We start from the raw sequence: 113,125 nt of genomic DNA on the forward strand, positions 1-113,125 counted from the left end.
GGGTTGCCGGTGCCCGGGGGCCCGCGCCGCCCCCCCCCCCCCCCCCCCCCCCCCCCCCGCGGGGCGCGCCCCCCCCCCCCCCCCGCCCGGGGGGGGGGGGCCCCCCCCCCCCCCCCCGACTCGGCATCGTCTGACGCAGGTGGTGCTAGTTGGCGGTGTAGGTGCGCTGAGCGGCTTCGCCGGTCTTGCCGAGGGCCTTGGCCTTGCCGTCGCCGATCGCGACCTTGAGGGACCCGTCGGAGGTCTGTACGCGCAGGGGTGGGGTGACCTGGAGCACCTTGGACTCTCCGAAGGCGAGGTCGCCGCTGAAGACCACCTTGCCGCGCGAGTCGCGGACGACCACGTGGGCACCGCCACCGGCGGCGGAGACGGTCACCGCGACGGGCGACGACTTGCCGTAGGGGCTGTCGGTGCCGGCAGAGCCGTCGAGCTGGATCGCTCCGGCCTCGGGCTCGTGCTGGGTGCCGTCGATGACCAGGCGCGCGACCGACCAGACCAGGATCACCGCCATCACCGCGGCGACCAGGACCGACCAGGACGGGCCGCCACGCATCCGCCGGACGGGGCGGATCGCCGCACTGTGGGCGAGCTCGGCCTCGAAGACGGCACGCGGACTGACCGGGCCGGAGGCGTACTTCTCGTCATAGGTGCGCAGCAGCGGCGCGACCTCGATGCCGAGGACACGCGCCAGCGTACGCAGGTGGCCGCGGGCGTAGAAGTCGCCGCCGCAGGGGCCGAAGTCGTCGACCTCGATCGCCTCGATGACGTGCGGACGGATCCGCGTCCACTCGGCCAGGCCGTCCATGTCCAGGGCGAGCCGGCGGCGGGCCGCGGCGATCTCGGCGCCGATCTCCGGGACCTTGGCCGGCACGACCTCGGTCTCCTGGTCGTCGACATCGTCGATCGAGAGCGCCTTGACGCCCTCGTCGGGCACCGCGACCGGACGTACGCCCTCGGGCTCGGAGTCCTCGACGGCAGGCTCGATCGCGGAGACCTGGGTCTCCTCGTCGAGATCGGCTTCCTCGACGTCCACGTCGGCGAACGCGGCCTGCGCCAGATCCAGCTGGAGCGCGTTGGCGCCGTGGACGGCGATGGTCTCCTGCGGCTCCTCGGGCACATAACGTACGTCCACCCGGACCGCCGTCGACGGCTCGCGCAGCGGTGCGACCGGCTCCGCCTTCGCCTCGCTCACGCGATTCACCCCGGGCTCGGGGTCGGTCGCCGGCGCCGTCTCGTCCGGCTCCGCGCTGCCCGCGGCTGCGCCCTCGTTCGACCGCGCTCCGGTCGTCTCCGTGTCCCGGTCCACCTGGTCCTGCTCCGCCTCGTCCGCCACGTCTGCGGCATTGATATCAGGCTCGTCCAAGACCCGGAGCATCCGGGGGTTGGTGTCTCCGGCCTGCTCGGAGAGGGGCGGGCGGATCGCGGTGTCACCGTCGTCCGCGGCAGCACCGACGACGCCGTCGACGTCCTCGTCGATGTCGTCATCAGCGTCCTCGACAGCGCTCTCGGAGGCGTCCTCGTCGAGGTCCGTCTCCGCGTCCTCCGCGTCGAGCCCGGGGTCGATCTCGACGACCTCGACGCCGTCGGCGGCGACGATCGCGATGGCCTCGGTGACGTCGTCACCGGCGCCCAGGACGCGGGTGGAGAGGCCGAGCGGGAGCGAGAACGGCAGGCCGTAGAGGCGCTCGGTCAGCATCGCCTGGCGCCGGGCGGTCGGCGAGAGCTCCTCGAGCACCTCGTCCTCGTCGTGCAGCAGCACGCCGATGCGACCGTCCTTCCAGAACCGCTCGATCCCGTCCGGGCGAGGGGTGTGCTCGACGGACTCGATCTTGGACCACGGGATGCCCTGCCAGGTCTGGCCGAAGCGGAGGCGTACGCCCTGCTCGTCGACGAGCAGCAGCGGCATCCGGGAGTCCCAGGCCGTCCAGCCCTGCACCGCCGCGACGACGAGCAGGATCAGGCCGACCAGGTAGCCCTCGATGCCGCCGCGTGTCACGAAGGCGATGCCGACCAGCAGCGACGCGAGCGCCACCACCAGCGCGAGGCGGCCGTTGCGGCGTACCTCGACGACATCGACATCACGAGTCTCGACGGCGTCGACAGTCTCGACAGCCTCGGCAGGGTCGACGGTCTCGACCGCCGGTGAATTCTCGCTCACATCTCCCCCTGGATCGTTGCGATGACGCCGTCGATCTCGTCCGGCTTGACGAGTACGTCGCGTGCCTTGGAGCCCTCGGAGGGACCGACCACCCCGCGCGACTCGAGGATATCCATCAGCCGGCCAGCCTTGGCGAACCCGACGCGGAGCTTGCGCTGCAGCATCGAGGTCGACCCGAACTGGGTCGAGACGATCAGCTCGATCGCCTGGATCACCAGATCCATGTCGTCGCCGATGTCGTCGTCGAGCACCCGCTTCGACTCCGCCGGCGCGGTCACGTCCTCACGGTAGGACGGCTCGAGCTGTCCCTTCACCGACTTCACGACCGCGTTGATCTCGCTCTCGGAGACCCACGAGCCCTGCACACGGATCGGCTTGGAGGAGCCCATCGGCAGGAACAGCCCGTCACCCTGGCCGACCAGCTTCTCCGCACCGGGCTGGTCGAGGATGACGCGCGAGTCGGCCAGCGACGAGGTCGCGAAGGCGAGCCGCGAGGGCACGTTGGCCTTGATCAGACCGGTGACCACGTCGACCGAGGGCCGCTGCGTGGCCAGCACCAGGTGGATGCCGGCGGCACGGGCGAGCTGGGTGATGCGTACGACCGCGTCCTCGACGTCGCGCGGGGCGACCATCATCAGGTCGGCGAGCTCGTCGACGATGACCAGCAGGTAGGGGTAGGGCGACAGGACCCGCTCGGAGTCGGGCGGGAGCTGCACCTTCCCGGCGCGTACGGCCTTGTTGAAGTCGTCGACGTGACGGAAGCCGAAGTTGGCGAGGTCGTCGTAGCGCATGTCCATCTCGCGTACGACCCAGGCCAGCGCCTCGGCGGCCTTCTTCGGGTTGGTGATGATCGGCGTGATCAGGTGCGGCACGCCCTCGTAGGCGTTGAGCTCGACCCGCTTGGGGTCGACCATGATCATCCGCACCTCGTCGGGCGTGGCCCGCATCAGCACCGAGGTGATCATGGAGTTGATGAACGACGACTTACCCGAGCCGGTCGCACCCGCGACCAGCAGGTGGGGCATCTTGGCGAGGTTGGCGACCACGAAGCCGCCCTCGACGTCCTTGCCGACACCGGTGATCATCGGGTGGTGGTCGCCGCGCGCCGCGTTGGAGCGCAGCACGTCGCCGAGGGTGACGATCTCCTTGTCGCTGTTGGGGATCTCCACGCCGACCGCGGACTTGCCGGGGATCGGGCTGAGGATGCGTACGTCCGCGGAGGCCACCGCGTAGGCGATGTTCTTCTGGATGCCGGTGATCTTCTCGACCTTCACACCCGATCCGAGCTCGACGATGTAGCGCGTCACCGTCGGGCCACGGGTGTAGCCGGTGACCGCGGCGTCGATGTTGAACTCCTCCAGCACCGCCTGGAGCCGGTTGACGATGTCGTCGGAGGCCTTGGAACGAGCCTTGTGCGGCGATCCCGGCTTGAGCAGGTCGCTGCCCGGCAACGTGTAGGCGACGTCGCCGGCGAGCATCAGCTGCTCCACGCGCTGGGGCAGCTCGGCGTGCGGCGGCGGCTCGAGGTCGCGCCGCTTGCCAGCCTTCGGTGCGGTGTCGGTGACCGCGGGCATGAGGCCCGCCGCGTCGCTGGGCACGGCCTCGTCGGGCTGGGTGTCGGCGTCGGAGTCCTCGTCGAGGGCGAGCGCGATGTCGAGCCCGTCCTTCTTGCGCTTCTTCTTCGGCTTCTCCTCCTCGAGGAGCGGCGTCTCGTAGGGCTCGAAGCCCTCCGGGTCGAAGGTGTCGTCGTCGGCGAAGAGCCTGCCGCCCCGGCGCACCCGCCGGATGTTGGTGCCGCTCTCGCTCATCTCCTCGGGCGGCGTCAGGCCGAGCGCCCGGTCGCGCAGCTCCACCAGACGACTCGGCACCTGGTAGAGCGGGGTCCCGGTGATCACCAGGATCCCGAAGACGACGAGAAGGGACAGGAGTACGACGACCACGGCCGTCGAGCGCATGACGTCGAGCAGCAGGCTGGCCACGACGTAGCCGATCGCACCGCCGGCCCACTGCAGCTCGGTGCTGTCGCCCGAGGTGGGCTGCGGGTTGCCGTTGGCGATCTGGATGATGCCGAGCGTGGCCATCAGGAACGCGGACCAGCCGATCGCGAGCCGGCCGACCGGGGCGGCGTTGACCGGGTCGCGCATCAGCCGGATTCCGCCGACGACGAGCCCGACCGGCACCAGCCAGCCGACCTTGCCCACGACGCCGGCCACGGCGATGCGTACGACGTCGAAGAACTGCCCGCCGAGCTGGAACCAGACGCCGGCGGCGACGAGGACGGAGAGACCGATCAGGAACAGGCCGGCGCCGTCTCGCCGGTGCTCCGGCTCGAGGTCGCTGGCGGCCTGGCCGCCCACACGGAAGATGGCCGCCACTCCCCCGGCGATCGCCAGCCATAGGCTCGCGATGGTGGAGAAGATGGCGTCGAAGAGGACCGCGATCGGGCTGGGCCCGTTGCGTACGGCGCGAGGTGGCGTACGGTTCGTCGTCTTCCGGTTGGCCGACTTTGCGGCGGGACGGCGCTTGTTCTGGCCTTTGTTCGGCGCTGCCTTTGAGCGGGCCCGGCTCGTGGCCGTTGCTCGCTTTGTCGTGGTCGTACTCCGGGGACGGGTGCTCTTATTGGTGGTCGAGCTCCGCGAACCCGGCGGGGAAGACGTACGGGTCGCCATATAAGCAGGGTATTTGACCGAGCGGCTTGGCTCCGGGACCCCATGGGGGTGTGTTGCATCGGTGTAGTTTGCCGCCATGCAGAGCCTCGCAGTCCTCGTTGCCGTTCTCACCGCCGCCGATGCCGTGGCGGACTGGACCTGTGTGTGGTTCGGCTGGCGGCGGATCCACTACGTCACCAAGCCGCTGGTGATGGTGGGGCTGATGGTGCTGGTGGGACTGGTCAGCGACGGTGAGCCGGCCGCATGGTGGCTGGTCTTCGCGCTCTTCTTCGGGATGCTCGGCGACATCTCGATGATCGGGTCCTCGGCGCGACGATTCCTCGGCGGCGTGGGGTTGTTCTTCATCGGCCACCTGGCCTACGCCGCGACCTTCCTCGCCCTCGGCCTGGAGACCCCCTGGTGGTCCTGGGCCGGGATCGCGGTCGCGGTCGTGCTGGCGATCCCGATGCGCCGGGTGCTCCGCGGCGCGCAGGAGATGGGCGGTGCGCCGATGGCGGTGGCCCTGGCTGCGTACTCCCTGGTGATCGCCACCATGCTCGTGCTCGGCTGGTTGACCGGAAGCGTGTGGATCGCGCTGGGTGCGCTGATCTTCGTCGTCAGCGACACCTTGATCGGGCTCAACCTCGCCGAGCACGGCAACGCGCCGCCCCGCCTGACCAACGTGCAGATCATGGTGACCTACCACGTCGGCCAGGCGCTGATCACGGCTGGCGTGCTGTTGGCCCTCTAGGCCTCGATCACCACGGGGACGATCATCGGCCGGCGACGGTGGGTGCTGGAGACCCAGCGGCCGAACGTACGCCGGATGGCCTGCTGCAGCTGGTAGGTGTCGGTCGCACCTTCCGAGATAGCGCGGTTGACCGCCTTGACGATCGGCTGCTTGATCGGCTCGAAGGCGTTGTCCGGCCAGACATGGCCGCGGGCGTGGATCTCGGGGCCGCTGGCGACGGTGCCCTTGACCGAGTCGACCACGACGATGATCGAGACGAAGCCCTCCTCGGACAGGATGCGGCGGTCCTTGAGCTCAGACTCGGTGACGTCGCCGACGGTGGTGCCGTCGACGAAGACGTAGCCGCACTCGACCTTGCCCGCGATCTCGGCCTTGCCGTCGATGAGGTCGACGACCACGCCGTCCTCGGCGTAGACGACGCTCTCCACGCCGGTCTGGCGGGCCAGGTCGCCGTTGGCGAGCAGGTGGCGCACCTCGCCGTGGACGGGCATCACGTTGCGCGGGCGGACGATGTTGTAGCAGTAGAGCAGCTCACCGGCGCTGGCGTGACCGGAGACGTGCACCAGGGCGTTGCCCTTGTGGACGACGTTGGCGCCGAGGCGGGCCAGGCCGTTGATCACCCGGTAGACCGAGTTCTCGTTGCCGGGGATCAGGCTGCTCGCGAGCAGGACGGTGTCGCCCGGCTCGATGTGCACGAAGTTGTGGGTGCCGTTGGCGATCCGCGACAGCGCCGACATCGGCTCGCCCTGCGAGCCGGTCGAGACCATGACGACGCGCTCCGGCGGCAGCTCGGCGAGCTCCTTGGCGTCGACGATCACGTCCTCGGGCACGTGCAGGTAGCCCAGGTCGGAGGCGATCTGCATGTTGCGGACCATCGAGCGACCGACGTACGCCACCTTGCGGCCGTGCGCGACCGCGCTGTCGAGCACCTGCTGGACGCGGTGCACGTGGGAGGCGAAGCAGGCCACGATGATGCGCTGGTCGGACTCGCGGAAGACCTGCTCGATCGCGGGCGCGATCTTCTTCTCCGCGGTCGTGAAGCCGGGGACCTCGGCGTTGGTGGAGTCGGTGAGGAACAGGTCCACACCCTCCTCGCCGAGCCGGGCGAACGCGCGCAGGTCGGTGATCCGGCCGTCCAGCGGCAGCTGGTCCATCTTGAAGTCGCCGGTGTGCAGCACGAGCCCGGCGCCGGTGCGGATCGCGACCGCGAGCGCGTCCGGGATGGAGTGGTTGACGGCGACGAACTCGAGCTCGAAGGGCCCGAAGGAGATCGTGTCGCCCTCGCGTACCTTGTGCTGGACGGTCTCGCGCAGGCGGTGCTCGCGCAGCTTCGAGCCGAGCAGGGCCAGGGTCAGCTCGGAGCCGACCAGCGGGATGTTCTGCCGCTCACGGAGCAGGTAGGGGGTCGCCCCGATGTGGTCCTCGTGACCGTGGGTCAGGACCAGCGCCTCGATGTCGCCGAGCCGGTCACGGATCGGGCCGAAGTCGGGCAGGATCAGGTCGACGCCGGGCTGCTGCTCCTCGGGGAAGAGCACGCCGCAGTCAACGATCAGCAACCGGCCGTCGTACTCGAAGACGGTCATGTTGCGGCCGACCTCGCCGAGGCCGCCGAGAGGGGTGACCCGCAGGCCGCCCTTGGGGAGCTTGCCGGGTTCGGTCAGCTCCGGGTGTGGGTGAGACAAAGGCGTTCCTTCTAAAGAAGGCCAGAGGCCTCCAGCCCGGCTCGCAGCGCCTCGACCTCGTCCGCCTCGAGCGCCACCAGGGGCCCTCGTACGTTGCGGTTGTCGATCACGCCGGTCAGCTCGAGAGCGGCCTTGGCAGTGGTGGCTCCGTAGTTCGGGACGCCCATGATGGCGTCGATCGCGGGGAGCATCCGCGCATAAGTCTTGCGGGCGGTCTCGATGTCGCTCGCCGCGAAGGCGTCGATCATCGTCCGCGTCTGGTCGCCGAGCACGTGGGCGGCGACGCTGATCACGCCGACGGCGCCGTGCGCCAGCCAGGCGAGGGTGAGCGCGTCGTCACCGGAGTAGATCGAGTAGCCGAGGTCGAGCAGGCGGGTGCCGCGCGGGAAGTCGCCGGCCGCCTCCTTGACCGCCACGACGGTGTCCCAGGTGATCGCCTCGCGGTAGGTGTCGAGGGTGATCGGGGAGCCGGTGCGGCCGGGGACGTCGTAGAGGATGACCGGGGTGTCGGTGGCTCCGACGACGGTGCGGAAGTGCTCGCGGATGCCGCGCTCGCCCGGCTTGTTGTAGTAGGGCGTCACCAGCAGCAGGCCGTCGGCGCCGATCGACGCCGCCTGCTTGGCGAGCTCGACGGTGGTGCGGGTGTCGTTGGTGCCGATGCCGGCCACGATCTTGGCGCGGTCGCCGACGGCGTCCTTGACCGCGGCCAGGATCTCGCCGTCCTCGGCGGGGGTGGTGGTCGGCGATTCGCCGGTGGTGCCGGAGACGACGATGCCGTCGTGGCCGTGATCGACCAGGTGCTTGGCGACTTTCTGGGTCTGCTCCAGGTCGACCGAGCCGTCGTCGTTGAACATCGTGACGAGTGCGGAGAGCACGGTGCCGAAGGGAGCATCAGTCATGGCGTACAGACTATCGTCAGACGCGCGGCATGACCTCGTCGGCTACGAGTGCGAGATGGTCGAGATCGCTCAGGTCCAGCACCTGGAGGTAGATCCGGGACGCGCCGACGTCCTCGAACCGCTTGATCTTGGCGACCACCTCGCCCGGGGTCCCGGCCAGGCCGTTCTCACGAAGCTCGGCGGGCTCGCGTCCGATCGCCCGGGCACGGGCGGCGATCTCGTCCTCGTCGCGGCCGACGCAGAGCACCTGGGCCGCGGAGTAGATGATCGAGTCGTCCCGGCCCGCCGCCTCGACGAAGCGCTCGACGTTCTCGAACAGCGCCTGGGACTCCTCGACGGAGACGAACGCGGCGTTGAACTCGTCGGCGAAGGTGGCGGCCAGCGTCGGCGTACGCTTCTTGCCGCCGCCGCCCACGATCACCGGGATCGAGCCGGCGTGGCCACGGGTCTGGACGGGCTTCGGCAGGCCCGGGCTCTCCTTGATCGTGTAGTGCTTCCCGTTGAAGTCGAAGGTCTCCCCCGGCTCGGTCGCCCACAGCCCGGTGATGATCTCGAGCTGCTCCTCCAGCCGGTCGAACCGCTCTCCCAGAGCCGGGAACGGGATCCCGTACGCCTCGTGCTCCTGCTCGAACCAACCCGCCCCCAGGCCGAGCTCGACCCGGCCCTCGGACATGTCGTCGACGTTGGCGGCCTGGATCGCCAGCACCCCCGGGAGGCGGAAGGTCGCCGAGGTGACCAGCGTGCCGAGCCGGATCGTGCTCGTGTCGCGGGCCAGGCCGGCGAGCGTCGTCCACGCGTCGCTGGGTCCGGGCAGCCCGTCGACCGAACCCATCTTCAGGTAGTGGTCGGAGCGGAAGAACGCCCCGAACCCCAGCTCCTCGGCCTTCTGGGCGACAGCGAGGATGTCGGCGTAGGACGCCCCCTGCTGGGGCTCGGTGAAGATGCGCAGCTCCATGCGGTTTACCTTAGAGGGGTCGAGACCTACTCGCGCGTTCGGGAGCGGAGGCGGGCCGTAGAGCTCAGCTCGCGGCGCTCGCGATCGGCGGCGACCTGCGCCTGGTAGTCGACGCTCAGCGGATCGGCTCGCGGCGATGTCGTGACGGGCGCTCCCCAGATCGTCCAGGTCGGCCCGTTCTCGATCGGAAGCCAGGTGCCGACGAAATCGGCCGACCAGTCCCCCGGCGGCTCCAGCCGAAGATCTGCCCTGTCGAGCCCGACCAGGTCAGCGGTGAAGACCGCCCAGGCCCCGAGCGATGAACGGCCGCCATCGATCGAGCGTCTCGTCACTGCACCTCGGCCGCGCAAGGAGTTCCTCGAAGCGTTCGTTCTCATAGAAGTACGCCGACCCGACCCGGTGGCGCGGGCCGGCCAGCCCTGCGCGCAGCACCCGCTTCGCCTGGGCTTCGCCCAACACGTGCACGTCGGCGAGCCGGAGCACGGCTTCGGTCGTAGTGATCCACACATACCGAACATACGTACGAGCACCGACAATCTGACGGCAGCGTCGCCCGCTCTCACTCGCGGCAGGAGAACGATCCGGCGCTATGACTGAGGATCCGAGCTTGTGAATCGTTCACAAGCTCGGATCCTCAGTCATAGCGGGCGGGATCCCTGTCCTGTCGTCGATCAGGTAGAGGCGGTGGAGGGGGCTGAGGTCTCGACGCGACGGAGGAACACCCGGTCGTACGCCTCATGCGGCTCACGCGCCGTCTCGACCCACTCCGCCTCGTCGAAGCCGGGGTAGAGAACGTCGCCCTCCGGAGTCAGATGGACGCGGGTGATGACCTGCTCGGTGGCGTACGGGAGGGCGGCCTCGTAGACCTGTGCTCCCCCGGCGACGACCGTGTCGCCCTGCTCCGCCGCGGCGATGGCGAGGGCGGAGTCGATGTCGTGGGCGACGAGGACCCCGTCGTACGACCAGTACTTGTCGGTGGTGAGGACCACGGTCGTGCGGCCGGGGAGGGGACGGCCGATGGACTCGAAGGTGGTGCGGCCCATGACGAGCGTGTGGCCCATCGTGATCGCCTTGAACTCGGCCTGCTCGCCGGGGATCTTCCAGGGGATGTCGGGACCGTTGCCGATGACTCCGTTGTCGGCCACGGCGGCGACCATGACGATGCGCCGTGGACCGGTCTCAGACGGCAATGGGAGCCTTGATGACGGGGTGCGGGTCGTAGCCCTCCACCGTGATGTCCTCGAGCTCGAAGGCGTCGATGTCCTTGACCTCCGGGTTGAGCCTAAGCCTCGGCAGCGGCCTCGGCTCGCGGGTGAGCTGGAGGCGGGCCTGCTCGAGATGGTTGCTGTAGAGGTGGGCGTCGCCGAGGGTGTGCACGAACTCACCCGGCTCGAGGCCGGTGGTATGGGCGACCATATGGGTGAGCAGGGCGTAGGAGGCGATGTTGAACGGCACCCCCAGGAACACGTCGGCGGAGCGCTGGTAGAGCTGCAGGCTCAGCTTGCCGTCGGCGACGTAGAACTGGCACAGCGTGTGGCACGGCGGCAGCGCCATGTCGTCGATGTCGGCCGGGTTCCAGGCGCTGATGACGTGGCGGCGGCTGTCGGGGTCCTGCTTGATCTGGTCGATGATCCGGGCGATCTGGTCGACGTGACGACCGTCCGGAGTCGGCCAGGAGCGCCACTGGTAGCCGTAGACCGGCCCCAGGTCGCCGTTCTCGTCGGCCCACTCGTCCCAGATCGTGATGCCGCGCTCCTGGAGCCAGCGCACGTTGGTGTCGCCGCGCAGGAACCAGAGCAGCTCACCGAAGACCGACCGGGTGTGGACCTTCTTCGTGGTCAGCAGCGGGAAGCCCTCGGCCAGGTCGTAGCGGGTCTGGTGCCCGAAGACGCTGAGCGTGCCCGTCCCGGTGCGGTCGGACTTCTCCACGCCCTCGTCGAGGATGCGGGTCAACAGATCGAGGTAGGACTGCACGACCCCAGCCTAGGTCAGAGCTCGACCGTGCCATGGATGGTGGTCAGTGTGTCTCCGCCCACCCACACCTGGTCGCCGGCCCTGTTGATGTGCACCCGGCCACGCCGTCTCATGACGGTCCCCTGCGATGCGACGTACGCCTCCGGGAGCCGCGACCCCGCCAGCCACTGCCCCAGCGCGGCGTTGAGCGACCCCGTGACCGGGTCCTCGAAGGCGACGCCGTCGGCCGGGAAGAACGCCCGGACCTCGACCGCGCACTCGCTGCCCTCGGGGTAGCGGCCGACCAGGCCGACCTTGTGATCCCCCAGCGCGGCGTGGTCCGGGGTGACGGCCAGCACGGCCTCCGCGTCGGCGAGCATCACCCCGACCCAGCCCGGGCCGTTGTCGCACCACTGCGCGTCCTGGATGTCGTCGCGCCCGATCCGCAGGCCCCTCGCGATCGCGACCAGGGTCTCCTCGTCGACCTCGCCGCCACGGATCAGCGCGGGTGCCGCGAAGGCGATCCGCTCCTCGCGGCGCAGCTCGACCAGACCGACGCCGCACTCCTGCACCAGACTCGCGCCCTGGGGCGTCCCGCCCGCCTCCAGCCAGGCGTGCGCCGAGCCGAGTGTCGGGTGCCCCGCGAACGGCAGCTCACCGCTGACCGTGAAGATCCGCAGCCGGTAGTCCGCCGCCGGGTCCGTCGGCGCCAGCAGAAACGTGGTCTCGGACAGGTTCGTCCACCGCGCGAAGGCGGCCATCTGCTCGTCGGTGAGGCCGTCGGCCCCGTGGACGACCGCGACCGGGTTGCCCAGCAGCGGCTCGGCGGTGAAGACGTCGACCTGGCGGAACTCGAAGCTGGTCATGCCCACCCCTCAGGCGGTGAGCTTCATCGGGCCGTAGACCTGCCGGTCGTGCTCGAAGAGCACCACCGCGGCCACGCCCGCGTCCAGCAGGTCCTGCCAGACCTCGCCCACCCACGACTCGGCGTCGCTCTGGTTGGCGAAGCGCTGGCCGGCGAGGTCGCCGTCGACCGACACCTCGGCACCCGAGGCGTCGACGAGCTGCCACCACCACGGCCGGTCGGCGGCGGTGGGCTGCTTGAACACCGAAGGAACGTCAGGGATGCTCATCAGCCCTCCCGCACGTGCGAGGCGACGAACGGCGGCTTGGTGAGCTGGAAGATCTCGCGGCGGCCGCGTACGTCGATCCCGATCTCGGCCTCGGGGTTGACCGTCGTGGAGACGAGCACGAGGCCGACACCCTTCTTCAGCGTGGGCGAGAAGGTGCCGGAGGTGACCTCGCCGACCGGCACGTCGGCGGTCAGGGAGGCGGTCATGTGTGGGCGCGGGATGCCGCGGCCGACGGCAACGATGCCGCGCAGGGCGCGCTTCGGGCCGGCCTCCTTCTCCGCGACCAGCTTGTCGCGACCCCAGAAGGCGTCCTTCTTCCAGCCGACGGCCCAGCCGAGGCCGGCCTCGTTGGGGGTGACGTCGAGCGCGATGTCCTGGCCGTGGAGCGGGTAGCCCATCTCCGTACGCAACGTGTCGCGGGCGCCGAGGCCGCACGGGACCGCGCCCAGCTCCTCGCCCCGGGACAGCAGCGCGTCCCAGAGCGCGCCGGCGGCCTCGTTGGCGACGATCAGCTCGTAGCCGCGCTCACCGGAGTAGCCGGAGCGGCACACGACGACGCCGATCTCGTCACCGAGTACGTCGGGAGCGGCCGCCTCCACGAAGGACATGTACTCGTGACCGGCCGGCAGCCCGACCGCCTCGAGCAGCTCGTCCGACTTCGGCCCCTGGACGGCGAGCACCGCGTAGTCGCGGTGGTGGTCGACGAGGTTGATCTCCTCGGGCGCGGCCTCCTGGAGCCGGCGTACGACCTCGGGGGTGTTGGCGGCGTTGGGAACGATCAGGACGTGCTCGTCATCGCGGTAGTAGGCGATCAGGTCGTCGACGATGCCGCCGGACTCCTCGTCGCAGCACAGCGTGTACTGGGCCTTGCCGGGCTTGATCCGGTGGAGGTCGTTGGTGAAGGACGCGTTGACGAAGTCGGCCGCACCCGGCCCGCTGATCATGACCTTGCCCAGGTGGCTGACATCGAAGACGCCGACCGCCTCACGGACCGCCGTGTGCTCCTTGACGACTCCGGAGTACTCCAGCGGCATCGACCAGCCGCCGAACTCACCGAACTTCGCGCCGAGCCCGACGTGGTTTTCGTGCAGAGGGGACTGGAGCAGCTCCGACCCGCCCCCCATGGAGGTCTCTTCAGCCATACCGCGAACTTATCGCACCAGGCCGACACTCCCCGGTCCGCGCCCCCTCCGGGCGCGCCACACCTAGACTGCACGGCGTGACCCTGCCTGACATCACCTACACGCTGCGTACCGCCTCCCCCGCCAAGACCCGTGCCGAGGCGGTCGTCGTCGGCATCGGCCAGGGCGCGAAGGATGTCGAGGTGCCCTCCTGCGCAGAGGACGTCAAGGCCGCCTACGGGCGCCGGTGGCGGGGGATGCTCGCCACGCTCGGCGTCAGCGGCAAGGCCGGCGAGGTCACCCGTCTGCCCGCCGGGGACGAGATCGGCGCCCAGCTCCTCGTGCTGGTCGGGCTCGGCAAGCTGGGTGCGGACGGGACGTACTCGACCGATGCCGTACGCCGCGCCGCGGGCGCCGCCGCCCGCTCGGTGCCCAACGCCACCTCCGTCGCCGTCTCCCTGCCGGCCGACACCCCCGATCTGGTGCGGGCCGTCACCGAGGGCTATCTCCTCGGCGGCTACACCTACACCGCCTATAAGTCAGGCGCGGCCAAGTCCGAGGGCAACGGACCGAGCGATGTCGCGATCCTGAGCACGATCGCGCGGCGTACCGACGCGGTCACCGCCTTCGAGGAGGCGCAGATCCTCGCCCAGGCGGTCGCCGGCACCCGCGAGTGGGTCAACGTCCCGCCGGCCGACCTGACTCCCCCGGCGTTCGCCGACGCCATCGCGCACGTGGCCGGGCTGGTCGAGGGCGTCGAGGCGACCGTCTACGACGAGGAGCAGCTCGCCGAGCTCGGCTGCGGCGGCATCCTCGCGGTGGGCATGGGCTCGGCGGCCGCGCCGCGCCTGGTCGAGCTCACCTACTCCCCCGAGGACGCGCGCGGCCACATCGCGCTGGTCGGCAAGGGCATCACCTTCGACTCCGGCGGCCTCACGATCAAGCCGGGCAGCTCGATGTCCACGATGAAGTCGGACATGGCCGGGGCGGCCGCGGTGGCCCAGGCGACCTTCGCGATCGCCCGCCTCGGGCTGCCGGTGAAGGTCTCCGCGTTCGTACCGATGGCGGAGAACATGGTCTCCGGCTCGTCCTACCGGCCCGGCGACGTGGTCACCCACTACGGCGGCACGACCGTCGAGGTCTCCAATATGGACGCCGAGGGGCGGATGGTCCTCGCCGACGCCCTGGTGCGGGCCACCGAGGTCTCGCCGGACCTGATCATCGACGTCGCCACGCTCACCGGTCACATGGTGATGGCGCTGGGTGACCGGGTCAGCGGCGTGCTCGGCTCCGAGGAGGTCGTCGACCGCGTCCTCGCCGCCGCCGACGTCGCAGGCGAGCAGATGTGGCCGATGCCCATCCCGGAATGGATGGACGAGCGAATCCGTTCCTCCAAGGTGGCCGACCTCAACCAGCACGACTGGATCCGCTGGGGCGGTGGGCTGTACGCGGCCGCCTTCCTGCGCGAGTTCACCGGCGGTCTCCCCTGGGCCCATCTCGACATCGCCGGACCCTCCTTCAACAGTGGGGGCGCCTCGGGCCACCTCACTCCCGGAGGCACGGGTGTGGCGGTGGCAACACTGGTGGACTACGTACGCGAGATGGCTACCGATCAGTAGTGGTCCGGTTGACACAGCGCTGCGAGGGTAGTGACAAGATGGGCCACGTGATCGACGCCCTTGGCCGCCCCTCCGGCGGCATCATGAGTGCGTCGGGCAGGTGTCGGCCCAGACCGATGCGCCTCTCTTCTCACAGAGTCTCCTCGTCGAGCCCTCGAGCTCGGTGTGGCGGCGCGCGTGTCCGGACATACAAGTAGAGCAACGAACAGACGTAGAACGAAGGAACTCATGGCCACCGAAGTAACTCTCCCGGCACTCGGCGAGTCCGTCACCGAGGGCACCGTCACCCGCTGGCTCAAGCAGGTCGGCGACACGGTTGCGGTCGACGAGGCCCTGCTGGAGGTCTCCACCGACAAGGTCGACACCGAGATCCCCTCGCCGGTCGCGGGCACCGTGCTCGAGATCAAGGCTGCCGAGGACGACACCGTCGAGGTCGGTGGCCTGCTCGCCGTCATCGGCGCTGCCGACGAGGCCGGCGCCGAAGCCGCTCCGGCGGAGCCCGCCGCGCCCGCGGCCGAGCCCGAGGCTGCCGCTCCGGCTGCCGAGCCCGAGGCCCCGGCCGCTCCTGCCGCTCCGGCCGAGCCCGAGGCTCCCGCCGCGCCCGCCGCTGCGGCGCCCGCTGCCGGTGGCAACGCCACCGAGGTCGCTCTCCCCGCGCTGGGCGAGTCGGTCACCGAGGGCACCGTCACCCGCTGGCTCAAGCAGGTCGGCGACACCGTCGCCGTCGACGACGCGCTGCTCGAGGTCTCCACCGACAAGGTCGACACCGAGATCCCCTCGCCGGTCGCCGGCACCCTGCTCGAGATCAAGGTCGCCGAGGACGAGACCGTCGAGGTCGGCGCCGTGCTCGCGCTCGTCGGTGACGCCGGTGCCGCCCCGGCCGCCGAGCCCGCGCCCGCCGCCCCGGCCCCGGAGCCCACTCCCGAGCCCACTCCCGAGCCCGAGCCCGCTCCGGCCGCCGCCGCTCCTGCTGCTCCGGCTCCTGCTGCTCCGGCCGCGCCCGCTGCTCCGGCTCCTGCCGCTGCCGCTCCTGCTACCCCGGCTCACGCCGCGCCGTCCACCGACGGTTCCCCGGCCATCCAGCCCGGCGGCTACGTGACCCCGCTCGTACGCAAGCTCGCGGCGCAGCACAACGTCGACCTCGACACCGTCGAGGGTTCGGGCGTCGGCGGCCGCATCCGCAAGGAGGACATCCTCCAGGCCGCCGCCGCGAAGTCGGCTCCGGCCGCTGCCCCGGCAGCCGCAGCTCCGGCGGCCTCGTCCGCTCCGGCCGCTGCCGCCGCCCCCGCGGCCCCGTCGCCGCTGCGTGGCACCACCGAGAAGATCTCGCGTCTGCGCAAGGTGATCGCCGAGCGGATGACCGAGTCGCTGCACACCGCGGCGCAGCTGACCCAGGTCATGGAGGTCGATGTCACCAACATCGCCCGCCTCCGTGAGGCCAACAAGGCCGGGTTCCTGCAGCGTGAGGGCGTCAAGCTGACGTACCTGCCGTTCTTCGCCAAGGCCGCGATCGACGCGCTCAAGGTGCACCCGAAGCTCAACGCCGGGATCGACATCGAGGCCGGCACGGTCACCTACTACGACCGCGAGAACATCGCCTTCGCCGTCGACACCGAGAAGGGTCTGCTCACCCCCGTCGTCAAGGACGCGGGCGACCTCTCGATCGCCGGCATCGCGAAGAAGATCGCCGACGTGGCCGACCGCACGCGCAACAACAAGATCACCCCGGACGAGCTCTCCGGCGGCACCTTCACGATCACCAACCTGGGTTCGTTCGGTGCGCTCTTCGACACCCCGATCATCAACCAGCCCCAGGTCGCCATCCTCGGCCCGGGTGCTGTCGTGAAGCGTCCGGTCGTCATCGACGACCCGGACCTCGGCGAGACGATCGCGGTGCGCTACATGGTCAACGTCGCGCTGACCTACGACCACCGCCTGGTCGACGGCGCCGACGCCGGCCGCTTCCTCCAGGACGTCAAGAAGCGCCTCGAGGCCGCTCAGTTCGAGATCTGAGCCTGTACGCAACGAGCGGCGCGGTCCCCACGGGGCCGCGCCGCTCGTCATCTCATCAGGTCTGGCTACATCTCCATGTCGGACATGTCGGTGATCTTGCCGCTCGGCTTCGCGATGGTCACCGGCTCGCCGTGAGCGGACAGGTCGAAGACGATCTCCCCGGCGTCGCCGCCGTTCATCCTCATCCGCACGAGCCGACCCTCGGAGTCGACGTTGACATCGACCGTCGAGCCCTCCGCACCGAAGTCCGACTCGCCCGCGGCGAACGTGTAGTGGGCGGTGTCGACATCGTCGATCGCCTCCTGCCCGACGTACGTCGTGGTGTCGGCCGAGATCGCACGGGTGACGGAGTCCAGGAAGAGGTTGGGCGCCGGCATCATCGCGGACATCACGCTGGCGAATCCGCCCATCACCCACTCGCCGTCCATGCTGGCGTACGTGGTCTCGTCGAGGATGACGAACTCGACCGCGCTCGGTTCGTCGGCACCGCGGATCTCGCCCTTCACGTGGAAGGCCATCGGGTCCTGCTGGAAGTCGCCTTCGCCGGTCCCGGCGATCTTCTCGCCGTCCTCGACGGCGTTGATCTCCATGTCGACGTGGACCGTCGACATGGACTCGGCGGCCGCTTTCACGACCTTCGTGGCCTCGGACGCCGACAGCGTCGTGCCGGGCTCGATCGAAGGTGCGGCGTCGGCTGCGGGGGCTGCGTCGTTCGCGTCGCTGCCGGTCCCGCCGCAGGCCGCAACGGTGAAGGTCGCGGTCAGGGCGAGGGCGGCCGCCGCGAGGCGGCGCCGGTTCTGGGTGGTACGCACGTCTGTGTGCCTTTCAAGACTGATCCGATGACCGATCGCTCCCGAGCGCGGCCAGTCGAAGCACGCGCATTCTGCGCACAGTCTCTTTACCCTCGCGGGGTTGTCGCCAAACCGTTATCCGCCCCGGCGTACGATCGCGGGTGTGACTGAGCTGCGCTTCGTTGAGGTCGGGACGATCGACTACCTGGACGCCTGGGAGCTGCAGAAGCAGATCCACCAGCGCGTGGTGGACCGCGAAGAGCCCGACACCGTGCTGCTGCTCGAGCACCCGCCGACCTACACCGCGGGGAAGCGTACGAAGCCGGAGGACCGGCCCGCGGATCCCGGCGGCGCGCCGGTGATCGACGTCGACCGCGGCGGTGAGGTGACCTTCCACGGCCCCGGCCAGATCGTCGCCTACCCGATCGTGCGGCTGCCGGAGAAGGTCAAGGTCGTCGACTTCGTCCGCCGCCTGGAGCAGGCGATGATCCGCACCTGTGCCGCGTTCGGCGTCACCGCCTACCGCGTCCCGGGCCGCAGCGGCGTGTGGCTGCCCGCTGGCGAGACCCCCGACGGCGTACGCCGCCTGGAGCGCAAGGTGGGTGCGATCGGGCTGCGGGTCAGCCAGCACGTGACCATGCACGGCATCGCCCTCAACTGCGACGTCGACCTGGGCTGGTACGAGCGGTTCGTGCCGTGCGGGATCTCCGACGCCGGGGTGACGACGCTCTCGATCGAGGCGGGGCGGCAGATCGGCAACGCCGAGGCGATGCCCGTCCTCCACGAACAGGTCGCCGAGATGCTCTCCTGGCGCGACTACGACCAGGGCGAGAGCCTGGCCCCCAAGCCCGACCCGGCCAAGACCCCGCGGGTCCCGCTGCTCACCCCGAGTGTGTGACCGACCAGTAACAACCTGGCTTCGAGGTTCCGCCCCCACGCGGCGTAGGCTTGTGGGGTGACTCAAGCTCCTGCCCCAGAAGGTCGCAAGCTCCTCCGTCTCGAGGTCCGCAACGCGCAGACTCCGATCGAACGCAAACCGGAGTGGATCAAGACCAAAGCGAAGATGGGGCCGGAATACAAGGAGCTCACCGCGCTGGTGAAGTCCGAGGGCCTGCACACGGTGTGCCAGGAGGCCGGCTGCCCCAACATCTTCGAGTGCTGGGAGGACCGCGAGGCCACCTTCCTCATCGGCGGGGACCAGTGCACCCGGCGCTGCGACTTCTGCCAGATCGACACCGGCAAGCCGACCGACCTCGACCGCGACGAGCCGCGCCGTGTGGCCGAGTCCGTGCAGACCATGGGCCTGAAGTACGCCACGATCACCGGCGTCGCCCGTGACGACCTCGCCGACGGCGGCGCCTGGCTCTACGCCGAGACGGTCAAGCAGATCCACGAGCTCAACCCCGAGACCGGCGTCGAGAACCTCATCCCCGACTTCAACGGCATCCCGGAGCTCCTCCAGGAGGTCTTCGAGTCCCGCCCCGAGGTGCTCGCCCACAACGTCGAGACCGTCCCGCGGATCTTCAAGCGGATCCGCCCGGCGTTCCGCTACGAGCGCAGCCTCGACGTGATCACCCAGGCCCGCGACTTCGGCCTGGTCACCAAGTCCAACCTGATCCTCGGCATGGGCGAGACCCGTGAAGAGGTCTCCGAGGCGCTGCGCGACCTGCACGCGGCGGGCTGCGAGCTGATCACGATCACGCAGTACCTGCGCCCGAGCGTGCGTCACCACCCCGTCGAGCGCTGGGTCAAGCCCGAGGAGTTCATCGAGCTCCAGGCCGAGGCCGAGGAGATCGGCTTCTCCGGAGTCATGTCCGGACCGCTCGTTCGTTCGTCCTACCGCGCCGGTCGGCTGTACCGTCAGGCGATCGAGGCGCGAGACGCCTCCTCCGTGGCCTGAGTCCCTGCGTACGAGAACTGAAAGAGGAAGATGTCCCAGACCGACCCGAGCAGCATGAGTCGCCGCCAGCAGATGGTGGAGACCTACAAGCTCACCAAGCAGTCAGACCCCAAGATCGGCCTCATCCTCGGCTCGATCTTCGTGGTCGTCGCCGCGGTCGCCGGCGTGATCTTCTGGTTCCTGCCCGGTGAGGGCATCTTCTCCTGGATCTTCACGATCGTCGGCGCCCTCCTGGCCGGCCTTCTCGCCGCGATGGTGGTCTTCTCGCGGCGCGCGCAGAAGGTGATGTACTCCCGGCTCGAGGGACAGGTCGGTGGCGGGTACGCCGCCCTGACCATGCTCCGCAGAGGCTGGACCGTCACCCAGGCCGTGGGTGTCGAGCCGCGCAGCCAGACCCTCGTGCACCGCGTGGTCGGTCCTCCGGGGGTCGTCCTCGTGGGCGAGGGCAACAGCCCGAGCAAGGTCCGCTCCCTGCTGGCCAGCACCAAGCGCACCCACGCCCGGGTCCTGTCCGACGTGCCGATCACGACCGTCGTCGCCGGCAACGGTGAGGACGAGGTGCCGCTGCCGCAGCTGACCAAGCACGTCACCAAGATCGGCCGAAACGTCTCCGGCCCCGAGATCACCGACATCCTCAACCGCCTCAAGGCGGTCGACGCCACCCGCGGCGCCATGCCGATCCCGAAGGGCCCCGTCCCGACCTCGATGAAGGGCATGCGCGGCAACCTGCGCGGCCGCTGACGGTTACAGCCGGCGTGCCCGGATCGCGTAGAGCAACGGGATCCGGGGCGCCTGCTCGGGCAGCCTGAACCAGCCGTCCTCCCCCGCCACCATCGACGGGAAGCGGGGCCACGGCAGCCGCTCGTCCTCGCGGACGACCTCGATCCGCAGGCCTGCCCCCGCGAGCGCGGTGACGACCTCGCCGACCCCGTGGCGCCATTCGTACGCCGTCGTGGCGCTGTCCAGCGCCGGGCCGTCGGTGTAGGTGTGGGTCGAGTCCTTCGCGATCGCGCCCCGACCCGAGAGGTAGTCGTGGTGCAGCTCGAGGGAGTCCTCGCGCCCCGGCTCCGGCACCTCGCCCAGAGCGTCGAGGAGCGGGTGGAACTCGGCCAGGTAGAGGAACCCGCCTGGCTTGAGCAGATCGTGGACGACCCGCGCCCACAGGTCGATGTCGGGTAGGTAGCAGACCGCGCCCTTGCCGGTGTAGACGACGTCGAACCGGCCGGCGCCCAAGACCTCGACGGCGTCGTGGACGTCGGCCTCGTGGTAGTCGACGGCCAGCCCGCGCTCGGCGGCGATCCGGCGCGCCGCGGCCACCGCCTCGGCCGAGATGTCCAGTCCGTACGTCACCGCACCCCGCTGCGCGAACGCCACCGTCTCGGTGCCGAGATGACACTGCAGATGCACGACCTCGCGGCCGACGAGGTCACCGAGATCGCTCCACTCGTAGTCGGCGAACCACGACTCGGCCGGCCGGGACCCGTCGATGCCGTAGAACGCGCTGGCGACGTGGACGGGTGTCCGGGCGTCCCAGTTGGCTCGGTTGGCCTCGATCTGACGGGTGCTTTCGGCGTCGAGAGTCATGCGACCACAGTGCCACGAACGGCACAGGGCCGGTCCCCGTTCGGGGAGCGGCCCTGCTGCGTACGAAACTGGCTCTCAGCCGGCCATGCTCGGCATGTCGGTGACCTGGTCCGCCGGCGGCGCCTCGATGGTCACGTCCTCGCCGTGCTTGGAGAGCACCATCTCGACAGTGCCCATCTCGCCCATACCGACCTCGGCCTTGCGGAGCAGGCCGTCGCCGTCGACCCAGATGTCCTGGTCGATCGTCTTGGGCATGCCCGTGGTGCTGTCGGCACCGAGGCTCTTGGCGAGCCCGGCGGAGTCGACGGTGAAGCTGTAGTGCTTGGTCTCGGTGCCGTCCACCGTCTCCTCGCCCTCGAACTTGGAGGACTCGATCGACTCCTCCATACCGTCGAAGAACGCGAGCGGGTTGCTCATCGACTCCAGGCTGGTCCCGCCCATCTTGGCGAGATCGTCGGTGCTCGCGGTCACCCACGAGTCGCCCATCATGCCCTTGATGTAGATCTTCTCGTCGACAAGGATCGTCTCCAGATCCATGTTCATCGAGCCACCGCTCATCTTCATGGTGGAGTGCTGCGCCGGCGGCTCCTTCTGGATGTCGCCCTCGCCGGTCATCGAGACCGTCTGACCCGACGCCTTCGCCTCCATCTTCGTGGTGAAGTGGGCGGTGTCGATGTCGGTGGCCTTCTTCATGACCTCGGTCATCTCCTCGGCCGAGACCTTGTCACCCTCGCTGGCGCCGCCGGCCCCACCACCGCCGCCGCAGGCCACCAGGCCCGAGAGCGATACGGCCAGCACGCCTGCGACAGCAGCGCGGCGCCAGAGGCCACGTGGCCCGAGAGTACGGTTGAGCGTCATTGAGCTTCCCTTCGTGTTTGCCGCTGCCTGCGGCTGACCGGTCCAACCTACCTCCGGACGCCTATCAACCCACCCGGCGAAACACGTGTCGATAGGTCTGAAGCGTGACGGTCGCGGTGCCGGCAGCCAGATCGTGCAGCCCGCGCCGGTCGGGGCGGAAGATCAGCGGCGGAATGACGAGGACGACCAGGATCTGACGGGCGATGCTCCGCAGCGGATCGAGCGGGCGTACGTCCGGCTCCCCCGGGGACACCCGCACCGTACGCAGTCGCGTGACGAGCTTGCCGAAGGAGCCGCCACCGAGCGTGGTGAAGACCGCCGTCTGCACGATGAAGACGACCAGGATCCACAGGTTGTCGGTCGGACGTGGGTCGACACCGGCGAGGAGCGACCCGAACGGCAGGGCCCGTACGCCGAGGAAGATCGACGCCACCAGCGACGATGCGAGCCAGTCGATGAAGAGCGCCAGCACCCTTCTCCCCCAACTGGCGGTCTCGTAAGGCAGAGTGGGTGTCGCAGGATTGGCGGAACTGGTCACGTCGGTAAGCGTAGGCGGCAACGTCTTGAGGCGTGAGATCGGGATGGTTGACGTGCAAATCACACAACCTGTTACATGCCTGAAACATTTGCGACACTCCTGTGCAACCGTCCCTTCGTAATTTGCGGTGGCACGGCCGGACCATGAGGCCCGGCCTCGATCGCTAGAGACCTATCTGGCTCTTCCCGCCCGGGGGAGCCAAGGAGGATTGATGTTCAGCACTGACGACGAACTCTTGAAGTTCATCTCTGACGAGGGAGTCGAGTTCGTCGACATCCGTTTCGTCGACCTGCCCGGTATCCAGCAGCACTTCACGGTGCCGGTTTCGTCGTTCAACCTGGAGCCGATGGCCTTCGACGGTTCGTCGATCCGTGGCTTCCAGACGATCAACGAGTCCGACATGGCGCTCTACCCGGACGTCACGACTGCGTACATCGACCCGTTCCGCGCCGCGAAGACCCTCGCGCTGATGTACTTCGTGCACGACCCGATCACCGGCGAGGCCTACTCGCGCGACCCGCGCAACATCGCGCGCAAGGCGCTGGCGTACCTCGCCTCGACCGGCATCGGCGACACCGCGTTCTTCGCCCCCGAGGCCGAGTTCTTCATCTTCGACAAGGTCGCCTACAGCAGCTCCGAGGGCGAGTCGTTCTACAAGATCGACTCGGTCGAGGCCTGGTGGAACTCGGGCGCCGACAAGAACCCCGACGGCTCCAACAACCTGGGCTACAAGACGCGCTACAAGGGCGGCTACTTCCCGGTTTCCCCCACCGACCACTTCGCCGACCTGCGCGACACGATGGTCAAGAACCTCGAGGCCTCCGGCCTGCTCGTCGAGCGCGCCCACCACGAGGTCGGCACCGCCGGCCAGGCGGAGATCAACTACAAGTTCGACACGCTGCTCAAGGCTGCCGACGATGTCATGAAGTTCAAGTACATCGTCAAGAACACCGCCTGGGAAGCCGGCAAGACCGTCACCTTCATGCCGAAGCCCGTCTTCGGCGACAACGGCTCGGGCATGCACGTCCACCAGTCGATCTGGAACGCCGGCGAGCCGCTGTTCTACGACGAGACCGGCTACGGCGGCCTCTCCGACATGGCCCGCTGGTACATCGGCGGTGTCCTGAAGCACGCCCCCTCGGTGCTCGCGTTCACCAACCCGACCGTGAACTCCTACCACCGTCTGGTCCCGGGCTTCGAGGCTCCGATCTCGCTGGTCTACTCCTCGCGCAACCGCTCCGCCGCGGTCCGCATCCCGATCACCGGCACCAACCCGAAGGCCAAGCGCGTCGAGACCCGGTTCCCGGACCCGTCCTCGAACCCGTACCTCGCCTTCTCGGCCCTGCTGCTGGCCGGCATCGACGGTATCCAGAACAAGATCGAGCCGCCGGCTCCGATCGACAAGGACATCTACGAGCTTCCGCCGGACGAGATGGCCGAGATCAACCAGGTGCCGACCTCCCTCGGCGCCGTCCTGTCGGCCCTGGAGAACGACCACGACTTCCTCACCGTGGGCGACGTCTTCACCCCCGACCTGATCGAGACGTGGATCGACTACAAGACCAACGACGAGATCCTCCCGATCCAGGTCCGTCCCCACCCGCACGAGTTCGAGCTCTACTACGACATCTGATCCGGCACTTCCAGCGCCTGTCAGCGTCTGCTGAAACGGTGGCTGACCTGAGAGAACGTCTTTCGGCGTCTTTCAGTGTCAGCCACCGTTTTCCATTGTCCTGTGACCCCAGGGCCTGGACCACTGGTCGCACCACCCGCGTCCGCGTCATCTGGTCAACAACCAGGCAACAGCGCCTGCCTGGAGCGCGAGTGTCGCGTAGCCTCGCCCGGTGCCAATCTTCGCGACCCTGGCCGGCGCATCTCGGGCACGCCGCTCCGCCCTCGTCCTTGTCATCCCCCTCCTCGCCGCTGCCGCGCTGGCGGCGGCCGCCGTCGTGGTGGTCAGCCCCGGCAACGCCGCCACCGCCACGACGATCAAACGGTGGGAGACCCGGCTGGCCGGCCTCGGCTGCAACGTCGGCCGCGTCGACGGGCGCGTGGACGACCACACCCGCACGGCCGTCGTACGCTTCCAGACCCGCCACCGCCTGAGCCCGAGCGGTCGCTTCACGACCACCACGCGGACACGGCTGATGTCGTCGGCGGCGAAGCGGTGTGACGTACGGCCGGTGCCGGCGAGCACGGGGACCGGACGCCGCATCGTGATCAGCCAGCGTCAGGACTGGGTCTGGCTGGTGCGCGCCGACGGGTCCATCCGCGCGCAGGGCGGGATGATCGACGCGGAGTGGCTGGACAAGCAGTCGTACACCACCGGTTCCTACTGCGGCCGACCGGCCCGCGGCAACCCACGTACGAACTACAGCGGCACGCAGTGGCTCTACCACTTCGTCCGGTTCGCGCCCTGCGGCGTGGCCTTCCACCGGGTGCCGGTGAGCATGCGGACGGGTCGTCAGATCCACCCGAACTGGTATCTCGGCACCGACGAGAAGACCTCCGACGGCTGCATCCGGCTCAGCTCCACGATGGCGGCCGAGGTTTGGGACTTCACCAAGGTCAAGACCCGCGTACGCGTCGTGTGAGCCCGACAGACCACAAGGAAACCGTCGTCGAGGGGGGGGTTGCGTCGTCTTATCCGCCGGCCCCCTCGAGTCGCTGCGTGAGGGTGGCTCTGATCTCGGGGTCGGCGTTGTCGACGACGACCAGGGCCTGCTGCCATGCGGCGCGGGCGCGCGATCGGTCGCCGAGGTCCTCGGACAGGTCGCCTGCCTGAAGACCGCTGCGGGCAGCGCTGGCGTGGTCGCCGAGGGCCTCGTACTGTTCGGCTGCCCGCTCGGCCGCCGCGAGCGCGTCCTCGAGCCTGCCCAGGCGCTGGTACGCCAGGGCGAGGCTGTCCCAGGTGTCGGCCTCGCCCGGGCGGTCGCCGCTGGTCTGGGCATGCTCGAGCGCCTTCAGACAGGTGGCGAGTGCCCGGTCGAGGTCGCCGAGGTGAACGAGATACCAGCCCATGGAGTTCATCGCGCGGCCCAGGCCGGCCTCGTCGCCGGTGCCGGTGAACAGCTCCAGAAGCTTCTCCATCCTGGTCACCGCCTCGGCGAACCGGCCTTCTCGGGCACAGGTCCAGGTGTCGTTGCGCAGCACGTACGAACGGCCGACGTCGTCGCCGATCCGCTCGAAGCCCTCGGAGGCGAGAGCGAAGTGCTCGTGGGCGCGGTCGTACTCCTCCAGTCGCGCGAGAGCCTGACCCGCGAGCCGGTGACACTGAGCCACCCCGGCATCGTCGCCAGCAGCGGCCAGGACGACGACCGCGTGCTCGGCGAGATTCGCCCACGGCCACCACAGCGCCGCTCGTCGGTCGGCATAGTCGACCAAGCACCACACCAGCCGCCAGCCGTACTCCGGATACCCCGTCGTCAGGGCGATCCAGGCGACCTCCAGCAGGCTCTCGTGCATCGCGGTGAACCAGGCCAGCGCCTCGTCATAGCTGGTGACCCGGTCCAGGACCACCTGGTCGACCATCGGCAGCAGCGAGATCGGGTACTGCTGCGGGTCCATCAGCATCGCCGCCTCGCGAGCAGTCGCCAGGTAGTGCCCGAGCACCCCGAGCGCAGCGCGTCGCTTCGCCTCCGGCGACTCCGAGGCACCGAGCAGGTCCACGGCGAGCAATCGGACCAGGTCGTGCTGGACATAGCGCTGCGGCCGACGCTCCTCGACCAGGCTGGCCGCCGCCAACCGGGCCATGGTCGAGCTCGCCTCGGTCAGCGTCACGCCGGCGAGGCTGGCCGTTGCCGCGAGCGAGATCTCCGCCACCCGGTGCAGGCCGAGCAACCGGAAGACACGGGCATCCTCGGGCCCCAGCGCGAGATAGGAGGAGCGGATGGCCGCGCGTACGCTGCTGTGTTCATCCGGCCCGCTCAGATTGTCCAGACGGCCGCTCTCGGGTCGCAGCTCGTCGGCCAGGTCGGAGAGCCGGAAGGCCGGGTTGGTGGCTGCTCTGGCAGCGACCAGGCTCAGTGCCATCGGCAACCGGTCGCAGGTCTCGATGATCTCAGCGACCGCACCGTCCTCGGCCCCGACCCGGCGCGCGCCGAGCCGGCGCCTGAGCAGATCACGAGCCTCCTCACCGCTCAGCGGCCCCAGCCGCACCGTCGAGGCACCCTCCCGGGAGACCACCCCGAAGAGCTGGTCCCGACTGGTCACCAGAGCCGCGGCAGTACGTGGCGGAAGCAGCGGTCGAACCTGATCGGCATCACGCGCGTTGTCGAGCACCACGAGCAGGCGCCGCTCGGCGATCGTCGAGCGGTAGAGCGTGAGCTGTCGGTGCACGTCACTGGGCACCTGCTGGGCATCGACGCCGAGCTCGGCCAGCACCAGCCGCAGGGCCTCGCCGAGCGCCATCGGCCGACGGTTGGGATCGAAGCCACGCAGGTCGACGTAGACGACGCCGTCGGGGAACTTGTCGTAGTGCAGATGCGCCCAATGCAGGACCAACGCGGTCTTGCCGACCCCGGCGGCGCCCGAGACCACGACGACCGGCGCCTGCTCTCCGGAGGCGATCAGCTCGTCGATACCCGCCAGCGCGTCGGTGCGGCCCACGAAGGTCGAGGGCGCCGAGGGCGGGACCGGCCTGGTCGCCGCCCCGGAGCGGCGACCGGCGTCCTCGAGGTCCTCCGGATCGCCGAGCAGGTCGGCGAAGACCGCCCTCAGCTCCGCGCCCGGGCCGACACCGAGCTCGTCGGCAAGCGAGCGGCGTACGTCCTCGTACGCAGCCAGTGCCTCCGCCCGGCGGCCGGTCAGATCCAGCAACCTCAGATGCCTGACCCAGAGCGACTCTCGCAGTGGGTGGTGCTCGAGAGCGGCACGGATCCGCTGAGTCAGCTCGGTGACCTCGATCGGATCGGGAAACCGAGGTCCCACCAAGGACAGGTCTGCCACCCGTTCCAGAGCGGACAGGTAGCGGTCGGCCAGAGCCGGTACCTCGGCGGCGTAGAGATCCTCGGAGTCGACGCCGGTGAAGGCGACGCCTCGCCAGAGCCGGATCGCGGACCACAGCTTCTCCGCACACGAGGGATCGCTGGGTTCGGCCTCCGCCAACCGACGGAACCTGGCCACGTCGACCTGCTCTGCGGTCGCCTTCAGCACGTAGCCGCCCGCGCTGAACCCGATCGACTCGGGTGGCAGCCGGCTGCGCAGGCGGCGTACGACCGTGTGGACCGAGGCGCGCACGTGCTGCGGCGGCCGCGCACCCCAGACCCGCTGGGCGAGCGTCTCGACAGTCACCGGCAGACCGGGATCCATCGCGAGCACCGCGAGCAGCGCGCGGCCACGACCACGGGGAAGCAGAACCGGTCGGCCGGCGACGGTGACCTCGAAGGACCCGAGAAGGCCGACCTGTAGGTCGGACGCAGTGCGGTCGACCACCACGCTCCTTCGCCATCGAGCCGATCCACCGTGACTGTAGCCAGCCGTGGTCAGAGCGCAACCACAATTGGGCCCGGATCGGCTCGTTGAAGCCCCGTCGTCAACCTCCTCGCGGCGTTCGACGGGGCACGTCGGACAACAGGGCGATCGCGATCAACAGCTCCTGGAGATCGGCGAAGCGACGAAGGTCGGACCCGGTCCGCTCGCCGATCTTGTCGAGGCGGTAGTAGGCGGAGTTGACGTGCAGGTGGAGCCGCGCGGCAGCCTCTTTCGCGTTGAGATCGCTGCGTGCGTACTCGATGAGAGTGGCGATCAGCGCGCCACCGTTGCCCTGGTCCTCCTCGACGAACTGACGTACGGCGGGCCGGATCAGTCGCCGCGCGGTCGGGTCCTCGCGCGTGACCAGGTAGTCGAAGGTGGTCATCCGCGACAGGGCAAGGGTTCCGGACAGGCCGTGCAGGCCCTCACGAGCGACGATCGCCTCGGCATAGGCCCGCGGCGCCTCGGCAAGACCATGGTGGGTTGTGCTCACTCCCAGCGACAGCTCGATGCCCTCCTTCGCCAGTCTCCGCTGGGCGCGCTCCAGACCGGAGATCAGGCGATCGACGCTGCCCGGCACGACAGCAACGGCAACGATCTCGTCCTGCCGCAGGGCTGCGATACCACGCTGTCCCCCGCTCAGCACGCCACGTACGGTGCTGAGGGCGTCACGCAGCTGAGCACCTGAGAGGTCCGACTTCACCGCGACAGCCGAGCCGATGACGACAGGCGTCATCGGCTCGATCCCCTGAGCTCGCGCGAGATCGGCCTTGGGTCCAGGGAGGATCACTCGTCCCGCGACGATGTCCTCGACGAGGTCTCTCCGCAGTCTGTCGCCCTCGACCAGCTGAAGCTGTTGCGCTGCAAGGTACGCATCGGCCGCGACCGAGCTCCCGACCTCGATCACCTGCATCACCCGGGTGGCGAGGTGGAGGGCGGCGTCTCTGCTCTGGCGATCGCTCGCCGCGGCGATGACGCTCTCCCACAGCCGCACCTGGTTGATCCGGAACGCCTTGAGAAAGTCGGAGAGCGGTATCCCCTGCTGGACTCGTCGCCCCGCCTGCACGGCCGTGATCGGGAAGTCCGTCGGAACAGCGGGCCTGCCCTCCTCCATCGCGGTCAGCACTGCCCGAAAGACGGCGTCGACATGGAGGCGTAGGTCCTCCGGCAGATCTGGATCGTCACTCTTCTCATAGGACGCGACCTCCGCCCAGGTCAGCTCCACCGCTGCCGCCACAGTGACGTCCAACGTCGCCCGCACACGGTCGACGACCTCCCGGATCAGGGCCTGTTCCTCCATGCCTCGATCGTAGTTCCCGGTTCTTGTGGCCGAACCACAGTCGCCACCCTCCCCGGCCCCGAGATCGTCGGCGGCGATCGTGCTCCAGATGCAGCCGTGATCCGACCACAACGATCAGAATCGACCCTTGTGGGGCAACGACGTTGGGAGAGCGGAACCCCGTCGCTTCAATTGATCGCATGGCAACCAACAAGATTCTCGTCATCGTCACCAACGCAGCCGAGTACGAGAAGGTCGGGTATCGGACAGGGCTCTGGCTCGGCGAGTTCACCCACTTCTACGACTACGCCGCCGAGCAGGGTTACGACCTCACCGTCGCCAGCCCGACGGGCGGAGCGGTCCCGCTCGACCCGGAGAGCCTCGCCTCGAACTGGCTCGAAGACCTCGGTACGGGTGAGCGCTATCGCGACCGGGCCTTCATGGACCTGCTGAAGGACACGCTGCCGATCGCCGAGGTGACCGCCGACGACTACGACGCCATCTACTTCACCGGTGGCCACGGCGTCATGTTCGACTTCCGGTCCCCTGAGCTGGGTGCCTTGACCGCGGCCTTCTACGAGTCCGGCAAGATCGTGGCGGCGGTCTGCCACGGCCCCGCCGGCATCATCGACGTCCGGCTGAGCACCGGCGAGCCGATGATCCGAGGCAAGCAGGTCACCGGATTCTCGTGGCCCGAGGAGGAAGCCGCCCAGCGTGCTGACGCCGTTCCGTTCAGGCTCGAGGACGAGCTCATCGCCCAGGGAGCGTCCTACTCCAAGGCCGCCAACCTGTTCGAGCCGTACGTCGTGGTGGACGGGTCGCTGATCACCGGCCAGAACCCGGGCAGCGCCCGCCCTGTCGCCGAGGCAGTGATCACGGCTCTTCGCAGCGGCTCGGTTCAGGATCCGGCGTGAGATCCTGGCTCATCGCCTGTGCCCGTGGTGACGCGTAATCTGGTCGACATGACCGGCATCCAGGGAGTCAATACCACTGTTCGGCCGTCCGGCGCGGGGTGTGCGGAGTGCCTCGCGAGCGAGGACGGGTGGTGGTTGCACCTGCGCAGATGTGCCGAGTGCGGGCATGTGGGCTGCTGCGACAGCTCGCCGGCACAGCACGCCAGTCGCCACTTCCGCGAGACCGGCCACCGTTACATGCAGAGCTATGAGCCCGGCGAGGAGTGGTTCTGGGACTTCGAGAACCAGGAGGCCGTACGCGGAGTCGTTCTGGCGGGCCCGACCAGTCGACCGGAGTCTCAGCCCTCGCCGGCACCGGCAGATCGCGTTCCCGAGGACTGGCAGCAGCACCTGAACTGAGCCCGCTCGCGCCGCGGCGGCGGCTTCAGCGGCGCGGTGGTTGCTGGTGGGCGTAGGCCCACATCGCGATCTCGACGCGGTTGCGGGTGCCGAGCTTGGTCATCAGCGAGGCGACGTGGGTCTTGACCGTGCTCAGGCCGACGTAGAGCTCGGTGGCGATCTCGGCGTTGGTCCGGCCCCGTGCCACTAGGGCGAGCACCTCCTCCTCGCGCTCGGTGAGCGGGTCGATGGGCTGGACCGGCGCCACCGGCGTCTGGCCGGCGAAGGTCGCCAGCAACCTGCGGGTGACGTTGGGGGCGATCAGCGCGTCCCCGTCGGCCGCCGCGTGGATGGCCTGGACGAGGAGCTCAGGCCCGGCGTCCTTGAGCAGGAAGCCGCGGGCACCGGCGCGCAGGGCGCCGAGGACGTACTCATCAAGGTCGAAGGTGGTGATCACGACGACCGCCATCGGGTCCGTCACCTCCGGCCCGGCCAGGCGCCGTGTCACCTCGACGCCGTCGAGTCCGGGCATTCGGATGTCGACGAGGAGGACATCGGGACGCAGCCGGGTCGCCAGGTCGAGCGCTGCCAGCCCGTCTGCCGCCTCCCCGACGACCTCGAGGTCGGGTTGCGCGCCGAGGATCATCACCAGCCCGGCCCGGACCAGGTCCTGGTCGTCGGCCACGACGACACGGATGCTCATGCCCGCACCTCGGCCGGCAGCACGGCCTCGACCACCCAGCCACCCTCGGGCCCCGGGCCCGCGGAGAGCGATCCGCCGAGGAGCTGGGCGCGCTCGGTCATGCCCAGCAGGCCGAACCCCTGCTCGGGAACCGGCCCCGGCTCGGTCCGTCCGTCGTCGCAGACGCGCAGCCTGACGGCGTCGCCCTCGCGGCGTACGTCGATCACGACTCGGGTCGCGCTCCGGGCGTGGCGTACGGCGTTGGTCAGCGACTCCTGGGCGAGCCGGTAGAGCGCGGCGTCCACCGGTCGCGCGAGCCGGGTCAAGGATCCCTCCAGCGAGACCTCGACGACGGGCGTCGCGTCGGCGTGCGCGAGCGCAGGCAGGTCCGCGACCCCCAGCTGCGGAGAGAGGGCGGCGGCCTCATCCTCGCGCAGCACCCGCACCATGGACCTCATCTCCGCCAGGGTCCGCGACGCCTCGGACTCGATCGCGGCCAGGACCTCGACAGCCTTCTCCGGCTGGATGCCGGCGACGACGCCGCCGGCCTGCGCCTGCACCGCGATGGCCGAGACGTGGTGGGCCACGGTGTCGTGCAGCTCCCGCGCCAACGCGACCCGCTCCTGGGTTCGGATCTCGCGCTGTTGGCGGCGCCAGAGGTCCGCGCGGTAGCGGAACACCGCCGCGAGGGCGACGATCAGCAGCAGGAGGACGATGCCGCCGAAGAGGTCGGCCACACCCGCGGAAGAGGCGTACATGCCCAGCGCGACGACAACCGTCACGAACGCCGTCCCCACGACGATCTCCCGTCCCGAGCCCCACCGCACCAGGGTGTAGAGCAGGATCAGGACGGCCAGCATGGAGTAGAGGCCGAGGTCGCCGGCGTCCGCGGCCGGCTGGAGGACCGAGAGCAGCCCGGCGACACCCCACCCGATCAGGGCGGCCACCAGCGGGCGGCCCCGCCGCCAGAGCAGGGCGGGCACCAGGGCCAGGGCCAGCACCGTCACCAGCGGTCGCCAGGCCACGTCCGGCCGGACGATGCCCTCGACCAAGGTGGCGGCCGCGTAGATGCCCACCAGCAGCCAGTCGAGGCGGCCGACGGGTGGGGCGTCAGCGGGCCGCGGCTCGTGCCAGATGGAGCGTCGGACAGGTATCACGCCACCAGCCTAGGGATCGGTGAGCCGCTGCGTACCGGCCGAAAGTACGAGAGGAGGACCGTTCCATCGGCCAGGCGAACTCCGGCCTCCGGTCCGATGTGCCCGCGGCCGGGGTCGGCGAGCGTGGACTCACCGATCCTCACCACCACAACGGAGCCCATGATGAGAACACCTCAGACCACCACCACGCTGGACGAGCAGCCGATCTCGGTGAGAGTCAAGCTCGCCGCAGCCTGGACGAGCTTGATGTTCCTGTACGCCTACGTGGACATCCTCAACTTCTTCACCCCCGGCGTCGTCGACGACATCCTCGCCGGCAAGGTCTTCGAGTTCGACCTGTCCCAGACCTTCTCGACCGCGGCCCTGACCCTGATGGCCGTCCCGATCCTCATGGTCGTGCTGTCGACGACCCTGCCCGCCCCGACGGCCCGCATCACCAACCTCGTCGTGGCCGCGCTCTACGTCCCCGTCACGGCGTTCAACCTGCTGGGCGAGTCCTGGCTGTACTTCTACGGCCTCGGCGTCGGGCTGGAGTTGATCCTGCTCGCGTTCATCGCGCGCTATGCCTGGACCTGGCCCCGCACCGCACCGTCGGTCGCCGGCCTGGCCCGCGAGAGCGTTCGCGCCCCACAGCAACTGTGAGCTCAGAGCAGTCCAGGGGGTCGCCGCAACACCCCGAACGCCCCGGGTCTCCCGGGGCCTTCGGCCATCTCGAGGTCGCTACGAGCTGCGAGCAAGCCCGAGGAAGTCGTCCGCGCGATGGACGAACAGGTACGCCTGCTGGGCGATCGCTGTCGCCCGGGCACGTCCCGCGGCCTCGTGCACGGCATCCAGCGGGTCCCCGAGCGCGCGCCTGAGCTTCGCGTGCATCAGCTGGACGAAGGCGGCCGCGTAGCGCTGCCCGTGAGCCTCGATGGACGCGTCAGCGCGTCCGAGCGCACCTGCGGCCTCCTGGACCCGCCCGTTCGCGAGATACATCTCGCCCAGCAGGGCCAACCAGGTCGTCAGGCCGGATCGTGGCGGGTCGGCCAGGTTCGACTCGATCAGCGCCTCGGCCTGGGCCAGAGACCGATCGACGTCTCGCCCGGTGATCGCGTGTGCCCAGCATCGCCCCAACCGTTGGTAGGCGCCGAGGAAGCGGAACGCGTACTCCGGATCCGCTGCGATGCCTCGCTCTGCAGCGCGGAGCGCCCACTGCGGGTCGGCCATCAGCGCAGCGGCCGTGACCGTGAACGCGGACCACACCGTGACGTCGTAGGAGTGGTTTCCGGCGTCGCTCTCGATCCGCCCGAACATGCCGCGGGCTTCGTCGTCCTTGCCGTGCAGCGCGGTGTTGAGTGCCAGCATCGCCGGGGACAGCAGCTGCAGGTCGTGCCGCAGCTGATCCTGATCGAGGGAGTTCGCCCGTTCGGCGACGACGGCGTTCGACTCGCTGAGGTGCCGATAGGCCGACCCGATGTTTCCGACGTCCCACTGATGGATCCCCCAGGCGTGACGTCCGTACGCCTGCACGACCGGGTCCTCGGATCGTTCGCTGTCGGCGAGGAGCCGGCGGGCCAGCTGACCACTGCGGTCGAGCTGGATGGCCTGGGAGTGAGCCGCCCAGTGGGAGAAGAGGAAGTCGGCCGCCTCCCGCTCCCGGCCGAGTCCTCGGGCGGCCCGCTCGGCGCGTTCGAGCAGGTCGAAGGTGGCATCGGCGCTTCCCATGTAGCCGGTCTGCATCCCGATGACCGCCACGAGCTGCGACAGCGCCGACAGCTCGAGCTCGAGCAGACCGGCCGAGTGCGCGATGCTGGCAGCGGCCTCGAGGTGCGGCACCGCCGCGTCGAAGGCCGACTGGGCAACGGCTCGTCGACCACCCCGGACGAGGGCCGTCGTGGTTCGGGTCGGGTCTGCGAACGGCCCGGCCAGCCACAGGTGGTGGGCGAGTCGCTCGGTGACCGCCTCGTCGTCTCCGTGAATCCCCTCCAACGCATCGGCGATCTGCAGGTGCAACCGGCCGGTCGAGAGCAGCCGCGAGGTCGTCTGGTGCACCGACTCACGAACCAGGTCGTGCACGAACCGCACCGAGAGCGGCCGGTCCTCGGCGGGCTCCAGCAGGCCTTGTGAGTCGGCCGTGGCGAGCAGCGCCGAGCAGGCCGACATCCCGATGCCGGCCGCGCGAGCGAGCAGGCGAAGATCCACCTCCCGTCCGACGAGCGCCGCGATCTCGACGATCCTTCTCGTCTCGGGGTCGAGCCCGGCGAGACGGTCTCGCACGATGTCGCGCACCGTGGACGGGACGCCGGTGCGCGCCAGGGCGTCCTCACCGGCCGCGGCATCGAGATCGCTGTCGGCCAGGAGCCGGGCGAGCTCGCGTACGAAGAACGGGTTGCCCTCGGTGCGCGCCTGGATGCAGCGCGCGACGTACGGACTCGGTGCCCGTCCGGTCTCACGCCGGACGAGCTCGCCCACCTCGGTCGGCTGGAGCGGCCCGATCCGCAGGCGCTGGTGGTGGGGCAGCCGCCCGACCGCCGCGAGCATTCCCCCGAGCCCATCGCCAGGGGCGGGAGCCCGATCACGCAGTAGGCCGGCGAGGACGACGCCGTCCGGCTGCTGGGTCGCCACGTGCCTGAACAGCTGCAACGACGCGACATCGGCCCACTGCAGGTCGTCGATGACCAGCACGACCGGGCGCTCGGCCGCGGCTCTCCGGACGAGGTCGACGGTCTGCTCGAAGAGGCGGAACTGGGCACCGCTGTCGGGGAGCACCGCACCACCGAGGAGGTTGTCCGGGCGCGGGTCGAGAAGGCGTCGGATCTCGCCGCTGGCCAGCCCTGCGCGGACCGGCTCCGGCTGGTTCGCCAAGAGGTCGGAGATGAGGCGGGTCCAGGGCCAGAGGGCCGGCGTGCCCTCGTGGTCCAGGGATCGTCCCCACACAGCGAGCGCACCGCGGCGCTCCGCCTCCTGGGTGAACTCGGCGAAGAGAGAGGTCTTGCCCGCTCCCGGTTCGCCTTCGGCCATGATCAGAGCCGCGTTCCCAGCCATCGCCGAATCGAGCGTTCGAGCCAGCAGGGCGCGCTCCTCGCCGCGGCCGACGAGTGGTGCGCTCCCACCGTGATCGTTGTGCTGGTCGCTCCGGACGTGGGCCTGCTGCACGACGCGCTTTCGGGCGGCCTGCAGCGCCTCGCCGGGAGCCACACCGAGGTCGTCGGCCAGCCGGGCCCGGACGGTCTCGAAGACGGAGAGTGCCTCGGCCTGCTTGCCGGCGATGGCCAGAGCCGTCATCAGGCTGGCCTGGACGGGCTCGTTCAGCGGTGCCATCCATGCGGCCAGGCGCAGCGGCTGAAGGACTCGCGTCGAGAGCTGCGGAGTGTTGGCCAGCTCCCCCACCGCGACACAGGCGTCGAAGAACTCCTCGTTGATGCCGGCGAACAGAGGCGAGACGGTCGCGCTCGGGCCCAGGCCGTCGCCCGCCGGACCATGCCAGAGACCGAGCGCCTGGGCGTACTGGTCCACGGCCTCGTCGCGACGGCCCGAGGCGAGGTGGGTCCTGGCGCTGTCGACATGCGTCCTGAACTCGATCAGGTCCACCCTGGCGGTCCGTCCGACGAAGGCGTACCCGCCACCTCTACGGACGATGAAGCTGCCTGCTTCGCGCGCCGGAAGATCGGGTTCGAGCATGCGGCGGATGGTCCCGACGTACTTCTGGACGGTGTTGACCGCCGACATCGGTACGTTCTCCTCCCAGAGGAGATCGACGAGCTCCGACATGCTCGTCGGGCTGCCTGCCCTGGCCAGGAGCAGCGCCAGCAGGTATCCCTGCTGCGGCGGGCCGGTCTCCAGCTCGACATCGTCGCGGTAGGCGCGCAGCGGACCGAGGATCTGCAGGCGCACGGAACCCCGCGGAGCCGATCTCTCGGCGATCGAGGGGTCTTCCATCGTGAGTCCTAAGGGCGCAGGAGCTTGGCCCACACCCCGACATGTCCCGGGCCTCGGCACCAGCGTAGGCCCACACCGAGGCCGCCGCAGCCGTCTGGGACGAGCCGGCTCCACAAATTCTCCACGGACCGTCCAGTGGGACTTCGTAGGTTCCCGATCGACCGGACCTCCGCGTAGATGAGGACAGACGATGCACGAGCAGGCCTACAACGCGCAATGCCGAGCCGCGGAGGACCGACATCCGGGTCAGACCCCGAAGCGGCGTGACGCGCTCATCCTGTTCGCCCTGGCGCTCGGCACCTTCGCCATCGGGACCGGCGAGTTCGGGAGCAACGGCATCGTCCAGCTCTTCGCAGCCGACTTCGGCACATCGGTGCCGGCCGCGACGAACGCGATCACCGCCTACGCCCTCGGCGTGGTCATCGGATCGCCCGTACTCACCATCGTGGCGGCGCGGCTCAACCGGCGCTCGCTCCTCCTCGGCCTGGTCGTGCTCTTCATCGTCGGCAACCTGTTGTCCGCCGCGGCCGCCGAGCTCGACGTCCTCATCGTGGCCCGCTTCATCACCGGCACCGTCCAGGGCGCGTTCTTCGGCGCCGGTGCGGTGGTGGCCGCGTACGCGTACGGCCCGGGCAAGAGCGGCAAGGCGTTCGCCACCGTGATGGCTGGTCTGACGATCGCGACGATCTTCGGCTCTCCCCTGGGCACCTTCATCGGGCAACAGGTCGGCTGGCAGGCGCTGTACGTCGTCGTGGCGGTGGTCGGCCTGCTGGCCGGGATCGCCATCTGGGTCTTCGTCCCACGCACCAGCGCGCTCGCCGGCGGATCCGTCAGGCAGGAGCTCGGTGCGCTGAGGCGGCCCATGGTCTGGGCCACGATGGCCATCGCCGCGCTGGGCATCTCGAGCATCTTCGCCGTCTACACCTTCATCGGCCCGTACATCACCGACGCCGTCGCGGTCGACGAGTCCTGGATCCCCGTCGCGCTGGCGGTCTTCGGAATCGGGATGGCGCTGGGCAACTGGCTGGGTGGCCGCCTCGCCGATCAGTACGAGCATCGGGGCCTGGTGCTGGGCTATGCCGTAGCGCTGGTCTTCTTGGCCATCATCGCGGTCGGAGGCGACAACCTCGCCGTCCTGCTGCCGTGCCTGCTCGGAGTCGGTGCCTCGACGATGATGGCGATCCCGACCATCCAGGTGCTCCTGACGCGGTACGCACCCGAGGCCCCGACCTTGATGGGGGCCGTCAACCTCGCCGCGCTCAACCTCGCCAATGCGCTCGGCGCGATCGGCGGCGCCCTCGTCCTCGACGCCGGGTGGGGTGCTCTCTCGACCGCCTGGGCCGGTCTGGTGCTCACCGCCGCCGGCCTGCTGCTCTTCGCGGTCACCGTGCCACGTGTGGCTCCACCGCAGCCGCTGGCCGCCACCGTCTCCGCGACGGTCTGAGGGGCCTGGTCATGCTGTCCTACCGCTCAGAGAACTCGTTCCTGTCGATCTGCTCGAAGGGATCCATCCTGTCCGTCGGCAGCATCGGCTCGATCGCCTCGGTGGGGTCCATCGGCGCGGTGCTCTCCATCGGCTCGATCGGATCCTGGATCTCTGTGATGTCGATGCTGAGCTCGCAGAGCAACTGCTCCGTCCTCAGCCACCAGAGCAACTGCTCGATCCTCAGCCGGCTCTCCAACTGCTCCATCCTCAGCCGTCGCGCCAACCGGGCCATCCTCGGCCGCGCCGTCCGACGACCACTCACCCATCCCGACCTCAAGGAGAACAGATGAACAACGAGAACCCGACCGTCGTCCTGGTCCACGGAGCATTCGTGGACGGATCCGGATGGCAGCCGATCCACGACATCCTCACCAACGACGGCCTCGACGTCGCCATCACCCAGCACTCGACCCGGTCCCTCACCGAGGACGTGACCGAGATCCACCAGGTCATCGAGGCCCAGGACGGGCTCGTCCTGCTCGTGGGCCACTCGTACGGCGGTGTCGTGATCACGGAGGCGGGCACCCACCCGCAGGTGGCCGGTCTGGTCTACGTCGCGGCGTTCGCTCCCGACGCGGGAGAGTCCGTCGCGTCCATGCTCGCCGAGCCCGACCCGAACGCACCCGCCCCGCCGATCGTTCCCCGCAAGGACGGGTCGCTCGTCCTCGATCGCGATCGTTTCCAGGATGCGTTCGCGGCCGACCTCCCGGCCGGCCAGGCGCGGTTCATGGCCGACTCGCAGACCCCCTGGGGCGGTGCCGCGCTCAGCACCGCCGTCACCGAAGCGGCATGGCGTTCCAAACCCAGCTGGTACGTCGTCGCCACCGAGGACCGGATGATCCCGCCCTCTGCCCAGGAGGGCATGGCCGCACGGGCCGGAGCATCCGTCGAGACGGTCGCCGCCAGCCACTCCGTCTACGTCGCCCGGCCCGACGCGGTCGCCGACCTGATCCGGCGCGCGGCCAAGGCGATCGAGCTGTAGGCGTCGGGCCCGAACTCTCGAAGACCGAAAGGAACCACCACAATGAAGCTCGCTCTCCGCCGCAGTCGCGCCCTCGTGGCGATACTCGTGGCCCTCCTCTTCACGGGCTCGATGCTCGCGACGACAAGCAACGGCGCCTCGGCGACCGGACGCACCAAGCCCACGATCGTGATGGTCCACGGGGCCTGGGCCGACGCCTCCGGGTGGCAGCGTGAGGTCAAGGAACTCACCGACGACGGCTATCCGGTCATCGCCCCGGCGAACCCGCTGCGTGGACTCGCCTCCGACGCGGCGTACCTGCGCAGCATCCTCGAGACGATCCCGGGACCCGTCATCCTCGTCGGGCACTCCTACGGCGGCGCCGTCATCAGCAACGCGGCGACCGGCCTGCCGAACGTCAAGGCGCTCGTCTACGTCGCGGCATTCGTCCCCGACGTCCACGAGCCGGTCGCCCAGCTCGTCCAGCAGTTCCCTGGCACCCTGGTCACCGAGGACGCGCTCGACGCCCGTCCCTACCCGCTGCCCGGCGGCGAGGTCGGTGTCGATCTCTATCTGAAGGCAGATATCTTCCGCGAGGCCTTCGCCGGCGACCTCCCCCGCAGCACCACCACGGTGATGCAGGCCTCCCAGCGTCCGTTCTCACTGGCGGCGTTCACCGAACCGTCCGGGGAGCCCGCGTGGAAGACCGTTCCCTCCTGGTATCTCCTGGCAACGGCCGACAAGACCATCCCGCCCGCCGCGCAGGAGTTCATGGCGAAACGTGCCGATGCCAAGATCATGCGGGTGCGGTCCTCGCACGTGGCGCACCAGTCGCACCCGCACGAGACCCTCGCCCTCATCGAGAACGCGGTTCGCTCGGTCCGCTGAGCAACCTCGCCGGGTCGGCACCCCCAGCCCCGCCGTCGGACGCGCCGGGCCGGAGGTGAGCCGACCCGGCGAGGTCGCTACTCGGCGGGATAGGGCGAGGTGGCCAGCAGGCCCGCGAGGTGGGCGAGGTGGCGGGCCAGGGTCTTGGTCGTGCCCGCAGTCGCCTCCGGAGTCGGCTTCTTGTCCTTGTAGTCCACGCCCTGCATGGCCTCGCCGACCCAGTACGTCGCCCCGCCGGCGGGAATGGTGAAGCCGACGTCGCTGAGCGCCTGGCAGAGTTCGGCGGTGACATGGTGGGCGCCGTCCTCGTTGCCGACCACGCCGATCCCGGCGACCTTGCCGTAAGTCAGCATCCGGCCCTCGTCGTCAGTCTCTCCGAGCTCGGCGTCGAGGCGCTCGAGCACCATCTTGCACACCGAGGAGGGCTGGCCGAGCCAGATCGGGGTGACGATCACCAGGGCATCGGCCGCCAGCATCCGCTCACGCAGCTGCGGCCAGGCGTCCCCATCACCTTCGTCGGTACTCACCCCGAAGCGGACGTCGTGGTCGACGACCCGGACCATCTCGCCCTTCACGTCGTGGTCCATGAGCGCCGAGAGGATCTGCGAACCGAGCAGCGCGGAGCTGGACTCGTCCGGCGAACGCTTGAGGGTGCAGTTCAGGATCAGGCAGCTCAGTGACGTCATGTCACCAGGTACCCCTGGACATCAGCGTCATGCGCTGATCACGGCTCGGGCCACCCGCAGGTGCAGGTCCTCGAGCCGGGAGAGCTGGTCGTCGGCGCGACGGATGAGCTCGTCGAGCTCCTCCTGGTCCAGACGTACGTCCTCCTCGCTGATGGCGCGCAGCAGCTGCCACCCGGCCCGCTTGCCGAACACCGCGTCGCGCAGTGCCTCCAGCTCGAACAGGTCCGAGAGCGGCGAGCGCCGCACGACCCGCCCGTTGGGCTTCAACCGGCCGGCGAGCTCGACGGCACGACCCGTGGCGGCGGCGATGCGCGACGGGGCGGCCCCGGTCGCCAGGATGATCTGTCGAAGCGACACCTGGTCCTCCCTGATCTCGGTCGCCAGCCGGCGTACCCGAGCGGCCACGTCGGGGTCGGAGTGCGAGCGTCCGACGCGCTGGAACATGGCCGTCCCGGCGCTGGAACCCGCCCAGTGGTGCTGCAGGTAGGCGTGCAGTCTCTCGTCGTTCATCGATGCTCCTTCTCCCAGATGTCACGGACGTAGCGGCGGAAGCTGGCTGCCGGCCTCCTCCGGGATCCCGGAGATGACCGCCTCGAGCGCCTCCATGCCCGAATGACGCGGTCGCCAGTCGAGCTCCGACTCGGCTCGGACGGTCGACATCAGCGGCAGCTGCATGACCGCGTCCAGCAGACTGCCCGGGACCTGCGCCAGCCGGGCGTGCCAGGCCGCCTCCAGGCCGTTGCGCAGCGGGCCCGACGGAATCTCGAGGGTTCGGGCACCGAGCAGCTCGCCGATCTCGTCGCGGCCGATCACACCGGCGCCAGCCAGGTTGAACGCGCCTGTCACGTCGGATGTCGCCGCGGTGGCGAGAGCACGGCCGACATCTCCTGCGTGCACGGCCTGCATCCGCAGTCCTGCGGGCACCGGCACGACCGGGATCCGCCGACGGTCCAGGAGCGCCGGCCTGGCCAGCGGGCCGCCGAAGATGCGCCGCTGCTCGCTGGCCGCCGAGCGCTGGAACACGAACGCGGGCCGAACCCTGACCAGCCGGACCTCGGGATGGGTGTAGGCGAAGGTGTCCAGAGCCCGTTCGACGTACGCCTTCTCCCGGCAGTACGCGGCAGCCGACGCGCCATTGGTCTCCCAGGTCTCGTCGACCGGGTCGTCGTGATGCACCGGCGAGTACGCGGCTACCGAGGAGGCGCACACCAGGGCCGGGACACCGGCCCGTGCCACGGCTTCGAGGACCCGGCGCGTACCGACCGCGTTGATCGCCCACGTCTCTTCGGGCCGGTGCGTGGGCTGGAACTTCCAGGCGAGGTGGACGACCACGTCGGCGCCCTCCACGACCGGTTCCAGGTTGGCCGTCGACACATCCGCCTGACGCCATTCGACGGAGGCGAGCTCACTGGCCGACGGGCCGCTCGGAGCTCGGCGGGCGACGCCGACGACCCTCGCAGCGCCGTCCGCGGTCAGCGCCCGGATCGCGGCGCTGCCGATGTTCCCCGACGCGCCTAGGACGACCACCTTCATGTTGTCCACGCCCTCCCTGAGGCTGATCTGCCACGTGAATCCCACCGGTACCCACCACGACCTGGTTCAGCACTGCCCGCTCCCCTGGCTCGAAACGCCGGATCCGGGTACCGCAGGGGTGACCCGATCCGAAGGAGGCACACATGAAGGCAGTCACCTGGCAAGGCAGGCGCGACGTTCAGGTGGAGGAGGTCCCGGACCCACACATCGTCGAGGACGACGACATCATCGTCGAGATCACCTCGACCGGGCTGTGCGGTTCCGACCTGCACCTCTACGAGGTGCTCACGGGCTTCATGACACCCGGAGACGTCGTCGGGCACGAACCGATGGGGATCGTGGCGGAGGCAGGACCCGGCGTCCACGACGTGAGCGTCGGTGATCGCGTCGTGGTGCCCTTCAACATCAGCTGCGGCACCTGCTGGATGTGCCGGCGCGGCCTGCACTCGCAGTGCGAGTCCACCCAGAACCGTGACCAGGGCACCGGCGCCAGCCTCTTCGGCTACAGCTCGCTCTACGGCCAGGTCCCCGGTGGTCAGGCGCAGTATCTGCGCGTGCCCTTCGGCAACCAGCTGCCCATCAAGGTCCCGCACGGCCCGCCCGAAGACCGCTTCCTGTTCCTCTCCGACGTCCTGCCGACGGCGTGGCAGGCACTGCAGTACGCCGACCCCGACCCGGAGAGCACCGTGCTGGTTCTAGGAGCCGGTCCCATCGGCGACATGGTGAGCCGCTTCGCGATCGCCGCCGACCACCGGGTCATCAGCGTGGACCGTGTCCCCGAGCGCCTCGCCCGGGTGCGGCAGCGTGGCGCCGAGACGATCACGCTCGAGTCCGGCGAGATCGCCGAGCAGGTGCGTGACCTGACCGAAGGACGCGGGGCGGACGCCGTGATCGACGCCGTGGGCATGGAGGCCCACGGCTCTCCGATCATCGAGGGGATGACCAAGCTGGTGTCCCGGATGCCCGGAGCCGCCGGACGCGTGGTGATGCAGACCGCCGGGGTCGACCGGATGGCCGCACTCCATACCGCCTTCGACGCCGTACGCCGCGGGGGCAACGTCTCGATCGCCGGGGTCTACGGCGGTGCGCTCGACCCGTTCCCGATGATGCAGCTCTTCGACAAGCAGGTCGGCATTCGCATGGGCCAGGCCAACGTACGCGCCTGGACGGAGGACCTGATGCCGTTCCTCGAGGACGACGACGACCCGCTCGGTGTCGAATCCTTCGCCACCCACCACCTCCCCCTCAGCGAGGCTCCCGAGACCTACAAGTCCTTCCAGGAGAAGGCCGATGGCATGGTGAAGGTCGTCTTCAGACTCTGACCCGCCTCTGAGGCGCTAGTCATTCAGGTCGGGAAACACCGCGGCGGCCGTGGAGACGCGGATGACGTCGCGGAGGAACCGGGGGCCGACGCGACGGTCGCCGGCGGAGCGGATGCGCTTGATGAGCTTGCTCTGGAAGCGGTCGATCTCCTTCTGCTCCAGCGCCCTCCAGTGGTCGCTCGTACGCCGGTGCGGATCGACGTCGAAGCGCTCGTCGATGGACTCGGCGACGGTGGACAGAGTGGTCGGGAAGACGTCGAGAAGGCGCACCGGTTCGCCCTCGACCAGCGGGAGGCACTTCATCGCCCTGGGCCGGGAGAAGTCGGGGTGGGAGACGGTCGCGGAGACGACCAGGCCGGTCTGGGCGAGCGCGAGATCGATGAAGTCGTCATTGCACCACTCCAGTCGCTTCGGCACCACGACCGTCACGGTCACGTCTCGGAGCCGCTCGACGGGCAGCTCGACACCGTCGACGGTCACGCTGCCCGGACCCCGTCCGGTGGAGATCTCCAGCAGCGCGTTGGCGACGGGGAGCACGAAGTTCCTGGCGTAGCCCGCGGCCAGGGCGTTGGCCACCGAGATCTGGGTCAGCGGTGCCTTGAAGAACGTCGTCACCGGGTTGGTCGTCGGGTTCTCCCCCAGCGCCTCGAAGATCGACCTCACCGAGAGCAGCCGCTGCTCGACGGTGCGTCTGGACGCCTCGATGTCGTCGAGATCCAGGTCGAGGACGTCGAAGATCCGGCCCGCCGGCGAGTCCGTGCTCCGGTCCCTGATCACGACGTCCGGGGTGCCGAGGCCCTGGGCGACGGTGAGCTCGTAGACGACCGAGGGGTCGGCGTCGGTGATGTCCGCGATCACGACATCGGCGAGCTCGAGCTGCTTGAGGTCCTCGCCCCGCATCCCGGACGGCTCCGAGACGTAGAGGGCGAGGTTCAGCTGCTCCAGCACCGGCCGCAGGATCCGCTCACGGACGATGTCTCGCTGGGCCTCGGTGGTAGTGCTCGGCTGCAGCAGGACACAGCGACCGCGGGTCGGCCTCACCGCCGCGCCGACGAGGTCCTCCCAGTAGTCGACGATCCTGGCCAGCGGCATCGCGAACGCCTGCCGGCCGCCCTCGGCCTCGACCTGGATGCCGATCACCGCACCGGCGAGATCGCTGTAGACCGCGGCGCCGCTGAACCCCTTCACCGCCAGCGTCGTCGTCTCGTACTGGAAGTAGTAGGCCCAGGAGCTGCTGGTGCGCAGGTAGTTCCCGGCAGGCGTCAGAACACCGGTTCCGCCGCTCTGCGCGCTACGGAGGTTGTCGCCGTAGCCACGCGCGCGCACCAGTCCGTCCGCCTGGGTCACCAGGGTGAACGGCAGCGGCCGCCGACCGTTCGGGCGGTCGAGCCGCAGCACCGCGAAGTCCTGCGCGGCGGGCTTGTCGTGGACCGGCTGGATCACGAAGGTCGCGCGCTCATCGGTCTCGGCATCGGGGAACCTCACCCACACCTCACCCTGCGAGGCGAGGGGCGTGACCACATGGCCCGCGGTCAGGAGGTGGCCCTCGTCGGTGCCCAGCCAGGCCGTGCCGATCGTACGTCCGTCCCTGCTCTCAAGGACGGCGCAGGTCGCCTGCGCGAGCAGCTCGCCGACGCCCATCAGGACCGGTCGAAGTCCCAGGTCAACGTGGCTTTCACCGAGCCCTGACCCTGTGCCTTGATGACCCACACGCCGGCGCTGCCGGTGAACGAGAACGCGAGCTCCAGCGCGACCGAGCTCGGCCCGTCCGGGGAGGCCGCGAGCGCGCTGCCGAGATCCGCCGAGACGTCCTGGAGCACCCGCTTGAGCGATCCGTAGGCGTCCTCGAGCCGGCTGCTGGTCTCGGTGGTGCCGAACTCGTCGCCGAGCCAGTCGACGCCCGCGCCGGGTCCGTCGTCCGACGACTCGATCAGGATGGTCGACGTACCGATCTGAACCGGCGTGTAATCCAACGCGTCCTCCTCGTGATTCGAACCCCGCAACCGTAGAGGAGCTGGGAGCGACCCGTACGCGGTTTCGGCGATGCGCCCAGTACGGTTGGCGCGTGATCGACGTACCCGCCGGTGGCACCCTCACGATCGGCGCCCCCAGCCTGGTCCTCCTCGTCGGCCCGTCGGGCTCGGGGAAGTCGACCTTCGCCGAGCGCATCTTCGGCCCGTACGAGGTCGTCTCCAGCGACCGCTGCCGCGCCCTCATCGCCGACTCCGAAGAGGATCAGTCGGTCACTCCGCAGGCCTTCGACCTCGTCCGCTACATCGCTCGCGCGCGCCTCGAGGCCGGCAGGATCGCGGTCATCGACGCGACCAACGTCCATCAGAGCGCCAGGCGTCGCAACCTCGACCTGGCCGAGAAGGTCGGGGTCGAGACGGTCGCGGTCGCCCTCGACGTCCCGCTCGCGGACTGTCTGGCGCGCAACGCGTCACGGAAGGGACGAGTCGTCCCCGAGCAGGCCATCCGCGACCAGCGGGTCGACATGGACAAGACCCTGGCCCGCCTCGACGGCGAGGGCTTCAGCCGCGTCTATCGCCTCGATGTCGCCGCGATGGCGTCGGTCGAGCTCGCTCGCGAAACGTAGCGAGGGCCCGGATCCGGCCGGCGCCGCTGGCCGAATTCACAGACCTGAAACAACTCCGCACCGTTGACGCAACTGAAACGCCGTTTATTCATCGTGAACGGCGTGAGAGTCGCGCGCGCTCCAACGGCAAGGAGTTCGAATGGATACAGGGACGACGGCCCTGATGCTCTGCTGCATCATCGGCTTGACGATGATGATCCCGGGGCTGGCCCTCTTCTACGGAGGCATGGTCTCGGTCAAGAGCTCGGTCAACATGATGATGATGACCTACGGCGCGGTCGCGGTCGTGGGCCTGCTGTGGTTCCTGTTCGGCTTCTCGGTCGTGTTCGGTGACTCCATCGGAGGCGTCCTGGGCAACCCCTTCGACTTCTTCGGCAGCTCCGGGCTGCTCGAGGCCACGACGTCGTACGACGGCGTGACCACGCTCATCTTCTCGCTCTTCCAGGCGCTCTTCGCCTGCATCACGGTCGCGCTGATCTCCGGTGCGGCGGCGGATCGGATGAAGTTCTCCGCGTGGATGGTGTTCGCCGGCGTCTGGGCCGCGGTGGTCTACTTCCCGGTCGCCCACTGGGTGTTCTCCTTCGACGGGGTCGTGTCTGAGTCCGGCGGCTGGATCGCCAACAGGCTCGGCGCGATCGACTTCGCCGGTGGCACCGCGGTCCACATCAACGCCGGGGCGGCGGCGCTCGCGCTCGCGCTGGTGCTGGGCAAGTCGAAGACGTTCGGCACCGGCCCCAAGCCGCACAACGTACCGCTGACGCTGCTGGGAGCAGGCCTGCTGTGGGCCGGCTGGTACGCCTTCAACGGCGGTTCCTGGCTCACCGCCGACGGCGGTGCCGCGTTCGCCATGGTCACCACGTTCCTCGCCACCTGCGCCGCCACCCTCGCCTGGCTGGCCGTGGAGAAGCTCAAGGACGGCCACGTCTCCGGCATCGGCGCGGCCTCGGGCGCCATCGCCGGCCTGGTCGCCATCACACCCGCATGCGGCGCGGTCACCCCGGTCGGTGCGATCCTCGTCGGCCTCGTCGCGGGCGTCGTGTGCCCGCTGGCCGTCGGCCTGAAGGAGAAGCTCGGGTACGACGACTCGCTCGACGTGGTCGGCGTCCACCTCGTCGGCGGCCTGATCGGCACGCTGATGATCGGCCTGGTGGGATCGGCCGAGTCGGTGAACGCCGTCGAGGGTCTCCTCTACGGCGGCGGTGTCGGCCAGCTCGGCAAGCAGGCCTTGGCCGCCGGTGCGGTGCTGGCCTACTCGTTCCTCGTCTCCGCGCTCCTCGCCTACGTCCTCAAGGTGACGATGGGACTGCGGATCTCCCCCGAGGACGAGGAGCTCGGCATCGACGCGAGGCTGCACCGCGACCCGGCGTACGAGCTCGTCTGAGACCTGGCAGAGAGCAACCGGGGAGTCCCGAGGTCACGTGATGACCTCGGGACTCCCCTGTCGTCCGGCCGGCGTCAGTTCTTCAGCGCGGCGAGGGCCTCGTCGGCGTGGATCTCGGCCTTGAGCATCCCCTCGACGACGGCCTTGATCCGGCCGTCGGTGCCGATGGCGAAGGTCGTACGCTGCAGCGGCCCGAGCTTGCCGAGAATGCTGGGCTTCACGCCGTAGAGCTTGGCCACCGAGCCGGTGGGGTCGGAGAGCACGGGATAGTCGAGGTCGTGGTTGGCGGCGAACCCGGCCTGCTTCTCCACGCTGTCCTTGCTGATCCCGAGCCGGTGGGCGCCGATCGCCTCGAACTCGCCGGCGAGGTCGCGGAAGTGGCAGGCCTCCTTGGTGCACACGGCCGTCTCGGCGGCCGGGTAGAAGAAGAGCACCACCGGGCCCTTCTCGGTCAGGGAGGAGAGGGTGACGGATGTACCGTCCTGGGCGGGGAGCGTGAAGTCGGGCGCGACGGCACCAGTCTCGAGCGGCATGGCGCCAACCTACTCCGCGGGCCAGGGATCCTTTGCCGGCATCGCCAGGACGCGATCAGGAGGCGATCAAGACGGTCGCGAGCTGCTCGATCGGGAGACGCCCGCGTACCTCCACCACCGGCCCGCAGGAGCGCACCGCCTCGGGACCGAGCAGTGACCGGGCGATGTGCACCATCTGGCGATTCTCGGCCTGCACGTCACCGGTGAGGACGTGGATCCCGCGGCGGCCGGCCAGGCCGCCGATCTCGCGCAGCATCCGCACCCCGATCCCCCGTCCCTGCCAGGCGTCCTCGACCAGCACCGCGACCTCGGCCGCGCCCGAGTCGTCGGCACTCCGGTCATAGCGAGCCACCGCGATCACTTCTCCCCCGACGACCGCGACCAAGGCCTCGCGGTCGCCATGGTCCACCTCGACGAGATACCGCCGCAGCTTGAGCGAAAGGCAGCGCAGCGGCGAGTGGAAGCGGCGGTAGATCGTCTCTTGGGACAGGCGGCCCCACAAACGCTCGAAGGCAGCGATGTCATCGGCCCGCACCGGCCTCATGACGACCGTGCCGAGCTCGACAGGCTTGGCTGAGTTCATGATTCGAACTTTGCTACGACAAGCTGAGTTCGTCAAACGAATTCAGCACACGTAGTCTTGACCCGTGCTTGCAGATGAGATCGACCGCACCAGATGCTCGGTCGCCGGAACCCTGGCGGTGGTCGGCGAGAAGTGGAGCCTGCTCGTGCTCCGAGAGGCATTCCTCGGCGTACGCCGCTTCGCCGACCTCCAGAAGAACCTCGACGTCCCTCGAGCGGTGCTCACCGACCGGCTCAACACCCTCGTCGCGCAGGGCGTGCTCACCCGGGTGCCCTACCACGCCGAGGGTCAGCGCCAGCGCCACGAGTACCGCCTGACCCAGAAGGGCCTCGATCTCTACCCCGCTCTGGTCGCCCTGATGGCGTGGGGCGACCGTTATCTCGCCGAGGGGCACGGTTCGGCCCTCGCCCTCGAGCACCGCGACTGCGGGGCCGAGGTGCACCTCGAGCTGACCTGCGAGGACGGACACGTGCTCGGCGGACCGCGCGAGGTGCGGCCGGTCCCGCTGGCGCGCATGGACCTGCTCTCCCTCGACGAAGTTGCCGAGCCCGCGAGGGGATGAAGCGAAATCCGGACGCCGAGGGCTCACCCACGGCACTATGTCGGGCATGCGAGCCAGCCCGACCCTCCCGCTCGGCGTACGCCTCGGCTACGGCTCCGGCTCCGTGGCGACCGGCACGTTCGGCACGATCCCGGGGCTGATGCTGCTCCCCTACCTCACCGACAGCCTGGGTATCGCCGCCCTGGCGGCCGGGTTCATCGTGTTCGCGCCGAAGGCGTGGGATGTCGTGCTGAACCCGATCGCCGGCCGGATCAGCGATCGGACGGTGGACCCGCGGGGGCCGCGGCGGCCGTGGCTGCGCCGGGCGGGGATCGCGCTGGCGGTGACGTTCGCGCTGCTGTTCGCGGCGCCGTCGATGGCGACCGGGCTCGAGGCGGGCTGGGTGCTGGTCGTGTTCCTGGGGTGCGCGACGGCGTACGCCTTCTTCCAGGTGCCCTACGTCGCCATGCCCGCCGAGCTGACCGAGTCCTACGACGAACGCACCCGGCTGATGACCTGGCGGGTCGCGATCCTGGCGCTCACCATCCTGCTCGCCGGTGCGACCGCGCCGATGATCCGCGACGCGGTCGGTGGCCGCGACGGCTACCGCCTGATGGGCGTGGTGATGGCGGTGCTCATCCTGATCGGGGTCCTCAGTACGTACGTCGGGACCCGCCGGGCGCCGGTCCACACCGTCCAGCCCGGGGCCGGCACGCTGCGCGACCAGCTCCGGATCGTGGCCGCGGCACCCGACTTCCGCCGGCTGCTGATCACGTTCGTGATCCAGGCGGTCGCCTTCGGGGCGATGCTGGCCGGGGTCGACTACCTCGCCGGCGACGTGATCGGCCGCGACGGCGCGGCGACGATCCTGTTCGTCTGCTTCGTCGGCCCCGCACTGCTGCTCACCCCCGCGTGGGCCGCGCTCGGCGCCAGGATCGGCAAGAAGAACGGGTACGTCACCGCCTCGGTCGTCCTCGCCGTCGGCGCGCTCCTCGCCGCCACCGCCCAGACCGCACCGGTGGCGCTGGTCTATGCCGCGGTGGTGCTGGTGGGGGTCGGGTACGCCGGGTGCCAGGTCTTCCCGATGGCGATGCTTCCCGACGCCGCCGCCGTCGACGCGCGGCGTAGCGGCTCGAGCCGGATCGGGGTGTACACGGGCGTCTGGACCGCCGGGGAGACCCTCGGGCTGGCGCTCGGTCCCGGCGTCTACGCAGCGGTGCTGGCACTCGGCGGCTACCGGTCCTCGACCGGCACCGAGGTCGCCCAGCCCGACTCGGCACTGACCGCGATCACGCTCGGTTTCTCGGTGCTGCCGGCCTGCCTGGCTCTGCTCAGCCTGCTGTGGCTACGGGGCTACTCGCTCACCGCCGACGACGTAGATGGGACCGTGACCGTATGACCGACGCCCTGACCCAGCTCCGCGAGCTGCAGACCGCCGACCTGCCGGTGCACGGCGGCCGCACCCTCGCCTACGTCTACGACTCCGGCCTGCCCGACATCGACCGGATCGGCCGCGAGGCGGTCGCCGCCTACGCCGGTTCGAACGGCCTGGACCCGACCGCGTTCCCGAGCCTGCTCCGGATGGAGACCGAGGTGGTCGGCACGGCCGCCGACCTCCTCGACGCGCCCGAGTCCGTGGTCGGCACCGTCACCTCCGGTGGCACCGAGTCGGTGCTGCTCGCGGTGCAGACCGCGCGCGACGCCCATCCTGGGATCGAGCACCCCCGGATGGTGCTGCCGACGACCGCGCACGCCGCGTTCCACAAGGCCGCGCACTACTTCGGGGTCGAGCCGGTGCTGGTGCCCGTCGGGCCCGACTTCCGGGCGGATCCGGCCGCGATGGCCGCAGCGATGGACGAGCGCACGGTGCTGGTCGTCGCCTCGGCACCCTCCTATGCGCACGGGGTCGTCGACCCGGTCACCGCGATCGCGGCAGCCGCGGCCGAGCGCGGGATCCGCTGCCACGTCGACGCGTGCATCGGTGGCTGGGTGCTGCCCTACGCGACGCGGCTGGGGCGGGACGTACCGGCCTGGACGTTCGCGGTCGAGGGCGTCACCTCGATCTCCGTCGACCTGCACAAGTACGCCTACGCCCCCAAGGGCACCTCGGTGCTGCTGCACCGCACCCCGGACCTGAGGCGGCCACAGTTCTTCGCCTCGGCCGCGTGGCCGGGCTACACCATGCTCAACTCCACGATGCAGTCGACGAAGTCGGGTGGGCCGCTGGCCGGTGCCTGGGCCGTGATGCGCTCGCTGGGCGACGAGGGCTACGAGAAGCTCGCCCGCGACGTCTTCGAGGCGGTCGACCGGATCCGCGCCGGCGTCGGCGAGATCCCCCAGCTCGCCGTGGTGAGCACCCCCGACTCCACGTTGATCGCGCTCACCACCGACGAGACCTGTGACCCGTTCACGGTCTGCGACGAGATGGCGGCGCGCGGCTGGTACGTCCAGCCGCAGATGTCCTACGCCGGCTCCCCCGCCACCATCCACCTGTCGGTGAGCGCGGCGACGCTCCCCCACGTACCAGAGCTCCTCGCCGCCCTCGCCGAGGCGGTTTCGGCCGCCGTGGCGGCCGGACCGGTCACCGTCGACCCCGCCGTCGCCGCGTTCATCGGCGACCTCGACCCGACCTCCTTGTCGGAGGAGGACTTCGACGGCCTGCTGCTCGCCGCCGGACTGGTCGGCGCCGCCGGCTCAGAGGAGGGAGATCTCGCGCTGCCGCGGCGGATGGCCGAGGTCAACGCGATGCTCGACCTGGCCTCCGCCGCGATGCGCGAGGCGCTGCTCGTGGCCTTTCTCGACCGGCTGACCCGGCCTATCCGGCGCTGAGCCGACGCTTCCTCCTGGCCAGCATCAGGATCATCGCGACCACGAGCGCGGCGACGATGCCGCCTCGAATCTGTACGTCTCGAGACCTGGCAGCCACCTGCGTACGCTCCTTCACCTCGTGAACCTTCTCCTTCCCGCGCGTCTTCACATCCAGCCGCGCGGCAAGCTCGTCGAGGGTGTCGGCCATCTCGTGTCGGGTGGTGTCCAGCTCGGCCTCTACTGCGGCGATGCTGTCCTGGCCGCCCGCGACGGGCCGGGGTGCGTGGTTCTGCGTCATGACGTCCTCCTCGCGATGCTGTCCTCGGGTCGGCCGTGGTGCCTGACGGCCTCCACGTCCCGGCGGAGGTTCTCGGCGGCGCGCTCGGGCTTCATCGGGACTCCCTCGGAGACCTGCTTCTTCCCGAACACGGCGATGCCGCCGGCGATGGCCAGGAGCACGACTCCGACCAGCACCGCGGCGAGCCAGGCGTCCATGACCAGCGCCAGGGCGAGGATCGCCGCGGCGATCAGGACCCCGAGACCGTACAGAGCCACCAGGCCGGCCGCGCCGAACGCCCCGGCCCCCTTGCCGGTGTGCTTGGCCTTCTCGGTCAGCTCGAGGCGGGCGAGCTCGAGCTCGCCTCGCATGAGGCCGGAGACCTCCGTGGAGAGTCGCGAGACCAGCTCGCCCATCGACGCGTCGGTCTGATGATGAACCGTCACGACTCCCACCCCCGCGACATGTCGGTCACCGGGTCCGTGGTGTCGCGGGGACGCGGCGCGCTCGGCGTCGTCTGGGAGGTGGGTGCCGACGACGGCGTGGAGTCGCCAGGCAGCTTGTCCTGGACGGTCTGCCGGGCCGCGTCGGCCTTCTCCCCCGCCACGATACGAGCGCGGTGCGCCTGCTCCTGGACACGCGGGTCGTGCCACAGCTTCTGTGCCTTGGCCACCATCTCGTCGTACCGCTCACGTCCAGCGCGAGCGCCGAGGACGTAGCCGATACCGAAGGCGGCCAGCAAGCCTGGTTTCTTGAACATGTGTTCCTCCTCATCGCTGTACACCTGGTAGGTACCCAGGAGGCGAGGAGGTACGCGCGCGATCTGGGTTATCATCTTCCTTGAAGGGGAGTACCTCCGTAGCCACGTGTCGTCATCCCGGCTTCCCGCCCGGCCCGTGGAGCGCGCCAGCTGAGGAAGACCTTCATCGGACCAGTCGATGGAGGTGCAGCGATGTCTATGACCCTGTTGGATCGTTCGGTGCTCGGTGTGTGGCACTCCCAGCCACCGCCCGACGCCGACGCGAACGGCACGGAACCGACCAGACCCGAGCACGCGCCGCTGCTGGCCTCGGCCGAGGCGCAGGCCATCACGATCGGCGAGGTCTTCGCCTGGGTCGGCCTCGCGATCTGGGGTGGCGCACTGGTCGCGTTCGTGGTGTACGACATCGCCCGGACCTACCAGCACCACCATCCGGTGTTCCCGCACAAGTCGGACCACAGCGAAACCGGGCGGCATCAGGACGCTAGGTGAGCACCGGGGCGATCGACTCGCTCGCAACGCCCACCCTGTGGCTGGTCACGGTCGGTGCCCTCCTGGTCCTGCTGGCACTCGACTTCGTGATCACCCGACGCCCGCACGAGGTGTCGATGCGCGAGGCGCTGCGCTGGTCGGCCTTCTACATAGCGCTGCCACTGGCGTTCGGGCTCTTCGTCTGGTGGCGCTACGGCTCCGCCCGCGGCCTGGAGTACATCACCGGCTACCTGGTGGAGAAGTCGCTCAGCGTCGACAACCTCTTCGTGTTCATGCTGCTGCTGGCGGCGTTCGCCGTCCCGCTCGAGCTGCAGCAGCGCGTGCTGTTGTTCGGCATCGTCGGCGCGCTGGCCCTGCGGGCGGTGTTCATCGCGATCGGCGCGGTTGCGCTCGCGGCCTTCGACTGGACGTTCCTGGTCTTCGGGCTGATCCTGATCGCCACTGCGGTGAAGGTCGTCGCGAAAGAGACCGGCGGCGGGAACGTCGACGTCGACGCGTTGCGGAGCGTACGGCTGGCTCGCCGCTTCGTCCCGGTCACGCCCGACTACCAGGGTCCGCGGATGCTCGGCCGGGTGGATGGGCGGCGGGCGCTCACCCCGTTCGCGCTCGTCGTGCTGGCCGTGCTGACCACCGATGTCGTGTTCGCGGTCGACTCGGTGCCGGCCGTGTACGGCATCACCGGCGACCCGTTCCTGGTGTTCGTCACCAACGCGTTCGCGCTGCTCGGGCTGCGGGCGCTCTACTTCGTGCTTCAGGGCGCGCTGAACAAGCTGGTGCACCTGGACGTCGGGCTTGCGGTGATCCTCGCGTTCATCGGGGTCAAGCTCGGGCTGCACTGGGCGCACCAGCGGTGGGAGGCGGTGCCCGAGATCCCCACGCTGGCCTCCCTGGCGGTGATCGCCGGGGTCCTCGCCGTGACCGCCCTCACCAGTCACCTCGCCACACGTCGTCGCAGTCGCGAGGCTGGCGTGGCATCTCGTCAGGCCTGACCCGAGTGGCGCATCGCGAGCAGGGAGATCAGGTCGTAGGCGACATGCGATGCCGCGACACCGGTCAGCTCGGCATGGTCGTACGCCGGGGCGACCTCGACCACGTCCGCGCCGATCAGGTTCAGACCGACGAAGCCGCGCAGGATCTCCAGCAGCTCACGCGAGGTGAGCCCGCCGGCCTCGGGGGTGCCGGTGCCGGGGGCGTGGGCGGGGTCGAGGACGTCGATGTCGACCGAGACATAGACGGGCCGGTTGCCGACCCGCTTCCGGATCTTCTCGACCACCTCGTCGACGCCCTGGCGGAAGACGTCGGAGGAGGTGACGATCCCGAAGCCGAAGCGACGGTCGTCCTCGAGGTCCTTCTTGCCGTAGAGAGGTCCGCGGGTGCCGACGTGGCACAGCGCCTCGGTGTCGAGGATGCCCTCCTCCACCGCCCGCCGGAACGGGGTGCCGTGGGTGTACTCGGCACCGAAGTAGGTGTCCCAAGTGTCCAGGTGGGCGTCGAAGTGCACCAGCGCGACCGGGCCGTGGCGCTCGGCGGCGGCCCGCAGCAGCGGCAGCGCGATCGTGTGGTCGCCACCGATCGTCACCAGCCGGGTCCCGCCCCCGGTGAGCTCGAGCGCGGAGGCCTGGACGGTGTCGAGCGCCTCGTTGATGTGGAACGGGTTGGCCGCGATGTCGCCCGCGTCGACCACCTGGGCAGAGGCGAACGGCGAGACGTCCAACGCCGGGTTGTAGGGACGCAGGAGACGCGACGACTCCCGCACGTGCGAGGGGCCGAAGCGGGCACCCGGCCGGTAGGAGACGCCGGTGTCGAACGGGACCCCGACGACCGCGATGTCGGCGTGCTCCACCTGGTCGAGGCGGGGCAGCCGCGCGAACGTCGCGAAGCCGGCGTAGCGGGGGTTCTTGGAGGCGTCGAGGGGCCCGACGGGCATGGGTGGTTCTCCTTGCGTGGTGCGGTGTAGCGGAGGTGGATCAGCCGACGACGGCAGCGGGCGCAGGCCCCTCTACCGAGGTGACGGGGGTGTTCGCGGCCGGTCCGGTCGGGACCAGGCGGGCGCCGTCGGGCCCGTAGGCGTCGCGCGGCTCGGGGAAGGCGAAGAGCAGTCCCAGGTAGAGCAGCGCGGCCAGGCCCATCCCGAGCGGGATCGAGATGTCGACCCCGCCGGGGATCAGCGAGGCGGCCGGACCGACGAACTGGCCGGGCAGGTTCACGAAGGTGAGCGCGACGGCGGCCGCGACCAGCCAGGCCGCCAGGCCGCGCCAGTTCCAGCCGTGGGCGAACCAGTAGCGGCCACCGCGCTGGCGGCGATTGAAGACCTGGAGAGCATCGGAGTCGTACCAGCCCCGCCGGACGTACCAGCCGACCATCATCACCATCATCCAGGGGACGGTGCAGCTGACGATGAGGACGGCGAAGGTGGAGATGCTGGAGACCACGTCGAAGACGAAGCGGCCGATGAAGATGACCCCGATCGCGAAGATTCCGATCAACACCGTTGACTGGACGCGGTTGAAGCGCGGGAAGACGCTGGAGAAGTCGAGGCCGGTGCCGTAGAGCGCGGTGGTGCCGGTCGACATGCCACCGATCAGGGCGATCAGGGCGACCGGGACGAAGTACCAGCCCGGCGCGATCGCGAGCAGGCCGGAGGCGTACGCGCCGGAGGCGAAGATCTCGGGCTCGCGGGTGGCGATGATCGTCATGGTGACCAGGCCGAAACAGAACGGTACGAGGGTGGCGATCTGTGCCAGGAAGGCGGCGGCCATCGAGGAGCGGCCCGGGGTCTCGCGGGGGATGTAGCGGGCCCAGTCGCCCAGGAACGCGCCGAAGCTGACCGGGTTGGACATCACGATCAGCGCGGAGCCGACGAACGCCGCCCAGAAGCCGGGCTCGCCGAACGCCTCCGAACCGGAGCCGAACGCACCGGCGTAGCCGGGGTCGAAGTCGCCGGCGAAGGCGACGATACCGAGCAGGAAGAGCACGGTCGCAGCGATCACGGCGATCTTGTTGACCAGCAGCATGAACCGGAAACCGTAGATGCACACGACCAGGACGAGCACGGCGAACAGGCCGTACGCCAGCGCCAGGGTCAGGTCGTTCTCCGGCAGCCCGACCGCGCGGTTGGCGCCGCCGACGAGCACGTCGCCCGAGCTCCACACCGAGATCGAGAAGAACGCGAGCGCGGTGAGCAGGGAGAGGAACGAGCCGACGATCCGGCCGTGGACGCCGAGGTGGGCCGAGGAGCTGACCGAGTTGCTGGTGCCGTTGCGCGGGCCGAACAGGGCCATCGGGGCGAGGACGACGGCACCGAGGAGCAGCCCGAGCAATGTGGCCATCAGGCCGTGCGCGAAGGAGAGCCCGAACAGGATCGGGAAGCTGCCGAGCACCACGGTGGCGATCGTGTTGGCGCCACCGAAGGTGAGCCGGAACAGGTCGAGCGGCCGGGCGCTGCGCTCGGGGTCGGGGATCGGCTCGACGCCGTGCTGCTCGACCTCGGTGACCTTCGGCGGCTGCGGCTGCGTGCTCATCCGGCCACCTCGCTCGGGCGGGCGGAGAGGTGCTCGTGCACGGCGAGGAGGTCGCCGCCGATGAGCCGGAAGACGATCGTCTCGCGCTCCCGGGTGGTCTCGGCGGGGCCGCCCGTCGAGGTCGTGGTGAGGACGTCGTGGCTGAAGACCGCGGTATCGCCGTGGATCTGGACGAGACGGGCACTGCTCCGGCAGGACTCGACCCGCCAGCCCTCGGCGACCCACGCGGCCCAGAGTCGCTGGTAGGCGGCGCGGTCATCGAGCCGACGCGGCTCGGTGTGGAAGACGAAGCTGGCCTCGGCGGCGAAGCACGCGAAGTAGGCCGCGGTGTCGGTCGCGGCGAAGGCCGCGACGAGCCGGTCGGCGGCCTCGTGGACCTGCGACTCGGTCAGCGTGGCTGATGGGGCGGTGATCGTGGGCACCGGGCCTCCTGGGTCTGTGGGTCGGCCGAGATCTGCGTCACTCTAAGAGCATCCCGAGCACCGCGGCAATCGTTTCGTTCTTAACCTGACCGTAATAGCTGTCGATATGACGGCTAGGCGCGGACGATCCGTCATAATCGCACCAGATCCCGGTTCAGGAGGATCGATCCGACCTTGGAGACGCGCTCAAAAAATGTCGAACCAATTTTCCCCGGATGTCCCCGGCATCCCCGACCGGACCGATGAGGCGATCCTCCTCCTGCTCGAGAAGGACGGTCGTCTCACCCACCGCGAGATCGCCGCCCAGGTCGGCCTGTCCCGGTCAGCGGCGGCCACCCGGGTCCAGCGGCTGCTGAACGAGGGTCACATCGACGTCCGGGGCGTCGTCCACCCGGCCGTCCTCGGCCATGACGTGCTCGCCCACGTCTCGGTCACCGTGAACGGCTCCGCGACCCACGTCGCACAGGCGGCCGCGGCGCGCGAGGACACCACCTTGGTCTCGATGACCAGCGGCCACCACGCCCTGGTGCTGGAGCTGCGGGCGAAGGACATCGGCCGGATCGACGACGCCCTCGCCGAGGTGCGGACGATCGACGGCATCGTCACCACCGAGACCCTGCTCTACACCGAGGTGATCCGCGACGTCGCCGCCCCGGTCGGTCCGGCCCCGGCGGCCGGCTCGCTCGACGAGACCGACTACGCCCTGCTTCGCGCGCTGCAGGCGAACGGCCGCGCCTCCTACGTGGACCTGGCCGCGAGCGTCGGCCTCTCCCCCGCCGGCACGCGTCGCCGGGTGGTGCGCCTGCTCCACGGGAACATCGTCCGGGTGGGCGCCGTCGTGCGCCACTCGGGTCAGGAGCGGCGTACGGCCACCGGGGTGGGCCTCCGTCTCGACGGCGCCGCCCACCGGCCGATCGCCGCGCAGCTCGCCGAGCTCCCGTCGGTGACCTTCGTGGCCCGGACCCTCGGTCGCTACGACGCCCTGCTCACGGTCAGCACCGCCACCTCCGGCGACCTCGTCGGCGTCCTCGACCACATCCGCGGGCTCACCGGCGTCCGCGAGGCCGAGACCTGGAGCCATCTCCGCTTCGTCAAGGAGACGTACGCCTCCCTGCACCTCGGCGGTGCCTGATACGGAGGCTCAGCCTCTGGGTGGGTGGATGCGCCGGACGGAGACCGCGTCCAGCGTCGCCTCGAGCGCGGCCGTGACATCGTCCGGATTCTCCCGGGCGACGCCGAGGAAGATCGCGTCGACGATCACGAGCTGGGCCATCCGGCTGGACATCGCGCCGTAGCGGAACCGGGTCTCGCGGGAGACGGTGGCGAGCGTGGCATCGGCGAGCTCGGCCAACGGGGAGTCGGGGAAGTTGGTGACGGCGACGGTGAAGGCGCCCCGGGCGGCGGCGGTGCGCAGGGCGGAGATCGCCTCCTCGGTCTCCCCGGAGTGGGAGAACGCGATGGCCACGGCATCGGCAGGGAGCACCGCGGCGCTGGTGAGGGCGAGGTGGGCATCGGCCCAGGCGTTGACCTGGTAGCCGATACGACGCAGCTTCTGCTGGAGGTCCTGCGCCGCCAGGCCGCTGGAGGCCGATCCATAGGCGTCGAGTACCGAGGCGCTCGTGATCGCCGCGACGACCCGGTCGAGCTCGTCGATGTCGAGCCGGTCAGCGGTCTCCTCGATCGCACGCGCCTCCTGATAGGCGAGCTTGCGTACGACGTCCCGGGTCGTGTCGGCCGGGTCGATGTCCCCTTCGGAGACGCCGAACTCGATCCGGCGGCCGGCCTCGTTCGCGCCGGCCCGAGCCAGTGCCAGCCTGAACGCCGAGTAGCCGGTGAAGCCAAGGCTGCGACACAGCCTGGTGACGGTGGCGGTCGAGGATTCGTGCCGACTCGCGAGCTCGGTGATGGTCAGCGCGGCGATCGCGCCCGGATCCGCCAGCGCCGCCTCCGCCAGACGACGCTCGCTCGGCCGCAGCCCGGGCAGGGCCCGCCGCAGGCGCACCAGGATGTCTTCGCTCATCGTCTCCTCGTTCGGCTCGACCACCACAAGTTGTCAATAATTGACCATGAGTGGTTCACGGCGGAAAGATTTTGTCATACGGTCGTCAGATCCGCGGGCACACGCCACTGCAGGCAAGAGCCCGACCTCGTGGCCCCACCCTAGGAGGATCCGTGAGCACGCAGCGACGACACGGACAACGCACCCACGCAACGGTCGCCACCGCCCTCGCGGCCAGCTTGCTCGCAGCCGGCCTCGCCGGCTGCGGCAGCGGCGGCGACGAGAGCGCTGACGCCAACGGCACCCTCGTCTTCGGGATCTCAGCCGACCCGGCACAGATGGTCCCCTGGACCGCGACCTCGACCCAGTCGATCCAGGTCCTGTCGCAGATCTACAGCCCCCTGATCAACACCGACGCCGACGGTGTCCCGGAGGCCGGGCTCGCGGAACTGCCAGAGATCTCGGAGGACGGGAAGACCTACACCTTCACCATCCAGGACGGCGTCACCTTCGGGGACGGCTCCGACCTCGACTCCGCCGATGTGAAGTACACCTACGAGAAGATCATCGACCCTGCCTCGAGCGCGAGCTCGGCGTCGTACTTCGCCTCGGTGGCCGGCATCGAGGCACCTGACCCGCAGACGGTCGTGGTGACCCTGAAGCAGCCCGACGCCTCCTTCGTGTCCGGACTCACCGGGGTGAACACCGCGATCGTGCCCTCCGACGTGGACCCGAAGAGCCTGGAGTCCAAGCCTGTCGGGTCGGGGCCGTACCAGTTCAAGAGCCGCACTCCGAACGAGTCGATCACGCTCACGCGCAACGCCGACTACTTCGCCGGCGAACCCGGTGCGGCCACGGTCGAGTTCCGCATCATCCCCGACGAGCAGTCGATGGTGTCCTCGCTGAAGACCGGCTCGGTGGACGTGGCGATCTTCGACAACCCGGTGACCGCGAAGACGGCGACCTCGGCCGAGACCACGAGCATGACGGTCGACTCGCTGTCCTACCACGTGCTGCAGCTGCGGGCGACCTCACCGACGCTGTCGGACCCCAACGCCCGGCTCGCGATCCAGTGCGCCATCTCCCGCCAGGACGTGATCGACTCCGCGGCTCTGGGATCGGGTAAGCCGAGCGGGCCGATCACCTCGCCGGAGTACCGCTCCGACCCGGAGGCGCAACCGTGCCCCGAGCAGGACCTCGACAAGGCGAAGGACTACCTGGCCAAGGCGGGCAAGCCGAACGGGTTCACGCTGAAGCTGATGACCTCCCAGGGTCTCTACTCCACCGCGGTGGACGAGGCGCAGAACCTCCAGGCCCAGCTCGGCAAGGTCGGGATCAAGGTCGACGTCGAGGCGCTGGACTCCAACGCCTACGTCGAGCGCTGGCTGGCGGCCGACTTCGATGCCGCGATCGCGATGAACGGAGGCAGCTCGGACCCGAACACCATGTACAGCCGCTACTTCACCAAGGCGGGCAGCTTCAACAAGGTCGCCGGCTACAGCTCGCCGGAGCTCGACAAGCTCTTCGCCGAGGGGATCGCCACGACCGACACCGCTGCCCGCAAGCCGATCTACGCGGAGATCTCCCAGCAGCTGGTCGACCAGGCGGCCTGGGTGTGGCTGTTCACCCCGGAGATGTACGTCGTGTCCAACAAGCGCGTCGAGGGCCTGGAGGAGCGCGCAGACGCCTCGATCGCGACGCTGTGGAAGGCGTCGGTCTCCTGAGCGCGGTGTCGAGCCTGACCCACCGGGCCGGCGCTCTCGGGCGTCACCCGGTGGCACGGCGTGCCGGGGAGGCGGCGGTGACGCTCATCGGGGTCTCGATACTCACCTTCGTGCTGCTGCGGGTGGTCCCAGGGGACCAGATCACCGCGTCGTACGGCACGGCCGCAGGTGACCTCTCCCCGGAGCAGCTTCAGGCGCTGGAGGCCTACTACGGTCTCAACGAGCCGCTCCTGTCCCAGTACCTGGGCTGGCTCGGTGGTGTGCTCACCGGCAACCTCGGGGTCTCGGCGACCTCACACCTGAGTGTGCTGTCGATGACCGCCCAGTCCCTGCCGAACACCATCGAGCTGGCCGTGCTCGCCATCGGGATCGGCCTCGTCCTCGGCGTACCGGGCGGAATGCTGGCAGCGAGCCGACCCGGGCGTGCGCGCGACCAGATCAGCCAGCTGACCAGCCTGGTCGCGCTGTCGGTGCCGTCGTTCCTGCTCGCCGCCGCGGTGTCGAGCTGGCTGGTGAACACGATCGGCTGGTATCCCAACGGCGAGGGCTACCGCACACTCAGCGAGGATCCCCTCCTCAACCTGCAGCAGATGCTGCTCCCCGCACTCGTCCTCGGGATCAGCATCGCCCCGCCGATCCTGCAGACGACCCGCGCCGCGATCCTCACCGTCCGTTCGGAGGACTTCGTCCGCACCGCTCGCGCCAAAGGCGTGCCGGCCCGGCGGCTGCAGGTGCGCCACATCCTCCGCAACGCCCTGATCCCGGTGGTGACGATGAGCGGCCTGCAGTTCGGCTTCCTCCTCGGCGGGGCACTGGTGGTCGAGCAGATCTTCGCGATCCCCGGCATCGGGCGCCAGGTGCTGCTCGGCCTCGAACAGAAGGAGTACGCCGTGGTCCAGTCGACGGTGCTGGTGATCGCGGTGATGTTCGTCCTGGTCAACCTCCTCACCGACGTCATCTACCGGTTGGTCGACCCGAGGGTGCGAGTGCAATGAGCGAGCGACAGCGAGTGAACGTCGGATCTTTCATCGGGCCGCGTCCGTATTCTGGCGCTTGCGCTACGGAGGTGGCCCGATGAGCGCCGCAGCAGACATGCACGAGGTGCCGGAGGTCCCCACGACGCGGGCCTCGGGCCGGTGGCGCCGGGCATTTCGTACGCCGGGCGGGATCGTCGGCCTCGTTCTGATGGCGATCGTGACGACTCTCGCGCTCCTCTCTGCGGCCGGGTTCGGACCGGATCCGGCCGCGCAGGACGTGTCGGAGGCCCTGCAGGGTCCCAGCGGGAGCCATTGGTTCGGCACCGACCAGTTCGGGCGCGACATCTTCGCGCGGGTCTGCTCGGGCCTGGCCAACTCCCTGCGGGTCGCGGTCGTCTCGGTGACCGTGGCGGCGCTCGGCGGGGTGCTGCTCGGGATCCTGGCCGGCTACTACCAGGGAATCCTCGACCGGGCCGTCGGCGTGATCACCAACGTGCTGTTCGCCTTCCCCTCGCTGCTGCTCGCCCTCGCCCTCGCCGCCACCCTGCGACGCAGCTGGCTGACGGTGGCGATCGCGATCGCCGTGGTCTACCTCCCGATCTTCGCGCGGGTCGCCCGCGGCCCCGTCCTGACGCTGCGCCACGCCGAGTACGTGCTCGCCGCGACGGCCGTCGGCCGCACGCGGCTCTCGACCCTCTTCGTGCACGTGCTTCCCAACATCCTCGGCATCCTGGTCGTCCAGGTCACCCTGTCACTGTCGTGGGCGATCCTCACCGAGGCGGCCCTCAGCTTCCTCGGCTTCGGCACCCCTCCCCCGGCTGCGTCGCTCGGCGGCATGGTCTATGAAGCGCAGACGTTGACCAGCGTCGCTCCCTGGATGCTGTACGCCCCCGGCGCCGCGCTGATCCTCGCCGTGGTCGGGCTGAACCTGCTCGGCGACGGACTGCGGGCCGCGCTCGACCCACGAGGAGGAAGCAAGTGAATCCAGAGGACGAGTCGATGCTCGACGCGCTCACCACCGAGGCGTCCAGCCCGCCTGGCGGACCCGAGATCGACCAGCTCTCCGCCACCGACCTGGTCGCGTTGATGAACGAGCGCGACGCGACGGTCGCCACCGCCGTACGCTCCGCGCTGCCCTCGATCGCGGCGGCCGTGACCGCGGCGACCGCCCGGATGCGGGACGGCGGGCGGCTGATCTACGTGGGCGCGGGCACCTCGGGCCGGCTCGGGGTGCTCGACGCCTCGGAGGTGCCGCCCACCTTCGGGCTCGACGACGTCGTCGTCGGCGTCATCGCCGGCGGCCCGGAGGCGCTCTTCAGCGCGGCCGAGGGCATCGAGGACGATGCCGAGGCCGGGGCGGCCGACCTGGCCGCTCTCGGCGTCGGGCCGCTCGACACGGTCGTGGGGATCGCCTCGAGCGGACGTACGCCCTATGTCCTCGGCGCCCTCGCCCACGCCGCCGACAACGGTGCGCTCACCGTGGGGATCGCCTGCAATCTCGGCACACCACTGGCGCGCGTCGCCACCCACGGCATCGAGGTGCCGGTCGGCCCCGAGGTCGTCTCCGGATCGACCCGGCTCGGCGCCGGCACCGCCACCAAGATGGTGCTCAACATGATCTCCACCGCCACCATGGTGCAGCTCGGGAAGACGTACGGCTCGCTGATGGTCGACATGCGGGCCAACAACGCCAAGCTTCGGCATCGGGCCATCCGGATGGTCACCGAGGCCACCGGGGCCGACGACGCGACCGCGGTCCGGGCGCTCGGCGAGTCGGGCTGGCATGCCAAGCTGGCGATCGCGACGATCCTCACCGGCCTCTCCCCCGCCGAGGCGTCCCAGGCGCTCGAACTGGCCGGTGGCCGGCTGCGGACCGTCATCGAGGAGCGTGGCTGATGCGCGTGCTCGGCATGATCTCCGGGACCTCCCACGACGGGATCGACGTCGCGATCCTCGACTTCGACATCGACGCAGACGTGCTCCGCGCACGGATCGTCCATCACAGCTCGGTGCCCTACCCGCCCGATCTACGTGAGCGGCTCATCGAAGCCCTGCCTCCCGCGCCGGTCGGTTTCGACGTCGTGTGCGAGCTCGACACGAGGATCGGACAGGCCTTCGCCGCAGCCGCACGGCAGGCCGTCGAGGAAGCCGGCTCGGTCGACGTCGTCTGCACGCACGGTCAGACCGTCTATCACTGGGTCGAGAACAGCCACTGGGTCGAGGGCGGCCGTGCGCTCGGCACGCTCCAGATCGGGCAGCCCGCCTGGATCGCCGAGGCCACCGGTGCCACGGTCGTCTCGGACGTACGCTCCGCCGACATCGCCGCCGGCGGGCAGGGCGCACCGCTGGTGCCCCTGCTGGACGTCCGGATGCTGGCGCCCGTGGCCGAGGACGGAACCGTCGCAGCCGCCCTCAACCTCGGCGGTATCGCCAACATCACCGTGTGCCGACCAGCCACGGATCCGATCGCGTGGGACATCGGACCCGCCAACGCCCTCATCGACGCCGTGGTCACCGACGCGCCCGGAGAGGCCAGCTTCGACCACGACGGCGAGCTGGCCGCCGCCGGCACCGTGATCCCGGTGCTGCTCGCCGACCTACTCGACTCGCCCTACTTCGGACAGCCGGCTCCGAAGAGCACCGGCAAGGAGCTGTTCAACCTCGACTACGTCCGGGCCGGGCTCGCGCGGACCGGCCTGAACCCCTCTGTCCCCGACCTGGTCGCGACGCTGACCGAGGTCACCGCGGTCTCCGTGTCCCAGGCGGTGGCCCAAGCGGGCGTCGAGGTGCTGGTCGCCTCGGGTGGCGGCGTACGGAACCCGGTGCTGATGCGCCGGCTCGGCGAGCTCCTCCCCGGCGTGCGAGTCATCACCAGCGACGCCCTCGGCGTGCCGTCCGACACCAAGGAGGCGATCGCCTTCGCCCTCATCGGCTGGGCGAGCGTCCACGGGCTCGCCGGCAACGTGCCCAGCTGCACCGGGGCGATCGGCCCCCGCGTCCTCGGCCAGATCATCCCCGCGAGCGCACCCCCACCTCCGATCGGTGCCTGGCCCGAGACGCTGGTGTTCGAACGATGACCAGCCGCCAATCCCTCCAGGAGTACGCCGACCGCCTGCTGACCATCGGCGGCGACGGCAGCCACCCGGCCGGCGGGATTCTCGGTCTGCGTACGCCGAACGGATCGGAGGTCGTGGCCTCCGGCTGGGCCCAGCTGCCCTCGGAACACGATCCCGGGGTGCCGATGCTGCCCGACCACATGCTCGACCTCGCCTCGGTCACCAAGCTCGCCGCCACCACGGCGATCACGATGCGGCTGGTCGCCGCTGACGACCTGCGGCTGAACGACCCGGTGCGCCGTCACCTGCCCGCATTCCGCGATGAGGGGAAGGACGGCGTCACCATCGAACAGCTGCTGACCCACACCGCCGGCCTGCGGCCGTGGTGGCCTCTCTACGCCGAGGCCCGCGGCAGCCGATACGAGGCGATCCAGCTCGTCCAGCAACTCCCGCTGGCCTACCCACCCGGCGCCGGCTGGACCTACTCCGACCTCGGCATGATCCTGCTCGGTGCGGTGATCGAACAGACCACCACGCTGCGGTTGGACGAGGCGTACGACCAGCTGGTGGCCACTCCCCTGGGACTCTCCGCGCGCTACGGCCCGGTCCTCCCGGATCGCGCCGCGACCAGCGCGGACAGCGACGCCTACGAGTACGCCATGCTCGCCACCGACGAGCCGCACCCCGTCGGCATCCCACCGGCCCGCTTCTCCGGATGGCGCGACCATCACCTCCGAGGAGAGGTCGACGACGGCAACACCGCCCACGCCCTCGACGGCGTCGCCGGGCACGCCGGGCTGTTCGCCACCGCCGATGATCTGCTGAGGTACGGGGCGGCCCTGTGCGACGGGACCTTCGTGCCACGCGAGGTGGTCGACCGCTTCGCGACGCCCCACCCGAGGCATCCTGAGCAGGCGCTGGGCGCCTTCCTCGGCCAGGCCGGTGACGTCCGCTACCTCCACCATCCCGGCTTCACCGGCACCTACCTCGCCATCGCACCCGCCACCGGTGTCGTCGTCGCCGGCGGCGCGACCCGCCTGCACGGTCCGCTCGGCTCGCTCGACCACAACCCCACCCGGCTCCCAGACGTCGTGCCGGGCACCGAGATCATCTCGGTGCTGCTCGACGCGGCCGGCCTCCAGGAGGAGCGATGACCCCCGTCCTGTCCGTACGCGGCCTATCGGTCACCTTCGACACCGGCCAAGGGCCGGTTCAGGCACTGACCGACATCTCCCTCGACCTCGCCGCCGGTGAGACCGTCGCCGTCGTCGGCGAGTCCGGGTCCGGCAAGTCCACGCTCGCCTCCTGCGTCAACCGGCTCCTCGCCGACAACGGCCGGATCACCGCCGGCACGATCGCCCTCGGCGACCACGACATCACCCGAGCACCCGAGTCGGCGATGACCGAGATCCGCGGCCGACGCATCGGCCTGGTGCCGCAGGACCCGATGACCAACCTGAACCCCGTGATGACCGTCGGAGCACAGATCACCGAGGCGCTGGAGGTCCATGGTCTGGCGTCCGGGCGCACGGCCCGCGAACGTGCCGTCGACCTGCTCGGCCAGGCCGGGATCGACCGCCCCGGCGCCCGCTACCGGCAGTATCCACACGAGTTCTCCGGCGGGATGCGGCAACGCGTGCTCATCGCGATGGCGCTCGCCTGTCGCCCCGAGGTGCTCCTCGCCGACGAGCCGACCTCTGCGCTCGACGTCACCGTGCAGCGCCGCGTCCTCGACCAGATGACCACGCTCACCACCGAGCTCGGCACCGGCGTGCTCCTCATCACCCACGATCTCGCCCTGGCCGCCGAGCGCGCCGACCGGGTCATCGTCATGCACCGCGGCCGGATCGTCGAGAGCGGTGACGCGGCCACGATCATCGCTTCTCCCCAGCATGAGTACACCCAGCGGTTGCTGGCCGCCGCGCCCGCGATGTCCGAGGTCAAGGTCGCGCCGCCGACCACCGCCGAGGAGACCGAGACGCTCCTGGAGGTGTCCGGTGCCGTACGCCGCTACCGGATCCGCGGGCAACGCGAGCAGCTCCGCGCCGTCGACGGCATCGACCTGACCATCCCCAAGGGACGTACGGTCGCCATCGTCGGCGAGTCCGGATCCGGCAAGTCCACCGCGGCCCGCCTCGCGCTCCGCCTCGAACGGGCCGACGCCGGCACCATCCGCTACCGCGGCACCGATCTCTCCGGTCTTCGCGGTAAGGACCTCCTGGCCTATCGGCGCGCCATCCAGCCGGTCTTCCAGAACCCGTACGCCTCCCTCGACCCGCGCTACACGATCGCCCAGGTCATCTCCGAGCCCCTCCGCGTCCACGGCGTCGGCGACGCCACCACGCGCCGCAAGGCTGTGGAGGCGCTGCTCGACAGGGTGGCCCTGCCCGTGGCGTACGCCGACCGCCGACCGCACGAGCTCTCCGGCGGCCAGCGCCAACGCGTCGCGATCGCGCGTGCTCTCGCCCTCGACCCCGAGCTCGTCGTCATGGACGAGGCCGTCAGCGCCCTCGACGTGCTCGTCCAGGAGCAGATCCTCGACCTGATGGTCGGCCTGCAGCGCGACCAGGGTCTCTCCTACCTCTTCATCAGCCACGACCTCGCCGTCGTCCAGCTCGTCGCCCACCACGTCTACGTCATGCGGGCCGGCAAGATCGTCGAGAGCGGCGACCCAGCCACCGTCTTCCACTCCCCACAGGATCCCTACACCCAGCAGCTCGTCGCTGCCGTACCGCGGCCCCGTCAGCAGGCGTCCTAGCCCCGGCGGCCGGCGCTAGTCCGAGATCTGGCGCAGGGTGGCGACGATCTTGCACTCCGGCCAGTACGTCGCGTGCAGCTGCGCGAACTCGCGCTGCCCGGCGATCGCCTCCTCGAGGGTGTCGTAGCGCGTCAGCGCCCAGCCGCCGACGACCTCCTTGGCCTCCGCGTACGGACCGTCGACGCGGGTGACCTCGCCCTTCTCCACCAGGAAGTTCACCGCGTCCTCGCTGCCGTAGAGACCGCCGCCGTCGAGGAAGTGCCCGGCCGCCGCCTGCTCGGCGATGTAGTCGTCCATCGCCTTGAACAGGGCCTCCGGCGCCTGGCCGATTCCCTCTTCCATCCTCACGAAACCCATGAAACGGGGCATGATGTGCTCCTCAGCTCTGGGCCAACCGCTTGTCGGTGGCCGACACATGTGCGTCGAACCACATCGTTCTCCTTCGACATCGACAGCGGAAGAATTTTCCACCGCGTCGGGCCGCCGACAAGCGTGCGCGCTCAGGCGTTGGCAGCCTCGGACTCGCCTGCGGGCTCCCGCTCCGAGGCGCCTGCGTGCGTTCCACGGGACTTCCGGATCGCGATGGCGACGATCACGGCGGCGACGGCGAAGAGAACGCCGTAGGCAGCGACCGACTCGGCCTCGAAGTTGCGCAGCAGCGTACGTCCGTTGGTGACCAGGATGATGCTGCCGACCAGGCCGCCGAGGATGGGCAGCGAGAGGTGCTTGACGAGGTAGGCGGCGAACGGGGCCGCGATCACGCCGCCCACCAGCAGGCCGACGATGACGCGCCAGTCGAGCGCCTCTCCGGCCAGTCCGACGAGGAAGCCGACACTCGCCGAGAGGGTCGTGACGAACTCCGCGGTCGAGACCGATCCGATCACCTTGCGCGGGTGCAGGGTGCCGCTGGAGATCAGGGTCGGCGTGGTCACCGGACCCCAGCCGCCACCACCGGTCGCGTCGATGAAGCCGCCGAAGAGACCGAGCGGTGCGAGCAGACCGAGCCCCGGGCGACGTCCCGGGATGAAGACCGGCGGCTTGCCGAAGACGAAGCGGGCGATGATGTAGACGCCCAGGACGAGCAGGATACCGGCGACCCAGGGCGTCGCGCTCTCGGTGGAGAGGTTGGAGAGAACGGTTGCGCCGGCGAAGGCGCCGATGCCGCCCGGGATCGCGATCTTCGCCACGACCTTCCAGTCGACGTTGCCGAGCCGCCAGTGGGAGACCCCCGACGCGAACGTCGTCCCGACCTCGGCCAGGTGCACCGACGCCGAGGCGACCGCCGGCGCGACCCCGGTCGCGACCAGCAGAGTGCTCGAGGTGACGCCGTACGCCATGCCCAGCGACCCGTCGACCGCCTGAGCCGCGAGACCGACAAGAGCAAAGATGAGAAGCCGCTCCACGCGTACCTCCTAGGTGCGATCGAAAATGGCGAAGTAGTAATGTAACGCTATTTACTATAGATAGTGCATCCGGGGGCAGTAGGGCGTCTCGACGGGCGGACGGGTCGAGCCGCTTCCGCACCGCTGGTCGAGCCGCCGGAGCCGCGCTCTGGAAACTCTTTTCGGATCGGTGCTTGACCTTGACGCTGCGTCAGGCCTGCACGCTTCTTCCATCGGCCCCACCAGGGAACCGAACAACACCAATAGAAGGAGCACCACCATGAACAACCTCCTCAGCCGCCTCGTAGGCGACAAGAAGGACTGGAAGCGCATGGAAGCCCGCGCCGCCGAGCTCCCCGCCGACTACCGCACCGTCTACGGCGAGATGAAGAACTACATGTGGCGCTTCACCGCCGGCGACGGCATGGACATCGTCGAGGCCCTCCGCGACGTACTCGACCTGTTCGAGACCGAGGCCGCCGCCGGACGCAACGTCATCGAGGTCACCGGACCCGACCTGGCCGCGTTCTGCGACGCCCGACTCCCCGAGCAGCACGACGCCTACCGCGCCAAGCTCCGCGCCAACCTCAACGAGGTCGCCCAGAAGCTCGCATGAGCCCGGCGACACTCACCCGCATATCCCCTGTCGCGAGCCGAGAAGGCCGCTCGCGACAGGGGATACGTACTTCGCGGGTCGAAATGTCCGGATATGACTGTGGTTCACCTCGTCCGCATGGTCCACTGTGACGCACATCTCACACGGCCGATCGTGGCGGCTGCCCCGCATGCTGGAGGAACACAGTGAACGACTCGGTCCTGCTCTCGGTCGGCCTCCCCATCGCCTTGGCCATCATCATGTTCGGACTGGGCCTGAGCCTGACCCCGGGAGACTTCCGCCGGGTCGTACGCACTCCACGAGCCGTGTTCGTCGCGCTCACGCTCCAGATCGTGGTGCTGCCGATGATCGCGTTCGGACTGGTCGTGGTCGCGGACGTGGATCCGCTGATCGCCGTCGGGGTCATGCTGCTTGCCGCGTCGCCGGGCGGGACGACGGCGAACCTGTTCAGCCACCTGTTCCGTGGCGACGTCGCGCTCAACGTGACGCTGACAGCGGTCAACTCGGTGCTCGCGGCGGTGTCGATCCCGTTGATCACCAACGCGGCGATCAGCTACTTCGACGCGGGCGACACCTTGGGCCTGCAGTTCGGCAAGGTCGTCCAGGTCATCGCGATCGTGCTGATCCCGGTCGGCATCGGGATGCTGGTGCGGAGCCGGTCGGCGACGTTCGCCGCCCGAGCGGACCGTCCGGTGCGGATCTTCTCGATCGTCGTACTGGTCATGGTCTCGGTCGGCGCGATCCTCGGGGAGCGGGAGAACATCGCCGACTACCTCCGCGAGATCGGCGTGGTCGTGACGCTGTTCTGCTGCGCGAGCCTCTGCCTCGGCTACCTCGGCGCTCGGGTGTTCCGGCTCAGCCAGGCGCAGGCGATCGCCACCTCGATGGAGGTCGGGATCCACAACACCACCGTGGCCCTCACCATCGCCCTCAGCGTGCTCGACAACACGACCGTGGCCATCCCGGCCGCGGTCTACAGCATCGTGATGTACGTCCTCGCCACCGCCTTCGGCTTCCTCATCACCCGGTCGCGCATCGCACAGAGCTCCACCCCGCACGACGTCACCACCTGAGCCCCTACTCCCCCCGCGAGCAGCGGAGCGATCCGGTCGACCTCGCCTGACATCCGGCCTGGCGACTCAGTCGAGCACCTCCTTCGGCAGCCCGCCCTGTCGGCAACCAGCGACCGAAACCTCCGGCCGAGGCCAGATCGCGTCCTCGGCGTCGGCGCGGCGAGGGAACGAGTACCAGGCTCCGACCGCGCCGAGGGCCAGCAGGAAGAGGCAGACCAGCGTGAAGGCCGCGTTGACCGCACCGACACCGCCAGCCGGGACGCTCGCAGCCAGCACGGCCTCACCGAGTCCGGGCGGAAGGATGGCGGTGAGCAGGGTGAGGGCGACGGCGAGACTGAGTACGTTGCCCGTGTTCTGCAGCATCAGGCGCGTGGCGTTGACGACGCCCAGCGCGTCCTCGGGCGCCCGCTCCAGAAGGACCGTCGCATTGGTGCCGATGAACAGCCCCGTCGCCAGGCCGACGATGGCGAGTGTCGCCATCACCATCCAGGTCAGCTCGAGATGGATCGCCAGCGCGACCAGAGCGACGCCACACGTACCCACCACCGATCCTCCGGACATGATCTGATGCGGCGTCCAGCGACGCGAGAGCCAACCGAGGGTCAGTGAGGCACTGATCATCCCGACCGGCATCGGCAGCAGCATCATCCCCGCCGTCCCCGGAGCGACGCCGACGACGCTCTGGAAGTAGAGGCTGGCCAGCACGACCAGCGGGAACCGTCCGGCCCCCGTGAAGAAGCCCGCGAGGAAGACCTTCCCGACCCGGCGCATGACGGCGAAGTCGAGCACCGGAGTCTTCGCACGCCGTTCGACGAGCAGCAGGACCGGGACCAGGACGACCGATCCCAGGACGCATCCGATCACCAGCGGGTGCAGCCATCCGAGGTCGGTCAGCGACGTGATCCCGAGGGTCAGCATGACCACGCCGACCATGATCACCAGGTTGCCGGGGAGATCGAGACCGACGGCGCGCTTGTCCACCACAGGTCGCGGCAGCAGCAGATGTCCGGCCACCAACGCGGTCAGGCAGACCGGCACGTTGAACCAGAACACCCACTGCCAGCCGACGTGGTCGACGATCAGGCCCCCGACCGTCGGCCCGATGAGGTTGGCGGTGGGGAACGAGGCGGCATAGAGGCCCATCGCGCCGCCCAGGGAGGAGCGCGGGAAGGCCTGATGGATGAGGGTGGCGCCGTTGCCGATGAGCACCGCGCCGCCGATCGCGCTGACCACACGGAGCCCGATGAGCACCTCGACGTTCGGAGCGAAGCCGGCCAGCAGGCTCGCCAGCGAGAAGAGGACCAGCCCGCCCAGGTAGAGGCTCCGCTGCCCCCAGACGTCGCTGAGGCGGCCGAAGAGGAGCAGGCAGGCGGTGTTGGCGACCATGTAGGAGAGCAGGAGCCAGCTCCCCTCCGCCGAGCTCACCTCGAACTCCCGGCTCAGCGTCGGCAGCGCGACGTTGAGCGAGCTCGCGTTGAGCGCCATCACAGCGCTGACCAGGCAGACCACGATCAGGGTGGAACGCGCAGCGCCACTCACCTCGGTGGGTTCGGACTCGCTCATTCTACCTCCTGCGCCGTCCGAGACGGCGCCACCTGCGTCGTACGCCATGGCACGACCCTGCGCCGGACGAGGTGTCCCAAGAAGAAAGTCCGATATCCGGATTGTGACCCTTGACACACTCGTTTGGCGACCCAATGATGAATCTCATCCTAGAGCGTGATTCTAGATTGAGCCACCAACATCGGCGACCGACACCCGGTCGCGGACACGAACGGGAGGGTCCGATATGAGAGCACCAACTGGGTCCGCGAATGAGCCGCTTCTGCGCATCGAGGACCTCCACGTGGAGTTTCGGACCGGGGGCGGAACGGTCGAGGCGCTCAACGCCGTCGACCTCTGGATCGACGCGGGCGAGACCGTCGCCGTCGTCGGCGAATCCGGCTCCGGCAAGAGCGTGACAGCGCTCGCCGTGCTCGGCCTGCTGGGCAACGGCCGGGTCAGCGGCGGTCGGATCACCTGGGACGGCAGGGACATCACCGGAGCCGACAACCACGACATGCGCACCGTGCGGGGCAAGGACATCTCGGTGATCTTCCAGGATCCGATGACCTCCCTCGACCCCCTCTTCACGATCGGGCACCAGCTCGTCGAGGCCTACCGGATCCACCACGACGTCTCGAAACGGAAGGCACGCGAGCGCGCGGTCGAGCTGCTGGACCTCGTCGGCATCCCCGAGCCCGAGACCAAGTTCAAGGCGTACCCCCACCAGCTCTCGGGCGGCCAGCGGCAACGGGTCATGATCGCCGGCGCGCTGGCCTGCGACCCGCGCCTGCTCATCGCCGACGAGCCCTCCACCGCCCTCGACGTCACCGTGGAGGCCCAGGTCCTGGCGCTGATCCGCGACCTCCAGGACCGAACCGGAGTCGGGCTGATGCTGATCACCCACGACATGGGCGTGGTCGCCGAGATGGCCGACCGGGTGGTCGTCTTCTACGCCGGGCAGGTCGTCGAGACCGGCACCGCGGACGAGATCCTCGACCGGCCGCAGCACCCCTACACCCAGGCGCTGCTCGATGCGATCCCGCGACGCGACACCCCGCGCGACCAGGAGATGCCGGCGATCCCCGGCGCCGTGCCCGCCCTCAACGAGATGCCCAGCGGCTGCCGGTTCGCCACCCGCTGCTCCGAGGCCGGGCCCGAGTGCGAGACGTCCCAGCCGCTACGGGACATCGCCGGCCGACAGGTCCGCTGCTGGCGTCCGGACGAGGAACGCGGTGCCCTCGCGCCGATGGCGGAGGTGGCCCGATGATCGTCCCCGGCGCCGCTCCCCTCGTCGAAGCACACGATCTGGTCAAGCACTTCGGCGACGGCAAGGGCCTCCTCACCCCGCGTCGCCCACCCGTACGCGCCGTGGACGGTGTCTCCCTGACCATCAGGCGCGGCGAGACCCTCGGCCTGGTCGGGGAGTCGGGCTCGGGCAAGTCGACGCTCGGGCGTCTGATCCTCCGGCTGATCGAACCGACCAGTGGCTCGGTCACCTTCGACGGTCAGGACATCGCCACGCTCTCGAAGAGCAGCCTGACGCAGCTTCGCAAGCGGATGCAGCTCGTCTTCCAGGACCCGTTCAGCTCGTTCAACCCACGGATGACCATCGCGCAGGTGCTGACCGAGCCGATGGTGGTCCACGGCATGGGCGACCGGGCCGGCCGCATCAAACGCGCCAAGGAGCTGCTCGACCTGGTCGGCCTGCCCTCGTTCGCGCTGGAGCGCTACCCCCACCAGTTCTCCGGCGGCCAGGCGCAGCGCATCGGGATCGCCCGAGCACTCGCCACCGACCCAGATCTCATCGTCTGTGACGAGGCGGTCAGCGCACTCGACGTCTCCGTCCAGGCGCAGGTGCTGAACCTGCTCAAGGAGGTCCAGCGCGAGCTCGGGCTCTCGTATCTCTTCATCGCGCACGACCTCAACGTGGTGCGCTACATCTCCGACCGCGTCTGCGTGATGTACCTCGGCAAGCTCGCCGAGGTGGCTCACGCCGACGACATCAGCGAGCGGCCGAGACATCCCTACTCACAGGCCCTGATGGCGTCGATCCCCTCCCCCGACGCCCATCACCAGCTGCGTACGCCGCTCGCCGGTGAGATCCCCAGCCCGCGGCGGCCCCCGGCGGGCTGCCGGTTCCACCCACGCTGCAGCCAGCGCGTCGACGGCTGCGACCGCAACGAGCCGGAGCTGCTGACCATCGGCAGCTCGAGCGACGCCCGAAGCGTCGCCTGCCACCTCTTCGACCCCACTCCCGCGAGGTGATCGCATGCTTCTCTACGCCGGACGACGCCTGACCTACGGCCTGCTCGTGCTCGCCCTGGTCGCCACTCTGGTCTTTCTCATCATCCGGCTGATCCCGGGCGACGCCGTACGGCTCCAGCTGGCCGACGCCCCCGGCGTCACCCAGGCCCAGATCGACCAGCGCACCGCCGAGCTCGGCCTGGACGAGCCGATCCTGACCCAGTTCGGCCACTTCGTGGGCGGGCTCGCCCAAGGCGACCTGGGCGACTCGTTCGACGACGAACGCCCGGTCACGACCAAGATCCTCGAACGCCTTCCCGCCACCCTCGAGCTCGGGCTGCTGGCCATCCTCTTCGGCATCCTGCTCGGCGTGCCGTTCGGCATGCTCTCGGCGATCCGGCATCACAGCGTCGTCGACAACGTGATGCGCTTCCTGGCGGTCATCGGCATGTCCTTGCCGAACTTCTGGCTGGCTCTGCTCCTGATCACCTTCCTGGCGCTCTGGTTCGGCTGGTCCCCACCTCTGGTGTACGCCTCTCCCACCGAGGACCTCGGCCAGAACCTCATCCACATGGCACTCCCGGCGATAGCCCTGGGCGCGGCCACGATGGCGAGCATCGCCCGGATGCTGCGCTCCTCGCTGCTGGAGGTGCTCGGCTCCAACTTCATCCGCACCATCCGCTCCCGCGGCGCCTCCGAGCGCGTGGTCGTGCTCAAGCACGCCGGCCGCAGCTCGATGATCCCGGTCTTCACCGTGCTCGGCCTGCAGGTGGGTCACATCCTCGGCGGCACCGTCATCCTCGAACGGATCTTCGCGATCCCGGGGATGGGGTCGCTGATCTTCGAGGCGGTCGGGCAGCGCGACTACCCGGTCATCCTCGGCTGCGTCATCTTCTACGGCGCCATCTTCATCCTCGTCAACGTCGTGGTCGACCTGCTCTACGCGGTCATCGACCCGCGGATCCGTTACGAAGGAGCCTCGGCATGAGCATCGCCATCTCCGGGACCGCGCGCGCGGCCCGCCGTCCACGAACCCGCAGCGGCCTGGTCCGGTTCACCCGGGAGCAGCCCCTCGGCGCCATCGCCCTCTTCCTGATCACGCTCTTCGTCGTGGTCGCCGTCCTGGCGCCCTGGATCGCCCCGTACGACCCGCTCGCCCAGGACCGGGTGAACATCTTGACCCCACCAGGGGTCGGCGGCCATCTCGCCGGCACCGACGAGCTCGGCCGAGACGTCTTGAGCCGGTCGCTCTACGGCGCCCGGACCTCCCTGCTGATCGCGGTCGCCACGCTCGCTCTCGGCGGCGCGATCGGCCTGGTCGTCGGCGTCGTGTCCGGCTACTTCGGCGGCACCTGGATCGACTCCGTGCTCCAGCGCATCATGGACGCGCTGATGGCGATCCCCTCGATCGTGCTGCTGCTGTTCGTGGCCGCCCTGCTCGGTCCGAGCGTACGCAACACCGTGATCGCCCTCAGCCTGCTGGTGATCCCCTCGATCAACCGCGTCGCCCGCGGCGAGATGCTCCGCATCCGCGAGGAGCCGTACGTCGAGGCCGCCCGCTCGGTCGGCTGCGGCACCCCACGGATCCTGATCCGCTACGGCCTGCCCAACCTGATGGCCCCGCTCTTCGTCATGGGCTCGCTGCTCTTCGCGGTCATCCTCATCGCCGAGTCCGCGCTCAGCTTCCTCGGCATCGGCACCCCACCGCCGACACCCTCCTGGGGCCGGATGCTGAGCGAGGGCCGCAGCCAGCTCGAGATCGCCCCGTGGATGACGGTCGTCCCCGGCCTGATCCTCTCCGTGTCCGTCCTGGCGTTCAACCTGCTCGGCGACGCCATGCGCGACTTCCTCGACCCCAAACAGCGCCGCTAGCCCCATCCCACCCCAAGGAGTCCGTGATGCCCCACCCCATGCTTCGCCTCACGAGATCACAGGCCCGGACCGCCGGTGCGGTCGTGGCCGCTGCCTGCCTCGCCCTGACCACCGCCTGCGGCACGGGCGGAACCGCCTCGGGCAAGGGCAAGATCGTCGAGGACGCCGGACCGCCCCAGGACGGCGGCATCCTGCACATGGCCGCCACCGCCGACGCGCCTTCGCTGGACATCCAGAAGGAGGCGTCCTACATGACCCACGTCGCTGTCGGAACGGTCTACAGCCGCCTGGTCGCGCCGAAGACCGGCAAGGACGTCGAGTACGGCTCGAGCGAGCTCGAGGGCGACCTGGCCGAGAAGTGGTCGAAGTCGGAGGACCTGAAGACCTGGACCTTCAACCTGCGTCAGGGCGTCAAGTTCCATGACAAGCCGCCGGTCAACGGTCGCGAGTTCACCTCGGCCGACGTGAAGTGCACGGTCGACCGGATCAAGACCCTGCCCGGCCACCAGCTCGGCCTGGTCGCCGGCGTCACCGAGGTGGCGACCCCGGACCCCTACACCGTGGTCTTCACGCTCGCGTCGGCGAACACCGCCTTCGACCAGACGATGGCCAACCCGTTCATGGCGATCCTCCCCTGCGAGGGCACCAAGGGCGAGTTCAACCTGGCCGAGGAGGCGATCGGCACCGGCCCGTTCGTCCTGAAGAGCTGGAAGCGCGACCAGGAGCGCGTGATGGAGAAGAACCCCGACTACTTCATCGAGGGGCTCCCCCACCTCGACGGCATCCAGACCACCGTGCTCCCCGACGCCCAGGCACAGATCGCCGCGCTGCGCAGCGGCAAGCTCGACATGATCGCCTCGCTCTCCACCGAGAAGCGCCAGGTCGACCAGCTCCTCAGCCAGATCGACGGGCTGCAGCTGCGTACGGAGAAGGGGATCACCCAGACCCGGGTCTTCATGAACGCCGAGAAGGGGCCGTTCAGCAAGCTGGAGGTCCGCCGCGCCGTCGCGCACGCGATCGACAAGGAGGGGATGATCAAGGCCCTGCGGTCGGGCGGGACGCTCACCGGTCCCATCTCACCGACCCTCTTCGGGGCGCTGCCCCAGGACGAGGTCGACGGGCTGCTGGAGTACGACCCCGAGAAGGCCAAGAAGCTCCTGGCCGAGGCCGGCTACCCCAACGGCTTCTCCGCCGACCTGGTCGCCACCGACGGCTACGGCGAGACCATCCTGCGCGAGGCCCAGTGGGTCCAGGAGGACCTCGCCAAGATCGGCATCAAGCTGACCATCGACCAGCAGGACTACGCCACCTACGTCAGTTCGACCTGGCCCGAGACGAAGTACGACATCATGTACGGCCTGCAGACCCCGATGCTGACGGCCGACGAGTACCTCACCTCGGAGTACACCAGCACCGGCACCCGCAACTGGTCGAAGGTCGAGGACCCGGAGCTCGACAAGATGGTCGCCGCCCAGCGCGTCATCACCGACGAGGTTCAGCGGGAGAAGGCGCTGCAGGACATCGAGCGCTACATCATGGAGAACATCTCCACCCCGCTGCCGCTGTACGCCTACGACACCCAGACGCTCTACTCGGGCAAGGTCCACGACTACTACCCGCACCCGGACTACTCCTCCCGCGAGCTCCAGGACGTCTGGATGGAGCAGGAGTGAGCAGCGGCCCTCCCGTCCAGAACGAGCACCGCCGGGACGACTCCTGCCGCATCGACGCGATCTGGGACGTCGGTGGTGCCCCGCCTCGACCCGGGGAGCCGGTGGAGGTCACCGGTGGCGTCCACCTGCTGCTCGCGCCGAACGCCAACCACTGGACGTACGAGGGCACCAACACCTGGATCGTCGTCGGGGAAGGCCGGGCCGTGGTCATCGACCCCGGTCCGACCGACCCCGAGCACCTGGACCGGATCGACGAGGTGGTGCGCGGGGCCGGCGCCCGCGTCGAGACGATCCTGCTCAGCCACCATCACGGCGACCACTCCCAGGCCGCTCATGCGGTGGCCGAACGCTGGCAGGCCACCATCAGGCCACGGGTCCAGCACGGGATCATCCCCGACGGGACCCGGATCGACCTGGGCCGGCGCACCGAGATCCGTACTCTCGCCACCCCCGGGCACACCTCCGACGGGGTGAGCTTCTCGCTCGGCGACCGCCGGGTGATGCTCACCGGCGACACCGTGCTGGCCCGGTTCAACCCCTACATCTCGCACCCCGACGGCACCATCGCGGACATGCTCGGCTCGATGGCCCGGATCGCGGGTCTGGTCGACGACGACTGGATCCTCCTGCCGGGGCACGGGCCGGCCGTACGCGAGCCCACCACGTACCTGCAGGCGCGGATCGCCGATCGGCAGCGCCGGATCGACCAGGTCGCCGGCCTGCTGGCCGACGGCGTGGCCCGCGAGCAGGTGACCGACCACGTCTACGCCAAGGTCAACGACCAGCGTCGCCCGGCCGCCCGGGCCTCGGTCGAGGCCATCCTGCACTACCTCGACACCCGCGCCGTCCTCGAGCGCGAGAAAGGCAGCACCGTATGACGACGTCGACCCCCGAGGCCCGGTTCGCGCCACGGGCGACCCCGGAGACCCAGCCCTACTGGGATGCCACCGCCGCCGGCAGGCTCGACCTGCCGAGGTGTCGCCCCTGCGACCAGGTCTTCTTCTACCCGCGCTCCTCGTGCCCGCGCTGCGGCTCCACCGATCTGGAGTGGGTGACCTGCTCGGGCAGGGGTCTGCTGCACACCTACATCGTGTCCCGCCGTCCCGCACCGGGCTTCCAGGTGCCGACCGTGATCGCCGTGGTCGAGCTCGAGGAGGGTCCGCGGATGATGACCAACCTGGTCGAGGCGGATCCGGACACGCTCGAGCTCGACATGCCGGTGGAGGTGCGCTTCGAACAGCGCACGGACGTCGCCGTGCCCGTCTTCGTCCCGATGAAGGAGAACGCCTGATGAGCCGCGACGTCGTCATCATGGGAGCCGCCGAGACCGACATCGGCAAGCTGCCCACCACCTCGACCCTCGAGCTGCACGTCGAGGGCGCCCGCCGGGCCCTCGCGGACGCGAACCTGACCAAGGACCAGGTCGACGGCATCGCCTCGGTCTCGATCCCCGGCCCGATCCAGGTCGCGCACAGCCTGGGGATCACCCCGACCTATGTCGACGGCACCGGCGTCGGCGGCTCCTCGTTCCTCTTCCACGTACGTCACGCGACAGCGGCGATCAAGGCCGGCTACGCCGACGTCGTGCTGGTGACCCACGGCGAGTCCGGCCGGTCCCGGGTGGGCGCACCGATGCACCCGCGCGCCAACGACTCGGTGATGGCTCAGTTCGAGATGCCGTACGGGATCACCGGTCCGCCGACGAGCTTCACCGTGCCCGCCCGCCGGTTCCTGCACGAGACCGACAACACCCTCGAGCAGCTCGCCGAGGTCGCGGTCGCCCAGCGGCGCTGGGCCTCCCGCAACCCTCGGGCGATGTTCCGCGACGAGGTCAGCGTCGACGACGTCCTCGGCGCCAAGATGATCGCGGACCCGTTCACCCTGCTGATGTGCTGCCTGGTGACCGACGGCGGCGGTGCCCTGGTCGTGGCCTCCCGCGAGTTCGCCGAGGCGCACGGCAGCGACAAGCCGCTGGTCCACATCCTCGGCACCGGCGAGGCGGCCACCACGCCGCTGATCTCGCAGATGGAGGACATGACCCGCTGCAAGCAGTTCACCCTGTCCAGCCAGGCAGCGTTCAAGGAGTCGGGCACCTCCCAGGCCGACATCGACCATCTGATGATCTACGACGCCTTCGCCCACGTGCCCCTCTACGGCCTGGAGGACATGGGCTTCGTCGGCCGCGGGGAGTCGGGTGCGTTCGTCGCCGAGGGCCACACCTCCCCCGGCGGGTCGCTGCCGCTGAACACCAACGGCGGCGGCATGTCCTACACCCACACCGGCATGTACGGGATGTTCGCGATCCAGGAGTCCGTACGCCAGCTGCGCGGCGAGGCCGCCGCGCAGGTCGACGGGGTCGGCACCAGCCTGGTGCTCGGCAACGGCGGCATGTTCATGAGCGCGGCGACCCTGATCCTCGCCAACCAGCGCTGACCCCACCACCCGAAGGAGCAGAACCCATGGCAAGCACCGACCGACAGGTCGTCATCATCACCGGCGCCGGCCGCGGCCTCGGCCGCGCGCACGCGCTCGAGTTCGCACGTCGCGGAGCGGCGGTCGTGGTCAACGACCTCGGCGCCGGGCTCGACGGCACCGGCAAGGCCGAGGACCCCGCGCAGCAGGTCGTCGAGGAGGTACGCGCGCTCGGCGGCGAGGCGATCGCCAACGGCAGCGACATCAGCGACCCCGAGGGCGCCCAGAAGCTGTTCCAGGACGCGCTCAACGAGTGGGGCAGGGTCGACGTACTGGTCAACAACGCCGGCATCCTGCGCGACCGGATGCTGGTCAACATGTCGATCGACGAGTGGGACGCGGTCGTCAAGGTGCATCTGCGTGGCACCTTCGCGCCGATGAGCGTGGCCGCCCAGCACTGGCGCGAGCTGTCCAAGCAGGGTGAGGACGTGGACGCCCGGATCATCAACACCACCTCCTCCTCGGGGATCTACGGCAACCCGGGACAGATCAACTACGGCGCCGCCAAGGCGGGCATCGCGGCGATGACCGTCATCGCCGCCCAGGAGCTGCGCCGCTACGGCATCACCGTCAACGCGATCGCCCCGGCGGCATTGACCCGGATGACCGAGAACCTCAACCCCAACCGGCCCCAGGTCGCCGAGGGTGAGTGGAACCCGGGCGCACCGGAGAACGTCTCCCCCGTGGTGGCCTGGCTGGCCTCTCCGTCCGCGCGCGAGGTGACCGGTCGCGTCTTCAACGTGCGCGGAGGGCACGTGAGCGTGGCCGAGGGCTGGGTCGCCGGCCCGACCGAGGAGAAGGAGGGCGGCCCCTGGACGGTCGACGAGCTCGACGTGGTGCTGCCCAGCATGATCGCGGAAGCCCGGGCGAACTCGCTCACCAGCGGAAGGACGCCCGAGGCATGAGTCTGGACCAGTCAGTCATCGCCGTACGTTCCGAGCCCGAGGAGCGGTCCTGGACCGGTGCCGACACGCTGCTGTACGCCCTCGGTGTCGGCGCCGGGCACGACGACCCGCTGACCGATCTGAGCTACACCAGCGAGCACGGGGACGACGCGTGCCCGGAGCAGAAGGTGCTGCCGACGTTCGGGGTGATGGTCACCTGGGGCGCCAGGCGTGGCGGGCGGAGGATGGGCGACTTCAACCCGGCCATGCTCGTCCACGCCGAGCAGGAGGTCGTCCTGCACCGGCCCCTGACCGCCGAAGGCACCGTCTCGCTCACGTCCCAGGTCACCGGCATGTACGACAAGGGCTCGGGGGCACTGGTCGCGAGCGAGGCCCAGGCGGTCGATCCGGCGACGGGCGAGGCCGTCGTGACCACGCGCAGCTCGGTGTTCATCCGGGGCGAGGGCGGGTTCGGCGGTGACCCGGGGCCCAGGGTCGCCTCACCGATCCCCGAGCGCGACCCCGACGAGCTGGTGACGATGCCGACCTGGCCCGGCCAGGCCCTGCTCTACCGGCTCAGCGGCGACCGCAACCCGCTGCACTCGGACCCGCGCTTCTCCGCGCGGGGCGGCTTCGAGCGCCCGATCCTGCATGGGCTGTGCACCTACGGGGTCACCGGCCGGGCGCTGATCGGCACGATCGCAGGTGGCGACGGGGACGCGATGGCCTCGATGGCCGGCCGGTTCTCCGCGCCGGTCCTTCCCGGCGAGACCCTGCAGGTCGCGATGTGGCGGGTCGATGAGGGGACGTCCGCCTTCCAGACCCGAAAGGAGGACGGCACCGTGGTCATCGACCGCGGGCTGGCCACATGGCGCTGATCCTCGAACGCTCCTCGGGAGCTACTCGGCCGCCTGAGCCGCGGGCTCGGCGACCTCCCCGACGAAGAGCCGTTGGGCCAACGCGATCGCGTGCCGAGACACCCGCCGCGCCTGGCGCTTGGTCTCGCACGCGGCCGTCATCCTGGCCGCCTCACCGATGAGCGCGGTCAGGATCGCGCCGAGCAGCTGGTTCTCCTCGCTGACGCCGAGGCCGAGCACCTGCAGGTTGCGGCGGATCCACTCGATGTTGCGGCGGCGGCGCATCATCTCGAAACCTGGTGGGCCGTCGCCGGCGTAGAAGACGGGCAGCAGCTCGCGGTCCTCCCAAACCGCGTCGAGGTAGGCCAGGGCGCCTGCCTCGAACTGGTCGAGCGGGGCCTCGACGCCGCTCTTGCGCGCCTTCGCGACGCTGGCGGCCGCCGCGGCGGCCAGCCGGTCGACGTACTCCTCCCACAGGGCGAGGTAGAGCTGCTCCTTGCCGCCGAAGTGGTGGTAGACGCTCCCGACGCTGGAGCCGGCGCGGGCGACCACGTCGGAGACGCTGGCCACCGCGTAGCCCTTCTCCGCGAAGACTTCGCGCGAGGCGTCCAGGAGCTGCCGGCGCGTCTCCTCGGTCTTCGCCCAGCGACGCCCTCCCGGGCGCTGCGATTCGACCTCTAGGGCCATCGTTCACTCCTCGTCGTGGTGCCGGGATCTTCTCACAATATGCGCAATTCCTCTTGACGACGAACCGCTACTGCGTGACTCTTCTCATAGTCCATTCTAGAAAACGATTCTAGAAACTCACTCTAACCGAAGGAGCGGGCAATGATCGACTTCGCGCTGGGAGAAGAGCATCGAGCAGTCAAGGAGGCCGTGCGCCAGTTCATCACCAAGGAGGTGATGCCACTGGAGGACCAGGTCCTCCTCAACGAGCGCAACGGCCGTCCTGCGCTCGAGCCGGGACAGCTCAAGGACTTGCAGGCCAAGGCCCGCAAGTACGGCTACTGGGGCATCAACACCCCGGAGGAGTACGGCGGCATGGCCGCGGGAGCGGTGATGTCGGCGATCATCGCGGGCGAGGCCGGGCGCACCTACGTGCCGTTCCGCTTCGGCGGCAGCGCGGACAACATCCTCTACGCCGGCACCGAGGAGCAGAAGCAGGAGTACCTCATCCCGACCATCGAGGGTGAGCGCCGCAGCTGCTTCGCGATCACCGAGCCCGGAGCAGGCTCTGACGCCCGCAGCATCCGGAGCAGGGCGGTCCGTGACGGCGACGACTGGGTGATCAACGGCGAGAAGGTCTTCATCACCAACGGCAACGAGGCCGACTTCGTGATGGTCTTCGCCGTCACGGACGCGGAGAAGGGCGCCGACGGCGGCGTCACCTGCTTCCTGGTCGACCGGGCGATGGGCTGGGAGTCCACGCCCATCCCGACCATGGGCGAGTGGGGCCCGGCGGCGCTGAGCTTCCAGGACGTACGCGTCCCGAACGACCACATCCTCGGCGAGGAGGGCAAGGGCTTCGAGCTGGCGATGCAGTGGATCGGCAACGGTCGCTTCATGATCCCGGCCGGGGCCATCGGTGCCGCGGAGCGGATGCTCGAGATGGCGATCGAGCACGCCAACAACCGTCACTCGATGGGCCAGGCGATCGCCAACTACCAGTTCATCCAGGGGCACATCGCCGACAGCGCGGTCGAGCTGGAGGCCGCCCGCTGGCTGACCCTGCACGCCGCATGGCAGGTCGAGAACAAGATGGACGCCCGCCACGCCTCGTCCATCGCGAAGCTGTACGGCACCAACATGGCCAACCGCGTCGTCGACCGCGTCCTCCAGATCCACGGCGGGATGGGCTACACCAAGGAGCTCCCGCTGGAGCGCTGGTACCGAGAGCTGCGCCTGCTCCGCATCTTCGAGGGCACCGACGAGATCCAGCGCCGCACCATCGCCCGAAACCTGCTCAAGGGCAACGTCAAGGTGGGAGCGTCGTTGGCATGAGCTTCCTCGACGCCGACCGACTGCAGGAGTTCTTCCGCCCGAAGTCGGTCGCCCTGGTGGGGGCGACCGACAAGTCGGGCTGGTCACTGAGCACCTACAACAACCTTCTCCAGCACGGCTTCTCCGGTGACGTGCACCTGGTGAACCCCAAGACGCCTGTCGTCCACGGTGTCGAGACCCACCGCAGCCTCTCCGCCATCCCGGGGCCGGTCGACCTCGCCTACGTCATGACGCCGATCGAGGTCGTACCGCTGGTCCTGGAGGAGGGTGCGGCCCGCGGGATCCGGAACTACGTCATCCTCACCGCCGGCTACGGCGAGGTCGGTGAGGAGGGCGCGGTCCGCGAGCAGGAGGTCGCCGACATCGCCCGCAGGCACGACCTGACCGTCCTCGGCCCCAACGGGAACGGGTTCATCAACGCGGCCGACTCGATCACGCCGTACGGGCTGCCGATCCCCCCGCCGCTCCTGGGTGGTTCCGTCGGGGTCGTGCTGCAGAGCGGTGCGCTGGCCAGCAACGTGCTGGCCTTCGCCCAGGCCCGCAACATCGGGATCTCGCTCCTGGTCTCGATGGGCAACGAGACCGCGATGTCGGTGACCGACGTGATGAACGCGCTGGTCGACTCCCCGAGCACCAAGGTGATCGCGCTCTTCCTGGAGAGCATCCGGCACCCGGAGGAGTTCGCCGAGATCGCCCGGCGTGCGCTGGCGGCGGGCAAGCCGATCGTGGCTCTCAAGATCGGCCGCAGCGTCAAGGCGTCCCGGACCGCCCAGGCCCACACGGGTGCGCTGGTCGGCGACGACCGGACCGTCGACGCCGCCTTCCGTCAGCTCGGCGTGGTCCGCGTGGGCTCGTTGGAGGACCTGATGGTCACCGCCGGCATGCTCGCCGAGACCGGTCCGCTCCCGGGCAATCGGATCGGCGTCGTGACCCCCTCGGGCGGCGCCTCCGAGATCATCTCCGACCGGGCCGAGGACGAAGGGCTCGACCTGCCGGAGTTCGCCGAGACGACCACGGCAGCGCTCCGGGAGGTGCTGCCACCCTTCGCCACGCCGAACAACCCGCTCGACGTCACCGGCTACGTGCTGCTCGACCGGCAGCTCATGTCGAAGGCACTCGGCGTCGTCGCCGCCGACCCCGGTGTCGACGTCATCATGCTGCTGCAGGACATGCCGCGGACGACACCCGACTTCGACCTCGCGGTGGAGACCTACCGGCACACGGGTGGGGTGATCCGCTCCTCGCCGAAGCCGGTCGTGATCGTGGGCAACGTCCTGGTCGACGTGAGCGAGACCGGACGGGCTCTACGAGAGGCGGCGAGCTACCCGCAGATCGCGGGTGGCATCGAGCACGGGATGACGGCGCTGGGCCACGCGGTCCGCTGGTCGCAGACCTTTCGGCACCACCAGGCCGGTGCTGATGCGCCGGTCGCAGTCGAGGTGACCGTCGCGGACGGGCTGCCGCCGCGCACCGGGACGTGGACCGAGCGTGCTGCGTCCGCGTTCCTGGCGTCCAACGGCATCCCGATGGTGCCGTCGCGGGTGGCCACCTCCCCCGACGAGGCCGCGCGCCACGCCGAGGAGGTCGGCTTCCCCGTGGTCCTGAAGGCGGCCGCCGACGATCTGGAGCACAAGAGCGACCTCGGTGGCGTGGAGCTCGGCCTCCACGACGCGGAGTCGGTCCGCGCCGCGGCAGCACGGATCGCCGACTCCCTCGCGAAGGCCGGCCACGACGGCACCACGACCGTCGTCCAGCCGATGCGCTCAGGTGGCACGGAGCTGCTCGTCGGTGTCGTCCGCGATCCGTCGTGGGGGCTCACGCTGGCGGTCGCGATGGGTGGCATCTGGGTCGAGATCCTCGGTGACTCCCAGCTCCGCCTGCTGCCGGTCTCGGAGGCGGAGGCCCGGCGGGCGGTCGGGTCGCTGCGCAGCGCCGCCGTCCTCCGGGGCGCGCGCGGCCAGGCGCCGGTCGACCTGGACGCGCTCGCCAAAGTGGTGGCCAGGATCGGCGCGATCGCCGTCGCTCTCGGCGACGACCTCGAGTCGCTCGAGGTCAACCCGCTGCTGGTCTCCGGGGACCGGATCGAGGCGCTCGACGCGCTCATCACCTGGCGGAGCTGATCCGACTCACCGGGCCCCGGGGTGCGAACAGCATCCCGGGGCCCGGTCCGCTAGGTTGCCTCCCAATCACCTGTCGAGGAGGAGCTCACAATGCCCACAGCCGCCCTGCGTACGGCTCAGACGATGGCGCTCGCGTTCATGAGCATGGTCGTGGTGCTGGGGGTGGTCGTCTACCTCAGCGTCCCCGACCCCGACCTGGAGCTGCCGTCGACGTACGTCATCGGCGGTCAGGTCGTGGCCGGGGTCGTCATCGCGCTGATCCTCTCGACGATCGGGTTCCGGGTCGCGCCGATCACCCCGGGCACCGCCCCGGACAAGGCAACGGGCGAGGCGCTGCAGAAGCACCAGACGTCGGTGATCCTCCGGCTCGCGCTCAGCGAGCTGGTCGCACTCGTCTCCATCACTCTCGCGTTCGTCCTCAGCGAGGGCCAGCTGATGACGTACGTCATCGGCGGGCTCATCTCCCTGGCGCTGATGGCACTCTTCGCCTACCCCTCGGCGGGCAACGTCCGCCGGGTAGAGGCCAGCCTCGACAGCGCTGGCGCGCAGTCGAGGCTGGCTGAGACGTTCGGCGTGGTCTAGACCGTCAGGTCGATCCCCTCGGCGGCGAGCGCCTCGCGGTAGGCCTCGACGTTGCGCATCTTCACGTTCTCGTAGCCGCGCACCATGTCCGGGAGCTCCGCGAGGCGGACGGCCCGGGCGTAGGACTCCTCGGTGAGGTCGGCCGCCAGACCGGTGACCAGCGCGGAGTAGTGCGCGAACAGGGCACGCTCGGTGCGGCGTACGTGGGCGTGACCGAAGGGGTCCAGGATCGTGCCGCGCAGGAACTTCATGGTCGCCAGGAGGCGCAGGATGAAGTGGGAGCGCGGACCGAAGGTCATCTTGCCGCCCTTGAGGAACGCCCCGAAGATCGGCGGGGAGAGCTTGAAGCTGATCTTGCCCTGGACCTCGGCGCGGACGCCGTCAAGCGCGGCCGGCGCGGTGAGGAGCCGGGCGACCTCGTACTCGTCCTTGTAGGCGGTGAGCTTGAACAGGTAGCGGGCGACGGCCTCGGAGAAGCGGGTGTCCTCGGTCACCGAGCGCTCGGCGTTCCAGATCCGGTCGACGGTCTCGACGTAGTCACGAGCGGTCGCCTGGTTCTGGAAGGCGACGAGCTTCGGCGCGCGGACCTCGGCGAGGCGGCGCACCTCCCCGTCGAACGTCGCGGCGTCCAGCGCCGGCACGACGACCTGCTCGACCGGCGCGGTGGCCGTGCCGGTGACCTTGGCGAACTCCTCCGGCACCGCGACCGAGGCACGGCCCCAGCGGAAGGCGGCGACGTTCGCGCTGACCGCGACACCGTTGATGCCGATGGCCTCCTCGATCGCCTCGGCGGGGATCGGCAGCGCCCCGGCCTGGTAGGCGGCGCCGACCAGCAGGAAGTTGGCCGCGGCGGTGTTGCCGAAGAGGGTCTCCGCCGCCGCCAGCGCGTCGAAGGCACGCAGCGAGGACGTCGAGCTGTTCACCCGGGTGAGCAGCTCGTCGTCGGCCGGGTAGGCGATGTCCTTGTCGTAGACCATCGGCCCGGTCGGCGTCTTGCTGGTCGACACGACGGCGCGGGTGTGCGCCGGGTCGCCGTAGGCGAGGTTCTTGCCCTCGGCCAGGGTGAGCAGGTCGAAGCCGAGCAGCGCGTCGGCCGAACCCGGAGTGACCCGGTTGGAGGGATCGATCGTTCCCGGTCCGAACCGCAGGTGCGCCGTCACCGGGCCCGCCTTCTGGCTCATCCCGACCTGGTCGAGCGACTCCACGCCGAAGCCGGCGCGCAGCGCCGCCGTCGCGAGCACCTGGTTGACGGTGACGATGCCGGTGCCGCCGATGCCGGCCATGAAGACGCCGTAGGTCCGCTCCAGCTCGCCGTAGCCCGGGTCCGCCACGGTCGGCGGCTCCGGGGTCGACTTCTTCGCCTTCTTGGCCGTCGGGTCGGTCTCGACAGCCATGAACGAGGGGCACTCGCCCTCGACGCAGGTGTAGTCGGTGTTGCACGAGGTCTGGTCGATGCGGGTCTTGCGGCCCAGCTCGGTCTCGACCGGCTGCACGGAGAGGCAGTTGGACTTCACGCCGCAGTCGCCGCAGCCCTCGCACACGGCCTCGTTGATCACGATCCGGGTGTTGCGCTGCTCGATCGTGCCCCGCTTGCGCTGACGCCGCGCGTCGGCGGCGCAGTGCTGGTCGTAGATCAGGACGGTCACGCCCTCGACCTCGCGCAGGTCGCGCTGGGCGTCGTCGAGGCGGTCGCGGTGCCAGAGGCGTACGCCTGCGGGGAAGTGGGCGCGGCGGTAGCGCTTCGGCTCGTCGGCGACGACGATGATCGCCTTGACGCCCTCGTTCATCAGCTTGTGGGTCAGCTGCGCCATCGCGACCTCGCCCTGCCGCTTCTGGGCACCGGTCATCGCGACGACGTCGTTGTGGAGCAGCTTGTAGGTGATGTTGACCCCCGCCGCGACGCACGCCTGGATGGCCAGCTGCGCGGAGTGGAAGAAGGTGCCGTCACCGACGTTCTGGAACGTGTGGCCGGCGTGGCTGTAGGGCGCCTGCCCGATCCACTGCGAGCCCTCGCCACCCATCTGGGTGATGCCGACAACCGCGCTGTCCTCGCGCTGCGAGGCGGTGACCAGGGTGTGGCAGCCGATGCCGCCTCCGCCCAGGCTGCCGTCGGGGAGCGCGGTGGAGCGGTTGTGCGGGCAGCCGCTGCAGAAGTAGGGGGTGCGCGAGGTCGAGAGCAGCGGCAGGTCGATCCGGGCCGGGCCGGCGGCCTTCAGCTGGGCGTGGCCCTTGAGCGCGCGGCGCAGCGGCGCGAGCAGGCGGCCGGCGGTCAGCTCACCGTCGAGCGGCACCAGCGGGACACCGTTGCGGTCCTTCTTGCCGACGATGACGGGAGCCGACGGCTCGCCGTAGAGGATCTCGCGGATGCCCTGCTCGATGAAGGAGGTCTTGTCCTCCACGACGACGATCTCCTCGAGCCCGTCGGCGAACTCGGAGACGATGGTCGGCTCGACCGGCCACATCATGCCCAGGCGCAGCACCCGGATCCCGGCAGCCATCAGGTCGTCGTGGCCGAGGCCGAGATCCTTCAGGCCCTGGCGCATCGAGTCGTAGCACGAGCCGGAGGCGACGATGCCGACCTTGGCGTTCGGTGCCTTGACCTCGATCCGGTTGAGGTGGTTCTCGGCGGCGTACGCCTTCACCACGCCCATCCGGGGGCCGTAGAGCTTCGCCTCGGCGCCGACGATCCGGTCGGGGAAGAGCTCGATCTTGGTCGGCTCGTAGGTGTAGGGGACGCCGTCCCACTCGGTCTTCGGGGTGACCGGGTCGAGGACGCCGATCTCCGGGTTGACCACCCAGGCGCCGTCGGCGACGTCGGCGACGATCTTGAGCGCGACGACGCAGCCGGAGGCACGGGAGAGGGCGATGCCCTCCATGCCGTACTCGACGATCTCGGCCGCGTTGCGCGGGAACAGCACCGGGATGCCGAGGCTCGCCAGGGTCCGCTCGCTCACGGCCGGCACGGTCGAGGACTTCGCGGCCGGGTCGTCGCCGACCAGCATCAGCATGCCACCGGTGGGGTGGGCGCCGTACATGTTGGCGTGACGCATCGCGTCGAGCGCGCGGTCGACACCGGGACCCTTGCCGTACCAGACCCCGGTGACGCCGTCGTAGCGCTCGGTGTCGAGGGTGACCGCTGACTGCGAACCCCACACCGCGGTGGCGGCGAGCTCCTCGTTGAGGCCCGGGACCACGGTGATGTCGGCGTCGGCCATCTCCTTCGGCAGGCCCAGCAGCAGCTGGTCGAGGCCACCGAGCGGGCTACCCGGGTAGCCGGAGATGAAGGTGCCGGTGCGCAGGCCGCGGCGCTGGTCGAGGGCGCGCTGCTCGACGAGCATCCGCGCGATCGCCTGGATCCCGGTGAGGAGCACCGGGCCGGCTCCGACTCGATAGCGGTCTGCGAGGTCGTAGGCCTCGAACGAGGTCCCGGGCTCGAACACTGCGGTCATAGGGGTGACTCCTCAATCTGCCGGGCGGCGCTGGTGGTCCGTCTGGAGTGTTGGTCGGGACCGCCCGGGTGGGGGCTGTCCCAATCGACCACCCGCAGGGTGTGCGGGTGGCCTGGGTCACATCATCGTTGATAGAGCCGACGTGGTGCTAATCACCAGAGGCGGGTCACCAGGCGACGCTGAGGTACTGCGTCTCGAGGTACTCCTCCAGCCCGGCCCGCGCGCCCTCGCGCCCGATGCCGCTCTGCTTCACCCCGCCGAACGGCGCCGACGGGTCGGAGACGAGGCCACGGTTGACCCCGACCATCCCGGCGTCGATCCGCTCGGCGACGTGCAGCGCCTCGCTCATCTCGCCGAAGACGTACGCGGCCAGACCGAACTCGGTGTCGTTGACCGAGGCCAGCAGCTCCTCGGTGTCGTTCCAGACCACGATCGGGGCCACCGGTCCGAAGATCTCCTCGCCGAGCAGCGGCGAGTCCGGTGCGACCCCGGTCAGGACGGTCGGCGCGTAGAAGTAGCCCTCGGACTGCGGGATCTCGGCGCGGTGCGCGACCACGGCTCCCGCGGCCACGGCGGCGTCGACGAGGCCGGTGACGGTGGCGTACGCCTTCGCGGAGATGAGCGGGCCGATGTCGCTGCCCTGCTCGGCGGGGCCGACCTTCAGCGCCTCCACGGCGGCACCGAGGCGGGCGGTGAACTCCTCGGCGACGTCGGCGTGTACGTAGAGCCGGTTGGCCGCGGTGCAGGCCTGTCCCCCGTTGCGGAACTTGGCGACCATCGCGCCCTCGACAGCGGCGCTCACGTCGGCCGTGGACGTCACCACGAACGGTGCGTTGCCGCCGAGCTCCATCGAGGTGTTGACGACGCGGTCGGCGGCCTGGCGGAGCAGGACGCGGCCGACGCCGGTCGAGCCGGTGAAGGAGATCTTGCGGACCCGGGCGTCGGCGAGCCAGGTGCTGACGATGCCGGGGGCGTCGAGGCCGGGCACCACGTTGACGACGCCGTCGGGGATGCCGGCCTCGGCGATCAGCCGGGCGATCGCGAGCGCCGTCAGCGGCGTCTCGGCGGCGGGCTTGAGCACGACCGTGCAGCCGGCTGCCAGGGCCGGGGCGATCTTGCGGGTGGCCATCGCGGCCGGGAAGTTCCACGGCGTCACGAGGGCGGCCACGCCCACCGGCTTGTGGGTGACGATGGTGCGGGTGCCGCCAGCCGGCGAGGGACCGAAGTCACCGTGCGGGCGCACGGCCTCCTCGGCGTACCAGCGGAAGAACTCGGCGGCGTAGCCGACCTCGCCGCGGGCGTCGGTCAGCGACTTGCCGTTCTCGAGGGCGATCAGGGCGGCGAGCTCGTCGGCGTCGCGCAGCATCAGGTCGCGTACCCGGCCGAGCAGGTCGCTGCGGGTGCGCGGCGGCAGCGCGGACCAGGCGGGGAGGGCCGCGGCGGCAGCGTCGACGGCCGCGGTCGCGTCGTCTCCTGCGCCGTCGGCGACGTCGGCGACCAGCTCGCGGGTGGCCGGGTTCTCGACGGCGAAGACGCCGTTGGCGCCCGGGCGCCACCGGCCGCCGACGAGGACGCCGCTGCCGGGCTCGAGGGCGTCGAGGTAGCTGGTCTGGGTGCTCGTGGGCGGGGTGCTCGTGGGCGGGGTGCTCGTGGTCACTTGGTCTCCTCCAGTGCGGTGGTGAGTACGTCCAGGGCCTCGTCGAGCAGCTCGTCGGAGATGCTCAGCGGGGGCAGGAAGCGGATGACGTTGCCCCAGGTGCCACAGGTCAAGGTGATGACACCCTGGCTGTGAGCGTAGGCGGCGACGGCCTTGGCGGTGGCGCCGTCCGGGTCGCCGGTGGCCGGGTCGACGAACTCGGCGGCGATCATCGCCCCCCGGCCGCGTACGTCACCGATGCGAGCGTCGCCCGCCTGCAGGTCGCGGAGCCTGCCGAGCAGGCGTGCCTCGATCTCGCGCGCCCGGGCGAGCAGATCCTCGGCCTCGATGGTCTCGATCACTGCGAGCGCGGCGGCACAGGCGAGCGGGTTGCCGCCGTAGGTGCCGCCGAGGCCGCCGGGGTGGACGGCGTCCATGACGTCGGCGCGGCCGGTCACCGCGGAGAGCGGCAGGCCGCCGGCGATGCCCTTGGCGCTGACCACCAGGTCCGGGACCACGTCGTCGTGCTCGACGGCGAACCAGGTGCCGGTGCGGCCGAATCCGGACTGCACCTCGTCGGCCACGAAGAGCACGTCGTTGGCGCGGCACCAGTCGGCCAGTGCGGCGAGGAAGCCGGGCGCCGGGACGATGAAGCCGCCCTCGCCCTGGACCGGCTCGATCACGATCGCGGCGAGGTTGTCGGCGCCGACCTGGGTCTCGATCAGGGAGGTCGCCCGGGCCGCGGCGAGCTTGCCGTCGATCTCGTTGGCGTCGCGGAACGGGTAGGACATCGGGGCCCGGTAGACCTCGCCGGCGAACGGCCCGAAGCCGTGCTTGTAGGGCATGTTCTTCGCCGTCATCGCCATGGTGAGGTTGGTGCGCCCGTGGTAGGCGTGGTCGAAGACGACGACCGCGTCCTTGCCGGTGAACGAGCGGGCGATCTTGACCGCGTTCTCGACTGCCTCGGAGCCGGAGTTGAACAGCGCGGTGCGCTTCTCGTGGTCACCGGGGGTGAGCCGGGCGAGCTGCTCGGCGACGGCCACGTAGCCCTCGTAGGGCGTGACCATGAAGCAGGTGTGGGTGAAGGCCGCGACCTGGTCGGAGACGGCGTCGACCACCCGGGCGGCACTGGAACCGACGGTGGTCACCGCGATGCCGGAGCCGAGGTCGATGAAGCGGTTGCCGTCGACGTCCTCGACGATCCCACCGGCAGCGCGCGCGGCGAAGACGGGCATGGTCGTGGCCACGCCCTGGGGCACGGCCGCGACCTTGCGGGCCATCAGCTCCTGGGAGCGGGGGCCGGGCAGCGCGGTGCGCAGGAGGCGGGTCTGTTCGAGGGTCGAGGGCTCGGTCATGGGTTCAGCATGAGCCTCCACGACACATGTCGTCCAAGACCTTTTGACTACTACAATCATGCCTCATGAGCATGGATCTGCGACTGCTGCGCTACTTCGTCGCCACCGCCGACGCGGGCTCGGCGACGCAGGCCGCCGAGGTGCTGCACGTGACCCAGCCGGTGCTGTCGCGGCAGCTGCGCCAGCTCGAGGCCAACCTCGGGGTGCCGCTCTTCGCCCGCGAGGGCCGGCGGCTGCGGCTGACCCGGACGGCCGAGGACCTCCTCCCCCGCGCCCGCGACCTGCTGGCGCACGCGGACGACCTCGATCGCGCCGTCGCCGTGCTCGCCTCGGGCCACCTCGACGAGCTGCACCTCGCCGTGCCCACGACGACGCTCACCGACGTGCTCGCCCCGTTCCTGGCGACCCTCGGGCCCGACGACCCGGTCGCGATGGTCCGCGAGCTCGACCCGCGTGGCGCCGCCGCAGCCGTCCGGGCCGGTGCCGACCTGGCGATCGTCACCCGGCCGCCGGCACGCTCGCTGGCCTCGCGGGCCCTCGCCGTGCTGCCGGTGTGGGCCTATGTCCGTCCCGACGATCCGTGGGCAGGGCGGAGGTCCGTGGACGTACGCGACCTGGTCACGCGGCCGCTCGTGCTGCTCACCGACGACCTACGCCCCCGACCGCTCCTGGACGCGGCGGTCGAGGACGCCGCCGTGGGCTACGGCGACGTCCTCGAGGTGTCCAACGCCCAGGTCGCGCAGGCGCTCGCGGCCTCGGGCCGCGGGATCGCGGTGGTCTCCGACGACCCGCGCTTCGGCCTGCTGCCCCTGCACATCGAGGCACCCGCCGGACGCGTGCGGATCAGGCTGTACGCAGCCTGGGACCCGCAGCACCACGCCGCCGAGGCCCTCGCCGCCCTGGCCGAGCGGCTCTCGGCGTTCTGCGTCGAGCGCTACGGCGCCGAGGTCGCCGTCCGCTGAGCGGACATCGACGTCAGGGCGGCCAGGATCCGCTCGGTGACCTCCTCGACCGGGCCGAGGCCGTCGACGGTGGCGAGGAGGTCGCGCTCGGCGTACCTCGCGGCGAGCGGGCCGGTCTCGGCGGCGTACACCTCCAGCCGGCGGCGGATGACCGACTCGGTGTCGTCGGCGCGACCCTGCTCCTCGGACCGGGCCAGGAGCCTGCTCACCAGCTCGTCGGGGTCGGCCTCGAGCAGCACCGCCGCGTCGAGCGCGACGCCGGAGCGGTCCAGGATCGTGTCGAGCTCGACGACCTGCTGCGGGGTGCGCGGATAGCCGTCGAGGAGGAAACCGTCGACGCAGTCGCCCTCGCACAGCCGGTCGGCGACCATGGCGTTGGTGATCTCGTCCGGGACGTACTCGCCCGCGTCCATGTAGGTCTGTGCCGCCGTCCCCAACGCGGTCCGCCGGGCGACGTTCGCCCGGAAGATGTCGCCGGTCGAGATCGCCGGCACGGCGAAGCGCTCGGCGATGACGGCGGCCTGGGTGCCCTTGCCGGCACCGGGCGGTCCCATGAGGAGGAGGCGCATACGAAGGGTGACCTTTCTCGAGGGTGGCGCGCTCACCCCCACGATGAGCGCGCCAGATCGGAGGCTAGGTGCCGCTTCGCTGCGATCACGTTGCATCCGCGAGGATGCGACCGGCGATCTCCTCACCCACGCGTACGGCACCGTCGACGTGCTGGAAGCCGTGGCCGGCGACATCGCTGCTGCCGAACTCGATCGGCCCGAGCGGCTCGCGCAGCACCGCGCCCCAGCGGGTCAGCCCGCCGAGGTCGAAGCTGGTCCCGTACGCACCGCCGGTGAGCTCCTGGTGCTGCCAGTCGCTCTCGACGTAGGTGAGCGGGTCCAGCGCGGCCTCGCCGAAGTAGGAGGCCAGCGACTCCAACACCCTCTGCCGGCGCTCCTCCTCGGTGAACCGGCCGACCGCGTCCGCGCGCTCGTCGGAGACGAAGCCGACCAGGGTGCCGCGCGGCTCGCCCTCGGGGGTGTTGTCGTAGACCTCGTGGACCAGCTGCCAGGGCGCGAAGCCGGTGCCGCTGAGGCCGTCGGCGCGCCAGAACGGCGTCGCGTACTGCGCCTGCACCTTGATGACCAGCCCGAACGACTGGTGCTCGCGGGCGATCCGGTGCTCGGCCGGGAGCTCGGGACTGAACCGGATCCGCCTGACCAGGGTCGGCGGGACCGCGAGGACGAGGCGCCGCGCGGCGTGGATCTCGGCGCCGACGTGGACGACGGCGCCGTCCTCGTCCCACTCGACGTGGGTGACGTCCTGGCCGAGCCGGACCCGGGCCCCCAGCAGCTCGGCGAGGGTCAGCGGCACCCGCTGCAGGCCGCCGACGACCCGGCGGTCGAGGATCACGTCGGCGTCGACGAGGTTGCTGAACGACCCCGCGCTGGCGGCCATCTGCACGGCCTGGAGCGCGGAGAACGAGTGCGCAGGCTTCGTCAGCATCGCCGGCCCGATGTAGAGGGCGACGTTGTCGACCGCGACCGGGTCGTCGCACTGCTGCTCGAGCCAGGCACGGAACGAGACGCTGTCGAGATGGGCTGCGTCGTCGAGCTCCCACGGCTGGGCCGGGTCCATCGCGGCGGCGAGCCCGTCGAGGGTCTTGGTCAGCTGCGCGATGGCGGCCGAGGTGGCCTCGCCGACCGGCAGGTCTTCGCCGAAGCGGTGCGCGACCCCCGCCCTGTCGACGTAGAGCGACTCGCCCTCGCGGAAGCGCGGGTAGGTCGGCAGGTCGAGCTCGTCGAGGATGCCGATCAGGGCATCCTGGTCGGGCGAGACCCACTGGCCGCCGATCTCGAAGTCGGCCTCGGCCCCGGGCGCACCGTGCGCCTCGGTCCGCAGCCGGCCGCCGACGCGGTCGCGCGCCTCCAGGACGAGTACGTCCTGGCCGGCCTGCGCCAGGCGCCAGGCCGCGGTCAGGCCGGTCACGCCGGCGCCGACCACGATCACATCATGGGTGGTCATGTCAGTTCTCCTGGTTGTCGGTGGGTCGCCGGCCGGGACGCTGGTCCGGCCGCTGGGCGAGCAGCGGGAGGCTCGGGTCCCAGCGGGTCCCGTCGGCCTGGTCGCGCTTGCGGCGGGCGATGCCTGAGAGGGCCTCGAGGACGACCCGGTTGGCGAGGAACGAGGTGATGTCGGCGTGGTCGTACGGCGGGGAGACCTCGACGACGTCGATGCCGACCACCGGCAGCTCGTAGGCGATCCGGCGGACCGCGTCGAGCAGCTGGCGGGCGGTGAGGCCGCCCGGCTCCGGGGTGCCGGTGCCGGGGGCGTGCCCGGGGTCGCAGACGTCGATGTCGACCGAGAGGAAGACCCCGTCGCACTCGTCGGTGGCGATGGTGAAGGCCTCGGTGAGGCACTCCTCCAGACCGCGGTGCACGATCTCGGTCATCTCGTAGGACCGCATGCCCTGCTCGGCCATCCAGTCCAGCGTCTCGGGCTCGGGCCAGTAGCCGCGCAGCCCCATCTGCAGGAACCGGTCTCCGCGCAACGCGCCCGACTCGATGAGCCGGCGCATCGGCTGACCGTGCCCGATCAGCGAGCCGAACTCGATGTCCCCGGTGTCGGCGTGGGCGTCGAAGTGGATCATCGAGACGCGGCCCTGGCCGAGGTGCTGGGCGACACCGGCGGCGTCGGGCCAGGCGATCGTGTGGTCGCCGCCGAGCACCAGCGGGATGGCGCCGTTGCTCGTCACCGCGTGCACGGCCTCCTGCAGGTCGCGCACCGACCGCTCGGCGTCGCCGGAGAACATCTCCACGTCGCCCGCGTCCAGCACCCGGATGTCCTGCAGGGCGTCGACCCGCATCGCCAGCGAAGGCCGTGAGCCGTCATGGGCCAGGTAGCAGGTCTGCCGGATGAACTGCGGACCGAACCGGGTGCCCGACCGGTGCGACGTACCTCCGTCGAAGGGTGCGCCGAGGATGACCACATCGGCACCCTCGTACGTCGCGGGGTCGGCCCAGTCACACCGATCGACACCCAGGAAGGTGATGTCGGGGCCGAACTGGGTTCCGTAGCGAGCCATGGCGTTCTTCTCTCTCGTTCGATTCTCGTGGTGGATGGATGTGTCTAATCCTCGGTCGGGTCGACGACGAGGAACCTCTCGCCGGGCCGACGGGCGAGGTAGAGGTGGTAGTAGGCGAGGGCGGCGACCACGATCCCGGCCGTGATCAGGACGTCCGTCCGTGCCGAGCCGGCCAGCGCGTAGCCGATCGCGCCGACGACGATCAGCGGCGGCAGCGGCCACAGCGGCATCCGCCAGCCCTGGGCAGCGGGGCCATTGCGACGGGCGCGGAGCGCGGCGATCGCGACGACGACGTACATCGTGGAGATGACCACCGAGGTCACGCCGAGCAGCGCCTCGATCTCGACGGCGCCGGCGAGGATCGCGCCGGGGATGCCGATGACGAGGGTGGCGAGCCACGGGGTGGCGTAGCGGGGGTGCAGCCTGGTGAGGACACCGTTGACCGGTGCCGGCCAGGAGCGGTCACGCGCAGAGGCGTAGACGACCCGGGCGTTCTGCAGCACCATCACGATGACGGCGTTGAGGATCGCGATGGCGATGGCGACGTTCACCGCGACCGCGACGCGCGCGCCGCCCCAGGCCGCGACCCACTGGGAGAAGTTGCCGGAGGCGAGGTCGCTGAGGTCGTCGACCGCGAGGACCGTGGTCACCGTCGGGACGAGGATGACCAGACCGCCCAGGCCGAGGGTCCAGAAGATGACGCGGGCGACGTTGCGGCGCGGGTCGACGATCTCCTCGGAGAGGTAGACGGTGGTGCCGAAGCCGCTGACCAGGAACGTGCTGACCGCGAGACCGGAGATGAGGATCGCCAGGGTGAAGGGCTCCAGGCCGTTCTCACCGATGACGTGCGGCGAGACCAGCTCGCCGGGACCGCGCTGGACGTGGCCGAGCCCGAGGATCGTGACGACCACGGCGGCGATCATCTCGAGGGCGAGGAAGGTGCCGGTGACGACGGCGTTGGCCTTGATGTTGAGGATCGCCGTGGCGGTCGAGAGGAGCATCACGATCGCGCCGGTCGCGGCCCGCGGCAGCTCCACCAGGTCAGCCAGGTAGTCGGCGGTGCCGAGCGCGAAGATCGGCGGGATGAGCCAGAGCAGCACGCCCGCCAGGGAGAACGTCAGCCAGCCCATCGACCTGCCGAGGGTCTGGGTGACCATCGCGTACTCGCCGCCGGAGCTGGCGGTGCGCGTGCCGAGCTCGGCGTAGCACGCGGCGATCGCGATCGAGACCGCGAAGCCCGCGACGACGGCCAGCACCGCGCCGCTCCCCTGGGTCGCGAACAGCTCCGGGACGATGATGAACAGGCTCGAGGCGGGCGTGATGCACGAGAGCACCAGCAGGACGGCGGCGCCGGGTCCGAGCACCCGGGCGAGCCGGGCCCGTTCCTGCGCCGGCTTCACCTCGTCCGGGCTCGCCTCGTCCGGGCTCACCTGCATGGATTCGATCATCGCGGGTCTCCTTGGAATGAGGGTACAGCGAGTTTTGAACGCCGTACAAAACTTTGAACGGCATTCAAAGTGACCCAGATCACCGCTAGAGTCAAGGGGTGAGCCCGAAGATTTCGCCACGCGAGCACGAGGAGGCACCGTCGAGGTGACGCGCACACGCTCCAACCGACGCCTGGAACGACCCCGCGAGCAGGTCCTCGCGACCACCCTGGAGATGGTGGCCGAGGAAGGGCTCGCCAAGGTCACGATGGCCTCCCTCGCCGCCCGGCTCGGCACCAGCGGCGGCCACCTCCTCTACTACTTCGGCACCCGCAACGGCCTGCTCCTCGAGACCCTGCGCTGGAGCGAGAACGAGTACGCGGCCCAGCGAGCACCACTCCTGGAGAAGGTCGAGGAGACCCGGGACGGAGGCGTCGAGGCGCTGCTGGCCTTCACCGACGTCTACCTCGCCCTCGACGAGCGCGACCCGCGCTGGCTGCTCTGGCTCGAGCTGTGGGCACGGGCGCCGTACGATGCCGAGCTCGCCGCCGCGCAGCGCGCGATGGACGACGAGTGGCACGCCGACCTGGTCCGGCTCTTCGCCGCGGCGCTCCCCGACGTCCCGGACCGCGAGGCCGTATCCGAGCGCCTGCGGGCGATGTGGGACGGCTTCAGCATCGGCATCGTCACGGGCGGTGGAACGACGCTGCGCGAGCGCGCCCTCGAGCACACCCGCGCAGCCGTCACCGGACCTGCGACTACTGCCTAGTCCTTCCCGCCCGGACACATGAGCTGGTCCGCGCACGGCGCTACCTGGCCCGAGGTGAACGGCAGCTGCACGTAGGACGCGGCGGCAGCGCCGCGCTGGATGTCGTAGACGCCGCCGGCGAGCTGGAGGGTCTGCAACAGGGTCGGCAGCACCGCCGGGGAGTCTCCGCTCGACACCGTGACCCGGATCCTGTGTCCTGCCGCGATCGTCGCCTGCACACCGAACACCTCGACGTCATAGCGCGTGAGCGCACCGGGGAGCACCGGGGTCGAACTGATGCTGTCGTGCGGGTGGTAGGGCAGCGTCGGCGAGCCGTCGGCAGCCGTCCACGTCCTTTCCGCATCGAGCCGGCGATGCGACCCGAGCAGCCCACCGCGGGAGAGCGGGCGCGAGGTGCCGTCGGGGGCGACGTCGTCGACCCGCACCACCCACTGACTGTCAGTGGTGGTGGCGGACGCGAAGATCCGAGCGGCGATCGGGCCGGCCAGCGTCCTGCTCTCCGTGAACGGCTCCGTCGTATACGTCGCGGCCGCCGGCCCGACCTGAACCGGCCGACTGTCGAGGTTGCAGGGGTTCTCCGCGAGCCCGAGCTTCGCCGACTCCTGGACGTCGTTGCCGATCAGCATGAACTGGCTGATCGACGGTGTACAGCCGGGCGCGTTGGACCACACGATCCGGTCGCTGCCCTCGGCTGTCGGCTTCGCTCGTGTGAGGGCACCATCGTTGCTCGAGGCGATGGTCCCGGTGGGACCGGCGTCTAGATAGAACTTCTCGTAGGTCGTCCCGGGGAACGGATAGGTCGAGGTCTCGGTCCACTCGTGGCTGGTCAGGTCATAGCTGCGCAACGGGTTCTGCGTCCGACCGACGCCGTTCTGCTTGCCCTTCAGCCAGTGGTCGAACCAGCGCAGTGCGACCCGCTGGATGTCCAGGCGCGGCTCGATGGGTTCCAGCCCGATCGAGGCGTGGTACCACGGCCCCTCGATGAGCTGGTACTTCGGCGAGATCGGTTGGGTACGGGTCATCGGCCCATCAACAGAGCGTCCGGCTGCCGCGTTCTGCAGCCCGGCGTACAGCAGCGGTCCGCCTCGCTGGAACGCGTCCTTCCAGCCGCCGAGGACCAGCGCAGGGATGTCGTTGTCCACCACCTCCTGCAGCTTGGAGTGCGGACGACGCTCGGCCCAGTACGCCGAGTCGAATGCCTTCGGCCCGCCCAGCGTCATGTCCGTCACCGGGAGCATCCCGACCGCACCGGTGTGGTCCACGAGCACCTCGAGAAGGTCCTCGACGCTCGCGTTGGTGGCGCCCGGAGAGGCCAGGCTGGTGAGGGCGTTCAGATAGATCTGCGGAACGTTGGCCGCGTTGTAGGAGATCGGGAGAAATGGGTCCGGGACGCCACCGAGCGTCATGGCGTCGCGATAGAGGTCGTCGGCCGGCACTCCCGGCAAGATGGCCTTCAACGGCGAGTCCGGGCCGACGGCAGCCGCCAGCGAGAACTGGTTGATCCCTGCGTACGACTGACCGACGAGGCCGACCTTGCCGTTGCTGTGCGGGAGCTCGGCCGCCCAGTCGACGACCTCGACACCGTCCTGCGCCTCGATCGGCTGGTTGAACGACCAGTCTCCTTCGGAGGCACCCGTGCCGCGGACGTCGAGGACGACGTGGATGTAGCCGCGCGCGATGAGGTAGTCGGCCTTCCCCATGAGGCCCTGCCCCTTGGTCGGGTCGCTGTCGCCCTGGTCCTTCCCGTACGGAGTCGACGTCAGCAGCACGGGAAAGGGACCCTCGGCCGCATCGCCCGTCTCCGGTTCGGTCGGATAGTAGACGTTGGCCCGCAGCACCGTGCCGTCGCGCATCGTCAGTTCCACGTTGCCGTGCCGCTCGATGCCGTACGGCGCGTCGTCGGAGACGACGCTCGCCCGCGGGCCGGTCTCCGCGGATGCCGATGCCGCCTCCGGGGCAGCCAGCAAGGCCGCCACCAGCAAGGATGCGATCACCGTGATCGCCAACCGTCGCGGCGTCCTGGCCGTCGGTTCGTACTGTCGCATGAGAGTCCCTTCCACCTCAGTTGACGGCTCTCTCGGCCCCGGCCCAGTGCTCCTCGCGCAGTTCTCGCTTGAGGATCTTCCCGGCTCCCGAGAGCGGGAGCGCGTCGACGAAGGCGACGCTGCGCGGCAGCTTGTATCCAGCGATGTGCTCGCGGCCGAAGTCGCGGAGCTCCTCGAGGGTGGCTCGCTCTCCTGAGCGCAGGACGATCACGGCATGTACCCGCTCACCCCACTCCCGATCGGGCACGCCGATCACCGCGCAGCTCGCCACGGCAGGGTGTCGCGTCAGCGCGTTCTCCACCTCGGCTGAATAGACGTTCTCGCCGCCGGTGACGATCATGTCCTTGATCCGGTCGACGACGAACACATAGCCGCGTTCGTCCATATAGGCGCCGTCACCGGTGTGCATCCAGCCGTTGCGCAGGGCGTTCCTGGTGGTCTTCTCCTGGTTCCAGTAGCCCAGCATGACGTGGTCGCCCCGCACGACGACCTCCCCGACGACACCTCGCGGCACCTCGTTGTCGTCCGCGTCGACGATGCGGAGCTCGGAGCAGGAGGTCGGGCGGCCGCACGAGCGGGTGAGGCTGGGGTCGTCGTGGTCCTCGGCGGTCAGAAGGGTCGCGATCGGCGAGAGCTCCGTCATGCCGTACGCCTGGGTGAAGCGCGCGCTGGTGAAGGTCTTCCGGGCGCGGTCCAGGACGTCCTGCGGCATGGGCGATGCGCCGTAGACCACGCGCTGGAGACTGGAGAGGTCGGCGCCTTCGGCGAGGGGCGAATCGATGAGCATCTGGATCATCGTGGGCACGAGCAGGGTGTCGGTCACCTGGTGACGGCTGATCGCATCGACCACGCCATCCGCCGTGAACATCGGCACGATCACATGCGTTGACCCGGTGAGCAGGCCCATGCTCCATGCCGCGATGTCGGCCAGATGGAACATGGGAGCGGCGTGCAGCAGGTGGCCTCCCCTCGTCAGGATGTCGGCCGTGACCAGGCTGCCGGTCGCCGAGCTCAGCAGGTTGCGGTGGGACAACATGACTCCCTTGGGATTGCCGGTCGTCCCGCCCGTGTAGAAGACCCCGAAGAGGTCGTCGCCGCCGCGGCGCGCGTCCTCGACCGGGTCGTGGTCCGCGACGAGCTGCTCGTAGTCCACCATCCCTGCCGGCGTCGGACCGTCGCCGCAGAAGACGACGGTGGCCAGGTTGGGCACCTTCTCGCGCAGCGCGTCGATCGTGCCCGCGAAGGCGTCATCGACGAACAGGACGTCGGCGCCGCAGTCGACCAGCGAGTAGGCCACCTCCGCGGCACTCCACCGGATGTTGACCGGGTTCACCGCCGCACCTGCCCACGGCACGGCCAGGAGCAGCTCGTGGTAGCGGTCGGAGTTGAGGGCGTAGATGCCGATGCGGTCACCGTCCCTTACGCCCATCGACCGCAGAGCCCCGGCAAGGCGTGCGATCCGATCGGCCGACTCCGCGACGCTTCGGGTGCGTTCGCCGCAGATCGTCATGGCGCGATCAGGGCTCCTCTGGAGGGCGCTGTGCAAGGTCTGGGTGAGATTCATCTGGTCTCCTCGGCGAGCACTGAGTGAATTTGAATAAGGGTGACGTCACTCACATTCTGCGCACTTCTTGCCTTCAGCGTCAAGGATTTGTCATAGTGATGTGAATCTTCATTCGGATGAAAGGTGCACATTGTGAATTCCGTGTACGTAACGGGCGTCGGCATGGTCCCGTTCGCGACCCCGAGCCGGAGCGAGCCGTACGACGCCTTGGCCCAAGGAGCCGTCCGTGCCGCACTGAGCGATGCGGGCATCGACCTGAGCCAGGTCGAGCAGGCCTATGCCGGCTATGTCTACGGCGACTCCACGAGCGGGCAGAAGGCCCTGTACGGCGTGGGGATGACAGGAATGCCGGTCATCAACGTGAACAACAACTGCTCGACGGGGAGCTCGGCCCTCTGGCTCGCTCGCCAAGCCGTCCAGAGCGGCGCGGCCGACTGCGTCCTCGCCTTCGGCTTCGAGCAGATGGAGCGTGGTGCCATCGGTTCCAAGTGGGCCGACCGCCCGGATCCGTTCGCCGCCTTCAGCGCCGTCGCTCACGAGGCGCAAGGAACCAGCGACGCGCCGTTCGCCGCACAGCTCTTCGGCGGCGCCGGGGCAGCCTACGCAGAGACGTACGGAACCAGGGCCGAGACCTTCGCAGCGATCGCGGTCAAGGCCCGCAAGCACGCGGCCAACAACCCCTATGCCGTCTTCCGCGACCCGGTGAGCGTCGAGCAGGTGCTCGCCAGCCCGCACATCTACGGCCCACTCACCCGTCTGCAGTGCTGCCCGCCCACCTGCGGCGCAGCCGCTGCTGTGGTGACTTCCGGGTCCTTCGCACGCCGCCACGGGCTGCGCACCGACGTCCGCATCGCGGGCCAAGCCATGACCACCGACGTCGCGACCAGCTTCGCCGGAGACATGCCCAAGCTCGTCGGCTATGACATGTCGCGCACGGCCGCCGACAAGGTCTACGAGCAGACCGGCGTCTCCCCCACCGACATCGAGGTCGTCGAGCTGCACGACTGCTTCACCGCCAACGAGCTGCTCAGCTACGAGGCCCTGGGGCTGACGCCTGAGGGAACCGCCGAGAAGTTCATCCTCGAGGGCGAGAACACCTACGGCGGACGGGTCGTCACCAATCCCTCCGGTGGACTCCTCTCCAAGGGTCATCCGCTCGGAGCCACCGGGCTCGCACAGTGCGCGGAGCTCACCTGGCAGCTGCGCGGCCAGGCCGACGGCAGGCAGGTCGACGACGTGACCCTCGCTCTGCAGCACAACATCGGGCTCGGCGGCGCCGCCGTGGTCACCCTCTACGAGAAGGCGGACAGCCGTGCCCGTTGATCCACATGCTGCCCGGGCGCTCCAGATCGCCCCGCTCACCGTGGAGGTCGAACGTGGGCGCCTGCGGTTCTTCGCCAAGGCCATCGGCGAGACCGACGCTCAGTACACCGACGTCGAGGTCGCCCGGAAACACGGTCACCGCGACCTGCCCGTGCCACCGACGTTCTTCTTCAGCGTCGACCTCGAGCGACCCGACCCCTTCGCCTACCTGGATGACCTCGGCGTCGACCTGCGTCATGTCCTGCACGGCGAGCAGCACTTCGACTACCACGCGATGGCGTACGCCGGCGACACCCTCACCCTCGAGGCGCGCGTCCTCGACGTGACGAGCAAGCGTGGCGGCTCGATGGACGTCATTCGGAAGCGCACCGACATCCGGCGCGGATCCGAGCGCGTCGCGACCGCCACCTCGACCATCGTCGTCCGCTACCCGAAGGAGGAGCGATGACAGCCCTCGAGGTCGGCGCCGAGCTGGCGCCGCGCACAGAACCCCCGATCTCCCGCACGACGCTGGCCCTCTTCGCCGGAGCGTCCGGCGACCACAACCCGATCCACATCGACATCGACGTGGCCCGGTCGGCCGGACTGGGCGACGTCTTCGCCCAGGGAATGTTGTCCATGGCCTACCTCGGGCGCCTGCTGACGGCGAGGTTCCCGCAGGACCGCATCCGCTCGTACGGAGTGCGCTTCGCCGCCATCACGCCCCTCTACGGCGAGCCGACCTGCACCGCTCGGGTCACCGCCGTCGAGGAGAACGAGGTGACGCTCGACATCGCGGTCAGCCTCGCCGACGGCACGACCACCCTGAGCGGCCACGCCGTCATCGACACCCGAGCCCGCTGAGCTCGCACCACACCGCTCGAACCATCACCGAAGGAAGATTCACATGACCACATTGCAAGGAAAGATCGCGCTCGTCTCGGGATCGGGGCGCGGGATCGGCCGGGAGATCGCGCTCAAGCTCGCCGCCGAAGGAGCCCGGGTCGTGGTCAACGACCTGGACGCGGACACGGCGGCGGAGACCGCGGCGGAGATCGGCGCCAACGGCGGCGAGGCGGTCTCGTGCCCGGGCAACGTGACCGACCCCGAATTCGCCGACAGGTTCGTCGGCACAGCCGTCGACGCGTACGGCGGGCTCGACATCATCGTCAACAACGCCGGTTACACCTGGGACTCGGTCGTCCAGAAGCTCTCCGACGACCAGTGGGATGCGATGATGGACGTTCATCTCAAGGCTCCCTTCCGGATCCTGCGAGCCGCCCAGCCGGTGATCGCGCAGGCGGTCCGGGAAGCCAAGGAGGCAGGACAGAGCATCCCCTGCCGCAAGGTAGTGAACATCTCCTCCATCGCCGGCCTGGGTGGCAACGCCGGCCAGGCCAACTACGCCGCGGCCAAGGCCGGCGTGACCGGTCTGACCAAGGCGCTGGCCAAGGAGTGGGGTCGCTACAACGTCACCGTCAACACCGTCGCCTTCGGCCTGGTCAAGACTCGTCTGACCGAGGCGACCGCAGGTGAGGACTCCCAGATCGACGTCGGGGGAAACACCATCAAGGTGGGTGTCAACCCACAGCTCCTGGACACCATGGAGGCGATGATCCCGTTGGGGCGGGCCGGGACCCCGGCCGAGGCCGCCGGCGCCGTCTACCTGATGTGCCTGCCCGAGTCGGACTATGTCAGCGCCCAGACCTTGGTCTGCGGCGGCGGCTTCATGTTCTGAGGAGGGTCGATGAAACGCACTCTCTTCGAAGCCGAGCACGACGCCTACCGCGAGAGCGTCCGGACGTTCCTCTCCAAGGAGGTCGTCCCCCACTACGACAAGTGGGAACACACCGGAATCGTTCCGCGCGAACTCTTCATCAAGGCGGCCGAGCTGGGCACCTTCGCGGCCGTACCAGAGGCGTACGGCGGCGCGGGCGTCACCGACTTCCGCTACAACGCGGTCTGGCTCGAGGAGGCCGCCCGCGCCGGGGTCGCACCGGCAGCACTGGGACCGAGCCTGCAGTCGGATGTCTGCATGCCCTATCTGGTCGAGTTCACCGACGACGAGCAGAAGCAACGCTGGCTGCCCGGCGTCGCCGGCGGAGAGATCATCACCGCGATCGCGATGACCGAACCGGGCACGGGCTCCGACCTGTCCGGTATCGCCACCCGCGCGGTGCGCGACGGCGACGACTATGTGGTCAACGGCTCGAAGACGTTCATCACCAACGGCATCAACGCCGACCTGGTCATCACCGCCGTTCGCACCGGGGACCACCCGCACCGAGGAATCAGCCTGCTCGTCATCGAGCGCGGCATGCGCGGGTTCGAGCGCGGCCGCAACCTGGACAAGCTCGGGATGCACGTCCAGGACACCGCGGAGCTGCACTTCACCGACGTACGCGTGCCGGTCAGCAACCTGCTCGGGGAGGAAGGAACCGGGTTCTTCGGACTGACCAGGAACCTGCCGCAGGAGCGCCTCTCGCTCGCCGTCAGCGCGCTCGCGCAGGCCAGCGCCGCTCTCGAGTGGACGCTGGAGCACGTCCGCAACCGCACGGCGTTCGGAGCTCCGATCGGTGCACTGCAGGCCACCAGATTCCGGCTGGCGGAGCTCGTGACCGAGGTCGACATCACCCAGACGTACGTCGACCGGTGCATCGTCGCGCACAACGACGGCGACCTGTCGGCGGTCGACGCGGCCAAGGCGAAGTGGTGGAGCACCGAGCTGCAAGGACGTGTGGTCGACGCATGCGTACAGCTGCACGGCGGCTACGGTTACATGCTGGAGTACCCGATCGCGCGGGCGTACGCGGACGCACGGGTCTCCCGCATCTATGGCGGCGCGACCGAGATCATGAAGGAGATCGTCGGTCGATCGCTCCAGATGGGATGACCGGACGGACCACGAAAGGCGGTTGGGGTGACCTCGACTCAGCGGCGTACGGTCACGACGCGACCGCCTAACCGCCGCTCGCTCATCCTCGAGGCGGCCGCGGAGCTGTTCGCCGCTCGCGGCTACGAGCACGTCAGCATGGGCGACCTCGCTGCTGCGGTCGGGGTCGGCCCGTCAGCGCTCTACCGCCACTTCAAGAGCAAGCAGGAGGTGCTGGCGTGCGCGGTGACGGAGGCGATCGAGGCCTTCGACACCGCGCTCGCCGGTCTCTCGGGCGGCTTCGACGCCGACATGGTGACGCTGGCGGGCTTCGCGCTCGATCATCGACCCTTCGGCGTTCTGTGGGAGCGTGAGGCCAGACATCTTCCGGACACCGAGCGAGCTGCGGCGCACGCTGCGATAGCCGGCACTCGGGCACGGTTCGTGGCATGGCTCGCCACTCGACCGGACTCGCGCGGCGCCGAGTCCGGAGCTCAGGCGTCGGCTCTGTTGGCGGTGCTGCTGAGCCCGTCGTTCCATCACACCGATCTGCCTCGTCCCACCTTCGACCAGGCGCTCGCCGGACTGGCGCATCGTGTCCTCGTGCTCACCGCGTCGTGGTCGGAGCCGTCCGCCCCGGGGACCACGGTTCCGGGAGACGGGCTCCAGCGGCTGGGTAGACGGGCCAAGCGGGAACAGGTCCTCAGGCGGGCCACCGCCCTCTTCGCCGAGCGAACGTACGCATCGGTGAGCATGGAGCAGATCGCGAGCTCCCTCGGAATGCGCGCCTCCAGCCTGTATGAGTACTTCCCCACGAAGTCAGACCTGCTGGTCACGGCCCTGACGAGGGGGAACGCCTACCTCCAGATGACGATCGACGAAGCACTGGTCGAGTCGCGGACGCCCCGAGAAGCGCTGACCGAGATCATCGGCTCGTACGCTCGCTTCGCCTTTCGGCACCCGCATGTCGTCGACGTGTTGCTGACCGAGACGCGGAACCTGCCCGAGGAGCACGCCGCTCCGCTCATCCAGGCCCAACGTGACTACGTCGACGAGTGGGTCCATCTGGCACGTGATCTCGCTCCGGACCGCTCGGTGGCGGCTCTGCGGGTCGAGGTGCACGCCGTGCTGAAGATCATCAATGACCTCGCCCGCGCGCCTCAGCTCCTCCGTGGGGGCTGGGAGGAGGTCGCGGACATCGCCACGCGGCTGCTGGTCGACGACTGACGCCATCAGCGCACCGACCTGATGGGCAGGATCGCGAAGGCTGCGAGCACGGCCATGACCGTCGAGACCGCGTAGAGCGCGGCGTAGCCCGAGAGCCCGATGACGAGGCTGGCAACCAGCGGGGCGAGGACCTGACCGCCGGCCTGGGCGATGTTGAGGACACCGAGGTCCTTGCCGGCACTCGTGGCGTCGGGCAGGACCTGTGTCATCAGGGCCTGGTCGACTGCGAAGTAGATCCCGACGCCCAGACCACCGACGGCCACTGAGACGAGGGCACCGGTGACGGTCGGCCAGAGGATCGGCACGATCGTGCTCGCAGCGACGATGATCGAGGAGACGACCACGAACGGCTTGCGACGGCCGATGCGGTCCGAGATCATCCCCGACGGAACCACCGCCACGATGATGCCGAGGAAGAGGATCGTCGTGGTGACCGGGAAGAGCTGGTTGGCTCTCTCGAGTCCGAGGCCGATGTAGTCGTCGAGGATGTAGAGCTGGAACGACACGATCGACCAGTAGCCGACCATGAGGACCAGGCGCGCGACGAACGCCCAGTAGAAGTCCGGGTGCTCGCGCGGACTGATCACGAAGCTCTTGAGCGTCTCGGTGATGGAGACCCGGCCGACGGTGGCGCTCGCATGCTCGGGGTCGTCCGCCGGTCGCTCACGCAGCCAGAGCGCGAACGGTACGCCTCCAATCAGGACGACAGCGGCCATCACCGCGAACCCCGTGCTCAGGGCGTCCACGAACGCCGAGGCGAAGACGATCCCGATCAGGGCTCCGACGAAGACGCCCAGCGAGCCGAGCGCGGAGAAGACGCCGCGCCGTGACTCGGGGGTCCGGTCAGGCACCACCGCCGCCAGCGGCGCAGCGACCATCGCGTAGAAGAGCGCGATGAGGCCCGCCACGACCAGCACCAGGGCGACCGACCCGGCGGCGGTGAGGCCGAGGAACGAGGCCGACAGACCGACCACGCCGCCGAGAACCCACGGCGCGCGGCGACCCCACCGAGATCTGGTGCGATCGGAGAGAAGGCCCCAGATCGGCTGCGCGACGAGCGCGGCGACAGCACCGATCGCTCCCACCCCGCCGAGGATCGCAACCTTGTCCTGCGGCGCCAGCTGGACGATCAGGTTGGGGATCAGCGAGTTGACCACTGCGCCGTTGGTGACGTTGACGAAGAGCTGCACCCCGAAGTACGCCGCCAACAGGCCACCGAGCCTGCCGACCTGGGGCACCTCGGCGACAGACCGGCTCGTCGGCTCGGCGGTCGTCATCGCTTCCCCGCCCAGGCGTGGCGCTCCGACGCAGCGGGATCGTTCCGCACGGCACTGTCGGCGTCGAAGACCATCGTCGGCCGCTTCGTCGCGTCGTACTCCGTCCATCCTGGGTCACCGGTGCGGACGAAGTCGGTGAAGGCGCGATGCATCTCGGCGGCGAGCCTCTGCGGCGCGTCACCACCGACCAGCGCCGCGCCGGCGGGTCCGACATCACGGATGGTCTCGAGGTCATCGCGCATGAACGGCACGTCCAGCGCGTGGTTGGCGCCGAGACCTGGCGGAAGCGACGGACTCTCCCAGTGGAACTCGTAGACGTACGACGGGGACTTGTGGGCCGCAACCCGCCGGTCGACCAGGCCGAGAGTCGGGATCCGAAAGACCCAGTCGGTCCAGGCCGCTTCGACCAGGGCGGTGGTCGCCTCGAGGCCGAGGGCGCGGTCGGAGTAGCCGCGGCGTACGTCGGTGTCGGCACCCAACAGCGCCAGGATCGACTCACCGACCTCGGGAGGCAGCTCAGGCAACAGTCCCAGTGCCGTCATGAAGCCGGAGGTCTCGTTGCGCGTCGTCCCCGTCAGCAGGGGTACGCCGGAACCGGCCGCGGCCGCGAGCGGATCCAGGGGCATGCTCTCCGTTCCGTGCACTGCACGGAACGGGCTCACAGTGAACGACTCCGCACCCCAGTTGGTGAAGTCCATGAAGTCCATCGCCATCGGGAGGGTCCCGGAGACGAGACGGTCGAGCGGGAGCGCCGCGAACGCCTCCCGCGTCGGCTCGACCCCGAGCCGCTCGGCGAACCGACGGGTCGCTCGCAGCGCCGCCTCGGCGTTCACCGAGACGACAGGTGAGCCGCTCATCGCGATCGCCCGCGCGAACAGTCCATCGGCAGCGGGCATCGCCATCAGGTCGAGGACGGCGATGGCACCGGCGGACTGGCCGGCGATCGTGACCTGATCAGGGTCGCCACCGAACGCGGCGATGTTGCGCTGCACCCACTCCAGCGCCGCGATCTGGTCGAGCAGCCCGAGGTTCTCGATGCCGTCGTCGAAGTACGTGAAGCCGTCCGCCCCGAGCCGGTAGTTGATCCCGACATGGACGACGCCGTCGCGAGCGAAGCTCAGGCCGTCATGGGCTGGGGCCGACCCGGTTCCGGTGATGAAGCCGCCGCCGTGGATCCACATCATGACAGGCAGTCCGGCCGCACCCGGGTCAGGCGTGACGATCTCCAGGTTCAGGCAGTCCTCTCCCTGGCGGGCTGGGTTGAAGTACGCATCGAGCGGGTCGTCCGGGAACCGCCCCTGCGGCACACCCAGGCCCACTTCGACAGCCTCCCGCACCCCGTCCCACCGAGCGACCGGGGCCGGTGGCCGCAGCCGGTCGAGCCCGAACGGAGAGGCGGCGAACGGAATCCCTCGGAACCGGAAGACTCCTCGATCCTCGACGCCGGCAACGGTTCCGCGGTCTGTGTCGACGAGAGTCTGGGTGCGCACCACGATGTACCTCCTGAAAAGTGAGCATTAACTTAACATCAGTCAATGCCGCTCTCAAGAGGCATGTATGCCCGGCCAGCGAATTCTGTTCGTTAACTTAAGAGGATCTTGCTGCAGAGGCGCACCATGTCACCAGGAGCCAGCACCCGACGCTTCCTCGCTTCGTGTGCCCGGTCATCGAGGACCGCGAGCGCAGCCCGGATCCGGACCTGCGCCGCCTCGATCGATAGGTCCGGAGCATTGGCGCACGCGAGGGCCAGCCACTCATCCAGGTAGACGTCGACGCGCGCCGTCACCTCGGTGAACCATGGCTCGGTCAGGTTCGAGACCTCGTCGGCCAAGGTGCCCGTCCATGAGGGGTGCCGCGCGCCGATCTCCAGCGAGGCGGTAATGACCCGCTCGAGCGCCTCAGGAGCCGAGCCGGACGAGGCCGACGCCTGCTCGAGTGCGCTGGTCAACCAGGTGGCCGCCCGATCGAGCACGGCCGCAAGGAGATCGGCCTTGCCGTCGAACTGAAGGTAGAGCGCATTGGGTCCGACGCCCGCGGCCGTGGCGATGTCCTCGATCGTCACCGCATGGAAGCCACCGCGTTCGACGATGAGGAACGCCGCCGCGTCGAGCAGCGCGGTGCGACGGGTGGCCCACGGACGAGCGGCGACGCGCTCTTCGGGGGCGTCGAGATCGATGAGCGGCTCGGCGTTGCGGAAGGCCACCACGGCGTCGAGCGCCCGCTCGAGCTCTGCGGCCTGCCCCTCCGGCCCCAGCGGCGAGGAGTAGAAGCCGGTGCTGGAGGTCGCGGCCAGCACGGCGCGCGCCAACAGGAGGTTCAGCTCCGACGCCTCGCCGTCCCCGAGCAGTGTGCCGAGCCTGTCGGCGGTCGCCACCAACCGCTGCTGCATCGCGTGTCCCGGATCGACCAGACGCCGCCGCCGGTCGGCGTTCCACACCATCCCGAGCGTCGGCCGCTCGACGGCGACCCGCGCCAGCCCGGCAACTGCCTCCGCTGCGGAGGACGCCTCTCCGACGCACCGTTCGAGGTGGGTCAGATGGGCATCGAGGACGGCCGTGTAGAGCGCATCCTTCCCACGAAAGTGCCGATAGAGTGCCGGCGCCGTGATCCCGAGCTCCCCGGCGATGTCCTCCAGGCTGGTCCCGACGTACCCGTGCCGGTGAAAGCGGGCGCTCGCCACCGCGAGAATGGAATTTCGTCGGTCCTTGGGACGGGTTCGTACGTTGTTCGCCACCGGATCAGCCTAGGCGGTCAGGGTCCCGCCACTATGGTGTCGTCGTGGCGATCGCATCCTGGTTCCCCGAGGCACAGCTCGGCATCTTCGTCCACTGGGGCATCTACAGCGTCGACGGCGTCGCGGAGTCCTGGTCGTTCTACGACGGCAGGGTCCCCTATGCCGACTACATGGCCCAGATCGACGGATTCACAGCCTCGGAGTTCGACGCCGACGCCTGGGCCGAGCTCTTCGAGCGGTCGGGGGCGACCTACGCCGTGCTCACCGCCAAGCACCACGATGGGGTCGCCCTCTACGACACCGCCGTCGGCGACCTCTCCGTGGTCACCCAGGCCCCGGCCGGACGCGACCTCGTCGCCGAGTTCGTCGAGGCCGTACGCCGCCGGGGGCTGAAGGTCGGCC

105 protein-coding genes (1 of these 105 only partly in view) are annotated in these 113,125 nt (G+C 69.8%); 55 read left to right on the forward strand and 50 right to left on the reverse strand.

Annotated elements, in window-relative coordinates:
* Window positions 1–145: 145 nt before the first annotated feature.
* Together ACIRON_RS20010 and ACIRON_RS20015 are read right to left on the reverse strand one after the other, a co-directional pair.
* The gene (locus tag ACIRON_RS20010) at window positions 146–2,158 is read right to left on the reverse strand and encodes a helix-turn-helix domain-containing protein (protein ID WP_402994745.1); all 2,013 of its coding nucleotides are present in this window, start codon (window positions 2,156–2,158) and stop codon (window positions 146–148) included.
* Window positions 2,155–4,827: a DNA translocase FtsK gene (locus tag ACIRON_RS20015; RefSeq protein WP_402994747.1), complete on the reverse strand. Its 2,673-nt coding sequence runs from the start codon at window positions 4,825–4,827 to the stop codon at window positions 2,155–2,157. Before ACIRON_RS20015 ends, ACIRON_RS20010 begins: the two co-directional genes overlap by 4 nt.
* A gap of 76 nt (window positions 4,828–4,903) precedes the next feature.
* Here ACIRON_RS20015 and ACIRON_RS20020 point away from each other — a divergent pair, with 76 nt between their 5' ends.
* Window positions 4,904–5,557: a lysoplasmalogenase gene (locus ACIRON_RS20020; RefSeq protein WP_402994749.1), complete on the forward strand. Its 654-nt coding sequence runs from the start codon at window positions 4,904–4,906 to the stop codon at window positions 5,555–5,557.
* Here ACIRON_RS20020 and ACIRON_RS20025 read toward each other — a convergent pair.
* The 9 genes from ACIRON_RS20025 to gcvT form a co-directional block, all read right to left on the reverse strand.
* Window positions 5,554–7,239 carry a ribonuclease J gene (locus tag ACIRON_RS20025; protein ID WP_378871027.1) on the reverse strand — a complete coding sequence of 562 codons (1,686 nt, stop codon included), beginning with the start codon at window positions 7,237–7,239 and terminating at the stop codon, window positions 5,554–5,556. The two genes, ACIRON_RS20020 and ACIRON_RS20025, sit on opposite strands and share 4 nt — an antisense overlap.
* A gap of 11 nt (window positions 7,240–7,250) precedes the next feature.
* The gene (dapA, locus tag ACIRON_RS20030; protein WP_091040857.1) at window positions 7,251–8,138 is read right to left on the reverse strand and encodes a 4-hydroxy-tetrahydrodipicolinate synthase; all 888 of its coding nucleotides are present in this window, start codon (window positions 8,136–8,138) and stop codon (window positions 7,251–7,253) included.
* A gap of 16 nt (window positions 8,139–8,154) precedes the next feature.
* On the reverse strand, window positions 8,155–9,093 hold the full coding sequence (locus ACIRON_RS20035; protein ID WP_402994752.1) for an LLM class F420-dependent oxidoreductase: 939 nt from the start codon (window positions 9,091–9,093) through the stop codon (window positions 8,155–8,157).
* A gap of 26 nt (window positions 9,094–9,119) precedes the next feature.
* Window positions 9,120–9,425, reverse strand: a complete 306-nt coding sequence (locus ACIRON_RS20040) for a hypothetical protein (RefSeq protein WP_402994754.1) — start codon at window positions 9,423–9,425, stop codon at window positions 9,120–9,122.
* A 339-nt stretch (window positions 9,426–9,764) separates the two neighbouring features.
* Window positions 9,765–10,250 (reverse strand): dihydrofolate reductase, encoded by a 486-nt coding sequence (locus ACIRON_RS20045; RefSeq protein WP_402994756.1) that lies wholly within the window; start codon window positions 10,248–10,250, stop codon window positions 9,765–9,767.
* Window positions 10,251–10,272: 22 nt separating this feature from the next.
* Complete coding sequence (locus ACIRON_RS20050; protein WP_402994757.1) at window positions 10,273–11,067, reverse strand: thymidylate synthase; 795 nt, start codon at window positions 11,065–11,067, stop codon at window positions 10,273–10,275.
* Between the two features lie 14 nt (window positions 11,068–11,081).
* The gene (locus ACIRON_RS20055) at window positions 11,082–11,912 is read right to left on the reverse strand and encodes a PhzF family phenazine biosynthesis protein (RefSeq protein WP_402994758.1); all 831 of its coding nucleotides are present in this window, start codon (window positions 11,910–11,912) and stop codon (window positions 11,082–11,084) included.
* Between the two features lie 9 nt (window positions 11,913–11,921).
* Window positions 11,922–12,179 (reverse strand): hypothetical protein, encoded by a 258-nt coding sequence (locus ACIRON_RS20060; protein ID WP_355022011.1) that lies wholly within the window; start codon window positions 12,177–12,179, stop codon window positions 11,922–11,924.
* Window positions 12,179–13,321 carry a glycine cleavage system aminomethyltransferase GcvT gene (gcvT, locus tag ACIRON_RS20065; protein ID WP_402994759.1) on the reverse strand — a complete coding sequence of 381 codons (1,143 nt, stop codon included), beginning with the start codon at window positions 13,319–13,321 and terminating at the stop codon, window positions 12,179–12,181. Before gcvT ends, ACIRON_RS20060 begins: the two co-directional genes overlap by 1 nt.
* Window positions 13,322–13,398: 77 nt before the next feature.
* Here gcvT and ACIRON_RS20070 point away from each other — a divergent pair, with 77 nt between their 5' ends.
* Both ACIRON_RS20070 and sucB read left to right on the forward strand, forming a co-directional pair.
* Window positions 13,399–14,919: a leucyl aminopeptidase gene (locus ACIRON_RS20070; protein ID WP_402994760.1), complete on the forward strand. Its 1,521-nt coding sequence runs from the start codon at window positions 13,399–13,401 to the stop codon at window positions 14,917–14,919.
* A 228-nt stretch (window positions 14,920–15,147) separates the two neighbouring features.
* Window positions 15,148–16,932, forward strand: coding sequence for a 2-oxoglutarate dehydrogenase, E2 component, dihydrolipoamide succinyltransferase (sucB, locus tag ACIRON_RS20075; protein ID WP_402994762.1), 1,785 nt, complete (start codon window positions 15,148–15,150; stop codon window positions 16,930–16,932).
* Between the two features lie 65 nt (window positions 16,933–16,997).
* Here sucB and ACIRON_RS20080 read toward each other — a convergent pair whose 3' ends face one another.
* On the reverse strand, window positions 16,998–17,744 hold the full coding sequence (locus ACIRON_RS20080; RefSeq protein WP_402994764.1) for a DUF6612 family protein: 747 nt from the start codon (window positions 17,742–17,744) through the stop codon (window positions 16,998–17,000).
* Between the two features lie 142 nt (window positions 17,745–17,886).
* On the opposite strand from ACIRON_RS20080, the gene lipB reads away from it, so the two are divergent.
* From lipB to ACIRON_RS20095, 3 genes are read left to right on the forward strand one after another with little or no spacing between them, the layout of a single operon-like run.
* The gene (gene lipB, locus ACIRON_RS20085) at window positions 17,887–18,621 is read left to right on the forward strand and encodes a lipoyl(octanoyl) transferase LipB (RefSeq protein WP_402994766.1); all 735 of its coding nucleotides are present in this window, start codon (window positions 17,887–17,889) and stop codon (window positions 18,619–18,621) included.
* Window positions 18,622–18,678: 57 nt separating this feature from the next.
* On the forward strand, window positions 18,679–19,623 hold the full coding sequence (gene lipA, locus ACIRON_RS20090) for a lipoyl synthase (protein WP_091040837.1): 945 nt from the start codon (window positions 18,679–18,681) through the stop codon (window positions 19,621–19,623).
* Between the two features lie 30 nt (window positions 19,624–19,653).
* Entirely contained in the window at window positions 19,654–20,364 is a 711-nt protein-coding gene (locus ACIRON_RS20095; protein ID WP_402994768.1) for a DUF4191 domain-containing protein, read from the forward strand.
* A 3-nt stretch (window positions 20,365–20,367) separates the two neighbouring features.
* Here the strand turns inward: ACIRON_RS20095 and ACIRON_RS20100 are convergent, their stop codons facing one another.
* From ACIRON_RS20100 to ACIRON_RS20110, 3 genes are all read right to left on the reverse strand, one after another.
* Window positions 20,368–21,207: a class I SAM-dependent methyltransferase gene (locus ACIRON_RS20100; protein WP_402994770.1), complete on the reverse strand. Its 840-nt coding sequence runs from the start codon at window positions 21,205–21,207 to the stop codon at window positions 20,368–20,370.
* 75 nt (window positions 21,208–21,282) lie between these two features.
* Window positions 21,283–22,065, reverse strand: a complete 783-nt coding sequence (locus ACIRON_RS20105) for a DUF6612 family protein (RefSeq protein ID WP_402994772.1) — start codon at window positions 22,063–22,065, stop codon at window positions 21,283–21,285.
* 64 nt (window positions 22,066–22,129) lie between these two features.
* Entirely contained in the window at window positions 22,130–22,603 is a 474-nt protein-coding gene (locus ACIRON_RS20110) for an RDD family protein (RefSeq protein WP_402994774.1), read from the reverse strand.
* Between the two features lie 211 nt (window positions 22,604–22,814).
* On the opposite strand from ACIRON_RS20110, the gene glnA reads away from it, so the two are divergent.
* A complete protein-coding gene (gene glnA, locus ACIRON_RS20115) occupies window positions 22,815–24,236 on the forward strand; it encodes a type I glutamate--ammonia ligase (protein WP_402994776.1) in 1,422 nt (473 codons plus the stop codon).
* Window positions 24,237–24,447: 211 nt separating this feature from the next.
* Window positions 24,448–25,197, forward strand: a complete 750-nt coding sequence (locus ACIRON_RS20120) for a peptidoglycan-binding protein (RefSeq protein WP_402994778.1) — start codon at window positions 24,448–24,450, stop codon at window positions 25,195–25,197.
* 49 nt (window positions 25,198–25,246) lie between these two features.
* Here the strand turns inward: ACIRON_RS20120 and ACIRON_RS20125 are convergent, their stop codons facing one another.
* Entirely contained in the window at window positions 25,247–28,036 is a 2,790-nt protein-coding gene (locus ACIRON_RS20125) for a BTAD domain-containing putative transcriptional regulator (protein ID WP_402994780.1), read from the reverse strand.
* Window positions 28,037–28,136: 100 nt separating this feature from the next.
* Complete coding sequence (locus ACIRON_RS20130) at window positions 28,137–29,375, reverse strand: PucR family transcriptional regulator (protein WP_402994782.1); 1,239 nt, start codon at window positions 29,373–29,375, stop codon at window positions 28,137–28,139.
* 179 nt (window positions 29,376–29,554) lie between these two features.
* Between ACIRON_RS20130 and ACIRON_RS20135 the strand changes: the two genes are divergently transcribed.
* Together ACIRON_RS20135 and ACIRON_RS20140 are read left to right on the forward strand one after the other, a co-directional pair.
* Entirely contained in the window at window positions 29,555–30,268 is a 714-nt protein-coding gene (locus tag ACIRON_RS20135; protein WP_402994784.1) for a type 1 glutamine amidotransferase domain-containing protein, read from the forward strand.
* A 48-nt stretch (window positions 30,269–30,316) separates the two neighbouring features.
* Window positions 30,317–30,667, forward strand: coding sequence for a UBP-type zinc finger domain-containing protein (locus ACIRON_RS20140; RefSeq protein WP_402994786.1), 351 nt, complete (start codon window positions 30,317–30,319; stop codon window positions 30,665–30,667).
* A gap of 25 nt (window positions 30,668–30,692) precedes the next feature.
* On the opposite strand, the gene ACIRON_RS20145 is transcribed toward ACIRON_RS20140, so the two are convergent.
* Window positions 30,693–31,349, reverse strand: a complete 657-nt coding sequence (locus ACIRON_RS20145; protein ID WP_402994788.1) for a response regulator — start codon at window positions 31,347–31,349, stop codon at window positions 30,693–30,695.
* The gene (locus tag ACIRON_RS20150) at window positions 31,346–32,485 is read right to left on the reverse strand and encodes a sensor histidine kinase (RefSeq protein ID WP_402994790.1); all 1,140 of its coding nucleotides are present in this window, start codon (window positions 32,483–32,485) and stop codon (window positions 31,346–31,348) included. The genes ACIRON_RS20145 and ACIRON_RS20150 overlap by 4 nt, the downstream gene beginning before the upstream one ends.
* A gap of 162 nt (window positions 32,486–32,647) precedes the next feature.
* Here ACIRON_RS20150 and ACIRON_RS20155 point away from each other — a divergent pair, with 162 nt between their 5' ends.
* Window positions 32,648–33,127: a DUF6326 family protein gene (locus ACIRON_RS20155; RefSeq protein ID WP_402994792.1), complete on the forward strand. Its 480-nt coding sequence runs from the start codon at window positions 32,648–32,650 to the stop codon at window positions 33,125–33,127.
* Window positions 33,128–33,205: 78 nt separating this feature from the next.
* Here the strand turns inward: ACIRON_RS20155 and ACIRON_RS20160 are convergent, their stop codons facing one another.
* Window positions 33,206–36,406: an ATP-binding protein gene (locus ACIRON_RS20160; protein ID WP_402994794.1), complete on the reverse strand. Its 3,201-nt coding sequence runs from the start codon at window positions 36,404–36,406 to the stop codon at window positions 33,206–33,208.
* A 190-nt stretch (window positions 36,407–36,596) separates the two neighbouring features.
* Here ACIRON_RS20160 and ACIRON_RS20165 point away from each other — a divergent pair, with 190 nt between their 5' ends.
* From ACIRON_RS20165 to ACIRON_RS20180, 4 genes are read left to right on the forward strand one after another with little or no spacing between them, the layout of a single operon-like run.
* Window positions 36,597–37,850 (forward strand): MFS transporter, encoded by a 1,254-nt coding sequence (locus tag ACIRON_RS20165; protein ID WP_402994796.1) that lies wholly within the window; start codon window positions 36,597–36,599, stop codon window positions 37,848–37,850.
* A gap of 11 nt (window positions 37,851–37,861) precedes the next feature.
* On the forward strand, window positions 37,862–38,182 hold the full coding sequence (locus tag ACIRON_RS20170) for a hypothetical protein (protein WP_402994798.1): 321 nt from the start codon (window positions 37,862–37,864) through the stop codon (window positions 38,180–38,182).
* Window positions 38,179–38,874 (forward strand): alpha/beta fold hydrolase, encoded by a 696-nt coding sequence (locus tag ACIRON_RS20175; protein ID WP_402994800.1) that lies wholly within the window; start codon window positions 38,179–38,181, stop codon window positions 38,872–38,874. Before ACIRON_RS20170 ends, ACIRON_RS20175 begins: the two co-directional genes overlap by 4 nt.
* Window positions 38,875–38,916: 42 nt before the next feature.
* The gene (locus tag ACIRON_RS20180; RefSeq protein ID WP_402994802.1) at window positions 38,917–39,741 is read left to right on the forward strand and encodes an alpha/beta fold hydrolase; all 825 of its coding nucleotides are present in this window, start codon (window positions 38,917–38,919) and stop codon (window positions 39,739–39,741) included.
* A gap of 77 nt (window positions 39,742–39,818) precedes the next feature.
* Here the strand turns inward: ACIRON_RS20180 and ACIRON_RS20185 are convergent, their stop codons facing one another.
* From ACIRON_RS20185 to ACIRON_RS20195, 3 genes are read right to left on the reverse strand one after another with little or no spacing between them, the layout of a single operon-like run.
* The gene (locus ACIRON_RS20185; protein WP_402994804.1) at window positions 39,819–40,427 is read right to left on the reverse strand and encodes a flavodoxin family protein; all 609 of its coding nucleotides are present in this window, start codon (window positions 40,425–40,427) and stop codon (window positions 39,819–39,821) included.
* Between the two features lie 27 nt (window positions 40,428–40,454).
* Window positions 40,455–40,937 carry a hypothetical protein gene (locus tag ACIRON_RS20190; protein ID WP_402994806.1) on the reverse strand — a complete coding sequence of 161 codons (483 nt, stop codon included), beginning with the start codon at window positions 40,935–40,937 and terminating at the stop codon, window positions 40,455–40,457.
* Between the two features lie 21 nt (window positions 40,938–40,958).
* Window positions 40,959–42,005: an NAD-dependent epimerase/dehydratase family protein gene (locus tag ACIRON_RS20195; RefSeq protein ID WP_402994808.1), complete on the reverse strand. Its 1,047-nt coding sequence runs from the start codon at window positions 42,003–42,005 to the stop codon at window positions 40,959–40,961.
* A gap of 98 nt (window positions 42,006–42,103) precedes the next feature.
* Here ACIRON_RS20195 and ACIRON_RS20200 point away from each other — a divergent pair, with 98 nt between their 5' ends.
* Window positions 42,104–43,282 carry an alcohol dehydrogenase catalytic domain-containing protein gene (locus tag ACIRON_RS20200; protein WP_402994810.1) on the forward strand — a complete coding sequence of 393 codons (1,179 nt, stop codon included), beginning with the start codon at window positions 42,104–42,106 and terminating at the stop codon, window positions 43,280–43,282.
* A gap of 15 nt (window positions 43,283–43,297) precedes the next feature.
* On the opposite strand, the gene ACIRON_RS20205 is transcribed toward ACIRON_RS20200, so the two are convergent.
* Together ACIRON_RS20205 and ACIRON_RS20210 are read right to left on the reverse strand one after the other, a co-directional pair.
* Window positions 43,298–44,923: an STING domain-containing protein gene (locus tag ACIRON_RS20205; protein ID WP_402994812.1), complete on the reverse strand. Its 1,626-nt coding sequence runs from the start codon at window positions 44,921–44,923 to the stop codon at window positions 43,298–43,300.
* Window positions 44,923–45,255, reverse strand: a complete 333-nt coding sequence (locus tag ACIRON_RS20210; protein ID WP_402994814.1) for a CU044_2847 family protein — start codon at window positions 45,253–45,255, stop codon at window positions 44,923–44,925. The genes ACIRON_RS20205 and ACIRON_RS20210 overlap by 1 nt, the downstream gene beginning before the upstream one ends.
* Window positions 45,256–45,347: 92 nt before the next feature.
* Here ACIRON_RS20210 and ACIRON_RS20215 point away from each other — a divergent pair, with 92 nt between their 5' ends.
* Complete coding sequence (locus ACIRON_RS20215; protein ID WP_402994816.1) at window positions 45,348–45,878, forward strand: AAA family ATPase; 531 nt, start codon at window positions 45,348–45,350, stop codon at window positions 45,876–45,878.
* A 139-nt stretch (window positions 45,879–46,017) separates the two neighbouring features.
* On the forward strand, window positions 46,018–47,259 hold the full coding sequence (locus ACIRON_RS20220; protein WP_402994818.1) for an ammonium transporter: 1,242 nt from the start codon (window positions 46,018–46,020) through the stop codon (window positions 47,257–47,259).
* A 74-nt stretch (window positions 47,260–47,333) separates the two neighbouring features.
* Here the strand turns inward: ACIRON_RS20220 and ACIRON_RS20225 are convergent, their stop codons facing one another.
* Both ACIRON_RS20225 and ACIRON_RS20230 read right to left on the reverse strand, forming a co-directional pair.
* The gene (locus tag ACIRON_RS20225; RefSeq protein WP_402994820.1) at window positions 47,334–47,792 is read right to left on the reverse strand and encodes a peroxiredoxin; all 459 of its coding nucleotides are present in this window, start codon (window positions 47,790–47,792) and stop codon (window positions 47,334–47,336) included.
* Between the two features lie 55 nt (window positions 47,793–47,847).
* Window positions 47,848–48,375 (reverse strand): GNAT family N-acetyltransferase, encoded by a 528-nt coding sequence (locus ACIRON_RS20230; protein ID WP_402994822.1) that lies wholly within the window; start codon window positions 48,373–48,375, stop codon window positions 47,848–47,850.
* A 64-nt stretch (window positions 48,376–48,439) separates the two neighbouring features.
* Here ACIRON_RS20230 and ACIRON_RS20235 point away from each other — a divergent pair, with 64 nt between their 5' ends.
* Genes ACIRON_RS20235 through ACIRON_RS20245 form a run of 3 tightly spaced genes read left to right on the forward strand, consistent with a single transcriptional unit; the run spans window position 48,440 to window position 51,745 of the window.
* Window positions 48,440–48,937, forward strand: coding sequence for a winged helix-turn-helix transcriptional regulator (locus tag ACIRON_RS20235; protein WP_402994824.1), 498 nt, complete (start codon window positions 48,440–48,442; stop codon window positions 48,935–48,937).
* 46 nt (window positions 48,938–48,983) lie between these two features.
* On the forward strand, window positions 48,984–50,315 hold the full coding sequence (locus ACIRON_RS20240; RefSeq protein ID WP_402994826.1) for an MFS transporter: 1,332 nt from the start codon (window positions 48,984–48,986) through the stop codon (window positions 50,313–50,315).
* Window positions 50,312–51,745, forward strand: a complete 1,434-nt coding sequence (locus tag ACIRON_RS20245; RefSeq protein WP_402994828.1) for a pyridoxal phosphate-dependent decarboxylase family protein — start codon at window positions 50,312–50,314, stop codon at window positions 51,743–51,745. The genes ACIRON_RS20240 and ACIRON_RS20245 overlap by 4 nt, the downstream gene beginning before the upstream one ends.
* Here ACIRON_RS20245 and ACIRON_RS20250 read toward each other — a convergent pair.
* The 3 genes from ACIRON_RS20250 to ACIRON_RS20260 are packed head-to-tail and all read right to left on the reverse strand — an operon-like array spanning window position 51,732 to window position 52,761.
* Window positions 51,732–52,022 carry a DUF3618 domain-containing protein gene (locus ACIRON_RS20250; protein WP_402994830.1) on the reverse strand — a complete coding sequence of 97 codons (291 nt, stop codon included), beginning with the start codon at window positions 52,020–52,022 and terminating at the stop codon, window positions 51,732–51,734. The two genes, ACIRON_RS20245 and ACIRON_RS20250, sit on opposite strands and share 14 nt — an antisense overlap.
* Entirely contained in the window at window positions 52,019–52,447 is a 429-nt protein-coding gene (locus ACIRON_RS20255) for a phage holin family protein (RefSeq protein WP_402994832.1), read from the reverse strand. The genes ACIRON_RS20250 and ACIRON_RS20255 overlap by 4 nt, the downstream gene beginning before the upstream one ends.
* A complete protein-coding gene (locus ACIRON_RS20260) occupies window positions 52,444–52,761 on the reverse strand; it encodes a hypothetical protein (RefSeq protein WP_402994834.1) in 318 nt (105 codons plus the stop codon). The genes ACIRON_RS20255 and ACIRON_RS20260 overlap by 4 nt, the downstream gene beginning before the upstream one ends.
* A gap of 192 nt (window positions 52,762–52,953) precedes the next feature.
* Between ACIRON_RS20260 and ACIRON_RS20265 the strand changes: the two genes are divergently transcribed.
* Window positions 52,954–53,253 (forward strand): hypothetical protein, encoded by a 300-nt coding sequence (locus tag ACIRON_RS20265; RefSeq protein WP_402994836.1) that lies wholly within the window; start codon window positions 52,954–52,956, stop codon window positions 53,251–53,253.
* Window positions 53,250–54,242: a TerC/Alx family metal homeostasis membrane protein gene (locus ACIRON_RS20270; RefSeq protein ID WP_402994838.1), complete on the forward strand. Its 993-nt coding sequence runs from the start codon at window positions 53,250–53,252 to the stop codon at window positions 54,240–54,242. Before ACIRON_RS20265 ends, ACIRON_RS20270 begins: the two co-directional genes overlap by 4 nt.
* Here the strand turns inward: ACIRON_RS20270 and speB (ACIRON_RS20275) are convergent.
* The 3 genes from speB (ACIRON_RS20275) to ACIRON_RS20285 are packed head-to-tail and all read right to left on the reverse strand — an operon-like array spanning window position 54,233 to window position 57,196.
* Window positions 54,233–55,180: an agmatinase gene (speB, locus tag ACIRON_RS20275; protein WP_402994840.1), complete on the reverse strand. Its 948-nt coding sequence runs from the start codon at window positions 55,178–55,180 to the stop codon at window positions 54,233–54,235. The genes ACIRON_RS20270 and speB (ACIRON_RS20275) overlap by 10 nt on opposite strands.
* 40 nt (window positions 55,181–55,220) lie before the next feature.
* Window positions 55,221–56,774: a purine-cytosine permease family protein gene (locus ACIRON_RS20280; protein WP_402994842.1), complete on the reverse strand. Its 1,554-nt coding sequence runs from the start codon at window positions 56,772–56,774 to the stop codon at window positions 55,221–55,223.
* Window positions 56,771–57,196: a nuclear transport factor 2 family protein gene (locus tag ACIRON_RS20285; protein WP_402994844.1), complete on the reverse strand. Its 426-nt coding sequence runs from the start codon at window positions 57,194–57,196 to the stop codon at window positions 56,771–56,773. Before ACIRON_RS20285 ends, ACIRON_RS20280 begins: the two co-directional genes overlap by 4 nt.
* A 193-nt stretch (window positions 57,197–57,389) precedes the next feature.
* On the opposite strand from ACIRON_RS20285, the gene ACIRON_RS20290 reads away from it, so the two are divergent.
* The gene (locus ACIRON_RS20290) at window positions 57,390–58,328 is read left to right on the forward strand and encodes an Lrp/AsnC family transcriptional regulator (RefSeq protein WP_402994846.1); all 939 of its coding nucleotides are present in this window, start codon (window positions 57,390–57,392) and stop codon (window positions 58,326–58,328) included.
* Between the two features lie 9 nt (window positions 58,329–58,337).
* Here ACIRON_RS20290 and ACIRON_RS20295 read toward each other — a convergent pair whose 3' ends face one another.
* Window positions 58,338–59,216 (reverse strand): MurR/RpiR family transcriptional regulator, encoded by an 879-nt coding sequence (locus tag ACIRON_RS20295; protein WP_402994848.1) that lies wholly within the window; start codon window positions 59,214–59,216, stop codon window positions 58,338–58,340.
* 152 nt (window positions 59,217–59,368) lie between these two features.
* Between ACIRON_RS20295 and ACIRON_RS20300 the strand changes: the two genes are divergently transcribed.
* The 7 genes from ACIRON_RS20300 to ACIRON_RS20330 all read left to right on the forward strand — a co-directional run bounded on the left by ACIRON_RS20300 (window position 59,369) and on the right by ACIRON_RS20330 (window position 67,710).
* Window positions 59,369–60,919: an ABC transporter substrate-binding protein gene (locus ACIRON_RS20300; protein WP_402994850.1), complete on the forward strand. Its 1,551-nt coding sequence runs from the start codon at window positions 59,369–59,371 to the stop codon at window positions 60,917–60,919.
* Window positions 60,920–60,924: 5 nt separating this feature from the next.
* Window positions 60,925–61,914 carry an ABC transporter permease gene (locus ACIRON_RS20305; RefSeq protein ID WP_402994852.1) on the forward strand — a complete coding sequence of 330 codons (990 nt, stop codon included), beginning with the start codon at window positions 60,925–60,927 and terminating at the stop codon, window positions 61,912–61,914.
* Window positions 61,915–61,993: 79 nt separating this feature from the next.
* Entirely contained in the window at window positions 61,994–62,878 is an 885-nt protein-coding gene (locus tag ACIRON_RS20310) for an ABC transporter permease (protein ID WP_402994854.1), read from the forward strand.
* A gap of 17 nt (window positions 62,879–62,895) precedes the next feature.
* Window positions 62,896–63,792: an N-acetylmuramic acid 6-phosphate etherase gene (gene murQ, locus ACIRON_RS20315; protein WP_402995143.1), complete on the forward strand. Its 897-nt coding sequence runs from the start codon at window positions 62,896–62,898 to the stop codon at window positions 63,790–63,792.
* Window positions 63,792–64,973 (forward strand): anhydro-N-acetylmuramic acid kinase, encoded by a 1,182-nt coding sequence (locus tag ACIRON_RS20320; RefSeq protein WP_402994856.1) that lies wholly within the window; start codon window positions 63,792–63,794, stop codon window positions 64,971–64,973. Before murQ ends, ACIRON_RS20320 begins: the two co-directional genes overlap by 1 nt.
* Window positions 64,970–66,106 (forward strand): serine hydrolase domain-containing protein, encoded by a 1,137-nt coding sequence (locus tag ACIRON_RS20325; RefSeq protein ID WP_402994858.1) that lies wholly within the window; start codon window positions 64,970–64,972, stop codon window positions 66,104–66,106. Before ACIRON_RS20320 ends, ACIRON_RS20325 begins: the two co-directional genes overlap by 4 nt.
* Window positions 66,103–67,710 carry a dipeptide ABC transporter ATP-binding protein gene (locus ACIRON_RS20330; RefSeq protein ID WP_402994860.1) on the forward strand — a complete coding sequence of 536 codons (1,608 nt, stop codon included), beginning with the start codon at window positions 66,103–66,105 and terminating at the stop codon, window positions 67,708–67,710. The genes ACIRON_RS20325 and ACIRON_RS20330 overlap by 4 nt, the downstream gene beginning before the upstream one ends.
* 15 nt (window positions 67,711–67,725) lie before the next feature.
* Here the strand turns inward: ACIRON_RS20330 and ACIRON_RS20335 are convergent, their stop codons facing one another.
* Window positions 67,726–68,079 carry a YciI family protein gene (locus ACIRON_RS20335; protein WP_402994862.1) on the reverse strand — a complete coding sequence of 118 codons (354 nt, stop codon included), beginning with the start codon at window positions 68,077–68,079 and terminating at the stop codon, window positions 67,726–67,728.
* Window positions 68,080–68,210: 131 nt separating this feature from the next.
* On the reverse strand, window positions 68,211–69,113 hold the full coding sequence (locus ACIRON_RS20340; RefSeq protein WP_402994864.1) for a sulfite exporter TauE/SafE family protein: 903 nt from the start codon (window positions 69,111–69,113) through the stop codon (window positions 68,211–68,213).
* Between the two features lie 259 nt (window positions 69,114–69,372).
* Between ACIRON_RS20340 and ACIRON_RS20345 the strand changes: the two genes are divergently transcribed.
* The gene (locus tag ACIRON_RS20345) at window positions 69,373–69,708 is read left to right on the forward strand and encodes a DUF1048 domain-containing protein (RefSeq protein WP_402994866.1); all 336 of its coding nucleotides are present in this window, start codon (window positions 69,373–69,375) and stop codon (window positions 69,706–69,708) included.
* A 185-nt stretch (window positions 69,709–69,893) separates the two neighbouring features.
* Window positions 69,894–70,781: a bile acid:sodium symporter family protein gene (locus ACIRON_RS20350; RefSeq protein ID WP_402994868.1), complete on the forward strand. Its 888-nt coding sequence runs from the start codon at window positions 69,894–69,896 to the stop codon at window positions 70,779–70,781.
* A gap of 66 nt (window positions 70,782–70,847) precedes the next feature.
* Here ACIRON_RS20350 and ACIRON_RS20355 read toward each other — a convergent pair whose 3' ends face one another.
* Window positions 70,848–72,344 (reverse strand): MFS transporter, encoded by a 1,497-nt coding sequence (locus ACIRON_RS20355; protein WP_402994870.1) that lies wholly within the window; start codon window positions 72,342–72,344, stop codon window positions 70,848–70,850.
* Window positions 72,345–72,627: 283 nt separating this feature from the next.
* On the opposite strand from ACIRON_RS20355, the gene ACIRON_RS20360 reads away from it, so the two are divergent.
* The 10 genes from ACIRON_RS20360 to ACIRON_RS20405 are packed head-to-tail and all read left to right on the forward strand — an operon-like array spanning window position 72,628 to window position 82,349.
* Complete coding sequence (locus tag ACIRON_RS20360) at window positions 72,628–73,593, forward strand: ABC transporter ATP-binding protein (RefSeq protein ID WP_402994872.1); 966 nt, start codon at window positions 72,628–72,630, stop codon at window positions 73,591–73,593.
* On the forward strand, window positions 73,590–74,591 hold the full coding sequence (locus tag ACIRON_RS20365) for an ABC transporter ATP-binding protein (protein ID WP_402994874.1): 1,002 nt from the start codon (window positions 73,590–73,592) through the stop codon (window positions 74,589–74,591). Before ACIRON_RS20360 ends, ACIRON_RS20365 begins: the two co-directional genes overlap by 4 nt.
* A gap of 4 nt (window positions 74,592–74,595) precedes the next feature.
* Entirely contained in the window at window positions 74,596–75,558 is a 963-nt protein-coding gene (locus ACIRON_RS20370) for an ABC transporter permease (protein ID WP_402994876.1), read from the forward strand.
* A complete protein-coding gene (locus tag ACIRON_RS20375; protein ID WP_402994878.1) occupies window positions 75,555–76,442 on the forward strand; it encodes an ABC transporter permease in 888 nt (295 codons plus the stop codon). Before ACIRON_RS20370 ends, ACIRON_RS20375 begins: the two co-directional genes overlap by 4 nt.
* Before the next feature lie 26 nt (window positions 76,443–76,468).
* The gene (locus ACIRON_RS20380; RefSeq protein WP_402994880.1) at window positions 76,469–78,115 is read left to right on the forward strand and encodes an ABC transporter substrate-binding protein; all 1,647 of its coding nucleotides are present in this window, start codon (window positions 76,469–76,471) and stop codon (window positions 78,113–78,115) included.
* Window positions 78,112–78,993, forward strand: coding sequence for an MBL fold metallo-hydrolase (locus ACIRON_RS20385; RefSeq protein ID WP_402994882.1), 882 nt, complete (start codon window positions 78,112–78,114; stop codon window positions 78,991–78,993). Before ACIRON_RS20380 ends, ACIRON_RS20385 begins: the two co-directional genes overlap by 4 nt.
* Entirely contained in the window at window positions 78,990–79,406 is a 417-nt protein-coding gene (locus tag ACIRON_RS20390) for a Zn-ribbon domain-containing OB-fold protein (protein ID WP_402994884.1), read from the forward strand. The genes ACIRON_RS20385 and ACIRON_RS20390 overlap by 4 nt, the downstream gene beginning before the upstream one ends.
* Complete coding sequence (locus tag ACIRON_RS20395; RefSeq protein WP_402994886.1) at window positions 79,406–80,548, forward strand: thiolase C-terminal domain-containing protein; 1,143 nt, start codon at window positions 79,406–79,408, stop codon at window positions 80,546–80,548. The genes ACIRON_RS20390 and ACIRON_RS20395 overlap by 1 nt, the downstream gene beginning before the upstream one ends.
* A 26-nt stretch (window positions 80,549–80,574) precedes the next feature.
* Window positions 80,575–81,492 carry an SDR family oxidoreductase gene (locus ACIRON_RS20400; RefSeq protein WP_402994888.1) on the forward strand — a complete coding sequence of 306 codons (918 nt, stop codon included), beginning with the start codon at window positions 80,575–80,577 and terminating at the stop codon, window positions 81,490–81,492.
* Window positions 81,489–82,349 carry a MaoC/PaaZ C-terminal domain-containing protein gene (locus tag ACIRON_RS20405; protein ID WP_402994890.1) on the forward strand — a complete coding sequence of 287 codons (861 nt, stop codon included), beginning with the start codon at window positions 81,489–81,491 and terminating at the stop codon, window positions 82,347–82,349. The genes ACIRON_RS20400 and ACIRON_RS20405 overlap by 4 nt, the downstream gene beginning before the upstream one ends.
* A gap of 21 nt (window positions 82,350–82,370) precedes the next feature.
* Here the strand turns inward: ACIRON_RS20405 and ACIRON_RS20410 are convergent, their stop codons facing one another.
* Complete coding sequence (locus tag ACIRON_RS20410; protein WP_378728212.1) at window positions 82,371–83,015, reverse strand: TetR/AcrR family transcriptional regulator; 645 nt, start codon at window positions 83,013–83,015, stop codon at window positions 82,371–82,373.
* A gap of 141 nt (window positions 83,016–83,156) precedes the next feature.
* Between ACIRON_RS20410 and ACIRON_RS20415 the strand changes: the two genes are divergently transcribed.
* The 3 genes from ACIRON_RS20415 to ACIRON_RS20425 all read left to right on the forward strand — a co-directional run bounded on the left by ACIRON_RS20415 (window position 83,157) and on the right by ACIRON_RS20425 (window position 87,031).
* Window positions 83,157–84,329 carry an acyl-CoA dehydrogenase family protein gene (locus ACIRON_RS20415; RefSeq protein ID WP_402994893.1) on the forward strand — a complete coding sequence of 391 codons (1,173 nt, stop codon included), beginning with the start codon at window positions 83,157–83,159 and terminating at the stop codon, window positions 84,327–84,329.
* Window positions 84,326–86,449, forward strand: coding sequence for an acetate--CoA ligase family protein (locus tag ACIRON_RS20420; protein ID WP_402994895.1), 2,124 nt, complete (start codon window positions 84,326–84,328; stop codon window positions 86,447–86,449). The genes ACIRON_RS20415 and ACIRON_RS20420 overlap by 4 nt, the downstream gene beginning before the upstream one ends.
* 90 nt (window positions 86,450–86,539) lie before the next feature.
* Window positions 86,540–87,031, forward strand: coding sequence for a hypothetical protein (locus ACIRON_RS20425; protein ID WP_402994897.1), 492 nt, complete (start codon window positions 86,540–86,542; stop codon window positions 87,029–87,031).
* Here the strand turns inward: ACIRON_RS20425 and ACIRON_RS20430 are convergent.
* From ACIRON_RS20430 to gabT, 3 genes are all read right to left on the reverse strand, one after another.
* Entirely contained in the window at window positions 87,028–90,480 is a 3,453-nt protein-coding gene (locus ACIRON_RS20430) for an indolepyruvate ferredoxin oxidoreductase family protein (RefSeq protein ID WP_402994899.1), read from the reverse strand. The two genes, ACIRON_RS20425 and ACIRON_RS20430, sit on opposite strands and share 4 nt — an antisense overlap.
* 166 nt (window positions 90,481–90,646) lie before the next feature.
* Window positions 90,647–92,137, reverse strand: a complete 1,491-nt coding sequence (locus ACIRON_RS20435) for an NAD-dependent succinate-semialdehyde dehydrogenase (protein WP_402994901.1) — start codon at window positions 92,135–92,137, stop codon at window positions 90,647–90,649.
* The gene (gabT, locus tag ACIRON_RS20440; protein ID WP_402994903.1) at window positions 92,134–93,471 is read right to left on the reverse strand and encodes a 4-aminobutyrate--2-oxoglutarate transaminase; all 1,338 of its coding nucleotides are present in this window, start codon (window positions 93,469–93,471) and stop codon (window positions 92,134–92,136) included. The genes ACIRON_RS20435 and gabT overlap by 4 nt, the downstream gene beginning before the upstream one ends.
* Window positions 93,472–93,536: 65 nt before the next feature.
* Here gabT and ACIRON_RS20445 point away from each other — a divergent pair, with 65 nt between their 5' ends.
* Complete coding sequence (locus ACIRON_RS20445; protein ID WP_402994905.1) at window positions 93,537–94,433, forward strand: LysR family transcriptional regulator; 897 nt, start codon at window positions 93,537–93,539, stop codon at window positions 94,431–94,433.
* Here the strand turns inward: ACIRON_RS20445 and ACIRON_RS20450 are convergent.
* From ACIRON_RS20450 to ACIRON_RS20465, 4 genes are all read right to left on the reverse strand, one after another.
* Window positions 94,406–95,002, reverse strand: coding sequence for an adenylate kinase (locus ACIRON_RS20450; RefSeq protein ID WP_402994907.1), 597 nt, complete (start codon window positions 95,000–95,002; stop codon window positions 94,406–94,408). The two genes, ACIRON_RS20445 and ACIRON_RS20450, sit on opposite strands and share 28 nt — an antisense overlap.
* 85 nt (window positions 95,003–95,087) lie before the next feature.
* Window positions 95,088–96,446, reverse strand: coding sequence for a flavin monoamine oxidase family protein (locus tag ACIRON_RS20455; protein ID WP_402994909.1), 1,359 nt, complete (start codon window positions 96,444–96,446; stop codon window positions 95,088–95,090).
* Between the two features lies 1 nt (window position 96,447).
* Window positions 96,448–97,506 (reverse strand): agmatinase, encoded by a 1,059-nt coding sequence (speB, locus tag ACIRON_RS20460; protein ID WP_402994911.1) that lies wholly within the window; start codon window positions 97,504–97,506, stop codon window positions 96,448–96,450.
* 44 nt (window positions 97,507–97,550) lie between these two features.
* On the reverse strand, window positions 97,551–98,954 hold the full coding sequence (locus ACIRON_RS20465; protein WP_402994913.1) for an APC family permease: 1,404 nt from the start codon (window positions 98,952–98,954) through the stop codon (window positions 97,551–97,553).
* A gap of 145 nt (window positions 98,955–99,099) precedes the next feature.
* Here ACIRON_RS20465 and ACIRON_RS20470 point away from each other — a divergent pair, with 145 nt between their 5' ends.
* Window positions 99,100–99,702, forward strand: coding sequence for a TetR/AcrR family transcriptional regulator (locus ACIRON_RS20470; RefSeq protein WP_402994915.1), 603 nt, complete (start codon window positions 99,100–99,102; stop codon window positions 99,700–99,702).
* On the opposite strand, the gene ACIRON_RS20475 is transcribed toward ACIRON_RS20470, so the two are convergent.
* Together ACIRON_RS20475 and ACIRON_RS20480 are read right to left on the reverse strand one after the other, a co-directional pair.
* Complete coding sequence (locus tag ACIRON_RS20475; RefSeq protein ID WP_402994917.1) at window positions 99,699–101,747, reverse strand: CocE/NonD family hydrolase; 2,049 nt, start codon at window positions 101,745–101,747, stop codon at window positions 99,699–99,701. The genes ACIRON_RS20470 and ACIRON_RS20475 overlap by 4 nt on opposite strands.
* Before the next feature lie 16 nt (window positions 101,748–101,763).
* A complete protein-coding gene (locus ACIRON_RS20480; protein WP_402994919.1) occupies window positions 101,764–103,311 on the reverse strand; it encodes a long-chain-fatty-acid--CoA ligase in 1,548 nt (515 codons plus the stop codon).
* 141 nt (window positions 103,312–103,452) lie between these two features.
* Between ACIRON_RS20480 and ACIRON_RS20485 the strand changes: the two genes are divergently transcribed.
* From ACIRON_RS20485 to ACIRON_RS20510, 6 genes are read left to right on the forward strand one after another with little or no spacing between them, the layout of a single operon-like run.
* The gene (locus ACIRON_RS20485; protein WP_402994921.1) at window positions 103,453–104,634 is read left to right on the forward strand and encodes a lipid-transfer protein; all 1,182 of its coding nucleotides are present in this window, start codon (window positions 103,453–103,455) and stop codon (window positions 104,632–104,634) included.
* The gene (locus ACIRON_RS20490) at window positions 104,624–105,082 is read left to right on the forward strand and encodes a MaoC family dehydratase N-terminal domain-containing protein (protein ID WP_402994923.1); all 459 of its coding nucleotides are present in this window, start codon (window positions 104,624–104,626) and stop codon (window positions 105,080–105,082) included. The genes ACIRON_RS20485 and ACIRON_RS20490 overlap by 11 nt, the downstream gene beginning before the upstream one ends.
* Entirely contained in the window at window positions 105,079–105,477 is a 399-nt protein-coding gene (locus ACIRON_RS20495) for a MaoC/PaaZ C-terminal domain-containing protein (protein WP_402994925.1), read from the forward strand. Before ACIRON_RS20490 ends, ACIRON_RS20495 begins: the two co-directional genes overlap by 4 nt.
* A gap of 43 nt (window positions 105,478–105,520) precedes the next feature.
* Window positions 105,521–106,351: an SDR family NAD(P)-dependent oxidoreductase gene (locus tag ACIRON_RS20500; protein WP_402994927.1), complete on the forward strand. Its 831-nt coding sequence runs from the start codon at window positions 105,521–105,523 to the stop codon at window positions 106,349–106,351.
* A 9-nt stretch (window positions 106,352–106,360) separates the two neighbouring features.
* Entirely contained in the window at window positions 106,361–107,506 is a 1,146-nt protein-coding gene (locus ACIRON_RS20505) for an acyl-CoA dehydrogenase family protein (RefSeq protein WP_402994929.1), read from the forward strand.
* 27 nt (window positions 107,507–107,533) lie between these two features.
* Window positions 107,534–108,712, forward strand: a complete 1,179-nt coding sequence (locus tag ACIRON_RS20510; RefSeq protein ID WP_402994931.1) for a TetR/AcrR family transcriptional regulator — start codon at window positions 107,534–107,536, stop codon at window positions 108,710–108,712.
* 5 nt (window positions 108,713–108,717) lie between these two features.
* Here ACIRON_RS20510 and ACIRON_RS20515 read toward each other — a convergent pair whose 3' ends face one another.
* From ACIRON_RS20515 to ACIRON_RS20525, 3 genes are all read right to left on the reverse strand, one after another.
* Window positions 108,718–109,989 carry an MFS transporter gene (locus ACIRON_RS20515; protein WP_402994933.1) on the reverse strand — a complete coding sequence of 424 codons (1,272 nt, stop codon included), beginning with the start codon at window positions 109,987–109,989 and terminating at the stop codon, window positions 108,718–108,720.
* Complete coding sequence (locus ACIRON_RS20520; RefSeq protein WP_402994935.1) at window positions 109,986–111,482, reverse strand: carboxylesterase/lipase family protein; 1,497 nt, start codon at window positions 111,480–111,482, stop codon at window positions 109,986–109,988. Before ACIRON_RS20520 ends, ACIRON_RS20515 begins: the two co-directional genes overlap by 4 nt.
* 89 nt (window positions 111,483–111,571) lie before the next feature.
* Window positions 111,572–112,669, reverse strand: a complete 1,098-nt coding sequence (locus tag ACIRON_RS20525; RefSeq protein ID WP_402994937.1) for a TetR/AcrR family transcriptional regulator — start codon at window positions 112,667–112,669, stop codon at window positions 111,572–111,574.
* Between the two features lie 98 nt (window positions 112,670–112,767).
* On the opposite strand from ACIRON_RS20525, the gene ACIRON_RS20530 reads away from it, so the two are divergent.
* A protein-coding gene (locus tag ACIRON_RS20530; RefSeq protein ID WP_402994939.1) for an alpha-L-fucosidase crosses the window boundary here: on the forward strand, window positions 112,768–113,125 show its 5' end (the start). Its footprint extends 908 nt past the window's final position; 358 of the gene's 1,266 nt are visible here — the first part of the coding sequence; the start codon lies at window positions 112,768–112,770; its stop codon lies off the right edge, out of view.

It is taken from the genome of Nocardioides sp. NPDC101246 (assembly GCF_044767415.1).
GTDB lineage: Bacteria > Actinomycetota > Actinomycetes > Propionibacteriales > Nocardioidaceae > Nocardioides.

Bases quoted from the DNA above. Each gene is read 5' to 3' on its own strand.
- ACIRON_RS20130 (WP_402994782.1), bottom strand. From the start codon at position 29,375: ATGGAGGAACAGGCCCTGATCCGGGAGGTCGTCGACCGTGTGCGGGCG.
- ACIRON_RS20405 (WP_402994890.1), top strand. From the start codon at position 81,489: ATGAGTCTGGACCAGTCAGTCATCGCCGTACGTTCCGAGCCCGAGGAG.
- ACIRON_RS20045 (WP_402994756.1), bottom strand. From the start codon at position 10,250: ATGGTCGCCGCCGTGGCCGACAACGGAGTCATCGGCAACGGTCCCGAC.
- ACIRON_RS20290 (WP_402994846.1), top strand. From the start codon at position 57,390: ATGTCGAACCAATTTTCCCCGGATGTCCCCGGCATCCCCGACCGGACC.
- ACIRON_RS20165 (WP_402994796.1), top strand. From the start codon at position 36,597: ATGCACGAGCAGGCCTACAACGCGCAATGCCGAGCCGCGGAGGACCGA.
- ACIRON_RS20160 (WP_402994794.1), bottom strand. From the start codon at position 36,406: ATGGAAGACCCCTCGATCGCCGAGAGATCGGCTCCGCGGGGTTCCGTG.
- ACIRON_RS20250 (WP_402994830.1), bottom strand. From the start codon at position 52,022: ATGACGCAGAACCACGCACCCCGGCCCGTCGCGGGCGGCCAGGACAGC.
- ACIRON_RS20260 (WP_402994834.1), bottom strand. From the start codon at position 52,761: ATGTTCAAGAAACCAGGCTTGCTGGCCGCCTTCGGTATCGGCTACGTC.
- ACIRON_RS20515 (WP_402994933.1), bottom strand. From the start codon at position 109,989: ATGACGACCGCCGAGCCGACGAGCCGGTCTGTCGCCGAGGTGCCCCAG.
- ACIRON_RS20375 (WP_402994878.1), top strand. From the start codon at position 75,555: ATGAGCATCGCCATCTCCGGGACCGCGCGCGCGGCCCGCCGTCCACGA.
- gcvT (WP_402994759.1), bottom strand. From the start codon at position 13,321: ATGGCTGAAGAGACCTCCATGGGGGGCGGGTCGGAGCTGCTCCAGTCC.
- ACIRON_RS20020 (WP_402994749.1), top strand. From the start codon at position 4,904: ATGCAGAGCCTCGCAGTCCTCGTTGCCGTTCTCACCGCCGCCGATGCC.
- ACIRON_RS20365 (WP_402994874.1), top strand. From the start codon at position 73,590: ATGATCGTCCCCGGCGCCGCTCCCCTCGTCGAAGCACACGATCTGGTC.
- ACIRON_RS20345 (WP_402994866.1), top strand. From the start codon at position 69,373: ATGAACAACCTCCTCAGCCGCCTCGTAGGCGACAAGAAGGACTGGAAG.
- ACIRON_RS20420 (WP_402994895.1), top strand. From the start codon at position 84,326: ATGAGCTTCCTCGACGCCGACCGACTGCAGGAGTTCTTCCGCCCGAAG.
- ACIRON_RS20310 (WP_402994854.1), top strand. From the start codon at position 61,994: ATGAGCGCCGCAGCAGACATGCACGAGGTGCCGGAGGTCCCCACGACG.
- ACIRON_RS20015 (WP_402994747.1), bottom strand. From the start codon at position 4,827: ATGGCGACCCGTACGTCTTCCCCGCCGGGTTCGCGGAGCTCGACCACC.
- ACIRON_RS20105 (WP_402994772.1), bottom strand. From the start codon at position 22,065: ATGACGCTCAACCGTACTCTCGGGCCACGTGGCCTCTGGCGCCGCGCT.
- ACIRON_RS20480 (WP_402994919.1), bottom strand. From the start codon at position 103,311: ATGAATCTCACCCAGACCTTGCACAGCGCCCTCCAGAGGAGCCCTGAT.
- ACIRON_RS20155 (WP_402994792.1), top strand. From the start codon at position 32,648: ATGAGAACACCTCAGACCACCACCACGCTGGACGAGCAGCCGATCTCG.
- ACIRON_RS20320 (WP_402994856.1), top strand. From the start codon at position 63,792: ATGCGCGTGCTCGGCATGATCTCCGGGACCTCCCACGACGGGATCGAC.
- ACIRON_RS20200 (WP_402994810.1), top strand. From the start codon at position 42,104: ATGAAGGCAGTCACCTGGCAAGGCAGGCGCGACGTTCAGGTGGAGGAG.
- ACIRON_RS20450 (WP_402994907.1), bottom strand. From the start codon at position 95,002: ATGCGCCTCCTCCTCATGGGACCGCCCGGTGCCGGCAAGGGCACCCAG.
- ACIRON_RS20395 (WP_402994886.1), top strand. From the start codon at position 79,406: ATGAGCCGCGACGTCGTCATCATGGGAGCCGCCGAGACCGACATCGGC.
- ACIRON_RS20175 (WP_402994800.1), top strand. From the start codon at position 38,179: ATGAACAACGAGAACCCGACCGTCGTCCTGGTCCACGGAGCATTCGTG.
- ACIRON_RS20280 (WP_402994842.1), bottom strand. From the start codon at position 56,774: ATGAGCACGCAGCCGCAGCCGCCGAAGGTCACCGAGGTCGAGCAGCAC.
- ACIRON_RS20410 (WP_378728212.1), bottom strand. From the start codon at position 83,015: ATGGCCCTAGAGGTCGAATCGCAGCGCCCGGGAGGGCGTCGCTGGGCG.
- dapA (WP_091040857.1), bottom strand. From the start codon at position 8,138: ATGACTGATGCTCCCTTCGGCACCGTGCTCTCCGCACTCGTCACGATG.
- ACIRON_RS20500 (WP_402994927.1), top strand. From the start codon at position 105,521: ATGACCACATTGCAAGGAAAGATCGCGCTCGTCTCGGGATCGGGGCGC.
- glnA (WP_402994776.1), top strand. From the start codon at position 22,815: ATGTTCAGCACTGACGACGAACTCTTGAAGTTCATCTCTGACGAGGGA.
- ACIRON_RS20330 (WP_402994860.1), top strand. From the start codon at position 66,103: ATGACCCCCGTCCTGTCCGTACGCGGCCTATCGGTCACCTTCGACACC.
- ACIRON_RS20140 (WP_402994786.1), top strand. From the start codon at position 30,317: ATGACCGGCATCCAGGGAGTCAATACCACTGTTCGGCCGTCCGGCGCG.
- ACIRON_RS20035 (WP_402994752.1), bottom strand. From the start codon at position 9,093: ATGGAGCTGCGCATCTTCACCGAGCCCCAGCAGGGGGCGTCCTACGCC.
- ACIRON_RS20205 (WP_402994812.1), bottom strand. From the start codon at position 44,923: ATGGGCGTCGGCGAGCTGCTCGCGCAGGCGACCTGCGCCGTCCTTGAG.
- ACIRON_RS20095 (WP_402994768.1), top strand. From the start codon at position 19,654: ATGTCCCAGACCGACCCGAGCAGCATGAGTCGCCGCCAGCAGATGGTG.
- ACIRON_RS20240 (WP_402994826.1), top strand. From the start codon at position 48,984: ATGCGAGCCAGCCCGACCCTCCCGCTCGGCGTACGCCTCGGCTACGGC.
- ACIRON_RS20190 (WP_402994806.1), bottom strand. From the start codon at position 40,937: ATGAACGACGAGAGACTGCACGCCTACCTGCAGCACCACTGGGCGGGT.
- ACIRON_RS20145 (WP_402994788.1), bottom strand. From the start codon at position 31,349: ATGAGCATCCGTGTCGTCGTGGCCGACGACCAGGACCTGGTCCGGGCC.
- ACIRON_RS20170 (WP_402994798.1), top strand. From the start codon at position 37,862: ATGCTGTCCTACCGCTCAGAGAACTCGTTCCTGTCGATCTGCTCGAAG.
- ACIRON_RS20430 (WP_402994899.1), bottom strand. From the start codon at position 90,480: ATGACCGCAGTGTTCGAGCCCGGGACCTCGTTCGAGGCCTACGACCTC.
- ACIRON_RS20325 (WP_402994858.1), top strand. From the start codon at position 64,970: ATGACCAGCCGCCAATCCCTCCAGGAGTACGCCGACCGCCTGCTGACC.
- ACIRON_RS20335 (WP_402994862.1), bottom strand. From the start codon at position 68,079: ATGCCCCGTTTCATGGGTTTCGTGAGGATGGAAGAGGGAATCGGCCAG.
- ACIRON_RS20230 (WP_402994822.1), bottom strand. From the start codon at position 48,375: ATGAACTCAGCCAAGCCTGTCGAGCTCGGCACGGTCGTCATGAGGCCG.
- ACIRON_RS20355 (WP_402994870.1), bottom strand. From the start codon at position 72,344: ATGAGCGAGTCCGAACCCACCGAGGTGAGTGGCGCTGCGCGTTCCACC.
- sucB (WP_402994762.1), top strand. From the start codon at position 15,148: ATGGCCACCGAAGTAACTCTCCCGGCACTCGGCGAGTCCGTCACCGAG.
- ACIRON_RS20055 (WP_402994758.1), bottom strand. From the start codon at position 11,912: ATGACCAGCTTCGAGTTCCGCCAGGTCGACGTCTTCACCGCCGAGCCG.
- ACIRON_RS20185 (WP_402994804.1), bottom strand. From the start codon at position 40,427: ATGACGTCACTGAGCTGCCTGATCCTGAACTGCACCCTCAAGCGTTCG.
- speB (WP_402994840.1), bottom strand. From the start codon at position 55,180: ATGCCCGTCGGGCCCCTCGACGCCTCCAAGAACCCCCGCTACGCCGGC.
- ACIRON_RS20225 (WP_402994820.1), bottom strand. From the start codon at position 47,792: ATGCCGCTCGAGACTGGTGCCGTCGCGCCCGACTTCACGCTCCCCGCC.
- ACIRON_RS20295 (WP_402994848.1), bottom strand. From the start codon at position 59,216: ATGAGCGAAGACATCCTGGTGCGCCTGCGGCGGGCCCTGCCCGGGCTG.
- ACIRON_RS20505 (WP_402994929.1), top strand. From the start codon at position 106,361: ATGAAACGCACTCTCTTCGAAGCCGAGCACGACGCCTACCGCGAGAGC.
- ACIRON_RS20100 (WP_402994770.1), bottom strand. From the start codon at position 21,207: ATGACTCTCGACGCCGAAAGCACCCGTCAGATCGAGGCCAACCGAGCC.
- ACIRON_RS20180 (WP_402994802.1), top strand. From the start codon at position 38,917: ATGAAGCTCGCTCTCCGCCGCAGTCGCGCCCTCGTGGCGATACTCGTG.
- ACIRON_RS20445 (WP_402994905.1), top strand. From the start codon at position 93,537: ATGAGCATGGATCTGCGACTGCTGCGCTACTTCGTCGCCACCGCCGAC.
- speB (WP_402994911.1), bottom strand. From the start codon at position 97,506: ATGGCTCGCTACGGAACCCAGTTCGGCCCCGACATCACCTTCCTGGGT.
- ACIRON_RS20495 (WP_402994925.1), top strand. From the start codon at position 105,079: ATGACAGCCCTCGAGGTCGGCGCCGAGCTGGCGCCGCGCACAGAACCC.
- ACIRON_RS20390 (WP_402994884.1), top strand. From the start codon at position 78,990: ATGACGACGTCGACCCCCGAGGCCCGGTTCGCGCCACGGGCGACCCCG.
- ACIRON_RS20265 (WP_402994836.1), top strand. From the start codon at position 52,954: ATGTCTATGACCCTGTTGGATCGTTCGGTGCTCGGTGTGTGGCACTCC.
- ACIRON_RS20400 (WP_402994888.1), top strand. From the start codon at position 80,575: ATGGCAAGCACCGACCGACAGGTCGTCATCATCACCGGCGCCGGCCGC.
- ACIRON_RS20465 (WP_402994913.1), bottom strand. From the start codon at position 98,954: ATGATCGAATCCATGCAGGTGAGCCCGGACGAGGCGAGCCCGGACGAG.
- ACIRON_RS20415 (WP_402994893.1), top strand. From the start codon at position 83,157: ATGATCGACTTCGCGCTGGGAGAAGAGCATCGAGCAGTCAAGGAGGCC.
- ACIRON_RS20425 (WP_402994897.1), top strand. From the start codon at position 86,540: ATGCCCACAGCCGCCCTGCGTACGGCTCAGACGATGGCGCTCGCGTTC.
- ACIRON_RS20135 (WP_402994784.1), top strand. From the start codon at position 29,555: ATGGCAACCAACAAGATTCTCGTCATCGTCACCAACGCAGCCGAGTAC.
- gabT (WP_402994903.1), bottom strand. From the start codon at position 93,471: ATGACCGAGCCCTCGACCCTCGAACAGACCCGCCTCCTGCGCACCGCG.
- ACIRON_RS20370 (WP_402994876.1), top strand. From the start codon at position 74,596: ATGCTTCTCTACGCCGGACGACGCCTGACCTACGGCCTGCTCGTGCTC.
- ACIRON_RS20455 (WP_402994909.1), bottom strand. From the start codon at position 96,446: ATGACCACCCATGATGTGATCGTGGTCGGCGCCGGCGTGACCGGCCTG.
- ACIRON_RS20245 (WP_402994828.1), top strand. From the start codon at position 50,312: ATGACCGACGCCCTGACCCAGCTCCGCGAGCTGCAGACCGCCGACCTG.
- murQ (WP_402995143.1), top strand. From the start codon at position 62,896: ATGCTCGACGCGCTCACCACCGAGGCGTCCAGCCCGCCTGGCGGACCC.
- ACIRON_RS20380 (WP_402994880.1), top strand. From the start codon at position 76,469: ATGCCCCACCCCATGCTTCGCCTCACGAGATCACAGGCCCGGACCGCC.
- ACIRON_RS20060 (WP_355022011.1), bottom strand. From the start codon at position 12,179: ATGAGCATCCCTGACGTTCCTTCGGTGTTCAAGCAGCCCACCGCCGCC.
- ACIRON_RS20220 (WP_402994818.1), top strand. From the start codon at position 46,018: ATGGATACAGGGACGACGGCCCTGATGCTCTGCTGCATCATCGGCTTG.
- ACIRON_RS20475 (WP_402994917.1), bottom strand. From the start codon at position 101,747: ATGCGACAGTACGAACCGACGGCCAGGACGCCGCGACGGTTGGCGATC.